Genomic DNA, 115,343 nt, shown 5'->3' on the forward strand with positions numbered 1-115,343 from the left:
CCTCGTAGATGCCGTTCTTCACCGCCTGCGCCACCTCGTCGAGGTGACTGTTGCACGGCGTCAAGTCCGACGCCGTGTTCGCGATCGCGATCTGCGGACGCCCCTCGAACGCACTCCCCGGCACACCACGCCGCATCCACGCACGGTGGATGTACGCGTTGCGGGCATCGCCCGAGTACCACTGGGAACTGCGCAGGGTCATCGTCGACTCCTTCTTCTCGCACGGGTCGGGCAGCGAGCACTCGCGACCTGCGCCGGCGTGAGCGCCGGGCGAGGGCCACGCTGCGGGGCTGCGCGGGGCGCGGCATCCGTCCCCGTCAACGTACACGGGTGCGTGGAGGCGTTCGCGTCAGCGCAGGCGCGCCGCGACGACACGTGTCGTCGCGGCCGGGTCGGGGCGATGCATGACCGATTCGGGGACGATGACGAGCTCAGCGAGCGGGATCTCGCGGGCGAGACGGTCGGCGGCCTCGATCAGGATCGGGAAGGTCTGCTCGCCGCGCAGCACAATGATCGGCTGCGACACGGCGAGCATCTCGGGCGTCGGCGTCGACACCTCACTCACGAGGTTCGTGTCGTAGACGGTCGACTGCGCGAGCGGCACGACGCTCTCGAAGAGACCGCTCGTGCGGAACGCCTCGATCATGGCGTCGGGCAGGCCGATGCTCTCGCGCTGGAACGTGAGGATCGCCTCGTCGGGGTGCCCGTCGTCGACGAAGCCCTGGAGCCGCTGCGCGAGGTCGGCCGCAGGCTCGTCGACGCCGAAGCGGAAGGGCGGCTCGGAGAGGAAGAGCGCACGCACGGGTACTCCGAGCGAGGCGGCGAAGAGCGCCAGGATCGCGCCCGAAGAGTGCCCGAGTACTGCCGCGTCGCCGCCCACGGCGTCGATGACGGCCGCGAGATCCTCCGCCTCGCGCTCGGGTGCGGAGGCCCGGGCGTCGCCGCTCGACCCGCGTGCGCGTCTGTCCCACGTGACACCGCGGAAGCCCGCCTCGGCGAGTGCTGTGGCGAGCGGTGCGGCATCCGCGGCGGTCGACAGCGCGCCGTTGACGACGACGACCGTCGGTCCCTCTCCCACGATGTCGTAGGCGATGGAGGTTCCGTCTGCAGAGGTGACGTTGTGCATGCCGCCACGATAGTCAGCGGCGACGACACCGCAACGGGGTCCGTGGCCGCCGTCGGTGCTCCATGATCGAGACATGACCCACGCCGATCCGATCGCCACGCTCCGCCGACGCACGAGCGAGAAGTGGACGGCGTATCCCGACGACGTGCTGCCGATGTTCGTCGCCGAGATGGACTTCCCGCTCGCGCCGGCGATCCGCACGGCCCTCGCCGAGGCGATCGAGCTCGGCGACACGGGCTACATCGGCGGGACGGACACGAGGGCCGCGGAAGCGTTCGCGGCGTTCGCGGCGCGCCGGTGGGGGTGGGCGCCCGAACCTGAGCGCATCGGCTACACGACGGACGTGAGCGTCGTCATCGTCGAGTCGCTCCGGCGGCTCATCGCGCCGGGCGACGGCGTCGTCATCACTCCCCCCGTGTACCCGCCCTTCTACGCCGTCATCCCCGAGGCCGGCGGCGTCGTCGTCGAGGTGCCGCTGCTCGATGACGGCGACGCGTACACGCTCGACCTCGACGGCATCGACAAGGCTCTCGAGGCGGGCGCCCGCGCCGTCCTCCTGTGCAATCCGCACAACCCGACCGGCACGGTGCACAGCCCCGCGACGCTCGAAGCGCTGTCGCGGATCGTCGCCGCCCACGGGGCGACTCTCGTGAGCGATGAGATCCACGCTCCCCTGGTGCACTCCGGGCACACGTTCACCCCCTATCTCACGGTGACGGACGAAGCCCGCGACCACGCCATCGTCGCGGCATCCGGAAGCAAGGCTTTCAACCTCGCGGGTCTCAAGACCGCGCTCTTCGTCACGGGCTCCGACCGCATGACGGCGATCCTGCGCTCGTTCCCCGACGAGGTGACCTACCGCACGGGCATCTTCGGACTCATCGCCACGCGGGAGGGCTTCGCTCACGGCGGCGAATGGCTCGACTCGACGGTCGCGACGATCGAGGAAAACTTCCGGACGCTCGAGCGCGAGCTCGCAGCGCATCTGCCGGGAGTGCGCCTGCGCAGGCCGCAGGCGACGTACCTCGCGTGGCTCGACGTGTCAGCGCTCGAGCTCGGCGCCGACCCCGCCGCCTGGATCCTCGAGCGCGCGCGCGTGGCCCTCTTCGACGGCACGGGCTTCGGCCGCGAGGGCGCCGGCTTCGTGCGGATGAACCTCGCGTGCGCGCCCGAGACCATCGCCGAGGCGGTGCGCCGCATCGCCGAGGCCCGGCAGACCCGCACGCTCTGACGGGGCCCCGTTGACCTATCCGTCCGCCCCTGCTCTGATGAGCGCATGGAGGCGATCGTCGACGTCGACTACCTGGTCGTCGGCGCAGGTGCGATGGGGATGGCCTTCGTCGACGCCCTGATCACGGCGGCTCCGGATGTCTCGGTAGCGATCGTCGACCGCCGCCACGGCGCGGGCGGCCACTGGCTCGACGCTTACGGCTTCGTGCGCCTGCACCAGGCCTCGGCTTTCTACGGCGTCGCCTCGACGCTGCTCGGCGGCGGACGCACGCAGACCGAGGGACCCGAGCGCGGACTGCACGAGCGCGCGAGTGCCGCCGAGGTGTGCGAGTACTACGCCCGCGTGCTCGCTCGCCTCATCGCGACGGGCCGGGTCGCCTTCCACGGGCTGAGCGAGTACGAGGGCGACCGCCGGTTCACCTCTTCGCTGAGCGGCCGTCGCTTCCACGCCCCGCGTGCACGCCTCGTCGATGCGCGCTACCTGTCGCCCGACATCCCGTCCCGCACTGCTCCGCCCTTCGCGGTCGATGACGGAGCGCACGTCGTGGCCGTCAACGATCTCGTGCGGCTCGCGCACGCGCCCGCGCACTACGTCATCGTCGGCGCGGGCAAGACGGCGACCGACACGTGCCTGTGGCTGCTCGGGAACGGCGTCGAGCCGGAGGCGATCACGTGGGTGCGTCCGCGCGATCCGTGGCTGCTCAACCGTGCCGTCGTGCAGCCCGATCCGGCGATCTTCCTCGGGATGGCGGCCGACACGATGAGGGCGGCGGCGGGCGCGACGAGCGCGGACGACGTGTTCTTCCGGATGGAGGATGCCGGCATCATGCTCCGCATCGACCGGACGGTCACCCCGACGATGGCGAAGACCCCGACTCTCGCGCAGTGGGAGCTCGACCTCGTCCGCACGATCGATGACGTCATCCGTCGCGGGCATCTGCGTCGCGTCGCTCCGCGGAGCCTCGTCTTCGCCGACGATTCCACAGTGCGGGTCCCCAGCGACACGCTCGTCGTGCACTGCGCCGCCGAGGGGCTCAAGTACCCGGGCCTGCGACCCATCTGGGCGCCCGAAGCGATAACGCCGCAGCCCGTGCGTGTGGGCTTCCCCTGCTTCGGGGCGGCGCTCACGGGCTGGGTCGAGGGCACGCGCGATGCCGACGTCGAGAAGAACCGCGTCTGCCGGCCGTCGCCGTACTCGAACACGCCCACGGACTGGGCCGCGATGCAGACGATCGGCGGCGACGCGTCGCTCGCGATGTCGGGAGAGTCCGACCTGCGTGCGTGGTCGAACACGACGACCCTCAACCCCGTCCGCATCCCGCCCGAGCGCGCCGAGGATCCTGCCGTCCTCGGCGCGACGGCGCGGCTCAAGGAGCACATCGGCGCCGGCCGTGCGCGGCTCGCCGAGCTGGCGGGTCTCGCGCACCCGTGAGCGGGGTCCATGCCCGTCAAGGCACGCCGTTGACGCGCGCCGCGCGCAGGAGGAAACTGCGCCTGGGGTTGCTCGTGCGAGCAGCGCTGAAACTTGGGAAGGCCGCGCAGTCAGTGTCGCTGATGCTCGGACATCGGCCGAACGGCTCACATCGCAGAAGGTGATGGATCCATAATGCGCGCTTCGATTCGGCCTACCTCTTCTCGCACGCGACTGCTTGCGGCCGGCACGACAGTCCTGGCGGTGCTCGCTCTCGCGGGCCTCGCGAGCTCGCCGGCCGTCGCTGCCGGGCCTCAGACAACGACCGAGGAGTACGCCTACGAGTCCTGGTTCTGCGGATATCCGATGCAGGTCCACGGTCAGTTCACGAGCAGGTTCCGCGAGCGGCAGGATCCGCACGGCGGCGACCGGACGCTCGTGCACGAGAACTTCCAGTTCGCCGAGACGTGGACGAATGCGGCGGGCCGCTCGTTCACCGTGTCGGCGAAGGCGAGCAGCAAGGATCTGAAGAGCGTCTCGCTCGGCGGATCTGCCTATGAGGTCATCTTCCAGCAGTCCGGGCAGCCTCAGGTCGTCACCGCCGACGGCGTCGTCCTGGCCCGCGACCGCGGCAATCTGCGATTCCACTTCATCACCGACATCCAGACCGGCGCGTTCGAGTTCCTCGGCGCGACCCTGAACGGACCGCACCCCGGCTTCGAGACCGACCTGTGCAAGATCGTCGCGCCGATCACCGGGAACACCTCGGCCGAGCACCAGACCGCACGGCCTCTCGGCACGACGGGCGCCGGCATGGGCTACTACGAGTACCTTCCGCCGTCTTACGGCGAGGCTGCCTCGGGCAGCCCGCTCCTCGTCGTGACGAATGGCTACGGCGAGAACGGGGACGGCTCGGCGGCGGGGCTCGACCTCCTCCTCTTCACCGGAATCCCGCGCTTCATCGATGTCGGAGGCTGGCCGCTCGACCGCCCGTTCGTCGTGCTCTCGACGCAGCACATCGAGCAGCCGCCCGGACTGCCCGGCGACTGCAGCGATGTGCCGTGGCCCGGCTCCTGCGTGATGCAGATCCAGCACGACGCCGGGAGCCCGCCGGAGTCCCCGTGCACGACGCCCGGCGAACTCGACGCCTTCCTCGACTACGCCGTCACCGCCTATGACGTCGATCCCGACCGCGTGTACGTCACAGGGCTGTCGTGCGGCGCGTTCGGCGTGTGGGAGTACCTCTCGCAGCACGGCGACGAACGCGTCGCGGCGGCGGTCCCGATCGCCGGCGAAGGCCGCCCCGCGTGGGCGACGAGCGGCTGCGCGCTGAGCGCCGTGCCCATCTGGGCGATCCACGGCGAACTCGACGACGTCGTGAACCCGGCGGGCAGCATCGACCCGATCACGGCGCTGAGCGGATGCCCCGGGGTCTCGTCCGACCGGGCGAAGCTCTCGATCTACCCCGGCCTCATGCACGACGGCTGGGACCAGGCCTACAGCGGCAGCGCGGGCGACGACATCTACAGCTGGATGCTCGACTACACGCGCAATTGAGACGCGGGTCGCCGCGGCATCCGGTCTCAGATCTCCCCCGTCCGGTGTCGCGGCGACCCGCCGCGCCTGGGAATTCGCCCTCGAGTCGGCCGAATCGATTCGATACACTGGACCGCCGGGATCCCCGCGCCCTCCCCTCGACCGACTTCTCCCTTCGAGAGCTCCCCCATGACCACCCCCCTCACGACGGGCCGCCCCTGGCGTGTCATCGTCCTGTTCTCCGTGCCCCTGCTCATCGGCAACGTCGTCCAGCAGCTGTACCACTTCGTCGACGCGGTGGTCGTCGGACGCCGGCTCGGCGTCGACGCGCTCGCCGCCGTCGGCGCGACGGGCAGCATGCTCTTCCTGCTGCTGGGGTTCGCGTGGGGTCTGACCTCGGGCTTCGCGATCCCGACGGCGCAGGCCTTCGGCGCAGGGGACTTCCGCGCCGTCCGCCGGTCGGTCGCGGCGGGCACGCTGCTCACGGCCGCGTGCACCGTGCTGCTGACGGTGTGCGCGCCGCTGCTGAGCAAGCCCCTGCTCGAGCTGCTGCAGACACCTCCCGAGCTCATGGACGACGCCGTCGTCTTCGCGCAGGTGAGCTTCCTGGGCGCGGGTGCCCTGATGTTCTTCAACTACCTCTCGGCGATCATCCGCGCGATCGGCGATTCACGCACGCCGCTCGTGTTCCTCGCTCTCGCGTGCGTGCTCAATGTCGCGCTCGTGATCGTGATGGTCGGCCCGCTCGGCTGGGGCGTCGGCGGTGCGGCACTCGCGACGGTCGTCTCGCAGGCCCTGTCGGTGCTGCTGTGCCTCGAGTTCGTCAGGCGACGGATGCCGGTCCTCCACGTGCAGCGCGACGACTGGCGCGTCGGCCGCGGCGAGCTCTCCGCCCACCTGCGCCTCGGCCTGCCGATGGGCTTCCAGGCCTCCATCATCGCGATCGGCACGCTCGTCGTGCAGGTGGCCCTCAACGAGCTCGGCGCCGAGGCGGTCGCGGCCTACACCGCGGCATCCCGCGTCGACGGCCTCGCGGTCGCCCTCCTGCAGTCGCTCGGCCTCGCCGTCTCGATGTACGTCGCGCAGAACCACGGCGGCGGACGCCCCGACCGCATCATGCGCGGAGTGAGCCAGGCGACGTGGATCGCCGTCGGCTCGGCCGTCGTGCTGGGCATCCTGCTCATCGCCTTCGGTGCGTCGCTCGTGCGGCTCTTCATCGGGGACGGCTCGGGCGAGGTCGTCGACCTCGCGGCCCAGATGCTCGTGATCAACGGCGCGAGCTACTGGATCCTCGGGATCCTCTTCGTCCTCCGCGGGGCGCTGCAGGGTCTCGGACACACGCTCATCCCCACCGTGACGGGCGTGATCGAGCTGGTCATGCGCGTCGGCGCCGCGATCGTGCTCGGCAGCATCTTCGGCTTCATCGGCGTCGCCGCGAGCAATCCGCTCGCATGGCTCGGCGCCGTCGTCGTGCTCGTGCCCGCCTACCTGCACGCCCACCGCCAGCTGGCGAAGACCCCCATCACGCCGATGGTCATGACCCCGACGACCCCGATCCCCGTCATGGGCCCGACGGACGGCTCGATGGTCGTGGACGCGATCGTGACGCAGCCGATCATGCTCCCCGGCGGGGTGCTGACGGGCCCCGTCTCCGTCGCGCCGCGCGGACGTCGGCGAGTCGGGCGCGCCGGAGTGCGGGCGCGGCGGCGGACGCGGGACTGAGCCTCACGCAGACCGGGCGGGCGACGCGGCGCCTCGGCGTCTGTCGGCTCGCCCACGATGCGAGCACCTATCCTGAGAACCGTCCGCGGTTCGTGCGGTCGAGGAAGGGCCACCGTGAACATCACCCATCTGCAGCGGTTCGTCGCCGTGGTCGACCACGACGAGCACTTCCCGCGTGCGGCAGATGCTCTCGGCATCCCCCTCGCATCCCTCTACACCTCGATCGAGAAGCTCGAGGAGGAGGTCGGCCACCCGCTGTTCACGCGCGATGGCGCGGGGTGGCGGCTCACCCCTGCGGGAAAGCTGCTCCTCGAGGAGGCGAAGCTGCAGATCGCCGCCGCACCCGCCCCCGCAGCCAAGCCCGTCGTCAAGGCGGGCGGCAAGGCGAAGGCCTCGAAGGGGAAAGGACGGGCGCCCATCGTGAAGGGGCAGCCCAAGCCGTACAAGAAGCGTCAGGGACGCTAGCGGCGCGATCGCGCGCGGCTCGTCGCCTGATGGGACGCCCGCTGCGCGCCCGGCCGCGGCATCCGTCGCCTACTGCTCGGTGACGCGTCCCGCCTCGACCCGCCACTGCCGGTCGGTTTCGACGGTCTCGAGCATGCGCCGGTCGTGCGTCACGAGCAGCAGCGTGCCGTCGTAGGACTCGAGCGCCTGCTCGAGCTGCTCGATCGCGGGCAGGTCGAGATGGTTCGTCGGCTCGTCCAGTACGAGCACGTTGACGCCGCGCGCCTGCAGCAGCGCGAGCTCGGCACGCGTGCGCTCACCCGGCGAGAGCTCGTCGACGGGGCGACCGACGTGATCGGCCTTGAGCCCGAACTTGGCGAGCAGCGTGCGCACGTCGCCGGTCGTCATCTCGGGCACGAGGGCCTCGAACGCGGCGGCGAGCGGCTCCGAGCCGGTAAGCATCGAGCGCTTCTGGTCGATCTCGCCGACCTGCACGTTCGCGCCGAGGCTCGCCGTGCCGTCGTCGGGCTCCTGCCGGCCGAGCAGCGCGCGCAGCAGAGTCGACTTGCCGGCGCCGTTCGGACCCGTGATGCCGATCCGCTCCCCCGCGTTGACCTGCAGCGACACGGGGCCCAGGGCGAACGAGCCCTGCCGGAAGACCGCCGAGCTCAGCGTCGAGACGACAGTGCTCGACCGCGGCGCCGCACCGATCGTGAACTCGAGCTGCCACTCCTTGCGGGGCTCGTCGACCTCTTCGAGGCGGGCGATCCGGCTCTCCATCTGGCGCACCTTCTGCGCCTGCTTCTCGCTCGACTCGGTCGACGCCTTGCGGCGGATCTTGTCGTTGTCGGGCGACTTCTTCATCGCGTTCCGCACGCCCTGGCTCGACCATTCGCGCTGCGTCCGCGCCCGTGCGACGAGGTCGGCCTTCTTCTCGGCGAACTCGTCGTACTTCTCGCGCGCGTGCCGGCGCAGCGTCGCGCGCTCCTCGAGATACGAGTCGTATCCGCCGCCGAACACGCGGTTCGAGCCCTGCGCCAGATCCAGTTCGAGGACCCGGGTGACACAGCGCGCGAGGAACTCGCGGTCATGACTGACCAGGACGACACCCCCACGGATGCCGCGCACGAACGCCTCGAGCCGCTCGAGTCCGTCAAGGTCGAGGTCGTTGGTCGGCTCGTCCAGCAGCACGATGTCGAAGCGCGAGAGGAGGAGCGCGGCGAGGCCGACGCGGGCGGCCTGCCCGCCGGAGAGCGAGGTCATGAGCGCCTGCTCGGGCGCTCCGCCGAGGTCGAGGCCGAGCTCGGCCAGCACGACGGGGAGCCGATCGTCGAGATCGGCCGCGCCGCTCGCGAGCCAGTGGTCGAGCGCCGCCGAGTAGACGTCGGCCGGGTCTTCAGCGTCGGCGGAGGGGGTCGGGTCGCCGAGGGCCGCCGCCGCGGCATCCATGTCTCTCGTCGCCTGTGCGCAGCCCGTGCGACGCGCGATGTACTCGGCGACCGTCTCGCCGGCGAGACGCTCCTGCTCCTGCGGGAGCCAGCCGACGAAGGCGTCAGCCGGAGCGAGCGAGACGGAGCCGGCCTGAGGTTCGTCGATCCCCGCGAGCAGCCGCAGGAGCGTCGATTTGCCCGCGCCGTTCGCCCCGACGACGCCGATGACGTCGCCCGGCGCGACTGTCACGTCGAGCGAGTCGAAGAGCGTGCGATGGCCGTAGCCGCCTGCGAGATCCTGGGCGACGAGGGTTGCGGTCATCCGTCAATCCTCGCATCGCCGAGCGGGTCAGACGTTGAAGCGGAACTCCACGACGTCGCCGTCCTGCATGACATAGTCCTTGCCTTCGAGGCGCGCCTTGCCCTTCGAGCGCGCCTCGACGACCGATCCGGTCTCGATCAGGTCGTCGAACGAGATGACCTCGGCCTTGATGAAGCCCTTCTCGAAGTCGGTGTGGATGACACCGGCCGCCTGAGGCGCCTTCCAGCCCTTGCCGATCGTCCAGGCGCGCGCTTCCTTGGGACCCGCCGTGAGGTATGTCTGCAGGCCCAGCGTGTCGAAGCCGATGCGGGCGAGCTGGTCGAGTCCCGACTCCTCCTGACCCGTCGACGCGAGCAGCTCGGCGGCGTCGGCGGGGTCGAGGTCGATGAGCTCGGACTCGATCTTCGCGTCGAGGAACACGGCCTGGGCGGGCGCGACGAGCGCCTCGAGCGCAGCCTTGCGCGCGGCATCCGTCAGCACCGCCTCGTCCACGTTGAAGACGAAGATGAAGGGCTTCGCGGTGAGCAGGCCCAGCTCTTTGATGGGAGCGAGATCGATGCCCGACGCCGACAGCAGCACACCGCGCTCGAGGGCGTCCTTGGCTTCGACGGCCGCCGCGAGCACGGAGGGGTCGAGCTTGCGGCCCTTGACCTCCTTCTCGTACCGCACGATCGCCTTCTCGAGCGTCTCGAGGTCGGCGAGCTGCAGCTCGGCGTTGATCGTCTCCATGTCGTTCTGCGGGTTGACCGCGCCCTCGACGTGCACGACGTCGTCGTCGGCGAAGCCGCGCACGACCTGCGCGATGGCGTCGGCCTCGCGGATGTTCGCGAGGAACTTGTTGCCGAGCCCCTCGCCCTCCGACGCACCGCGGACGATGCCCGCGATGTCGACGAACGACACGGCGGCGGGCAGGATCCGCTCGCTGTGGAACACCTCGGCGAGCTTCTCGAGGCGCGGGTCGGGGAGGTTGACGACCCCGATGTTGGGCTCGATGGTCGCGAACGGGTAGTTCGCGGCGAGCACCTGGTTCTTGGTCAGGGCGTTGAAGAGGGTGGACTTGCCGACATTCGGCAGCCCGACGATTCCGATGGTGAGAGCCACGGGCATCCAGTCTACGTGGGGCGGGATGCCGCTCCCGCGCCTGCGCGTGCCGCGAGCGGTCGACCGGCGTCTGCGGTGCGCGCGAGGCCCGGCACTGCCGGGGCAGACCGGTCGGCCCCGAGGCGAGCGCCCCGGGGCCGACCGGTCACGCGAGCCGCGTCATCCGCCGACGGCGGTGAGCGCGTTCACCTGCCCGCGTCCGTTGAATCCGTTCGATCCCATGCCGCCCTGGCACACCTGCGGGGCGCCGTTGCTCACCGACGGGAAGTTCGCGTACACAGACATGTCGGTCGGGCACGCGATCGGGTCGGCCTGCTGCTGCAGCATCGCCGCGATCTTCTGCGGGCTCGTGACACCCGTGCTCACGATGAGCGCCGCGACGCCCGCCGCGTGCGGCGAGGCCATCGACGTGCCCTGCGCCCAGCAGTAGCCGGGCTCGCCGGCCAGCGGCACGGCGCAGGTCTCGTCGGTCAGCGCAGCCGGCCAGGTCGACAGGACACGGCCGTTCCCCGTCGCCGCGGGAATCTGGAATCGGCGGTCGCCGCCGGGCGCCACGACGTCGACCGCTCCCACTCCGTAGCTGGAGTAGTACGACTTGAATCCGAGGCTGCCGTTCGCGCTGACGCCGATGACTCCCGGCACCTCGACCGGCACGACGGCGCATGCGTTGGAGATCTCTCGGGTCACCGGGGTGGAGTCATCCGGGCTCGTGACGTCCTGCGTGGGGTGGGCGAGGTCGTCGGACTCGTTGCCCTCGGCCGCCACCACAAGCACGCCCTGCTTCTGCGCCCACGAGATCGCCCGGCGCTCGGCCTCCCAGATGGCCCGCTGCTCGGGATCGTTCTTGCAGTTGTAGAGCCACGGGTCGGCGAAGTAGCTGTTGTTCGTCACCTGGATGCCGTGCGCGCCCGCCCACATGAACGAGCAGACGACGGCCTCGGGGAAGAAGAACCCGTCAGCGTTGCCCGCCTTGATGCCGGCGACCTTGACGCCGGGCGCGACGCCGACGATGCCCGAGCCGGTGTCGGCTGCGGCGATCGTTCCGGCGGTGTGCGTGCCGTGGCCGTTGTCGTCCATCCATGCGGCGGGATCCTGGTTCGGCACGCCGTCGACGCACGAGACGCTGCGGTCCCAGTCGACGTTCGGCGCGAGGTTCGGGTGCGACCAGTCGAGACCCGTGTCGATGTCGCCTACGACGACCGACGGGCTGCCGGGGTTGATGGCGTGCGCGTCCGGGGCCTTGATCTGATCCATGTCCCACTGCAGGCCCGTGAGGTCGGCGCCGAGCGCCGCGACCGCCGGATCGGCGGCTGCGGCAGCCTCGTCGTCATGGAGCTGGACGCCGAGGCGTGCCGTCGCTGCCGCGCCCGAGACGCCTTTGTCTCGGGTGCGGAGCGCCGCGGCGAAGTCGGTGCGATCGGACGTCACGACGGCGACGCCGATCTCGGGGAAGGTGTTGACGACCTTGCCGCCGAGCGCCGTCACGGCGCCGAGCGACGCCGGCGTGACGCTGTTTCCCTTGTAGAGGACGAGGTAGGTCTGCGCGCTGCCGGCGACGGCGGCGGGTGCTGCGGTCGTGGCCGCCACGGCGGGGGTTCCCGCCAGGCACAGTCCCGCGACGGCCAGCGCGCCGAGCGGCAGCGCGAGCCTCTTGAGGATTCGCATGGGTGATGCTCCGATCTTCAGCCGGAGAGGCATCGCGCGATCGCGCAGCACCGCTCCGTGCTCCTGCCACGGCGTCGTCGTCGTGGCGCGACCGACACGGGGATCGCCTGCGTCGGGTACGCAGTGCTGACGCTAGACCCGCGGCGCCTCGGCGACAAGAGACCGGATGCCGCGTCCCCCGTCCATCGCTGCGGCCGTTGCCGCCTCCCGCAGCCGAGGCGATACTGATCCCGTGGACGAGTGCTGTGCGCCGCACGAACCGGAAGGATTCGATCGCGAGTTCGATGCCCGGCTCGCCCGCCGTCTCGCGCGGCAGTACCGACGCGACGGCCTCACCGCGAGCGCCCGGCTGATCCTCGAGTTCGCCGAGACGGTCGGCCTCGAGGGCGCCTCCCTCCTCGAGATCGGCGGCGGCATCGGCGACATCCAGCTCGAGGCTCTCCGGCAGGGTGCCGTGCGCTCCACCAACGTCGAGCTGTCCTCCGCGTACGAGCCCGAGGCGCTGCGCCTCCTCGACGAATCGGGCCTGCGCGCCCGAGTCACGAGAGTCCTCGGCGTGGACCTCGCGCGCACGCCCGACGCCGTCGAGCCGGCTGACATCGTCGTCCTGCACCGCGTCGTGTGCTGCTATCCCGACTTCGATCGCCTGCTGAGCGCGGCCGCCGGTCGAGGCAGACGCGCGGTCGTGTTCAGCCACCCGCCCGACGGTCCGCTGACGAGACTCTCGGCGCGCGCGCTCAACGCCGTCTACTCGCTGACCGGCAACCCCTATCGCTCGTTCGCCCACTCCTCGGACGCGATGGTCGCCGTGCTCCGCCGCCACGGCTTGGAGCCGCGCTACCGCCGGCGCAGCGGACCCTGGCATGTCGTGGGAGCCGTCCGCGCTTAGCCGCGGATCGCAGGGCGACAGGACGTCAGGGGCGGATGCCGCGGAACGCCTCCGTGCGGTAGGGCAGCTCGAGCACTCCCCCGCCGCCGATCTCGTCGTAGAGCTCGGCGACCTCGCGCAGGATCCGCTCGCGTCGGTGCTCCTCCGCCGTGATGACGTAGCTGCGCGACGCCATCATGTCGAGGAACGCCGCCTTCGTGAGCGTCCGCGTCCACCCCCAGCTGCGCCGCTCGAAGGCCGCGAAGGGCGGATGCGGCGCAGGGCCGCCCTCGGCGATGAGGGCTTCGGCCGCCGACCCGTGCATGATCTCGGTCAGCCGCCGCACCCACTCCACCGTCTCGTCGCGCACGTTCCAGATGAGGCCGAGCACGCCACCGGCTCGCAGCACGCGCGCGGCCTCCTCCGAGCCGACTGCCGCGTCGACCCAGTGCCACGCCTGACCCAGGACGACCGCATCGACGCTCGCGTCGGGGAGCGGCATCCGCTCTGCCGTTCCGATGAAGGTCGGGATGCCGTGAACCTGCGTGCGCAGCTCTGCGAGCATCGCGGGGTCGGGATCGATCGCGACGGCCTCCGCGCCGGCCTCGACCAGGACGCGGGTCAGCTTGCCCGTACCCGCGCCGACGTCGGCGACCCGAAGCGGATGGTCTTCGCGCCGGACGGGCTGCAGCATCCATTCGACCGCCTCGAGCGGGTAGTCGGGCCGTCCCGACTCGTAGGCGCCGGCGGCGGAGCCGAACGACGTGGACATCTCCTCGCGACTGGCCATGCTCCGAGCCTACGGCGGGGCTCTCGGCGCGGCACCCGGCGCGATGCGTGCGGGAGGTGTCGTGGGTGCTGCGGGCCGGCGCCGGACGTGCGCGACCCCGGCGCGCCTCTGCGCTGCGCGCGGGACCCCGGGTCAGGGTGGGAGCGTGCCACTGGACTTCACCGCGATCGACTTCGAGACGGCGAACTCCAGCAGTGCCTCCGCCTGCGCCGTCGGGCTCGCCCGCGTGCGCGACGGGCGCGTCGTCGCGGCGACGGGATGGCTCATCCAGCCCCCGCCCGGGCACGACCGGTTCTTCGACGTCAACACGCGCATCCACGGCATCCGCGAAGAGGACGTCGCCGACGCGAAGACCTGGACCGCGCAGCTCGACGAGCTCACCGCATTCATCGGGGACGACGTCCTCGTCGCGCACAACGCCGGCTTCGACGTGAGCGTCCTGCGGCGCGCCTGCGAGGCCACCGACGACGTGTGCCCGCCGTACCGCTACCTGTGCAGCCTGCAGGTCGCACGGCGCGTGTACGACCTCGACTCGTACCGACTGCCGTCGGTCGCCGCGGTCGCGGGATTCATGGACTTCGCCCATCACGACGCCGCCGCGGACGCCCTCGCGTGCGCCCACATCATCATCGACGCGGCGCAGCGCGTCGGCGCGTACGACATGGCATCGCTCGCGAAGGCCGCGGGGGCGCGCATCGCGCAGATCCCCGGGATCGAGCAGCCCGCGCTCCTCGATCTCGAGGGCGTCGGCGCCTTCGCCTGAGCCGGCCTCTCGGAGGCTCGCCGCGAGGGAGACCGACGGATGTCGGAACCTCGCGCGATGCTCGGGACATGGATGCACTGCTCGTCTCGATCCTGGTGATCGTCGCCCTCGCCGCCGGTGTGCTCGCAGGGTGGTTCGCGGGTCTCGCTCGCGGCACGACCCGGACCACCGAGGAGCGCGTCGACCTGCGCTCCCGGCTCGCCGCGTCCGAAGCCGCCCGCGCGGGCGTGCAGGCGCAGCTCGACCATCAGCAGGTGCTCTACCGTGAGCTCGCTGCCCAGACTCGCCACGATCAGGCAGCCCGCGAAGAGCGCGAACGCCGTGAGCAGGCGGTCCTGCGCGCCCTCGCGCCCGTGAGCGAGTCGCTGCAGGCCATGCAGCTGAAGGTCGACACTCTCGAGCGCGATCGTCAGGAGCAATTCGGCTCGCTCGCCGAGCAGCTGCGCCACTCGCGCGAGGCCGACGAGGCGCTGCGCACGACGACCGAGTCGCTCGCGAGCGCGCTGCGGTCCGGCAGCACGCGCGGCGTGTGGGGCGAGACGCAGCTCCGACGGGTCGTCGAGGCGGCGGGCCTCACGCGGTACGTCGATTTCGAGACGCAGACCTCGATCCGGACGGATGCCGGTGCCGGCCGCCCCGACATGGTCATCCGGCTCCCCGGCGACAAGGCGCTCGCCGTCGACGCGAAGGTGCCCCTCGACGCCTATCTCGAGGCGAGCAGCATCCCTTTCACTGCACAGGGCGCCGAGGGTGCGCGACGCAAGGCGCTCCTCGAGAAGCACGTGAAGGCCGTCCGCGCGCACATCGACGCGCTCGCGAAGAAGACGTACTGGGCGGGCCTCGCCTCGAGTCCCGAGTTCGTCGTGTGCTTCGTGCCGAGCGAGTCGCTGCTCGCGGCCGCTCTCGAAGAGGATCCGTCGCTGCTGGACTACGCGTTCGGCAAGCGCGTCGCGCTCGCCTCCCCCGTCAACCTGTGGGCGGTGCTCAAGACCGTCGCCTACACATGGACGCAGCAGGACGTCACTCAAGAGGCCCGCGTCCTGTTCGAGCTCGGCAATCAGCTCTACGAGCGGCTCGGATCGCTCGCGGGCCACGCCGATGACCTGCGGCGTGCGATCGAGCGCACCGTCGACAGCTACAACAAGTTCGCGGGCTCGCTCGAGTCCCGCGTGCTCGTCACGGCGCGGCGGTTCCCCGGCATCGATGAGACGAAGCTCGACGCCCTCGCGGCGCCGCCCGCGATCGAACGGGCACCGCGTCGCCTCACGGCGCCCGAGATGCTCGAGTTCGTCGACGCGGATGGCGCGACGACGGCGGATCTGGGCGAGCTGCGCGGGCGCATCGCGACGGAATGATCCCTCGCGACCGCGTGACGCGGCCGAACCCGCGAGCGCTCAGGCGCCGCCGGGGACGAGGCTCATGAGGGCGATGACGCCCGCCGAGACGAGGACGAACGCCCCGATCATCCACCACGCAGACACCTGGTGACCCTCGTCGCGTCGGACGCGGAAGAAGACGTCCGGCCGGCGCGCGGGATCGGTCGCATTCTTGATCACGGCCTGTGCCCCGGTCTGCGGACCCGTGCTCTGCGCGGCCATCGGCATCCCTCTCGCGACATCACCGGCGCCGCGATCGACGCCGTGACCATTGTGCCAGACGGGCCGCGCGAGGTCCGGGAGGTCGCCAGCGCGTCAGCGGTCCGCGGCGTCCCGGGATCGAGAGCAGACGCCGCTCAGCGCGTCAGAGCCACTTCGACGTGAGGTGCTCCGACGAGATGCGTCGCAGCGTGCCGGAGGCGCCGCGCAGGACGACGCTCTCGGTGTAGACGAAGTCGCCCACGCGGCGCACCCCGGCGACGAGCTCGCCGTTGGTGACCCCCGTCGCGACGAAGAGGGTGTTCTTGCCCGTCACGAGCCCGTCGGCGTCGTACACGTGGCCGTCGAGCTTGAGGCCCGCGTCGATGCCCTTCTGCTTCTCGTCGTCGTCGCGGGGCCAGAGACGGCCCTGGATGTGTCCACCGAGCGCCTTGATGGCGCACGCCGTCACGATGCCCTCGGGGCTGCCGCCGACGCCGACGCACATGTCGGTGCGCGCGTTGTGGCGCGCCGCGTTGATGCCGCCGGCGACGTCGCCGTCCGACATGAGGCGGGTCCCCGCCCCGGCGTCGCGGATGTCCTGGATGAGCTGCGCGTGGCGCGGGCGGTTGAGCACCGAGACGACGAGCTCGTCGACCGGCTTGCCGAGCGCCTTCGCGAGGCGGCGGATGTTCTCGCCGATCGGCAGTTCGATGTCGACGACGCCGACACCGGCGGGGCCCGTCACGAGCTTGTCCATGTAGAACACCGAAGACGCGTCGAGCATCGTGCCGCGGTCCGACACCGCGATCACCGAGAGCGCGTTGTTGCGGCCCTCGGCCGTCAGGGTCGTGCCGTCGATGGGGTCCACGGCGATATCGCACTGGGGTCCACGCCCGTTGCCGACGGCCTCGCCGTTGAAGAGCATGGGCGCGTCATCCTTCTCGCCCTCGCCGATGACGATGACGCCGTCGAAGTTGACCGTCGTGAGGAAGGCGCGCATCGCGTCGACCGCCGCGCCGTCGGCGAGCTCCTTCTGGCCGCGGCCGATGAACGGCACCGCGCGGATCGCCGCCGCCTCGGTCGCTCGCACCAGCTCGAGAGCGAGGTTGCGGTCGGGGTGCAAAGGGCTCATGTCCTCAGTCAGGCTCACCATGGCGTCAGCCTAGCCGCGAGGCGTCGCCGGATCGGGAGTTTTCAGCCGCCACGACGTGAAGGATTCACGATTCTTTCACCCAGTGAAGGAGTGGCCCCGGCGGCGGTTATGGCCGGGATGCGGCATCCCGTCGCGCGACTCCCCTTCGCTAAAGTGAAGGGGAATCCACCGAGCAAGGAGCAGACATGCCCGTCGCCACCCCAGAGCAGTACGCCGAGATGCTGGACCGCGCGAAGGCAGGCGGATTCGCCTACCCCGCGATCAACGCCGCGAGCTCGCAGTCCGTCAACGCCGTGCTGCAGGGTCTCACCGAAGCAGGGTCCGACGGCATCCTGCAGGTCACGACGGGCGGCGCCGACTATTTCGCCGGCCACACCGTCAAGGCTCGCTCGACGGGCGCGCTCGCCTTCGCGGCGTACGTCCACGAGGTCGCCAAGAGCTACCCGATCACGGTCGCCCTGCACACCGACCACTGCCCGAAGCCCGCCCTCGCGGACTTCGTGCTGCCGCTCATCGCGGCGTCCGAGGCGGTCGTCGCCGACGGCGGTCAGCCGATCTTCCAGTCGCACATGTGGGACGGCTCGGCCGTGCCGCTCGATGAGAACGTCGAGGTCGCGCAGCAGCTTCTCCCCCGCCTCAAGGCGATCAACGCGATCCTCGAGGTCGAGATCGGCGTCGTCGGCGGCGAAGAGGACGGCGTGCAGCACGAGGGCTCGAACGACGCTCTCTACACGACGACCGCCGACGTCTCGAAGTTCGTCGAGGCGCTCGGCCTCGGCGAGCAGGGCCGCTACATCGCGGCCCTCACGTTCGGCAACGTGCACGGCGTGTACAAGCCCGGCAACGTCAAGCTCCGTCCCGAGCTGCTCGGCGAGATCCAGGCGGGCATCGCCGAGAAGTTCGGCACGGGCGCCAAGCCCCTCGACCTCGTCTTCCACGGCGGCAGCGGCTCGACCGACGAGGAGATCGCCCTCGCGGTCGCGAACGGCGTCGTCAAGATGAACATCGACACCGACACGCAGTACGCCTTCACCCGCTCCGTCGCGGGCTTCATGTTCTCGAACTACGACGGCGTCCTGAAGGTCGACGGCGAGGTCGGCAACAAGAAGGCCTACGACCCGCGCGCCTGGGGCAAGGTCGCCGAGTCGGCGATGGCCGCCCGCGTCGTCGAGGCGACGAAGCAGCTCGGCTCGCACGGCAAGTCGCAGAGCTGACGTAAGCCAGTCCGACCGGATGCCTCGGCCCTCGGGCCGGGGCATCCGTCGTCTCACGGCTCCCGGTAGCCGTCGAGCAGTCCGGGCGCCCCGTCGGGCACCGAGATCACGACGATCTCGTCCCCCGCCTGCACGTTGCCCGTCTTCACGACGCGCAGGTACGGGCCGAGGCGGCGCTCGTCCGAGAACCGCTTCACCCAGCCGCGCTGATGTCCGCCCATGCGGCGCGCGAACGTCTGGCACGGCGTGCGCGGCATCGTGACCTCGACCTCGACGCGCGGTCCGATGCGCCACCGCTCGCCGATCCGGGCGGCGTTGACGTCGATGCCCTCGGTGCGCAGGTTCTCACCGAAGAACCCCGGCGGGATGTCGCGGCCGAGCTCCTGCGCCCAGAAGTCGGCATCCTCCTGCGCGTAGGCGTAGAGCGCCTTGTCGAGACCGCCGTGATGCTTGCGATCGACCTGCACGTCGCCGTGGGCGCCGAGGGCCCGCACCCGCACGGGCGCCGAGGAGGGGCGCTTGTCGATCGCGGTCACGCCGTTCCCGGCATCCGGTCGCAGCGCGTGCACGACGCAGACGGCGAGAAGTCGGGGCACACCGTCATCCTAGATGCGCTCGTCCGAGGTCACTTCTCGAGGTCGTAGCTCATGAGCACGGCGCCGCTCATGGCGCGGATCTCGACGCTGCGGATCTCACCCACGTCGAGCGCGGTCCCCGCCGAGAGGCGCGCCCTCGAGCCGGACTCGGCACGCCACGTCGACACCGTGGACGCCACGCCCTCGGAGTCCACGACCGCCAGCGCGTAGGTCCAGCTCGTGCCGGGAGAGGCATCCGGAATCTCGGGATACGCGCAGTCCAGTTCGATCCGCGTGCCCCAGTCCACCGACGTGAGCCGCACGCTCGCCTCGAGCGGGATGTCGACGACGCGCTCGAGGGCGAACGTCTCGCCCGCTCGCGGCGACAGGATCGTGAAGGGCACCGCGATCGCCGCCACGACGACGAAGACGGCCGCCAGGGCGATCGCGACGATCCGCGTGCGCCGACGCCGCCGGGCTCGCTGCCGGGCGAGGGTGAGGATCTCAGCGGGACGCTCGTCGGCGCCGGGAAGCGGGCCCACCTGACCCGCGTCGATCCGTTCGGCATCCTCGACGGACAGCCGCGAGAGCAGTCCCGCTGTCGGCGCGAGCTCCGCGACGGCGCGGCGGCACTCGGGGCACTCGGCGACGTGCTCCTCGAACTCTCGGCGGTCGGCCGGCGACAGCGCGCCGAGCGCGTAGGCGGCATCCCATTCGGCGAATCGCGGGTGATCGGGATTCATCGCGTCACCCCTCTCTCCTGAAGCGCGAGCCGCAGGGCGCGCAGACCGTAGTGGAGCCGCGACTTCACGGTGCCCTCCGGAATACCGAGCTCGGTCGATGTCTGAGCGATGCTGAGCCCGCGGTAGTACGCCTTGACGATCACGGTGCGGTGCTCGGGGGTGAGCGAGGCGAGCGCCTCGGCGATGAGGATCGCATCGAACAGGGCGTCGGTGTCGTCACCCGTCGCGCGCTCGGGCAGTTCGTCGACGGTGCGCTCGTGCTTGCGGCGCGCGCTGCGGGCCTCGTCGATGACGATGCGGCGGGCGACCGTGAACATCCAGGCGCGCGTCGTGGACGGTCCCTGCTCGAGGATCCGGGGCGAGCGCCACGCGCGCAGGAGCGTCTCCTGCACGACGTCGTCGGCGCCCGCGCGATCGCCCGTCAGGCGCACGACGTAGCGCCAGATGGGTGCCGCATGCGCGTCGTAGAGCGCGACGAGCTGCTCCTCCTCCGTGGGCACCGCTCACCTCCTCGCAGGAAGCACGGATCCGGAGGCCGCAAGGTTCACCGCGGCGCGTTCATCGGCGCTTCCGCTGGATCGAGTATGGACCCGCGAGGCTCACGAGAAGGTGCGGGTGTACTCCATGAAGGCGGCGTCGCCCAGCAGCGGGATCGCGATGCAGATGTACACGACGATGTACGTGACGATCGCACCCACGACGGGGATCCACCACGAGAGCCGACGCGCACGCATGCTGCGCCACGCGAGGAACGCCGTGAGGGCGAAGCCCGCGAGCAGCACGACCGCCGCGATCGGGCCCCACAGGCGCGCCGACTCGAGGTTGGTGAACTCGCCCGGGACGCCGAGGATCTGCATCGCCTGATTCGCGAGCGCCGCGAAGTCGAAGTACGAGATGGCGGTGAAGATCGAGTTGAACGCGCCGATCGCGAGGAGCGCGAGCGTGACCCCGCGGTCGACGCCCCGCGTCGAGGGCAGTGGGGGCGGGGGTGACGTGTCGACGGGCCACGCGCCGGGAACCGTCGGCGCGTCCGCGGTCTCGGGCGCCTGCCCCGTCTGGAGCGCCCACGTCGCGTCGGGCTGCCGGATGCGGGACGCTTGCTCCTCGGGCGTCGCGTATTCGCCGTATTGCGGTCTGGGCCGCGACGAATCGGCGTCGTGAGGACGAGGCAGCGGCTGCTGCTCGGGTGAGTCGCTCACACCCTGCCCCGTCCACCCAGTGCACGCTCGTCACGCCGCCCCTCGGCATCCTGTCGCAGCTCCTTGGGGAGCGAGAACAAGAGGTCCTCTTCGGCCGTGCGCACCTGCTCGACATCGCCGTATCCGGCGCCGGCGAGCTCCGCGAGCACCTCCTGCACGAGCACTTCGGGCACCGAGGCGCCGCTGGTGACACCGACCGTCTCAACGCCGTCGAGCCACTCCTGGCGCATCTCGTCGGCGTAGTCCACGCGGTAGGCCGCCTTCGCGCCGTGCTCTAGGGCGACCTCGACGAGTCGCACGCTGTTGGACGAGTTGGCCGAGCCCACGACGATGACGAGGTCGGCATCCTTCGCGACCTTCTTGATCGCGACCTGGCGGTTCTGCGTCGCGTAGCAGATGTCGTCCGACGGCGGATCCTGCAGCTCGGGGAAGCGCAGTCGCAGGCGGCGCACCGTCTCCATCGTCTCGTCGACCGACAGGGTCGTCTGCGAGAGCCATACGACCTTCGACGGATCGCGCACGAGGACCGTGTCGGCGTGGTCGGGCGAGTTCACGATGGTGACGTGATCGGGCGCCTCGCCCGCCGTGCCCTCGACCTCTTCATGACCCTCGTGGCCGATCAGCAGGATCTCGAAGTCGTCGCGGGCGAAGCGCACCGCTTCGCGGTGCACCTTCGTGACGAGCGGGCAGGTCGCGTCGATGGCCTGCAGTCCGCGATCGGATGCCTCGCTCACGACCGCGGGAGAGACGCCGTGCGCGCTGAAGACGACGTGCGCGCCGGGCGGCACCTCGTCGACCTCCTCGACGAAGATCGCGCCCTTCTGCTCGAGCTCGGTCACGACGTGGATGTTGTGGACGATCTGCTTGCGCACGTAGACGGGCGCGCCGAAGCGCTCGAGAGCCTTCTCGACGGCGATGACTGCACGATCGACGCCCGCGCAGTAGCCGCGCGGGGCAGCGAGGAGCACCCGCTTGTGTCCGGGGACGGGGATATCCTTGAGTCGCTCACGCCGCCGCGGGACGCGGGGCATGGGCATGCGGATCGCGGGGACTGCAGACGCCGGGCTCACTCCTCGATTCTACGGGCGGCACGTGCGCGGTCCGGCGGTCCGCCCGACGGAAGGACTCCATGACGACGTTCCAGCCCGAGGCGGTGCCCGGGCAGCCGCCGCCCGCCGACTCCGTCCACCCCCGCGAATCGACGCAGCAGGCGCCGACCTCGGTGTCGCGTCTCAACGCCACGATCCGCGGGTTCATCGAGAAGTGGGGCGCCGTCTGGGTCGAGGGCGAGATCACGTCGTGGAACGTGCGTGGCGGCAACGTCTTCGGCAAGCTCAAGGACCTCGACTCCGACGCCCTGATCTCGTTCCGACTGTGGTCGAGCACGCTGCAGCGCACGCCGGGCGACCTCAAGGTCGGCGACCACGTCGTCGTGTGCGTCAAGGCCGACTATTTCGTCCGCAACGGCGAGTTCAGCTTCACGGTGTCGTCCGTGCGCCACGTGGGCCTCGGCGATCAGCTCGAGCGCCTCGAGCGTCTGCGCGCGCAGCTGCGCACCGAGGGACTGTTCGACCCGGCGCGCAAGAAGCGCCTGCCCTTCCTGCCGCAGGTCATCGGCCTCATCACGGGTGAGCGATCGGATGCCGAGAAGGACGTGCACCGCAACGCCGAGCTGCGCTGGCCGCAGGTGCGCTTCCGCACGCGGCACGTCGCGGTGCAGGGCGACCGCTGCGTGCCCGAGACGATCGCGGCACTGGCCGCCCTCGACGCCGACCCCGACGTGGACGTCATCGTCATCGCCCGCGGCGGCGGCGATCCGCAGACCCTGCTCGGGTTCAGCGATGAGCGCCTCGTCCGCGCCGTGGCCGCGGCATCCACTCCCGTCGTGAGCGCGATCGGCCACGAGAACGACCATCCGATCCTCGACGACGTCGCGGATCTGCGCGCCTCGACGCCCACCGACGCCGCCAAGCGCGTCGTGCCCGACGTGGCCGAGCAGCGCGCGCTCGTCGCGCAGCTGCGCGGCCGGCTCGCGACGCGCCTGTCTCACCGGCTGCAGCACGACATCGCCCAGCTCGAGCAGCTGCGCTCGCGTCCCGTGCTGCGCTCGCCCGAGACGCTGCTCGAGTCGCGGGCGCACCAGCTTTGGCTGCTTGTCGCCCGCGGACGCGACATCGTCGAGCGCGACCTCGAGTCGCAGGGCCGCCGCACGTCCGAGCTGCGGGCGTCGCTGCGCGCGCTCTCACCCGCCTCGACGCTCGCCCGCGGCTACGCGATCGCGCACCTGTCCGACGGCGTCATCGTCCGCGATGCGGCGCAGGCCGCGCCGGGCGCCCCCGTCGTCGTGACGGTCGCACGCGGGTCGTTCGCGGCGCGATCCGAGGGCGAGATCCCCGAAGGCGCGCAGGACGAGCAGGTGAGCGGGACGGATGCCGCACCGGCGCCCGCGGCGCACACGCGCCCGGACGGCTCGCAGGTGCCGCCGATCTAGGATGGAAGGCATGACCGTGTCGAGCGAAGCCCTCCCCGACGTCGCGTCGCTGACGTTCGAGCAGGCTCGCGACGAGCTCGTGCGCGTCGTCGCCGAGCTCGAGCAGGGTGCTCCGACCCTCGAGCACTCCCTCGCTCTCTGGGAGCGCGGCGAGGCCCTCGCGCAGCGCTGCGAGGACTGGCTGCTCGGTGCGAAGCGGCGCCTCGAGGAGGCGCGACCCGCCTCGGAGGGCACGAGAGCGTGATGGCCCGTCCCCCGCGCATCGTCGCCGAGCTCGGTCGCCCCGAGACCCCGGAGGAGACGGCAGACCGCAAGGCGGCGTTCTCGCAGGCGTATCGCGCGAGCAAGACCACGCGCAACCTGGTCGCCGCGCTGCTCGTGACCCTCGCGGTCGTTCTCGTGGTCGTCTTCGCCGTGCCTCGCGGGATGCCGCCCGAGCGCGAGCCCATCGACGTGGGCGCGATCGCCGAGAGCGTCGCCGTGACCGAGGGTCGCGCAGTGCTCATCCCCGATGTCCCTGATACCTGGACCGTGAACTCCGCCCGCATCGAAGGCGACTCCGTCCGGGCGTGGGCGATCGTGTACGTGCCCGACGAGGCATCCGGATTCCTGCGCATCGCGCAGGGATTCGACGCCGACGCGGCATGGACGACGCGCGAGCTCAGCGGCGACGCCGTCGAGCGCACGGTGACGCTCGACGGCGTCGAGTGGCAGGTGTACGACATCTCCGACCCGTCACGCGCCGGCAACGTGTCGGTCGCGCTCAGTACCCAGGCCGGCCCCGACACGGTGCTGGTGTATGGCTCGACCGACGAGGAGACCGCCGAGGCCGCGGCCACCGCCCTCGCGGACCAGGTGCGCGCGATCGCCGAGGAGGCACGATGAACGAACGGCCGACCCCGCAGAAGGTGTGGGACGAGATGCTGCGTGGAAACGCGCGATTCGTCGCCGGCGCCCCCGAGCATCCCAGGCAGGACGTCGAGCGCCGCCACGAGCTCGCCTCCGGTCAGACACCCCGCGCCGCCGTGTTCGGATGCTCCGACTCGCGCCTGGCGGCCGAGATCATCTTCGACAAGGGGCTCGGCGACCTGTTCGTCGTCCGAAACGCGGGCCAGGTGATGTCGGCGTCGGTCATCGGGAGCCTCGAATACGCCGTCGCCGTGCTCGATGTGCCGCTCATCGTCATCCTCGGCCACGATGCCTGCGGGGCCGTGCGCGCCGCCGTCGACAGCACGAGCCTGGAGGCACCCGCGCTGCCTGCCAACATCTGGCGTCAGATCGCGCCGATCGTGCCTGCGGCGCGCCGCGTGCTGCGCGCCGAGCATGGGCCGGTCGACCCCGAGGTCGTGCTCGAGCACGTCGGCCGCGAGCACCTGCGCGACACCGTCGCCGAGCTGCTCAACTCATCCGACCTCATTTCGGGCGCGATCGCGGCCAAGCGCCTCGCCATCGTGGCCCTCAACTACCGACTCGCCGAGGGAACCGCGATCCCCGACATCATCATCGGACCGGCGACGACCTCGGACATCTGAACCGCCCCGAACTCCGCAGCCACATCGACAAGAGGAACAACGACGTGACCGACATCGAATACCGCATAGAGCACGACACGATGGGCGAGGTGCGCGTCCCCAAGGACGCCCTCTACGCAGCGCAGACGCAGCGTGCCGTCGAGAACTTCCCCATCTCGGGCGACTCGCTCGACCCGGCCCAGATCGTGGCGCTCGCCCGCATCAAGAAGGCGGCTGCGCTCGCCAACAAAGAGCTCGGGACCCTCGACGGCGCCATCGCCGACGCGATCGCCCGTGCCGCCGACCTCGTCATCTCGGGCGCGCACGCCGACCAGTTCCCGATCGACGTCTACCAGACCGGCAGCGGCACGTCCTCGAACATGAACATGAACGAGGTGCTCGCGACGCTCGCGACGCGCGACCTCGGTCAGACCGTGCACCCCAATGACCACGTGAACGCGTCGCAGTCCTCGAACGACGTCTTCCCGACGTCGGTGCACATCGCCGTGACGCAGGAGCTCATCGACGACCTCATCCCCGCGCTCGACCACCTCGCGGTCGCGCTCGAGGCGAAGGCCGACGAGTGGAAGACCGTCGTCAAGTCCGGCCGCACGCACCTCATGGATGCGACCCCCGTGACCCTCGGCCAGGAGTTCGGCGGCTACGCCCGCCAGCTGCGCCTCGGCATCGAGCGCGTCCAGGCCGTCCTTCCCCGCGTCGCCGAGGTCCCGCTCGGCGGCACCGCCGTCGGCACGGGCATCAACACGCCGAACGGCTTCCCGCAAAAGGTCATCGCGCTCATCGTCGCCGACACCGAGCTGCCGATCACCGAGGCGAAGGACCACTTCGAGGCGCAGGCCAACCGCGACGGGCTCGTCGAGGCATCCGGAGCCCTGCGCACCATCGCGGTGTCGCTCACGAAGATCAACAACGACCTGCGCTGGATGGGGTCGGGCCCCAACACGGGTCTCGGCGAGCTGCACATCCCGGATCTCCAGCCCGGCTCGTCGATCATGCCCGGCAAGGTCAACCCCGTCGTTCCCGAGGCGACGCTCATGGTGTGCGCGCGGATCATCGGCAACGACGCGACGATCGCGTGGGCCGGCGCGTCGGGCTCGTTCGAGCTCAACGTCGCGATCCCGGTCATGGGCACGGCGCTGCTCGAGTCGATCCGCCTCCTCGCGAACTCCTCGCGCCTGCTCGCCGACAAGACGATCGACGGACTCGAGGCGAACGTCGAGCGCGCGGCCGCGTACGCGGGCATGTCGCCGTCCATCGTGACGCCGCTCAACAAGCTCATCGGCTACGAGGCCGCGGCGAAGATCGCGAAGCACTCGGTCACGAAGGGGATCACGGTGCGCGAGGCCGTCATCGACCTCGGCTACGTCGAGCGCGGCGAGCTCACCCTCGAGCAGCTCGACGAGAAGCTCGACCTGCTCTCGATGACGCACCCGGGGTGACGTGACAGCACGCGTCATATCGCGCCGGTCGACGCGGGCGGATAATCGGGACATGACGCGCACGCCTCGACCGATCTCGGCACGCGCCCGCATCCTGGGGGCGATCCTCGCGGTCGCGTGCGTGGGCCTCGCGATCGTCGGCAGCGTCACGTTCCTCGCGCAGCGCGAGCGCGCGATCGCCGACGTGGATTCGCGGCTGCGCGCGCAGGTCGAGTTGCTGCGCTCGGTCGCCGACACGGATCAGGATCCGACGGATGCCGCGGCCGACGGCGCCGCGACGGCCGTCGAGGACCTCAACCCCGACGACTACAAGACGCTCGAGGATTACCTGCACGCAGTCGTGGCCCGACTCGTGACGGCGCGCGGCGAAGGCTCGGTCGCCGTGATCGACGGCGTCCCGCGGTTCCGCCCCGCGACGCTGTCGGGCTTCGACATCTCGGACGACCGCGCGCTGATCGACCGCGCCGTCGCCGAGGTCGCCGAGAAGGGCGGGACGGTCCTGGGCACCGCCGTGACGGACGAAGGGGCGCTGCGGTACATCGCGATCCCCGTCACGATGGAGGGCGAATCCCAGTCCGGCCTGTACATCAGGGCCGTCGATCTCGGCGCGGAGCTCGCCCCCGTCACCGCCGCCGTCGCGACCTACTGGATCGCGGCGATGGCCATGGTGGCGGCGATCGCCGTCGTGGGCTGGTTCGTCGCAGGACGGCTGCTCTCGCCCATCCGCCACCTGCGCGAAGCGGCGGACTCGATCACGATCACCGACCTCTCGCCGCGTCTGCCCGAGCAGGGCAACAACGACATCTCGGACCTCACCCGCACCGTCAACTCGATGCTCGACCGCCTCGAGGGCTCGGTGGACGTGCAGAGACAGCTGCTCGACGACGTGCGGCACGAGCTCAAGACGCCCATCACGATCATCCGCGGGCACCTCGAGATGATGGATCCGTCGGATTCGGAGGACGTCGCCAGCACGCGCGAGATCGGCATCGCCGAGCTGGACCGCATGACGCGCCTCGTCGACGACATCGACGTGCTCGCGACGGTCGAGGGTGACCAGGTCGAGATCGCGGACGTCGACCTCGCGGGCCTCACGGCGCGCGTCGGCGAGCTCGTGACGGCGATCCCCGGGCACGAATGGGGTGTCGAGTCGCGTGCGTCGGGCGTCATCCGCGCCGACCACGATCGCCTGCTGCAGGCGTGGCTCCAGCTCGCCGACAACGCCGCGAAGTACACGCCCGAGGGTGCGCCGATCGAGATCGGCAGCGCGATCGACAGCGAGGACGCACGCCTGTGGGTGCGCGACCACGGCCCCGGCATCCCGCCTGCCGCTCGTCACCGCATCTTCCGGCGCTTCGACCGCGCGCACGGCAAGCGGTCGGTCGGCGGCTCGGGGCTGGGCCTCGCCATCGTCGACGCCATCACGAAGGCGCACGGCGGCCGGTGCGTCGTCACCGACACTCCGGGCGGCGGGGCGACGTTCACGATCCACCTTCCTCTCCCCTCGTCGGCGCTCCCCCAGCCGGTGCGGGCCGGAGACGTCGTGCTGCAGCGGGAGGCCGCCGGATGACTCGCATCCTCATCGTCGAAGACGAGCCGCGCATCGCGGCCTTCGTGAGCCGCGGTCTCGAGGCCGCCGGATACTCGACGGCGTTCTGCGACGACGGCGCGGAAGCGCTCGAGCGCGCCATGCGCTCGGACATCGACCTCGTGCTGCTGGATGTCGGGCTCCCCACGATGGACGGGTTCGAAGTGCTGCGCGAACTGCGGGCTCGGGGCAGCATCGTGCCCGTCATCATGCTGACGGCACGGTCGAGCACGCGCGACACGGTCGAGGGGCTGGATGCCGGCGCCAACGACTACGTCTCGAAGCCCTTCACGTTCGAGGAGCTGCTCGCACGCGTACGCTCCCGCCTACGAGAGAGTGCGCAGCCGTCGTCGACCTCGCTCGTGCACGGCGACGTCGTGCTCGACATCCTGGGCCGCCGTGCGACAGTCGCGGGGCGCGAGGTCGAACTCTCGGCCCGCGAGTTCGCGCTCGCCGAGCAGTTCCTGCGCAACCCCGGGCACGTCCTGAGCCGCGAGCAGCTGCTGAGCCGCGTGTGGGGTCTCGACTTCGACCCGGGCTCGAACGTCGTCGACGTGTACGTGCGCTACCTGCGCGGCAAGCTCGGCTCCGACCACATCACGACGGTGCGCGGCGCGGGCTACCGCTGGGAGTGACCCCTCAGGCGCGACGGACGCGCACCTGAGGTGGGGAAACAGCCGTGCCTGAGCGCTCCAGCAGCGCCTGAGCGCAACGCCGCGCCGCGAGAAGCCCCGCCGGTCCTCCTCTGAGCGCGTCACCGGGCGAACGCCGCCTGGCAGAGAGAAGCCCCCGGCGCTGGGGGACGCCGGGGGCTGGGAAGGGGTCAGAGCTGGGGGACTCTGACCCGCGTCAATCGCCGTGTGGGGGCTGGGGCGATTGAGCTCTCTTCGAGCCGGACCATCGTCCGGCATCGTCACCCGCATCTGCGGGGGTCCTGGGGAGGATGCTGCCGCGCTCGCGCGTGGTCTGGTCCTCGAGTCGTGCGATCCAGCGGTCGACGCGCGGTGTCGCCCATCCGTTGGCGAGCGCCCACGCACGGAGGCGGTCCCACGAGCGTGTGCGCACGGCGTCCTGCTCGATCTCGCGCTGGGACAGCGACGAGTCGTCGGTCACGGCCGGCGGGGCCGGCGCGGGCTGGGTCACGGGTGCAGAGGCGGCGGGAGGCGTGATGACGCGCGGCTCAGGAGCCTGCACGACCTCGGCCGAGGCCGTCGGTCCGGGGATCTCGGGGGCGATGACGGCGGGAGTCGAGGCCTGCGGGGTCGGCGTCGCCGCGGCGTAGCGCGGCGTCACGTGGACGGCGTCGATGCCGACGGCGGCTCCGGGCACATCGGCGAGGGCAGCGCTGTTGCTCAGCGTAACGGCACAGGCGACGGCGACGACGGCAGCGCCGACGATGAACCCGCCTGCGGCGAATCCGGCCCGTCCGTCCACTCGTCACCCCCTGTACCGATCAGCCCCCCGCGGGGCGACGCGAATCGCTCGACTGCGCGTCTTGTCAATGGTCGCAGACGAGTGTGAGAGGAGGGGGAGAGACAGATGAGACTCTTCTCATGTTCATTCCGTCGCATGCACGGATGCCTGGCAGAGCGGGCAGGACAAGGAGGGGCCGGGATGCCGCGCATCCCGGCCCCTCCTTTCCGACTCGTCAGGCGAGCTCGCCGGCCTCCAGAAGGTCGGTGACGAGGGCCGCGATCGCCGAGCGCTCCGAACGCATGAGCGTCACGTGCGCGAAGAGGTCGTGTCCCTTGAGCGTCTCGATGACCGAGGCGACGCCGTCATGGCGGCCGACGCGCAGATTGTCGCGCTGGCCGACGTCGTGCGTGAGCACGACGCGGGAGTTCTGCCCCATGCGGCTCAGCACCGTGAGCAGCACGTTGCGCTCGAGCGACTGGGCCTCGTCCACGATCACGAAGGCGTCGTGCAGCGACCGTCCGCGGATATGAGTGAGGGGCATCACCTCGAGCAGGCCCCGCGCGATGACCTCCTCGATGACGTTGCCCGAGACGACCGAGCCGAGGGTGTCGAAGACCGCCTGGCCCCACGGGTTCATCTTCTCCTGCTGGTCCCCGGGCAGATAGCCGAGCTCCTGACCGCCCACCGCGAAGAGCGGCCGGAAGACGATGATCCGCTTCTGCTGCTGACGCTCGAGCACCGCGTCGAGGCCCGCGCAGAGCGCGAGAGCCGACTTGCCGGTGCCTGCTCGCCCGCCGAGCGACACGATGCCGACGTCGGGATCGAGGAGCAGGTCGAGCGCGATGCGCTGCTCCGCCGAGCGGCCGTGCAGGCCGAACGCCTCGCGGTCGCCGCGCACGAGGCGGTATTCGCCGTCCCCTGTGACGCGACCGAGTGCGGACCCTCGCTCGGAATGGATGATGAGGCCCGTGTTGACCGGCAGGCCGCGGACCTCGTCGCTCAGCGCGACCTCGGTCTCGTACAGGTCGCTCAGGTCGTCGCCCGAGACATCGATCGACGATATGCCCGTCCATCCGGAGTCGATGGCCTGCTCGGCGAGGTACTCCTCGGCGGTGATGCCCAGCGATGCCGCCTTGACGCGCATCGGCAGATCCTTCGACACGACAGTGACCTCCTGGCCGTCCTGCGCCAGGTGCAGGGCGATTGCGAGGATCCGGGTGTCGTTGTCGCCGAGGCGCATGCCCGAGGGCAGCACTGTCGGGTCGGTGTTGTTGAGCTCGACGCGGAGAGTGCCCCCCTCCCCCACGGGAACGGGGAAGTCGAGGCGTCCGTGCTCGATCCTCAGCTCGTCGAGATGACGCAGCGCCTGGCGGGCGAAATAGCCGATCTCGGGGTCGTGGCGCTTGCCCTCGAGTTCGGTGATCACGACCACCGGGATGACGACGCTGTGCTCGGCGAAGCGGAAGAACGCCCGCGGATCGCTCAGCAGCACGGAGGTGTCCAGCACATATGTGCGGAGGGCCTCGCCGAGCTCACCGACCTCTTCGGTCGATTCGCGGTGCTGCCAGTGTGGTGCTCGTGTGGTCACAACCCACTCCCGCCCCGAGTTCTCACCCGGTAGTACAGCGAGTCGACCGTGGTCACGAGTCGCGATCCGAAGGCCGACTCGAACAGGCGCTCTGCCCGTTGGGATGAACGTACGTCCGCCGTGTGTCGGGCGATGACTCGACACGCACTATTGGCGTTACGGGCGCGTGAATTTCCCGCTAAGCGCAGGGATGCCGCGGAGCGTCACCACACGCGCGCGGACGAGAACGCCGCGAGGGCATCTCCGAAGAGCCGCAGCGTGTCGGCGCCCGTGCCGACGTGCGCTGCGACCCTGACGAGGTCGGAGCGCACCGTCACCGTGAGGCCGTGGTTGGCGAGGGATGCCGCGACATGCGCGGCGTCCTGCGGGGCCGGGGCGAGCGCAACGATGCCGGCGCGCTGGGCGGGCTCGCGCGGTGTCGCGACCGGGATGTCGTAGCGGTCGGCGAAGAACATGACGTCGCCCGAGCGCGCGACGAGCTCGCTCTCGATCGACTCGATTCCGACATCCAGGATGTCGCGGACCGCCGTCGCGAGTCGCGCGAACGCGAGGTGGTCGGGGCCGGCGACGCTGAACGCCTGCGCGGACGGTGCCGGCTGCGGGACGGCGTCGAGCGGGAGATCCCCCTCGGTGCCCGCGAAGCCCGACAGCACGGGCGTGATGCGCTCGAGTGCCCGCTCGCTGAAGCGCGCGAACCCTGTGCCCCGGCCGGCGCGCAGCCACTTGTAGCCGTTGCCGCACACGACGTCGGCCGCATCCCAGTCGGCGTCGACGGCGCCGATCCCCTGGATCGCGTCGACGATGAGCAGTCGATCGCCGATGACCTCCCGCAGCGCCGTCAGGTCTGCGCGATACCCCGTGCGGAAGTCGACGAGGCTCACCGCGACGGCCTGCGTGTCGTCGGTCAGGGCGTCGCGGACGGCGTCGGGCGTGACGAACCCGCCCTCGGGCTCGAGCCACTGCACCTGGATCGCACCCAGCGCACTCTCGGCGCGGGAAGCGGCGACGGTCAGGCTCGGGAACTCCGCGCGCGAAACGAGCAGCCCGCCCGTGAGCCCGTAGATCGCATGCATGAGGCCGTATGTCGTCGACGGCTGCAGCACGATCTGCTCGGCATCCGCCCGCAGCAGCTCGGCGAGAAGTTCACGCGTCTCGCGGGCATGCTCGGCCACGAGCTCGATGCTCGAGCGCCGCCCCGAGCCGAGAAGTTCGGCGTCGGCGTGGACCTCGGCACGGACGCTCGGCGAGAGCGGACCGAAGGCCGCCCAGTCGAGATAGCCCGGCTCGCCGTCGAACGACGCCAGAAAGGACTCCCAATCGGTCACAACGCCATTCTGGCATGCGCGCGCGGGGCGCGTAGCGACAGGAGGAGAGCCCGGTCAGACCGCGAAAATCGCGCGGAGCCTCACCCGCCGTAGCGGCGGTCCCGGGTCGTGAAATCGCGGATCGCGCGCAGGAAGTCGACTTCGCGCAGATCCGGACCCAGCGCCTCCACGAAGGAGAACTCGGTGTGGGATGGGTCTGGCGCAGACGGCCACCCCGATTCACCCGCCGTAGCGGCGGTCGCGGGTCGTGAAATCGCGGATCGCGCGGAGGAAGTCGACTTCGCGCAGATCCGGACCGAGCGCCTCTACGAAGTAGAACTCACTGTGGGCGCTCTGCCAGAGCAGGAAATCGCTCAGTCGCTGCTCCCCCGACGTGCGGATCACGAGGTCGGGATCGGGCTGGCCGCCCGTGTAGAGGTGCTCGCCGATCTGCTCGGGTGTGAGGCTCGCGGCGAGCTCTTCGAGCGAGCCTCCCTCCTCGTCGTGCTGCGCGATGATGCTACGCACGGCATCCACGATCTCGCTGCGGCCGCCGTAGCCGACCGCGAGGTTGACGTGCAGTCCCGTCCGGTCGCGCGTGCGCTCGGCGGCCTCGGAGAGGACGCGGGCGAGCTCGGGCGGCAGGTTGTCCACCCGGCCGACGTGCTGGACCCGCCAGTCCCGCTCGTGCGAGAGCTCATCGGCGAGCTCGGCGATGATCTCGATGAGGTCGGCGAGCTCCTGCGAGTCACGCTTGCGCAGATTGTCGGTCGAGAGCAGGTACAGGGAGACGACGCGCACGCCGATCTCGTCGCACCACCGGAGGAATTCGCGCATCTTCGCGGCACCGGCACGGTGGCCGTGGGCGGCCGTGTCGTATCCGAGCTGCCGCGCCCAGCGACGATTGCCGTCGATCATCATGGCGATGTGCCGGGGAACCGCCGCCGCGGGGAGCCGGCGCCGCAGGCGGTTGATGTACAGCCGATAGAGGGGCCCTCTGCCCTTGTTCGACTCCCGCACACGCCTACCGTACAACGGCGCCCCGAGCGATGCCCGCGCGCGCGGCCCGCTTCCGCGCGAGACGCGTACCACGGAAGGAATGGACAGCGCCGTAGGCTTCTCGCGTGGAGCACAGCGTGAACGGCCCGGACGTCGAGGACGAGGGCGCCGACATGCCCCAGCTTCCCCTCATCGAGGACGCCGTCGCCAACGACGGCATCGATCTCAAGCCGTCGTGGCGCGGCTGGATCCACGCCGGGACGTTCCCCGTCGCGCTCGTGGCCGGCATCGTGCTGATCGCGCTCGCGCAGGGTCCCGCGGCCAAGTGGTCGTGCGCCGTGTTCGTCGCCTCGTCGCTCCTGCTCTTCGGCAACTCGGCCCTCTACCACCGCTTCAACTGGAAGCCGACGACGAAGGCCGTCTTCAAGCGGATCGACCACGCGAACATCCTGCTGCTCATCGCGGGCACGTACACGCCGATCGCGGTGCTCGGACTGCCCACCAACCAGTCGGTCCTGCTGCTGTCCCTCGTCTGGGGCGGCGCGATCCTGGGCATCCTGTTCCGCGTGTTCTGGATCGACGCTCCGCGCTGGCTCTACGTCGCGCTCTACCTCGTCCTCGGGTGGGCGGCGGTCATGTATCTGCCGCAGCTCTGGGCGGCGAGCATCCCGATGGTGATCCTCGTCGCGATCGGCGGCCTGCTGTACACGGGCGGCGCGATCGTCTACGCGCTCAAGCGCCCCAACCCGTGGCCCGGCCACTTCGGGTTCCACGAGATCTTCCACGTGTGCACGGTGCTCGCGTTCCTGTGCCACTGGACGGCGGCGCTCATCATCGCGGTCAACCCCGTCTACCACGCGGGCTGACACGCGTTCGGGATGCCGCAGCCGCGGCATCCGTCTCAGCGCTTGTCGTCGTCCTGAGCGTCCGGGTCGCCCGGCTCGCCGTCGCGGGCCGCGGCCTCTTCGGCGTCGAGCATCTCGTCGACCTCCGAGCGGATGCGCGCGCGCCGGATGCGGCGCATCATGTCCCACACGAGAAGGACGACCGCCAGCGCGAGGAACGCGATCGCGACGAACCCCCACGGACCGGGGGTGACGAGCTCCGGGTCGACGGCAGGCGTCGGAGTGGGCGTCGCCGTTGCGGCCGCATGGATGAGTGCGGCGAACGCTGCGTGCATCGGGTTCCTCTTCGCGGAGCGGATAGCCTGGAGTCTCCAGCCTAAATCGCCCGACGGGACGCTCATGACGACGCAGCAGATGCTCGACGAGCGCTATGGCCGCACGAAGCGCCGTGGCAGCCGCTGGGTCGTCGGGATCGGCGCGGCCGTCGCGATCCTCGCGGTCGGCGCATTCGCCTGGATGACGGTCGAAGGCTCACTCGACGCCGTCGACGCGGACGCGACAGGGTTCGAGGTCGTCGACGATCACGGCGTCGTCCTGTCGTTCCAGGTCAGCGCCCCTGCGGGATCGGCGATCGCGTGCGCGCTCGAGGCGCAGGACGAGGGGCACGGCGTCGTCGGGTGGAAGGTCGTCGAACTGCCCCCGGCGGACACGCACGCGAGGGCGTTCCGCGAGACGATTCCGACCGTCGCCGAGGCGACGACCGGTTTTGTCAACTCCTGCTGGGTGACGTAGTCTGACCGCACAGAATCGCGGCGCCCTGGCATGAGCCGGGGCGTCTTGGCTTATCGCCCCCACACGAAGGAGACCGACGTGTCCAGCGACGCTCCCGTCACATTCCTGACGCAGGATGCCTACGACCGGCTCGCGAACGAGCTCGAGCACCTCTCGACCACGGGTCGCGAGGAGATCGCCAAGCGCATCGAGGCCGCTCGCGAAGAGGGCGACCTCAAGGAGAACGGCGGCTACCACGCCGCGAAGGACGAGCAGGGCAAGCAGGAGGCGCGCATCCGCACGCTTCAGCACCTGCTGAAGACCGCGACGGTGAGCGAGGCTCCCGAGAGCACGGGGATCGTCGAGTCCGGCACTGTCGTGACGGCGATCGTCGCGGGCGGCGAAGAGGTCTTCCTGCTCGGCAACCGTGAGATCGCGGCCAACTCGAAGCTCGACGTCTACAGCGAGGCGTCCCCCCTCGGCAGCGCCATCCTGGGACTCGCCGAAGGCGAGTCGACGTCCTACACGGCCCCCAACGGTCGCTCCATCGCGGTCGAGATCGTGAAGGTCGAGACCTACGCGGGCCAGTGACCCGCGTCATGTGAGACATCCGAAGCGGGGCCCGACACGCTGTGTCGGGCCCCGCTTCGCACCCGGAAGGCCCCCGCCGGTCAGTCGGCCCGGACGGTGGGTTCGTAGCCCGCCTCTTCGAGCGTCGCGATGACGTGCGCGCGGTGCTCCTGACCGCGCGTCTCGACGCTCAGCTGCAGGATGACCTCGCTGATCTGCAGGCCCTGGCCGTGCCGCGTGTGCAGCACCTCGATGACGTTGGCCCCCGCCTGGGCGAGCAGCTCGGAGACGCGCGCGAGCTGACCCGGACGGTCGGGCAGCGGGATCTGCAGGGTCATGTAACGGCCGGATGCCGCGAGCCCGTGTGCGACGACGCGCTGCAGCAGCAGCGGATCGATGTTGCCGCCGGACAGCACCAGGACGGTCGGCCCTGTGGCCACGACCTTGCCGGCGAGGATCGCGGCGACGCCGACGGCGCCCGCGGGCTCGACGACCTGCTTCGCGCGCTCCAGAAGCGCGAGGATCGCGCGGGCGATGTCGTCGTCGCTCACCGTCACGACCTCGTCGACGAGCTCGTGGATGATCTCGAACGGGAGGTCGCCGGGCCGCGCGACGGCGATGCCGTCGGCGATCGTCGGGCGCGTGCTGACCTCGACGGGGTGGCCGACCGCGAGCGACGTCGGGTAGGCGGCCGAGTTCTCGGCCTGCACGCCGATGATGCGGACGGTCCGCCCCTCGACGGCCGCCCGGGCCTTGACGGCTGCGGAGACGCCCGCGATGAGCCCTCCCCCGCCGATCCCGACGATGACGGTCTCGACCTCGGGCAGGTCGTCGTAGATCTCGAGCCCGAGCGTGCCCTGGCCGACGATGATGTCGCGGTGGTCGAACGGGTGGATGAGGACAGCGCCCGTGCGCTCCGCGAACTCCGCCGCGAGCCGCAGCGGCGTCTCGACGGTCGCGCCTTCGAGCACGACGTCGGCGCCGTAGCCCCGCGTCGCGAGCAGCTTGGGCACGGGGACTCCGAGCGGCATGAAGATCGTCGCGGGGATCCCGAGAGCCTGCGCCGCGAGCGCGACGCCCTGCGCGTGGTTGCCGGCCGACGCCGCGACGACGCCGCGTGCGCGCTCCTCGGCCGTCAGCCGCGACAGCCGGTAGGCCGCTCCCCGGATCTTGAACGACCCCGTCCGCTGCAGGTTCTCGAGCTTGAGGTGCACGGGAACCCCGAGCAGCTCGGACAGCGACAGGGACTGATCGAGCGGGGTGTGCGAGATGACGCCCTGCAGCACGGCTGCGGCATCCTCGAACTCGGCCAGTCCTGGCACGGTGGCGGACAGTGTCATGCACGACTCCTCGGGGTTCGCGGGACGGTGCTCCAGATGAGATCGCCGTGTGGACTCTCGCCGGTCTTCCATGACCGCGCCCCCAGATACACCGCGACGACGTTGATGAATGCGGCGATCGGAACGGCGAACAGCGCACCCGGGATGCCGGCGATCATGGCTCCGCCCGCGACGACCAGGACGACAGCGAGCGGATGCACCTTCACCGCCGACCCCATGAGGAGGGGCTGCAGCACGTGGCCTTCGAGCTGCTGGACGCCCAGGACCACCACGAGCATCCACAGCGCCGTCCACGGGCCGTTGTAGACGAGCGCGAGGAAGACCGCGAGGGTGCCCGAGAGGACGGCGCCCACGATCGGGATGAACGCGCCGAGGAACACGAGGACCGCGACCGGGATCGCGAGGGGGACGCCGAGCAGGAACGCCCCGAGGCCGATGCCTACGGCGTCGATCGTGGCGACGAGCAGCTGCGTGCGCGCGTAGTTGACGACGGTGGCCCAGCCGGCGTGGCCAGCCCCGTCGACGGCCGGCCGAGCGCGCTTCGGGAAGAGGCGCGTCGTCCAGCGCCAGATGCCCGCTCCGTCGGCGAGGAGGCAGAGCAGGATGAAGAAGGCCAGCAGAGCGCCCGTCGCGACGTGGCCCACGGTCGAGCCGATCGCGAGAGCGCCCGACACGAGGAGCTCGGCCTGCTGCTGGATGAAGACCCAGGCCTGCGACAGGAGTTCGTCGATCTGGCTCGCGCTGAGTCCGAGAGGCCCCTCGATGAGGTATTCGCGGAACCTCTCGACGGCCGCGACCGTCTTGTCCTGCACGCTCGACCACTGGCGGCTGATCTGCCACACGACGAGCCACACGAGGCCTGAGACGACCGCGATCGCACCGATCGCGGCGATGGCGATGGCGAGCCATTTGGGCACCCGCCGGCGCAGCATCCAGGAGAAAGCGGGCCAGAGGAGAGCCGTGATGAGGATCGCGACGAGCAGGGGGATGACGAGGAGCTTGAGCTGGATGACGAGCCAGACCACGACGCCGGCGGCGGCGGCGATCACGAGCAGGCGCCACGCATACGCGGTCGCCACGCGCAGGCCGCGCGGAAGCGAATCCGTGAGCTCGTTCGACACGACGCGGCTGCGGTCGCGAATCGCGTCGAACACGGAGACGCGGGGCTTTTCTTCCGAGCCGCTCATCCGCCCAGTCTAGGCCTGGGGCTCTGCCGGGCCGCGCCGTGACGCTGTCGGAGGCGGTGGTTAGGCTTGCCGCGTGAAACAGACCCTGAGCCGTGCCGAGGCCCGGCGGATCGCCCTCACAGCGCAGGGCTTCGGCCGCCCGCGACCCGCGGTGGCGGGCACTCGTCAGCTCAACCTCGCGCTCGCGCGGATGGCGACGCTGCAGATCGACTCCGTCAACGTCTTCGCGCGCTCGCATTACATGCCGCTCTTCTCGCGCGTCGGCGCGTACGACACCGCGGCGCTCGATCGGCTGCTCTTCGCCCGTCGGCCGCCGTACGTCGAGTACTGGGCGCACGTCGCTGCCTTCATCCCGGCCACCGACTGGGGGCTCTTCCGCTTCCGCATGGACGAGATGCGCGAGCACTACAGCACGCAGACCGACGGGTGGTTCTCGTCCAACCGCGAGATCATCGACTGGGTCCGTGCCGAGCTCGCCGCCCGCGGTCCTCTGCGGCCCGCCGAGATCGAGCACGACGCGAAGCTCGCGGCGCGCGGTCCCTGGTGGGACTGGGACGTCGTCAAGCGCGCACTCGAGCACCTGTGGATCGCGGGCGACGTCGCGATCGCCGGCCGCCGCGGCTTCGAGCGCCGCTACGGGCTCGCGGAGCACGTGATCCCCGCCGACGTGCTGGCGGCGCCCGTCGCACGCGACGACGCGATCCACGAACTGATCCGCCGCGCGGCCGCGGCCTACGGCGTCGCGACGGCCTCCGATCTCGCCGACTACTGGCGCATCCGCGACAGGTCGGCCGTGCTGCAGGCTCTCGCCGACCTCGAGGACTCCGGCGAGGTGCAGCGCGTCGAGGTCGACGGCTGGACGGCGGCAGGGCGGCCCGCCAAGGCGTGGGTCCACCGCGACGCCCAGCTCCCCCGCGGCGTCGACGCGGCGGCCCTGCTCACCCCGTTCGACCCCGTCGTCTGGTTCCGCGACCGCGCCGAGCGGCTCTTCGACTTCGAGTACCGCATCGAGATCTACACCCCCGCGCCTCGCCGCCGCTTCGGCTACTACTCGCTGCCCGTGCTCGTCGGAGACGACATCGTGGGCCGCGTCGATCTCAAAGCCGACCGCGCGCGATCGACACTGCTTGTTCAGTCGGCCTGGTGGGAGCACGGCAGACCCGCGGATGCCGCGCCGCGCCTCGCGGAAGAGCTGCGCCTCGCCGCCCGCTGGCAGCACCTCGACGCGATCTCGATCTCGCAGTGGGGAGACGCGACCGCCGATCTCGCGGATGTCCTGCCAGAGGCCCGCCGCCACGAATCAGGGCCCGCCGCGGCCGTCGGACTCGCCGAGGACGAGCCTGAAGAGCCCGACGATCTCGAGGCCATCGCGTGAAGCGATGGCTCCTCGTGGGCCTCGCCGCCGCCGCCGTCGTTCTCGCAGGACTCGCACTCTGGTGGGCGTTCTCTCGTCCGCTCGGTCCCGAGCAGACGGCGCAGGCGTTCCTCGAGGCCCTGGAGCAGGGTGACGGCGAGCGGGCACTCGAGCTCGCCGAGACTCCCCCCGGCTCCGAACTCGATCGCGCGGGGGCACTCGCGGGCGCCGATGAGCTCATCGCAGACCCGCGTGTCGAGAGCGTCGAGCAGATCGACGGCGGCGCGAAGGCCGTCGTCTCCTTCGAGCTCGACGGAGAGGAGCGCACGGCGGACTTCTCCCTCGTCGAGACGGGTGACGGGTGGCGGGTCGCGGGCGACGCGTTCGGGACTCTCGCCGCGACCTCCACGATCGGTGATCTCGTCACAGCCGGCGGCGTGCCCCTCGCCACGGGTGTCGAGGTCGCCTTGCTGCCCGCGCTCTACCCGCTGGCCGCGGCCCCCGCGGGCATCCTGGACGGTTCGGCGTCCGCCCTGGTCCTGCCCGGCACGGCGAGCGAAGTGACGGTCGAGGCATCCATCTCTCCGCAAGCGACGGCGCTCGCGCAGGAGCAGCTCGACGCGTATGCCGAGGAGTGCGCGCAGCAGACGGATCGCGTGCCCGCGCACTGCGGCATGAAGGTGCCATGGGGTGCCGACCTCGCCGCGCTGTCATCGATCGCGTTCCGCATCGACACTCTTCCGCAGGTGAGCCTCTCCCCCGACCTCACGAGCTTCGTGGCGACCGGCGGCGTGATCGTGGCGACAGCGACCGGCACGACGCGGGAGGGCGCCGAGTCCTCGTTCACCTACCGGGCAGATGACTGGGCGCTGCGCGGCAGCGTCGAGCTCAGTGCCGAGGGGATGGAACTCCGGGTCGACTGAGCAGTCGTGACCCGGCAGCCGTCAGTCCGAGGTGAGCGAGATTTCGCCACGCTCCGCCTTCGGCGGGGCAGATTTCGATACGCGCCGCCTTCGGCGGGGCTACTCAATCTTGAGTCGAGCCGCATCAACGCGGGCTTCGCTCGACGGGCCCCCTGCGCGAGGGGCCCCGCGCGTCGCGAAGCGGCGTGTGGGGTAGTGCCGGGGATGATCCGGCTCGACTCAAAACTGCACGCGGGGAGGCTCCGAGATCGCAGCGCCGTCGACGACCTCGAAGAACTCGCGCTCGCTGAAGCCGAGGTTGCGCGCGAAGAGGTTGTTGGGGAAGACCTTGATCTTGGTGTTCAGCTCGCGCACGCCGCCGTTGTAGAAGCGCCGCGAGGCCTGCACCTTGTCTTCCGTGTCGACGATCGACTGCTGCAGCTGCAGGAAGTTCTGGCTGGCCTGGAGCTGCGGATACGCCTCAGCGACGGCGAAGAGCGACTTCAGCGCCTGCTGCATGTGCCCTTCCGCGACGCCCGCCTCGGCGGGGCCGCCCGCCGAGAGCGTCTCGGCGCGGGCGCGCGTGACGTTCTCGAACACGGCTTTCTCGTGCGCGGCGTAGCCCTTCACCGCCTCGATGAGGTTCGGCAGCAGATCGGCTCTGCGCTTGAGCTGGACCGTGATGTCGCTCCACGCCTCGTCCACCCGCACATTGAGCTGCACAAGCGAGTTGTACGTCGCCCACAGGTAGATACCGACGACGAGAACCAGTGCCACGACGATGATGACAGGGATCAGCCACTCCCACATAAGCGACATCCTATCCATGGCTCGGCCTTCGCCGAGGAGCGCGGAGGCGACTCTCAGCAGCTAGTCCCCGAGAACCCGCGCGAGGTAGTCGTTCTGGAATCGGCGCTCAGGGTCGAGGCGGTCGCGCAGGGCCAGGAAGTCGTCGAACCGGGCGTAGCGCTCGCGCAGGATCGAGGCATCCAACGTGTGCATCTTGCCCCAATGCGGACGCCCGCCGAACGACAGCATGATCTGCTCGACCGCCTGGAAGTACTCCGTGGGGTCCTCGCGCCAGTAGCGGTGGACGGCGATGTAGCCGGATGCCCGGCCGTGTGCCGTCGACATCCACAGGTCGTCGGCCGCGGCGAAGCGCACCTCGACGGGGAACGAGATCTTCCAACCCCGCTCGTCGATGAGCGCCCGAAGCGCCTCGAACGCCGGACGCACGTTCTCGGCCGGGAGCGCGTACTCCATCTCCTTGAAGCGCACGGCGCGGTTCTGCGTGAAGACGCCCGTCGAGGCATCCGTGAACTCCCGATTGCCCGTGAGGTGCACCGCGAGCCGGCTGAACGACGGGACGATGCCGGGGACGGCCTTGCCCGTCGCGCACACGGCGCGATACAGGCCGTTGGCCATGAGCTCTTCGTCGATCCACTTGCCGACGCGAGGAAGCGGATGCCGCGGGGCGTCGCCGGGCAGGCGCGTGTTCGTCTTCGTCAGCGCGACGTCGGTGTGCGGGAACCAGTAGTACTCGAAGTGGTCGGCCACAGCGACGCGCTCGTCGAGGTTCGCGAGCACGTCGGCGAGAGGCTCGGGCCGCTCGACCGCGTGCATGACGAACGCCGGCACGCACTGCAGCGTGACGTCCACGAGCACGCCGAGGGCGCCCAGGCCCGGGGCGATCGCCGGCAGGAGCTCGGCGTTCTGCGTCTCGTCCACCGTCAGCAGCTCACCGGACGCCGTGACGATCGTGGCGCCCACGACCTGCGTCGCGATGCCGCCGAACCGGGCGCCCGTGCCGTGCGTGCCCGTCGAGATGGCGCCCGAGATGGACTGCCTGTCGATGTCGCCGAGGTTCTGCATAGCGAGGCCGAACGGCGCGAGCAGCTTCGGCACCTGGTGCAGGCGCGTGCCCGCGAGAAGACGCACGCGACGACGGTCACGGTCGATCGACACGACACCGCTGAGGTCTTCGAGCTCGAGCAGGACGTCGGGTGCGACCGCGATGCCGCTGAAGCTGTGCCCCGCGCCGATCGGCTTGACCCGCATGCCCGCGCGACCCGCCGCCTCGACCGAGCGCTGCACCTCCTCGACAGAGGCCGGCCGCTCGACGAGTCGAGGACGCACCGCCTCGCTGCGTCCCCAGTTCTGCCATGTGCCGCCCATGCGTGTCACAGGAACGTCTTCCCTTCGCCTCGATACGTCGGCGTCTCGCCGACGAGCCGGTCGCCCTCGACCAGCAGAAACCTGTCGACGCGCTCCGAGAGCTCACCGCTCTTGGAGTGCCGGAACCACACCCGGTCGCCGATCTTGAGACTTCGCGCGGCCTCGCCGCGCAGCGGCGTCTGCACCTCGCCGGCGCCCTCGCGGGGCATCGTCGAGAGGCCCTGCGGCCAGACAGGCGCGGGCTGCCGCGACGCGAGCGGGGGGCCCGAGGCGATCCAGCCGCCGCCCAGCACCGTCGCGATGTCGGGCGCCGGCTTGCGGACGACCTCGAGCGCGAACGCCGCGGCCGGGGCGGGGTCGAAGATGCGGTAGCCGTCGAAGAGGTGACCTGCGAGCAGACCGCTCCCCGCCGTGAGCTCCGTCACCGAGCGGTCGGACGCCGTGTACTCGAGGGAGCCCGTGCCACCGCCGTTGACGAACTCGAGCGGTGCGACGCGGGTCACGGCGTCGACGATCGCGCCGCGACGGTCGAGCAGCTCGCTCGAGGACCGCCGCTGCATCCACCGGATGACCGCATCACCCGATCCCGTCGCGTCGCCCTGCCCCGCGATCTGGGCCTCGTACATCATGAGGCCCACGAGGCGGAAGCCCGGGCGGTCGACGATGAGGCGTGCGAGCGAGGCGACCTCACCGGGCTCGTGCACGGGCGAGCGGTTGACGCCGATGTGCCCGAGTCCGGGGGCGCGCCATGACGCATCTGCGTCGATCGCGACGCGGATGGTCGCGCGACGCGTCGGCGGCACCAGGGAGTCGATGAGGTCGAGCTGCGCGATCGCGTCGACCATGAGGGTGACGCGGGATGCCGCGACCTCGTCGGCCGCGAGCTGCGTGAGCGCGGCACGGTCGGCCGTCGGGTAGCCGACCACGACATCGTCGTGGGTCTCGGCGAGCCAGAGGGCCTCGGGCAAGGTGAACGCCAGGATGCCCCGGTACCCGGGAACCGCGAGCGTCGCGTCGATGATCTCGCGCACGCGGACTGACTTGCTCGCGACGCGGATCGGCACTCCGCCGGCGCGCACGAGCATGTCGAGCGCGTTGTAGCGCAGGGCGGCGAGGTTGACCGCCGCGACGGGTCCTGAGACGCCCGAGACGGCGTCCGTCATGGCGCGCCAATAGGAGCCGGGGTCGGACCACGGGAGGGTCTCTGACGTTTCGGGGGCCGCCAGCAGATCGAGGGTCATTCGGGTTGTCCTCTCGCGCACATCATCGGCACGCATCCCTCCAGCCTAAAGCCCGCGCACCCCGCTCATGAACACGAGGCGATCCCATGCGCCGACTGGGGAAGACCACCAGCCGGCGGAACGGGGTGCCGCCCACCGTGAGACTCCGTCCGATGCCATCCAGGCCATCGGATCGCACCCACCCCGTGCGGCCCCACGTACCCCCGGTGGGACTCGAACCCACACTTCGGCGATTTTAAGTCGCCTGCCTCTGCCGATTGGGCTACGGGGGCGAACCTGCGGACGGCGCAGACCCGCCGCCCACACTATCCGCCGCGCGCAGCGCCGGAGCATCGGCATCGTCCACCGCCTCGCGGGACGTCTTGGCCCACGACGTCCGTCCGCTGAGCTGCCGCACGACCGAGACCGCGAGGGCGCCGAACGTGAGCCACGAGTAGACCGTGTACGGCATCACCTGTACGAGGGCCACGAACGGCGAGTACCAGCGGCCTCCGCGCAGGACGAGCGTCGCGACGCCGGGGCCGAAGGACAGGCTCAGGAAGATGATGAGCACCCACCAGTAGGACGGGCGATAGGGCACGGCGTCGATGACCGACTCCACGATCGACACGACGAGCGCGATCCCCGTGATGAGCTGCAGGGCCGGGGTCACGAGGTAGTAGATCGAGTCGAGGCGCGCGAGCAGCGCCAGCTTCGGCCGGAAGACGCCCCGCAGCAGCGACATAGCCTGCCAGTTGCCCTGCGCCCAGCGAACGCGCTGGCGATAGAGGCGACGGACCGAGTTGAGTCCCTGCTGGTTGATCGCGACGCGGTTCTCCTGCACGCCCGCCCATCCGGCCTGGATGAGCCGCACGCCGAGGTCCTGGTCCTCCGTGGCGGTCGCGCCACGGGCCGTCGCCGTCGTCGATCGTCGCGAGCGCCGAGAGGCGGTTGAACTGCCCATTGCCGCCCATGTTTGCGATGCCCCACCACGAGCGCCCCGCCTGGAAGACGAGGCCGAAGGAGGAGAACTCGACGTCCTGCGCCCACGTGAGCCATCCGCGCCGGTTGTAGATGCGCACGAGCACCTGCACTCCTCCGACCCGGGGGTCGCCGAAGTGCTGTGCGACGACGCGGGGCGCGAGCGCGTCGAGCCGTCCGTCGGCGTCCACGACGGCGATCACGACCCGGTCCTCTGTCCAGGTCGCGTAGCGGGGCTCGCTCGCGATGAACGCCCGTGCGTCGCGATACGCCGCGTTCAGCGCGGCGGCCTTGCCCTTCCGCGCGGCCGGGAGCCGGCGCGAGAGCACATGCAGTCGCGGATCGTCGATGCCCGCGAGGATCTCGCCCGTGCGATCGTCGGAGCCGTCGTCGATCACGAGGAAGACCGCGTTCGTCGCGCTCGTGGCCCGCAGCCGCGCGACGGAGTCCGCGATCGTCACCTCCTCGTTGAGGGCGGGGACCAGGAACACCCACAGGATCTCGGCCTCGGTGGGGCCCGCCTGGGAAGCCTGCCGCCGCACGCGCTGCCGGAACCGGTGGCCGAGGACGAGCAGCACGACGACCGACGTGATCGAGGTCAGGATGACGACGAGCACCGTCCAGAAGAGCCCCTGCACCCAGGCCGGGAGCCCCAGGAAGAGCTCGTCGATGACGGTCACCCCGCCCAGCCCTCCGGCCAGCCGCCCTCGAAGCCGATCTGCTCGTCGTCGCGACCGCCGGCGCGGAGCACCGCGCTCCGCGCGAACCTCGGACCGTAGGCCGTCGGCGCTTCGTAGCCGTACGCGATGTGCTCGAGCGCCTTGAGGATGCGGTCGGCGGCATGGCCGTCGCCGTACGGATTCTCACGCGCCCGACGTCGCGCGAGCTCCTCGGGATCCGCGAGAAGGCGCCTCGCCGCCCGCAGGATCTCGACGACATCCGTGCCGACCAGTTCGACCGTGCCCGCCGCGACGCCTTCCTGACGCTCCGTCGACTCGCGTACGCACAGTACGGGCGTCTGCAGCGACGGAGCCTCCTCCTGGACGCCTCCCGAATCGGTGATCGCGAACGTCGCCCGCTTCAGCAGTCGCGCGAACTCGGCGTACTCCATGGGCGCCACGAGCGAGATGTTCGCGTGTCCGAAGAGCCGACCGCGCAGCGTGTCGGCGACTTCGGGGTTCGGATGCAGCGCGACGACGAATCTCACATCGGGATGCTCCTCCGCCAGGATCCCGACGGCGTCGGCGATCCGCGCGAGCGGGGCGCCCCAGTTCTCGCGCCGGTGCGCCGTGACGGCGACGACACGGGGCCCGTCCTCGTCCTCGAGATCGGCGAGCTGCGGATCGGAGTACGGCTCGGCGTGGTCGGCGGCGATGCGCAGCGCGTCGATCGCGGTGTTCCCCGTGACGAACACCCGCGCGAAGTCGATGCCCTCGCGCACGAGGTTCGCCTTGTTGCTGATCGTCGGCGCGATGTGCAGCGCCGCGATGCGCGAGATGAGCTGACGGTTGAGCTCTTCGGGGAAGGGCGAGAGCGTGTCGGACGTGCGCAGGCCCGCCTCGACGTGGATGACGGGGAGATGCCGATGGAACGCCGTGACCGCGGCGGCGGCAGCGCTCGTCGTGTCGCCGTGGACGAAGCACGCGGCCGGATAGTCGTCGGGGAACGGCGCCACGTTCGCCTTGCGCGGCGGGTCGACCCGCTCGAGCAGGTACTGGTTCAGGTCGAGCATGACCTTGGCGAACAGCTCGTTGAGACCGCGTGGCCCCTTCGGCATGTCGAACGTCACATCGGGCACGATGCCGTCGATCGCCAGCACCTGCGCGACGAGTTCGGCATGCTGCCCCGTCGAGACGACGATGGGGTGGAACCAATCGCTGTCGCGCATCGCCGCGATGAGCGGGAGCATCTTGATCGCCTCGGGGCGCGTGCCCACGACGAACAGGGCATTGAGGTGGGAACTGTCCTCGGTGGCCACAGGCGGAGACTACCGCCCCCGGCGATGCCCCGTCACGAGGAAAGTGGCGGGATGCGATCGCATCCCGCCACTTCGACGACACTCAGCGTGCGGCCGGAACCTTCTCGTCGGCGACCTTCGCCTCGACGGCCGCGGGGGCCGCGGGCTGCGGCGGACGCGGACGGGCCGCGAACTCCTCGAAGACGTAGCGCGGGCTCTGCACCGTCTGCAGGTTGACCATGTCGCGGCGGAGCCAGAAGTTGTTCCACCAGCCCCACGCGACGCGGAACTTGCGCTCCCACGACGGCATGGCCAGGCCGTGGTAGCCGCGGTGGGCGATCCATGCGATCCAGCCCTTGAGAGCGATGTTGCCGGACTGGAAGACGCCGACCCACAGGCCGAGGCCCGCGACCGCGCCGAGGTTCTTGTGGTAGTACTCGCGCGGCAGTTCGCCGCGCAGGACTGCGACGAGGTTCTTCGCGAGGAGCTTCGCCTGGCGCACGGCGTGCTGGGCGTTCGGCACGCAGTAGCCGCCGACGCCGCCGCCGGACAGGTCGGGCACGGCCGAGACGTCGCCGGCCGCCCATGCGCCCTCGACGACCTCGTCTTCGCTGCCGACGCGCAGGTCGGCGCGCGTGCGGATGCGACCGCGCTCTTCGACGGGAAGGTCGCCGCCGCGCACGACCGTCGGGTTCGCCATGACGCCCGCAGTCCACACGATCAGGTCGGTCGGGATGCTCTCGCCCGTCGACAGCTCGACGACGCTGTCGACCGCGCTCGTGAGCTGCGTGTCGAGGTGCACGTAGGCGCCGCGCTTGGCGAGGTTCGCGAGCACCCACTCGCTCGTCTTGAGCGACACCTCGGGCATGATGCGCCCCATCGCCTCGATGAGGTGGAAGTGCGTGTCGTCGAACGTGATCTGCGGGTAGCTCTTGACGAGCGACGAGGCGAGCGAGCGCAGCTCGGCGAACACCTCGATGCCCGCGAAGCCGCCGCCCACGACGACGACCGTCAGCAGGCGGTCGCGGTCGGGACCGGGAGGGAGGGTCGACGCGCGGTCGAAGTTCGACATGAGACGGTCACGGATCGCGACGGCCTCTTCGACCGTCTTGAGGCCGATCGCGTTGTCGGCGATGCCCGGGATCGGGAAGGTGCGTGAGACGGCGCCGGCCGTCACGACGATCTGGTCGTACTCGAACTCGTACGGCTCGCCCAGTTCGGGCGTGATCGTGGCGACCTTGTTCGCGTGGTTGATGCCCGTGACCTTCGCCGCGACGACCGTCGTCTTCTTGAGGTGACGACGCAGTGCGACGACGGAGTGACGGGCCTCGATCGAGCCGGCCGCGACCTCGGGGAGGAACGGCTGGTAGGTCATGTAGGGCAGCGGGTCGACGATCGTGACCTCGGCCTCGCCCTTGCGGAGGTGCTTCTCGAGCTTCCACGCGGTGTAGAAGCCGGCGTAACCGCCGCCGACGATGAGGATCTTGGGCACGGTGCTATTCGCGGTGCTGGACACGGTGTGAGGGACTCCTCGAGATCAACGGCTCGGCGGGCCTGGAGAGCGCGCCATACGAATGCGTCGGACAGCTGCAGTGACGCCGAGCGCCACCAGTATAGCGGCGACCGTCGCCGCCCCGAGCGGCAGGGTGCCGTAGAGGAGCGTGTCCGTCGAGGGCAGCAGAGGCGACGCGGGACGCGTCGCGGCATCCGCGGGCGGAAGGGCTTCGACCGCCACGGGTGACACCGTCGGCTCCGGCGCGGGACCGGCATCCGCCCGGCGATACAGACGCACCCAGTCCTCGAGGCTGCCCATCGGGTTCTCGGAGACGGCGGGAACGGATGCCGCGACGGCGGCCGCGGCATCCACGAGTCCGTAGCCGTAGAGAGGGTCCGGAACGGCCTTCGCCGCTGCGGCGGGACGGGCGGTGCGGATGATGCGGTTGATGACGTTGGCGGCGTCCAGGTCGGGATGCGCCGCCCGCACGAGCGCCGCGATGCCCGCGACGATCGGGGCAGCGCCGCTCGTGCCGTTCCACAGCACGAGGCTTCCGTCGGCCGAGACGCCGACGAGGTCTTCACTCGGCGCCGAGACGCCGATCGTGATGCCCTGCGTCGAAGCCTCGACGCTCGCCCGGCCCCGCGGGTCGACGCCCGCGACGGTCAGCACGCCCGGGATCGTCGCGGGAGCGCCGACGCGCGTCGTGCCGCTGCCGCGGTTGCCCGCCGCCACCACGACCACGACATCGTGGTCGAAGGCGTAGAGGAACGCGTCGTCCCAGCTCTCGTCCCAGTCGGGCGTGTTGGTCGTGAGCGACAGGTTGATGACGTCGGCGCCGTTGTCGACGGCCCACCGGATCGCCTCGGCGATCTGATCCGAGAACGGCACCGCGGCGCCCGACCCGAAGCCCACCGAGATCGCGAGCAGCTCCGCCTCGGGCGCGACGCCGATCATCCCCGCGCCCCCACCCTTCCCACGGCCGGCCGCGAGCGACGCGACCCAGCTGCCGTGGTTGGCGTCGACGGCGCCGACCGGCGAGCGGCCGTCGGGCGAACCCTGGCCGGAGACATCCGTCCCGCCGACGACCGCTCCGGCGAACTCGGCGGGACTGCGGCCGATCCCCGTGTCGATGATCGCGATGCGGACGCCCGCGCCGCGCGTCGTCTGCCACGCGGTGCGGATGCCGTAGTCGTCGAGCCAGTACTCCGCGGCACGGACGGGGTCCTCGGCGGATTCGAGGGGGACGGATGCCGCGGCTCCCGTCGAGGCGACGGCGGTCGCGCGCTCCCCCGCGTCGGCGACAGCCGCGGGCGCGACTCCGAGGGCGCCCACGAGGAGGCCCGCGACGATCGCGCCGAGCGGCGCGCCGATGACGCGCTTCACCCCGCGGACCCCGGCTCGGCGCACACGCAGCGCTCCGGCGACCAGTTCGACAGCGCGAGTGCGCGGTCTCCGATGGGGTTCACGCCGGGGCCGGCCGCCAGGGCGTGGGCCGCGAGGGCGTGCAGGCACTTGACGCGCGTCGGCATGCCACCGGCCGAGATGCCCTCGATCTCGGCGATCTCGCCGAACTGCGCGCGATCGCGCAGGTAGGACTCGTGCGCCGCGAGATACGCGGCCGCGACGTCCTCGTCCGCAAGCTCGTCCGCGAGGCCCGGCATGACGTGCTCGGCCTCGAGAGTCGACATCGCGGCCGTCGCGGCCGGGTGCGTCAGGTAGTAGAAGGTCGGGAACGGCGTGCCGTCGGGAAGGCGGGGGGATGTCGCGGCGACGGTGGGGTTGCCGCACACGCAGCGCGCGGCGACGCCGACGACGCCGCGCGCGGGGCGCCCGAGCTGGTCGCGCATGACCGCGAGATCGACGTCGCTGACGGGCGGGAAGGGCGGCGTGGTCACCCCGAAAGGCTACCGTCGGACGCTGGGACGCCGCTGGATCAGCCGCCGGCCGGCGACTCGGCGGGCGACTCGGACGGCTGGTCCGGAACGCCGATGGACGGGGCGCGGACGGTCTGGGAGAGACCCGCCTCGGTGACGGAGCGGACGAGCTGCGACATCCAGTCGGTCTTCGTCTGTTCCAGCTCGTCGCTCACCGGTCCCTCTTCCTGGGGCACCTGCGCGGGCGGGAGGTCGTCATCGACGAGATAGACGACCTCGCCGGGCTTCATGTAGTACAGCCGCTCGCGCGCCTGCGTCGTGATGTAGGCGGGATCCTGCCATCGCTCGCGCTGGGCCTCGAGATCGTCGACCTCGTCCTGCGTCACCTCGACCGCCGCGACGAGGGCGGCGATCTGCTGGCGCTGGTCGACGTAGGTGCCGATCGTCGGCACGAGGACGAACGCTGCGAGCACCACGAGGCCGAGCATGATGACCATGAACCCGGACAGCCGGACTCCGCCGAGCCAGCCGCGGACGTCGACCGCCCGGCGCTCGCGCGGCACGCGGCGGGTACGAGAAGGGGGAGCCGTTCTCTGTGTCACGGCTCCCCCTCTCGTCAGCGGACCGCTCAGGCGGCGGTCGTCAGCTGGATGCGCGTCGGCGCGTCAGCCCTTGAAGCGGGGGAACGCCTTGCGGCCGATGAACTCCGCCGCGTCGCCCAGCTCTTCCTCGATGCGCAGAAGCTGATTGTATTTCGCGACGCGCTCGCTGCGAGCGGGCGCGCCGCTCTTGATCTGGCCCGAGTTGACGGCGACGACGAGGTCGGCGATCGTCGTGTCCTCGGTCTCGCCCGAACGGTGCGAGAACATCGTCGTGTAGCCCGAGCGGTGCGCGAGCTCGACGGCGTCCAGCGTCTCAGACAGCGAGCCGATCTGGTTGACCTTCACGAGCAGCGAGTTCGCGACGCCGAGGTCGATGCCCTTCGCGAGACGTGCCGGGTTGGTGACGAACAGGTCGTCGCCGACGATCTGCACCTTCGTGCCGAGCTTGTCGGTGAGCGCCTTCCAGGCCTCCCACGAGTCCTCGTCGAGGGGGTCCTCGATCGTGACGATCGGGTAGGAGTCGACGAGTTCGACGTAGTAGTCGGTGAGAGCCTCAGCCGACCAGGGCTTGCCGTCGAACGTGTACACGCCGTCGGTGTAGAACTCCGTCGCCGCGACATCCATGCCGAGCGCGATGTCGGTGCCGACCGCGAAGCCCGCCTTCTCGATGGCCTTCACGAGGAAGTCGAGGCCCTCGCGGTTGCTCTTGAGGTCGGGGGCGAAGCCGCCCTCGTCGCCCAGGCCCGTCGCGTAGCCGGCCTTCTTGAGCTCGGAGTGCAGCACGTGGTAAGTCTCAGCACCCCAGCGCAGCGCCTCGCCGAAGCTCTCGGCGCCGATGGGCGCGAGGAAGAACTCCTGGCAGTCGATGCCGTTGTCGGCGTGCGAGCCGCCGTTGATGACGTTGAACAGCGGCACGGGCAGCACGTGCGCGTTGGGGCCGCCGAGGTAGCGGAACAGCGGGAGGTCGGCCGAGTCTGCGGCGGCCTTCGCGACAGCGAGCGAGACGCCGAGGATCGCGTTCGCGCCGGTGCGCGACTTGTTCTCGGTGCCGTCGGTCTCGAGGAGGATCTCGTCGACGATGCGCTGCTCGCTCGCCTCGACGCCCTCGATCGCGGGGCCGAGCTCGTCGATGACGGCCGTGACGGCCTTCAGGACGCCCTTGCCGCCGTAGCGCGACTTCTCGCCGTCGCGCAGCTCGTACGCCTCGAACGCGCCGGTGGATGCGCCCGAAGGGACGGCAGCGCGCTGGACGGTTCCGTCATCCAGGAGCACCTCCACTTCGACCGTCGGGTTGCCGCGCGAGTCGAGGATCTCGCGCGCGTTGACTGCCTCGATAAGTGCCACGGAGGACTCCTAGAGTGTGTGGAGGTTTGGATCGCGGAGCGTCGTCGGTCCGCCATCCACCTTAGTGACACGGATGCCGCGCCCGCAGTCGACCGACCAGAGTTAACGCGCTAGACGACGAGCGCGATCGCGACGCCGTCCCACCCCTTCGCGTCGAGCGTCTGCAGCGCCGTCGCGTCGAACCGGGGGTCGCGCCCGAGCAGCTCGAGGCCGCGCTGCGTGCCGATGACCTGCGGGTCGACGGTCGCGGGATCGGCGACGCGTCCCCCGCGGCCGACGTTGTCGACGACCACGACGGTTCCCGAGCGGCCGAGCTTCGCCGCCCAGTCGAGGTAGATCGCGTTGGACTCCTTGTCGGCGTCGATGAAGACGAGATCGAACGGCAGCTCGCCGGCGAGGGTGGGAAGCACGTCAGCGGCCCGGCCCACGCGGATCTCGACCCTGTCGCCGACGCCCGCCCGATCCAGGTTGGCGCGCGCGACCTCGGCGTTGCGGGACTCGGCCTCGATCGTGACGATCCAGCCGTCGTCCGGGATGCCGCGGGCGAGCCAGATCGTCGAGTAGGCGCCGAGCGTGCCGATCTCGAGGACGCGCCGCGCGCCCGACATCCGCGCGAGCAGATGCAGGAGCTTGCCGTTCACCGGCGCGACTTCGATCGGGGGCAGGCCTGCGGCGGCCTGGTCGGCGACCGCCGCAGCGAGCGCGGGGTCGGATTCGACGAGGGTCGAGGCGAAGTACGCGTCGAGACGCTGCCACGCATCGGGGGTCGGGTCGGCCATGACTTCAGCCAACCCGCGCCGCCGCCGGGCGTCAACCCCGCTCGACCGCCGAGTCCGCACGGGACCGGTCGACGAGCGCCTGCAGGAGCGCGGCGCCTGTCGCGGCGTCCTCGACTGTCACGACGAGCGGACGCTTGCCGGCGCGCCCGACCTGGATGGCGTCACCGCGCTGCAGCACGACTCCGAACCGGCCGTCGGTGCCGAGCCGGATCCCCCAGCCGCCGAACTGGACCATGGGATCGATGCGCGTCACGGCGACCGACTCGATGCTCGACAGGGGGACGTGCCAGCGCGGGATCCCGACGGCCGATCGGACGGCGAGACCCGCATCGTCGATGCGGATGCGGAACACCGTCGTCGTGAGGAGCAGCACGACGAACAGGACGGCGAGCAGAGCGAACATGACAGCGAGCTCGCCACCACCCGTGACGGCGAGCCACAGGGCCGCGATCGCGAAGACCGCCGTCGCGGCGACGACGCCGATCATCCCCGCGCGGGGCATCGTGACGGTGCGGAGCCACACGGCCCGCTCCCCCGGTGCCAGCGCGAGCGGCTCCGCAGCTGTCGTGCGGGGCCCGCGGCCACCGCTCAGGGCGACGCGCGGCTGCGCGAGCCACGCAGCCGCACCGATCGCGAGACCCAGGACGAGACCACCGATGAGCGCGGGGAGGATGCTGGGCGCATCATGCGCATCGGCGAGGCCCCGCTGCATCCCGAGCGACCACGTCATGAGCGCGACGAGGTACACCGTCGTGCCCGCACTGAGGGCGCCGAGGAACCGCATCGCCGGCGCCCACTCCCCCTCGCGGGACGCGATGAGCACGGGCAGCGCGAACAGCGCCGTGAGCCCCACGCCGACGAGCGCCGTGAGGACGATCGTGAGCGATGCGGATGCGAAGCCGTCGGCCTCGCCTCCCCCGCTCCAGTGCACCGCGACGGGGTCGGGCAGCTGGGGCAGCCACACGAGCATGAGCACGACGCCGCCCAGGGTCGCGACGAGAGGCACGACGACGCCGACGAGCACGAAGCGGCGGCGCGCGCGGCGCAGCTCCGCGGCGTCCGAGCGATCAGGGGCATGGGAAAGGTCAGCGGCCATCGGCGGTCTCCTTCACGAGTGCGGCCAGAGTGTCGGGTGAGAGGCCGAGGCGGCGGGCCTTCTCGGCGAGTGCGACGACGTCGCGGTGCAGGGCGGCGAGGGGGGCCGCGGCATCCGTCACCGTCGCTCCCCGCCCGCGGCGCATGTCGACCAGGCCCTCGTCGCGCAGCTCCTGGTAGGCGCGCAGCACGGTGTGAAGGTTCACGCCGAGCGCTGAAGCGACCTCGCGGGCGGCGGGCAGCCGGTCGCCGGGTGCGACGCGGCCCGTCGCGAGGTCGGCGCGGACGGATGCCGCGATCTGCGCGAAGATCGCGGCGTCGCTCTGCGGATCGATGCGGATGAGCACGTGGGTATTCTATAACAACTAGAACTATTGCCCGGGTCCTTGGGCCGGAATTGTGGGTTCGCGACAAGCGACGTGCGCGGCATCCGTCGCCCTTGGCACACTGGCGCGATGCGTGTGACTCCCCGACGACTGGCCCTCGGCATGAGCCTGTGGATCCCGAACCTGTTCACCGGCATCCGGGTGCGGCGGTTCGCGGACGACTGGACCGAGGCGACCGTCGAGCTGCACGTCAACCTGCTGACCCGCAACTACGTCAAGACGGCGTTCGGCGGGTCGATGTCGGCGATGACGGACCCGTACTTCTTCATGCTCGTGATGCACCAGCTCGGCCGCGACTACGTCGTGTGGGACACGCGGGGCGAGATCGAGTTCGTCAAGCCCGGCCGCGGCGTGCTCACGGCGCACTTCGCCGTGCCGCGCGCGAAGGCGGAGGAGCTGCGCGAGCGCGCCCGCGGTGGCGCCAAGGTGCTCGAGTGGTTCGAGACCGACATCACGGATGCATCGGGCGACCTCGTCGCGCGGGTGCGCCGGGAGGTCTACGTGCGGGAGAAGAAGCGCGTCACCGCGGCGGGGTGAGCGCGTGCTGCGGCTCAGGATCCTAGGCCGGCTGCCGCGTCCCGAAGCGTGTCCCGAAGACGGTCGCTGAGCAGGCTCACAGGCGGTCGCCTGTGTCAGTGGGACGTGACACCGGATGCCGCCGCGATGACGGCGGGCAGCAGAGCCTCCGCCGTGCGGCGGTAGCCGAGGGCACTGGGGTGGAAGCGGTCGAGGCTGAACATCGCGTCGGGCTGCGAGACGAAGACGGGACCGACGGCGCGCCGGAGCGAGACCACGTGGGCTCCCGCATCGATGGATGCCGCGGCCTGCGCGAGCGCGAGCTGCCGCGATGCGCGCCCGCCGAGCGCCCGCAGCGGCTGCGGGACGGGCCGGAGCGCGCTCAGGTCGGGACACGTTCCCACGACGACGTCTGCCCCGAGGTCGCGCAGCCGCGTGATCGCCTCCGCGAGGTGCGCCGCGGCAGTCGCGACCGGGACGCGGTGCGTGACGTCATTGCCGCCCACGACGATGACGGCGACGCGTGGGCTGTAGTGCTCGGGGAGCGCGTCGAGCTGCGCCGCGAGCATCGATGACTCCGCCCCCACGACGGCCGCCGTGCGCAGCCGCACGGGCCGGCGCATGCCGTGCGCGAGGCCCTTCGCGAGGCGCGCGCCGAGGGTGTCCTTCCGGCGCTGGGCGCCGAGCCCCGCCGCGATCGAGTCGCCCAGGACGAGCAGGTCGATCGTCGCGCCGCCGTACGACGCGCGCCAGAGCCGGTCGGCGTCGAGGGCGTCCTCGCCGAGCGGCTTGCCGATGCGGCGACGCGCGACGGCCGCCTGCCGGCTCAGCAGCGCATGGGCGCCGAGCGCCGCAGCGCCCGCTCCCGCGACGGTGCCTGCGGCGGCGAGGGCTGCGGTGCGCGTGCGGCTCACCCTCGTCATCCGATCCTCTCCCGGTGAACGCGCGGTGACCCGGAGGTGGCGCGAGACTCCACATCTGCACGAGTTCACGCCTCCTGGGAGGACAGTGGCGACGTCTCGCGGGTCGGTCGCTAGGTTCGAAGACGTGGGGCTCGAGAGACGACTGCGAACGGGCGACGCCGTCTTCATCGGACTCGGCTCGATGATCGGGGCCGGAGTCTTCTCGGCCTTCGCGCCGGCCGCCGAGGCCGCCGGAGCGGGGCTGCTGATCGGACTCGCCCTCGCGGCCGTCGTCGCGTTCGGCAACGCGACCTCGTCGGCGCAGCTCGCCGCCGTCCACCCCACCTCGGGCGGCACCTACGCGTACGGGCGCGCGGAGCTCGGACCGTGGTGGGGCTTCCTCGCAGGCTGGGGGTTCGTCGTCGGCAAGACCGCGAGCTGCGCCGCCATGGCGCTCACGTTCGCCGCCTACGCGGCGCCGCCCGGGTGGGAGCGCCCGGTCGCGATCGTCGCGGTCGCGGCCCTCGTGACGGTCAACCTCTTCGGCGTGACGCGCACGGCGCAGCTCACGCGGGTCATCGTCGTCGTCGTGCTCCTCACGCTCGCGGTGGCGGTCGCGGCGGGCGCGTCGGCCCCCGGCCGGCCGATCGTCGACGGTCTCGTCGCGGAGGGCTGGTACGGCATCCTGCAGTCCGCGGGCCTGCTGTTCTTCGCCTTCGCCGGCTACGCGCGCATCGCGACGATGGGCGAGGAGGTGCGCGATCCCGCGCGCACGATCCCCCGCGCGATCGTCCTCGCCTTCGCGGGAGCGCTCGTCGTCTACGCCGCCGTCGCGGTCATGCTCCTCTCGGTGCTCGGGCCCGCGGGGATCGCGGCATCGGCCGAGCCTGTCGCGGCGGCTGTCGCGGCATCCGGCTGGGTCTGGGCGGAGCCCGTCGTCCGCATCGGCGCCGCGTGCGCGTCGCTCGGCGCACTGCTCGCCCTCATCGCGGGCATCGGCCGCACGACCTTCGCGATGGCGCGGGAGGGCGACCTGCCGCGCTTCCTCGCCGCCGTGCATCCGCGTCGGCACGTGCCGCACCGAGCCGAGCTCACGCTCGGCACCGTCGTCATCGTGCTCGTCGCGCTCGTCGACCTCCGCGGCGCGATCGGCTTCTCGTCGTTCGGGGTGCTGCTGTACTACCTCGTCGCGAACATCGCGGCATTCCGGCAGGCGGGCGCCGTCCGGCGGTATCCGAGGGCGCTGCAGGTCATCGGCGGCGCGGGATGCGTCATCCTGTCGATCACCCTCCCGTGGCAGAGCGTCGTCACAGGCGTCGCGGTCGTCGCGGTAGGGATCGTCTACCGGATGCTGCGCCTGCGCCTCACGCGAGCGGCTTGAGCTCGAGCCCCGTGCGGGTCGTGCCGTCCCCGACCGTCGCGAAGGCCGTGTAGCCGTCGGCCGTCGCGCGCTCGAGGAGCGCCTTGAGGTTCTTCGTGCGCAGCTCGAGCCGTACGCGGGATCCCTCGCCGACAAGGGCGGCCTTGAGGGCGAGCAGCTCGCCGACGGGCACGTCGCGGTCGTGGACGAGGACGACGGATGCCGCTCCCCCGCTCTCCTCGGACTCGACGAGGTCGACGATCCGCTCGAATCCGATCGAGAAGCCGACCGCCGGGACGTCCTGGCCGAGGAAACGGCCGATCATGCCGTCGTAGCGCCCGCCACCGCCGAGCGAGTACGACACCGACGGGTGCGCGAGCTCGTAGATCGTGCCCGTGTAGTAGCCCATGCCGCGCACGAGGAAGGGGTCGAAGACGAGGGGGATGTCGGTGGCGCCGCGCGACGCTGCAACGGCTTCGCCGATTCCGACGAGGTGCGCGACGACATCGTCCGAGACGCCCTCGGGGAGCGCCTTGCGGATCTGCCGCTCACCGAACGGGTTGTGCTCGAGCGTCGCGGGACGGCGCAGGAACGCCTCGAAGGCGTCGACCGCTCCCGGCGTGGCACCGCGGTCGCGCAGCTCGGTCGCGACGCCCTCCGGGCCGATCTTGTCGAGCTTGTCGATCGTGATGAGCACGCCCGGACGCTCCTCGGGCGTGAAGCCGAAGGTCTCGAGCATGCCGTCCAGGGCGCGCCGGTCGTTGATGCGGATGCTTCCGCCCTCGAGTCCCAGGGCGTCGAGCGTGTCGAGCGTCGCGACCAGGAGCTCGGCCTCGGCGCGGGACGAGGCATCCCCGATGATGTCGATGTCGCACTGCACGAACTGGCGGTAGCGCCCCTTCTGGGGCCGTTCGGCGCGCCACACGGGGGCGATCTGGATCGCGCGGAAGACGCTCGGCAGCTCGGCGCGGTGGCTCGCGTAGAAGCGCGCGAGCGGGACCGTGAGGTCGTACCGCAGGCCGAGGTCGGTCAGCCGGGCCGGGTCGTCGGCACCCGCGCGGATCGCGTCGGCGTCGAGGCCGCGCTGCAGGATGTTGAATGCGAGCTTCTCGTTGTCGCCGCCGATCCCGGAGTGCAGGCGCGCGTACTCCTCGACCACGGGCGTCTCGATCTCGTCGAACCCGTGCGCGCGATAGCGCTCGCGGATGACGGCGAGCACGCGCTCGCGTCGGGCCTTGTCTGCAGGGAGGAAGTCGCGCATGCCGCGCGGCGGATTCACGGATGCCACGGATCTATTCTTCCAGGTCGGCTGAAGGCGCCTTGCTCGCGGGCCTCGTCATGAGATCAGGTGATTTCACGGGGAAAGGACGATCTCAGCCGGATTCTCCTGCGTCGGTGACATCCCCTGACTCGGCGGTGCGGATGTCGCGCTCGAGGCCGCGCAGGCGCTCGCGGAGAGCGCGCTCGGCGTCCCAGCCGTTGATGCGGGCCGTCGCGACGAGCGCGAGCAGGGCGTCGCCGAGCTCGGCCTCGGAGGTGGGGTTCGACCCCTGGGCAGGCTCGGGGACGGCGGAACCGGCCGACGCGGCCTTGCCGAGGAGCTTCTGTGCGAGCGCGAGCGACGGCATGTGCGTCGAGACGCCGTCGAGGACGCTCGTGCGCGTGCGCTTCTCGGCCGCCTTCGCGGCGTTCCAGTGCACGAGCACCTCCTCGGGCGTGTTCGCGACGGCGTCGCCGAAGACATGCGGATGCCGGCGCACCATCTTCTCTGTCAGCCCGCGCGCGACGTCGTCGATGTCGAACGGGTCGTCGAGGTCGCGAGAGGCGATCTCGGAGTGGAAGAGCACCTGCCACAGCAGGTCGCCGAGCTCTTCGCGCAGGTCTGCGCGCGTCCCGTCTTCGACGGCGTCGATGAGCTCGGCGCTCTCTTCGACGAGGTACGGCACGAGGGCGCGGTGGTCGATCTGCTGCGTCCAGACGCAGCGGTCGCGTACGGCTCGCATCGTGTCGGCCGCATCCCGCAGCGGATCGGTCATGCGTCCTCCTCGATCGCGGTTCCCGCACGGCGGTGGTGGCGCACGCGCGCGAGAATCAGGACGACCGCCGCGACGGCCGAGATCATCGAGCCTGCGAGGACGCCCAGGATCGCCTCGTCGCGGACGAGCGGCTCGGTCGCGAACGCGAGGTTCGCGAGCAGCAGCGAGACGGTGAACCCGATGCCGCCGAGAGCGCCGACCGCGACGAGATCGCCGAGCGCGAGCTTCTCGTGCGTCGGATCGCCCGCGAAGAGGCGCTGCCCGATCCATCCCGCGCCCGAGATGCCGATGAGCTTGCCGATCGGGAGCGCCAGCAGCACGCCCCAGAACACGGGTGAGAGCCCGTCTCCCGCCGAGGGGATCACGACGAGCGCCGCCGTGAAGGCGAACAGCGGCAGGACGACGCCGTTGACCCACGGTTCCATGGCGTGTCGCACGACGAGCGCGGGGGTCTGCGCCATCGCGAGTCCGAGCAGCACGCCCGCGATCGTCGCGTGCACGCCGGACAGCAGGATGAACCCCCACGCGGCGAGGCCCGTGACGACGAGCCCCGCGATGATCCAGGCACGCCCGCGCGTGTGCAGCAGCCGGCTCAGAGCTCCGAACATCGCCGTCGCGACGAGGCCCGCCGACAGCATCCCGAAATCGAGGTCCGTCGCGAACAGCACCGCGATGAACACGATGCCGACGACGTCGTCGATGATGGCGAGCGCGAGCAGGAAGATCCGGATGCCGCTCGGCAGGCCGCGGCCGAAGATCGCGAGCACCCCCAGTGCGAACGCGATGTCGGTCGCGGTCGGGATGGGCCAGCCGGCTTCGAAGCCGCTCCCCGCCGTCACCGAGAGGTAGACCGCGATCGGGACGAGCACGCCGCCCGCCGCCGCGAACGCGGGAACGGCGGCCCGGCGCGCGCTGCGCAGCTCGCCGCGCGTGAGCTCGAACTGGAGCTCGATCGACACGAGGAAGAAGAACAGCACGAGGAGTCCGTCCGAGACCCAGTGCGAGAGCGAGAGGTCGATCTCGGTGCCCGGGACGCCCAGATGCACGTGCGAGAACTCGATCACGGCGGGGCCGATCGCGGAGTTCGCGACGATCAGACCGGTCGCCGCAGCGATGAGCAGCAGGATCGCGGGGAATCGCGCCGAGCGCAGCAGCTTCACAGGACCTCCGACAGCGATGCTAGCGAGCCCGCCGTGCGTCACGCGTGACGAACCGGAAACACCGCGGCGTTACCGTTGAACCCATGCCCGAACTCACCAGGACCGAGGCGATCGACCTCGTCGGACGCTACGAAGCAGGTCAGGAGATCCCCGAACGGATGCGCGCGGACGTGCGCCGACTCGGCGGTCTGCTCGGACGGGTGCTCCGCGAGAGCGGCTCGCCGGGCCTCTACGAGGACGTCGAGCGCCTCCGCGCAGCGACGATCCAGGCCTACACCGACGAGACGCCCGAGGCGTTCGCGAAGGCCGCCGAGATCGCCGATTCGTTCACCGTCGAGCGCTCCGCCGAGGTCGCTCGCGCCTTCACGGTGTACTTCCACCTCACGAACCTCATCGAGGAGCACCAGCGCGTGCGCGTGCTCCGCGAGCGCGACGGCCGTCCCGAGCGGGAGGATGCCGCCGACTCGGTCGCGGCCGCGTTCGTGCGCCTCTCGGCCGAGGTCGGCGACGACACGGCCCTCGCACGTCTGCAGGCCCTGCGGTTCCACCCCGTCTTCACGGCGCACCCCACGGAGGCCCGACGCAGCGCCGTCTCGCGCAGCATCCGTCGACTCGCCCGGCTCCTGGACGAGCTCGACATCGTGCTGCGCAACGGCGCCGACGAGCGCCGCACCGAGCGCCGCATGATCGAGGAGATCGACACGCTGTGGCGCACGGCGCCGCTGCGCCCCGAGAAGCCCTCGCCGACCGACGAGGTGCGCTCGATCATGGAGGTCTTCGACGAGACCCTCTACACCGCGATCCCGCACGTCTACCGCCGCGTCGACGATGCGCTGCAGGGCCCCGGCGCGGGCTCACGCGCCCCGATCGTCAAGCCCTTCGTGCGCGTCGGCTCCTGGGTCGGCGGCGATCGCGACGGCAACCCGTTCGTGACGGCGTCGACGACGCGCAAGGCCGCCAAGATCGCGAGCGAGCACATCCTGCTCGGTCTCGAGCGCACCGCGAGCCGCGTCGGACGCACGCTGACGCTCGACGCCGCGACGACTCCCCCGAGCCCCGAGCTCCTGCTGCTCCTGCAGCGCCTCGTCAACGACGACGAAGCGGCCGCGCTCGAGATCTCGAAGCGCTCGCCCAATGAGCCGCACCGGCGCACGCTCCTGCTCATCACCCGAAAGATCGCCGCCACGAGCCGGCGCGATGCCACGATCGCCTACACGCGCGCCGAGGACCTCGTCGCCGACCTGCGCACCGTGCAGGAGTCGCTCGCCCAGGCACCCGCTCCCCGCCAGGCGTTCGGGCACCTGCAGCAGCTCATCTGGCAGGTCGAGACGTTCGGCTTCCACCTGACCGAGCTCGAAGTGCGCCAGCATTCGGCCGTGCACGCGAAGGCGCTCGCGAACCTCGAGGCGGGCGGACCCCGCAGCGAGCAGACACTCGAAGTGCTCGAGGTGTTCCGCAGCATCGTCTCGATCCAGCAGAAGCTCGGGCCGCGCGCCGCCGGACGCTACGTCGTCTCGTTCACGCAGTCCGCCGACGACCTCGCGGCGGTGCACAAGCTCGCCGCGTACGCCGCCGAGGGCGGCGGCTCGATCCCCGTGCTCGACGTCGTGCCGCTCTTCGAGACGTTCGCGGATCTGCAGGCCGCACCCCGCATCCTCGCCGAGATCGTCGAGCATCCCGCCTTCCGCGAACGCCTCGAGCAGACCGATCGCCGGCTCGAGGTCATGCTCGGCTACTCCGACTCGTCGAAGGACGTCGGTCCCGTCGCGGCGACCCTCGCGCTCTATGAGGCGCAGGCCGCGATCGCCGCGTGGGCGCAGGAGAACCGCATCGAGCTGACGCTCTTCCACGGGCGCGGCGGAGCCCTCGGCCGCGGCGGAGGACCCGCCAACACCGCGATCCTCGGGCAGGCGCCGCAGTCGGTCGACGGCCGTTTCAAGCTCACGGAGCAGGGCGAGGTCATCTTCGCCCGGTACGGCGACCCCGCCATCGCGATGCGCCACATCGACCAGGTCGCGGCCGCCGTGCTGCTCGCGTCGGCGCCGTCGATCGAGCACCGCAACCGCGACGCGGCGCAGCGCTATGCCGAGGCCGCGGCGACGATGGATGCGGCATCCCGCGAGCGGTTCTTCTCGCTCGTGAAGGCCCCCGGATTCGCCCCCTGGTTCGCGCAGGTGACGCCGATGGAGGAGATCGGGCTGCTCGCGCTCGGCTCGCGCCCTGCGCGCCGCGGGCTCTCGGTCGAGTCGCTCGAGGACCTCCGAGCGATCCCGTGGGTCTTCGCGTGGACGCAGGCCCGCATCAACCTCGCGGGCTGGTTCGGGCTGGGTTCTGCGCTCGAGGCCGTCGGCGACGAGGCGATGCTGCAGCGCGCGTACGACGAATGGCCGCTGTTCCGCACACTGATCGACAACGTCGCCATGAGCCTCGCGAAGGCCGACAGCCGCATCGCTCAGCGCTACCTCGACCTCGGCGACCGGGACGACCTCGCGCAGCTCGTGATGGACGAGCTCATGCTCACGCGCTCGTGGGTCATCCGCGTCGCGGGCGGCGCCGAGCTGCTCGAGAACCGACCCGTCCTGCAGCGCGCCGTCAAGCTCCGCAGCCCTTACGTCGATGCCCTGTCGTTCCTGCAGCTGCGGGCTCTCCGTGGACTGCGCGACGCCGCGGCGACCGGCGCACCGGCCGATCCCGACCTGCAGCGGCTCCTGCTGCTGTCGGTCAGCGGCGTCGCGGCGGGTCTGCAGAACACGGGCTGACACGCGAGTCGCTCCTCCCGCACGGCTCGCCCCGGCGTACCGTGGGCGCCATGGTCAGGACGTGGGAGAGCGGCATCGTCGCCGTCGAGACGTGTCCCGTCTGCGCCTCGCTGCAGGTGCGGACGGTCGAGCCGGACTGGTTCGTGCTGGAGCTGGAGCGGGCCGACGAGCTGCGCCGAGCGGAGGAGTTCGCCGTCGAGTTCGCCTGTCGCGAGTGCGGTTCGGTCTGGAGCTGACGGGATGCCGCGGGCCTGACGGTGCGCGGCTATCGGCGGCGGGCGGCGGCGGGGAGCGGCATCCCGCTCATTCGAGCCGCCGGTCCTGCTCGTGGCGCGCGAGCCCGCGTCCGTAGCGCTCGGTGAGCTGCACCATGAGGTCGGGCGTATCGCGGTCGAGCCCGAAGACGTACCCCGGGAAGTCGAGCTCGCGCTGGGCAGCCCAGATCTCGTCGTGGCGATCGGGCGAGAGCAGCTGCACAGGGTCGCCGACCGCGACCCACCCGATCGGGACGACCGTCTCGGGAGGAAGCACGGTGCGCAGATGCACGACGGCGTTGATGCGCACTTCACTCCGCGTGCCGATGCGCGCGCCGTTGAAGACGCGCGTGCCGGTGGCGAGGAAGACCTCGTCGGCGATCGTCGCGCCGCTCACGCTCGCCATGGGGCCCACGAGCACGTGATCACCGATGTGGACGGGTGTCGCGGCCGTCGCACGGATGAGCGCGTTCTCCATGACGATGACGTGCTCGCCGAGGGTGATGGCACCGCCCTCTGCCGTCACGACGGCGCCGTGCAGGATCTGGCATCCCGCGCCGATCGTGACGTCACCGCTGATGACGGCCGTCGGCGACACGACGGCTTCCGGATGGATGCGGGGGCTGGCCCCGAGATGCTCGAATCGCATGCTCCTCCTCGGTCAGCGCCAGCGTAGCGCCGTGGCGTCACGATGTCCGGGGCGGCTGCACGGCGACTTAGGGTGGAGAAGGCCCTTCGAGCCGCTCCCCCCCGCTCCAGAAAGCTCCACCTGTGACTGAGACCCTCCTCGCCGTGCCCCCCGTCGTCAACGACGTCTTCGCATCCGTCGTGGCCCGCAATCCGCACGAGCCCGAGTTCCAGCAGGCCGTCCACGAAGTGCTCGTCTCGATCGCGCCCGTCCTCGAGGCGCACCCCGAATTCGTCGAGAGCGGGATCGTCGAGCGTCTCGTCGAGCCCGAGCGCCAGATCATCTTCCGTGTGCCCTGGGTCGACGATGCCGGCCGCCTGCACGTCAACCGCGGCTTCCGCGTCCAGTTCTCGTCGGTGCTCGGCCCGTACAAGGGCGGCCTGCGGTTCCACCCGTCGGTGAACCTGTCGATCGTGAAGTTCCTCGGCTTCGAGCAGATCTTCAAGAACGCGCTCACGGGCCAGGGCATCGGCGGCGGCAAGGGCGGCAGCGACTTCGATCCGCACGGCCGGTCGGACGCCGAGATCATGCGCTTCTGCCAGTCCTTCATGAACGAGCTGTACCGCCACCTCGGCGAGCACACCGATGTGCCGGCGGGCGACATCGGCGTCGGCGCGCGCGAGATCGGCTACCTCTTCGGCCAGTACCGCAAGATCACGAACCGCCACGAGTCCGGCATGTTCACGGGCAAGGGCGTGCAGTGGGGCGGAGCCGAGGTGCGCACCGAGGCGACCGGCTACGGCGCGGTCTTCTTCGCCGAGGAGATGCTCGCGGTCCGCGGCGAGTCGCTCGAGGGCAAGCGCATCGCGGTCTCCGGCTCGGGCAACGTCGCGATCTACGCGATCGCGAAGGCCTGGCAGCTCGGCGCACTTCCTGTGACGGCATCCGACTCGTCCGGCTACATCGTCGACGACGCGGGAATCGACGTCGATCTGCTCCGTCAGCTCAAGGAGGTCGAGCGCGTCCGCATCAGCGAGTACGCCGCGCGCCGCTCGTCCGCCCGGTTCGTCGAGGGCGCCCGCCCGTGGGAGGTCGCGGTCGACATCGCGCTGCCGTCGGCGACCCAGAACGAGCTCGACATCGACGACGCGACAGCGCTCATCGCGAACGGTGTGCGCGCCGTCGCCGAGGGAGCCAACATGCCCACGACGCCGGGCGCCGTCGCGGCGTTCCAGGACGCCGGCGTGCTCTTCGGCCCCGGCAAGGCCGCGAACGCCGGCGGCGTCGCGACCTCGGCGCTCGAGATGAGCCAGAACGCATCGCGTCAGCGCTGGTCGTTCGACGACAGCGAGGCGAAGCTGCGTCAGATCATGAAGAACGTCCACGACTCGGCGTTCGACGCCGCGGCGCGCTATGGCTACGCCGGCGACTATGTCGTCGGTGCGAACTCGGCGGGCTTCGAGCGCGTCGCGCACGCGATGCTCGCGCAGGGCGTCATCTGATCTGACGCCGGGCTGACAGGCCGGAGGATCCGTCGTGATCCTCCGGCCTTTCCCGTCGCAGGCTTCAGTCGGCGACGGATGCCGGCTCCGCTGCCTTCTCGGCGGGCCAGAGCTGCTCGAGCAGCTGCGCGACCCATGCGATGAGGTCGGCGTCGCCGAGCGGGCCGCCCCCGGCCGTCGGCAGGGGCACGACGAGCGCCTCGCCCGAGGAGATGAGCTTGGCCTTGGGGTACAGCCGCTGCAGCCGCACGCGCTTGGAGTCCGGCAGGTCCGCCGGGGCGATCCGCAGGTTCGGGCCCATCGCGACGACGTCGGCGAGGCCCGCCTGCGCCGCGCGACGGCGCAGGCGCGCGACGGAGATGAGCCCCTCGAGCTCGGCGGGCGCGTCGCCGTAGCGGTCCTCCAGCTCTTCGAGGACGAGGTCGATCGCGTCGGGCTTGGCGGTCGCGGATGCCGCGGCCGAGAGCTTCTGGTACGCCTCGAGCCGCAGCCGCTCGCTGTCGATATACGACTCGGGGATGCGCGCCTGCACGGGCAGCTCGAGTCGCAGCTCGGCGGGTCCTTCGATCTCATCGCCGCGGAATGCCGCGACGGCCTCGCCGATCATGCGGAGGTACAGGTCGAAGCCGACGCCCGCGATGTGACCTGCCTGCTCGGCGCCCAGCAGGTTGCCCGCACCGCGCAGCTCGAGATCCTTGAGCGCGACCTGCATGCCGCTGCCGAGGTCGTTGTTGACCGCGATCGTCTCGAGGCGGTCGGCGGCCGTCTCGGACAGCGGCGCCCGCTCGTCGTACAGGAAGTACGCGTAGGCGCGCTCACGGCCGCGGCCGACCCGTCCGCGCAGCTGATGCAGCTGCGACAGGCCGTACTTGTCGGCCCGGTCGATGATGATCGTGTTCGCGTTGGAGATGTCGAGGCCGGTCTCGACGATGGTCGTGCAGACGAGCACATCGGAGCGGCGCTCCCAGAACGCGTCGACGACCTCTTCGAGCGCGTGCTCGCCCATCTGACCGTGGGCGACCGCGATGCGCGCCTCGGGAACGAGCTCGGCGAGGTCGGCGGCGACCCGCTGGATCGACTGGACGCGATTGTGGACGAAGAACACCTGACCCTCGCGCAGCAGCTCACGGCGGATCGCGGCGGCGATCTGCTTGTCGCTGCGCGCGCCGACGTACGACAGGATCGGATGCCGGTCCTCGGGCGGAGTCTGGAGCGTCGACATCTCGCGGATGCCGGTGACGGCCATCTCGAGCGTGCGCGGGATCGGCGTCGCGCTCATCGCGAGGATGTCGACGTTCGTCTTGAGCTTCTTGAGGGCGTCCTTGTGCTCGACGCCGAAGCGCTGCTCCTCGTCGATGATCATGAGGCCGAGGTCTTTGAAGATGACCTTCTCGGTCAGGATGCGGTGCGTGCCGATGACCATGTCGACCGTGCCGTCGGTGAGGCCCGCGAGGGTCTCCTTCGCGTGCTTGTCGGTCTGGAAGCGCGAGAGCGGCCGCACCTTGACGGGGAACCCGGCGAAGCGCTCCGTGAAGGTCTCGAGATGCTGCTTGGCGAGCAGCGTCGTCGGGACGAGCATCGCGACCTGCTTGCCCTCCTGGATCGCCTTGAACGCCGCCCGCACCGCGACCTCGGTCTTGCCGAAGCCGACGTCGCCCGACAGCAGCCGATCCATCGGGATCGGCTTCTCCATGTCGGCCTTGATCTCGTCGATCGTCTGCAGCTGGTCGGGAGTCTCGGCGAAGGGGAAGGCCTCTTCGAGCTCGCGCTGCCACGGGGTGTCGGGCCCGAACGCGTAGCCCTTCGCCGCCATGCGCGCCGAGTAGAGCTTGACGAGCTCGACGGCGATGTCGCGCACGGCCTTGCGCGCCTTGCCCTTGGCCTGCGCCCAGTCGCTGCCGCCCATCTTCGACAGCGTCGGCGCCTCGCCCCCGACGTAGCGCGAGAGAAGGTCGAGCTGGTCGGTCGGCACGAAGAGCTTGTCGCCGGGATACCCGCGCTTGGAGGGCGCGTACTCGATCACGAGGTACTCGCGCACGCTCTTGACGGCGTTGCGACCACCGCTCGAGACCTCGCGCTGCGTGAGCTCGATGAACTTGCCGATGCCGTGCGTCGCGTGCACGACGAGGTCGCCGGCCTTGAGCTGCAGCGGATCGACGACGTTCTTGCGCCGCGAGGCGAGCTTCTTCACGACGCGGCTGTCGCCGCCGATCGTGCGCCCGTAGAACTCGGTCTCGGTGAGCACCGCGACCTTCGCCTCGGCGACCTCGAACCCGCGCTCGAGCCCCGCCGCGACGACGTGCGCGACGCCTGCCTCGGGGGCATGCGCGAGATCGTCGACCTTGCGCGCCGCGATCCCGAGCTCGGCGAGGACGTCGCGTGCGCGCTCGACGAGTCCTGTTCCGGATGCCGCGACCACGACGCGCCAGCCGTCCGCGAGCAGCTCGCCGACGTGCGCCGTCGCCCCCTCGACGCTCCCCTGGAACGACGGCACACCCGACCCCTTGACGCGGATCGCCGCGGACGCCTGCAGCGCGACGTCGATGTCGTCCACATACCCCGGTTCCTGAGCCTCTCGAAGGGCGGCGGCGGCATCCGCTTCGCCCGAATCGAACGTCGAGAGCGTCCACCACGCGTCGCCGCGATCGGCCGCGGCCTCGCGGAGGCGGGGGATCGTCAGGAAGTCGCCCGCGCCGAGGTCGATGGGGGCGCTCGCGCCCGACGTCGCGGCGCTCCAGGCGGCGTCGAGGAACTCGCGGTTCGTGTCGCCGAGCGTGATGGCGCGCGTGACCGCCCGCTCAGGATCGGCTAGCGCGACTGCCGCGCCTTCGGGGAGGTAGTCGACGATGGTCGCGAGTGAATCGACGAGTGCAGGCATGAGCGACTCCATGCCCTCGACGGGGATGCCCTCGGCCATCTTTTCGAGCATGCCCCGCAGGCCGGGCAGCGCGTCCTTGAGTCGCGCGGCCCGCGCGCGGACCTCGTCGGTCAGCAGCAGCTCGCGGCTCGGCGCGAGGACGACATCGGGCACATCGCCCGGCAGCGACCGCTGGTCGGCGACCGAGAACGCGCGGATCTGGTCGACCTCGTCGCCGAAGAACTCGACGCGGTACGGATGGGCGGCGATGGGCGGGAAGACGTCCAGGATGCCGCCGCGCAGCGCGAACTCACCGCGCCGCGAGACCATGTCGACGCGGTGGTACGCGAGCTCGACGAGCCGTGCCGCGACCGCGGAGAGCTCGTGACCCCGTCCTCCGACGCGCAGCTCGATCGGCACGATGTCGCCCAGACCCGCCGCGATCGGCTGCAGCGCGCCGCGGACGGAGGCGGTCACGACAAGGGGCGTGGGGCCCTGCCAGGTCGCGACGCGGCGCAGCACCTCGAGCCGGCGGCCCACGGTCTCGGGACTCGGGCTGAGCCGCTCGTGCGGCAGCGTCTCCCACGCGGGGAAGTGCATGACCTCTGCGGTCGGCAGGAGCGCCTCGAGCGCCGTCCCGAGCGACTCGGCGCGGCGGCCCGTCGGCACGATCGCGAGCAGCGCGGGCGCGTGGCCCGTCGCGGCGCGCCGCTCGATGAGGGACGCGAGGAGCGGAGCGTCGAGCCCCGCGGGGAGCGAGAACTCGGCGTCGACGGATGCCGCGCCCACGGCATCCCGAAACGAATCAGCCTGCTCGAGGGCGCGCAGAATCCCGGGAACTGTCACCGGAAGAGTCTATGGTCGCCCTCGGACACGCGCGCCGGATGCCCGCTCATAGGATGAGTCCGTGAGCGACCCCCTCCCGCCGCGTCGGCCGCTGCCCACCGCCGAACCGCAGGCCGCGCCGCCCGTTCCGCCACTCCCTCCACTCGCTGCCGGCGCGGAGGCGCCGGGAGGCGCAGGGCCCGTGGAGCCGGCGGCCTATCCCCCGCCGCAGGCCTACCCGGGATACCCCTGGACGCCGGCACCGCAGGCGCAGCCCGCCTACGTCGGCTCCCCGCCGCTGGGCTACGCGTCCCCCGCGCCGGGCCACACCGCCCCGCCGCAGGGCTACGCGTCCCCCGCGCCTGGTTTCGCCGCCCCAGCGCAGTCGTACTCGCAGGGCCATGCCGCGCCGCAGGGCTCGCCTGCGGCTGTCGCGCAGCCCGCCTACGGCGGACCGCTCGCGGCGCCCGCGCGCGGCAAGGGCGTCGGAATCGTCGCGCTCATCGCGGGTCTGATCGCGTTCGTCGGCGCGACGGTCACCGTCTCCATCGCGGCGTACCGGATCGGACTCGGCGCGGGCCGCGATCTCGTGACCGGCACTCCGAGCGCCGACTTCGACTGGAGCGTCCTGGCCCCCGTCCGCGACTGGGTGCTGCTCGCCGAGATCTCGTTCTGGGCGGGCACGGCGCTCGGCCTCTGGGCGCTCGTGCAAGGGATCGTCGCGATCGCGACGGGCCGCGGCCGCGGGGCCGGCGCTGCGGGCGTCGTGCTGGCGGTGCTCGCGCCGATCTCGTTCGCCGTCGCGCTCAGCGTGTTCCTCGGCGCGGGACTCGCCGCCGGCTCCGGCATCGGGGGCTGAGCACGCGCCGCGTCAGCGCGGCGCGTGGTGCTTCTGCTGCGCCGCGAGCAGGCCTTCGTCGATGAGCTGCTCGACGGCGTCGGCGGCGTCGCCGACGAGGATGCCGAGATTCTGACGCTCCGACGGGCCGAAGGGGTCGAGCACCCAGTCCGCGGGGTCCTGACGGCCCGGGGGCCGGCCGATGCCGACGCGCACGCGCGGGAACTCCGCCGTGCCGAGCGCCTTCGCGATGTCGCGGACGCCGTTGTGCCCGCCGTGTCCGCCGCCGACCTTGAGCTTGATCGTGTCGAACGGGATGTCGAGCTCGTCGTGCACGACGACGATGCGGTCGGCCTCGATGCCGTAGAACTTCGCGAGCCCCGCGACGGGACCGCCCGAGACGTTCATGAACGAGTTGGGCTTGGCGAGCACGATCTTGGGACCGCCCGGACGCAGCCAGGTCTCGGCGGCGCGCGCGTTGGCCTTGTGCTGCTTGAAGGCCTCGCTGCGCCGCGCGGCGAGCTCGTCCACGACGAGCTGGCCGACGTTGTGCCGCGTCAGCTCATACCGAGGTCCCGGATTCCCCAGTCCCACGACAAGCCATGCGTCCGCCATGCCGTCCATCCTCTCGGTTCCGCGCGCACGCGCACGGAATGCGACGAGGGGGCGCGGCATCCGCACCCCCTCGCCTGACTGCTGTGCTTACTCGGCGACCTCGGCAGCCTCGGACTGCTCGGCAGCGGCGGCCTCGTCGGCGGCCTCGATCTCGTCGGCGGCGCCTGCGCCAGGCGTCGCGATCGCGACGATGAGCACGTCGCCGTCAGCGGCGAGCGTCGCGCCCGCGGGGAGCTTCAGGTCGGCGGCCGTGATGTGCGTGCCGTCTTCGAGGCCCTCGACGTCGAGCTCGATGTTCTCGGGGATGTGGGTCGCCTCGACCTCGAGCGAGATGCTCACCGCGTCGAGGTTCGCGATCGTGCCTGCGGCGGGCTCGCCCACGACGACGATCGGGACGTCGACCTGGACCTTCTCGCCCTTCTTCACGACGAGGAGGTCGATGTGCTCGATGATCTGGTGCACGGGGTCCTTCTGGACGTCCTTGACGAGCGTCAGCTGCTGCGTGCCGTCGACCTCGAGCTCGAGGACGGCGTTCGCGCGGCGGATGAGCAGCGAGACCTGGTGGCCGGGCAGCGCGACGTGCACGGGCGTCGTGCCGTGGCCGTAGATGACGGCGGGGATCTGGCCGGCGGCGCGCAGACGGCGGGCGTAGCCCTTTCCGAAGTTCTCGCGGACCTCGGCGTGGACCTTGGAGTCGGTCTCAGTCGACATGATGTTCTCCTTGCGGGCGCACGCGCCCATTCTGTTCAGGCGAGGAGCCTGGCGTATTGGGGTCTGGATTCGACTCGAACGCGTGCGCGTGAGGAAAGCCGTGAGCCTTGATCACCGCGTCGATCACGGATGCCGCAGCCGACCGCAGGGCCGGCACGAGTCATCCCTCGCCGAAGTTCAGTCAACGAGTCTATCAGTGGCGGGGGCGCGTCCACGCCGGGACGAGCGCCTGCGAGTCTCGTTGATCCACTCCCCGCGAGCTGAAAGGCCGGTGGGGCCGACGACACGCGGCGGGAGGCGTGCGGGACTGCCGCCATCGCCGGAGCAGCGCCCCGGCTACGATGAGAAACGCCCCTCATCCCAGCCTCGGAGGTTCCCATGGATTACGGCTTCGCTTCCCACGTCCTGCTGTGGGTCATCGGCGCCATGGCCTTCGTCGGCGGCCTCGCGACGGTGCTCGCGTTCTGGGCGATGGGGCGTCAGGCGTACCGCAAGAACTGAGGCACGGCTCGCCAGATCCGTCGAGCGGCGTCATGCCTCCGCCGGATCGAACGCGAGCAGCACCTTGGACGACGCCGAGGCGTCGCCCGCGATCGCGAACGCCTCGACGGCACGCGCGACGGGGACGACCTCGGTCACGATGCCGTCGACCACGAGGGTTCCGTCTGCGAGGGCCGCGATCACGGGATCGAACTCCCCCGCGAAGCGGAACGAGCCGGTCAGAGTCAGCTCACGCGTGATCGCCGTCGCGAGCGGCGCGTCCACGGCGCCATGCCGCTGGAGTCCGAGCATCACGACAGTGCCGCCGCGTCCCGCCGCGGCGATGGCGGCCGCGAGCCCTGGTGCGGTGCCGCTCGACTCCACCACGACGTCGGCGTGCAGGGCGCCGATCGCCTCATCGTCGCGGGCGTCGAGCGTCCGGGCCCCGAGCGACACCGCGATGCTCCGCGGCAGCTCCTCGAGGTCGGTCGCGATGACCTCGCCCGCCCCGTGGTGACGGGCGACCGCCGCGACGAGCAGCCCGATGGGCCCCGAGCCGATCACTGCGACCCGCTTGCCGCGGACGTCGCCTGCGCGCTCCAGGCCGTGCCAGGCGACGGCCGCGGGCTCGGCGAGCGCGGCGCGCTCGAGGCTCAGGGAGTCGGGGACGGCATGCAGCATGCGTGCCGGCAGCGCCGCTCGACGCACGAACGCGCCCTGCGTGTGCGGCAGGCGCAGCGCCGAGCCGAGGTACGTCGAGCCGGGCGAGAGGTTGGGACGGTGCGGCGGCCACGGGGTCGCTCCATCGCCGTGCGCCGTCAGGGGGTGTACGGCGACGCGCGCGCCCGCGGCGGGACCCGAGCCGTCGGCGGCGGGGACGAGGACCGTGCCCGCGACCTCGTGGCCGAGGATCATCGGCTCGCGCAGGACGGAGAGTCCTGCGGCACCGTGGCGCCAGTAGTGCAGATCCGAGCCGCACACGCCGCCGTGGGCGATCTCGACGATCGCCTCGTCGGGCGCCGGGGTCGGCTCCGGCAGGTCTTCGACGCGCAGGTCGCCCGCGGCGTGCGCGACGACTCCGAGGTTCGTCACGGTGTGCTCCTGGAGGGTCAGCGGGTCGGGGTCACGAGGAGGACGTCTCCGACCTGCACCTCGACGACCGCGCCCGGCTCGATCGGGACGTTCGTGAAGGGGGCGCCGGTCATGATGACGTCGCCCGGACCGAGCGGCGCCCACGACGCGATGTACGCGAGGCACTCCCGCAGCGGGACGGGGTACGACGCGGCATCCGTCTCGGCGACCGTACGCCCGTCGATCCGCAGCGTCAGCGTGACCGTGTCGAGATCGGCCTCCGTGTCGATCCACGGGCCGAGCGGCGTGTAGCCGGCGCCGGCCTTCCCCTCGAAGTTGCGCGGATCGAAGGCGCCGCGATCGGGGCTCGACAGGTCGTTGACCGCCGTGACCCCGAGGACGTACTCGTGTGCGTTCGCGGCGGTCAGTCCCTCCGTGTCGCGGCCGATCACGACGGCGATCTCGCCCTCGGCCGCCGTCATGCCGGCGTCGCGCCGGAGGTGGACCGTGACGCCGCTGCCGACGACGCCGCGCGGACTCTTGAGCCAGGCCTGCACGGGCGAGACGTGGTCCGGCCCGTTCTGCGCGATGCCGACGACGAGCAGGGGCGCACTCGGTGCGAGCAGCTCCCCCGTCGCGGTGCCGCGGTCGGCGGGTGCCCGGCCCGCGGCGAAGGCCGCGTACGGGTCTTCGATCGCGACGAGGCCGGGCTCGCCGTCGCGGACGTGCACGGGGCCGTCCGCCGTCAGGACGCGTCCGATGCGCATCACACCACCGCCGTCATTCCGCCGTCGACGTAGATCGTCTGGCCGTTGACGAAGTCGCTCGCAGAGCTCGCGAGGAAGACGAGGGTGCCGACGAGATCGTCTGTGCTCCCCCAGCGTCCGGCGGGCGTCCGGCCGCGCACCCACCGCGAGAACTGCTCGTCGGCCACGAGCGCCTTCGTGAGCTCCGTGTCGAAGTAGCCGGGCGCGAGCGTGTTGGCCTGGATGCCGTGCGGCGCGAGATCCGCGCAGAGGCCCTTCGTGAGCATCGCGATGGCTCCCTTCGTCGCCGAGTACGGTGCGATGCCAGGACGCGCCAGCTGCGACTGGACGCTCCCGATCTGGATCAGCTTGCCCGAACCCCGCGCGACCATGCCGCGCGCCGCGCGTCGGGACACGTAGAACGCGCTCGAGAGATTGGTGCTCACGATGTCGGCCCAGTCCTCGTCGGTGAACTCGGTGATGGGCGCGCGACGCTGGATCCCGGCATTGTTCACGAGGATGTCGGGAACGCCGTGGCGCTCCTCCATCGCTCGGAAGCCGGCATCGACGGCCGCCGCGTCGGTGACGTCGAACACGGCGCTGAACACGGGGGCCGAGGCGGCGGTCGCGATCTCGTCCGCGGCCTTCGCCGCCTTCGCGGCATCCCGTCCGTGCACGATGACCGTGGCTCCCGCTTCGGCGAGTCCCTGTGCGAGGGCCCGCCCGATGCCCTGGCTCGATCCCGTCACGAGGGCGAGTCGGCCGTCGAGGTCGAAGAGCGTGCTGCGCGTCACCACTCGACGGTCCGGATCGTGACGGTCGTCGCGCTCACGTCGTCGCCGACCTCGTCGCGCGACACCTTGACGGCGTCGTCCTTGCGGGTCAGGTCGCGGCGCAGCGTCTCGGGGACGAGGAAGGTCGAGGCCGTCGTGATGACCGCGAGCGTCGCCATGTAGATCGCGAGCAGCACCCAGTTGCCGTTGCTGACCGCGATCAGGTACGCGCCGAGCACACCTGCGAGGCCGCCGGCGAGGACGGCGGACAGCTCGCGGGCCATCGCGACGCCGAGGTAGCGGTGCCGGTTTCCGAACAGCTCGGGGAGCATGGCGCACTGCGGTCCGAGCATCGAGTTGACACCCACGCCGATACCGACCGCCACGACCGCGATCGCGAGGTAGTAGTTGCCGAGCGACAGCATCCACCATGCCGGGAACGCGTACAGGAGCAGGAAGACGGCGCCGAAGCGGTAGACGGTGCGACGACCGAAGCGGTCGGACAGCGCGCCGGTGATCGGCACGGAGAAGATGCCGATGAGCGATCCGAGCGTGACGCCCCACGTCAGGAGGCTGCGATCGGCGTCGGCCCCGACCATCGAGACGAAGAACGCGAGCGCGAGCGTGTTGAACATGTACGAGCCGCCGTTCTCGGCCATGCGCAGGCCGATCCCGACCACGACGCCCGGCAGGCCGCGCGTGAAGATCTCCTTGATCGGGTGCTCGGCGATCTGCTCGCTCTTCTCGAGCTCGATGAAGGTCGGCGTCTCCTTGAGGCGCATGCGGATGAACAGGGCGACGATGATGAGCATGAACGACGCGAGGAACGGGATGCGCCAGCCCCACGTGAGCAGCTGCTCTTCGGGCAGGAGCGTGATGAGGCCGAAGACCACCGCTGCCAGCAGGGTTCCGGCCTGGATGCCGATGAACGGCAGCGCCGAGAAGAAGCCGCGCCGGCGGACCGGCGCGTACTCGGCCATGAGGACCGTCGCGCCCGCCTGCTCGGCGCCGGCCCCGAAGCCCTGCAGCAGCCGGCAGGTGACGAGCAGGATCGGCGCCAGGATGCCGATCGCCTCATAGGTGGGCAGCAGGCCGATCGCGGTGGAGGCGCCGCCCATGAGCAGGATCGTGATGACGAGCACCCACTTGCGGCCCAGCTTGTCGCCGAGCGTTCCGAAGAACAGCCCGCCGAACGGACGGGCGAGGAACCCTACGCCGTAGGTCGCGAACGCCAGAACCGTCGCCATCGCCGGATCGTCCTGGGGGAAGAACAGCACGTTGAAGATCAGCGCCGTCGACAGGCCGTACAGCGCGAAGTCGAAGTACTCCAGCGCGCTGCCGATGCTCGAGGCGAGAGTCGCCCGACGCAGATTGTCGGCGTACTCGGGGTCGTCCGTGGGTAGGTCCGTCACGTCAGGTTTCACGCTGCTCATGCCATCTCCTTCGATCGGCTCGCCGGTGCTGGCGATGCTCCCACGATACCAACCTGATGGCCCGAGTTCAATATGTTGAACAGAAGATCTAGCGAGCACCCTTCCGGGCCGCGGCACTGAACGGGTTCGTGAGCGCTTCGGCCGCCTCGAGGAGCGCGGTCGCGACGCGCTCGACGTGCGTGTCGTCCGCCTCGGCGGCCGACATCCCGACGCCGAGGGCGAGTCGCGGGTCGCCGGGCGCCCACGGGTCGAGCGGCACGGCGACGCCGACGATCCCCGCGTAGGACTCCTCCGCGTCGAGCGTCCAGCCGCGCTCGCGGGCCTGTGCGAGACGTTCGAGGAGCGCCGGGATGTCGGTGGGCGACCGATCGGTGAGCTTGGGGAACGGCTCGTGCCCCGCGAGCAGGGCCGTCACCGTCTCGTCGTCGAACCCCATGAGCAGCGCTCGCCCCGTCGCCGAGAGCGCGGCCGGCAGCCGCGATCCGAGCGGCGTGCCGAGGCGCACGCGGGCGCCGCCCTCGTGCCGCGCGAGGTAGAGAGCATCCGTGCCGTCGAGCATCGCGACCTGCACGAGCTCGCGGCGGAGGACCGATGAGGCGTCGCACACGGAATAGAACTCGCGGACCTGCTGGAACTGCGCCGCGAACGCGCCTCCGAGCTCGGCCGTGCGCCGGCCCAGACGGAACCCGAGCGCGACGCGCTCGATCATGTCGGACGCCTCGAGGGCGAGGCAGAGATTCGCCGTCGAGGACTTCGCGAGCCCGAGCGCCGTCGCGAGCTCCGTGAGCGTCATGGGCTCGCGCGCCTGCGCGAGCAGGTCGAGAAGACGGATGCTGCGCGTCACGGCGGGCGCGGGGTCCCGCCCGAGTCGGTCATCCTGTTCGTCGGTCATCGCGCGCACTCCTCCATCGGGAGCCGCGCAGACCCGCGCGGCCTCAGTAGAACTCGACCGTATCGACCATGCTCCGAAGCGGGCGGCCATCGAGGAGCCGTGTCGCCGACTCGGCGAATCGCCGCGCGATCCGCTCCTCCTCCTTGCTGTTCAAGGCGGCCGTGTGGGGGCTCACGAGGACGCTCGGGTGCGACCAGAGCCGCGACTCCCGCGGCAGCGGCTCGACCTCGAAGACGTCGAGCGCGGCGAACGACACGCGCCCGTCGTCGAGGGCGGCGAGGAGCGCCGTCTCGTCGACGACAGTCCCCCGTCCGACGCTCGCGAAGATCGCGCCCGGCTTGACCGCGCCCAGCACGCGCTCACCGATGAGATGGTGCGTCTGCTCGGTGCCGGGCAGCGTCACGACGATCGCATCAGCCTCGGCGACAGCCGACTCGAGCTCGTCGAGCGGGATGAGTCTGTCGACGCCGTCGACGGGCTCTCCCGAGCGACTCGTGCCCCACACCCGCGCGCCGAGCGCGCTGAAGCGCCGCGCGCACTCGGCGCCGATGCCGCCGAGTCCGACGACGAGCACCGTGAGCTCGTCGAGCTGACGCATCTCCCATCGCTCGGGCCACGCACCCTCGCGCTGGTCGTGCAGCAGGCGAGGCAGTCCCTTCGCGCCCGCGAGGACCCCGAAGACCGCGAACTCCGCCAGGGGACCGCCGTGCACTCCCGCGCTCGTCGTGAAGACGATGCGGTCGAGCGCCTCGCGGTCCAGCCCGGCCGCCTTGATCTGGCTGCCGCCTCCCGCCGCCGTCGTCATGACCCAGCGCAGGCGCGGATTCGCGGCGACCGTGCGCGCGAGGGCGGAGGGGTCGACATCCGGGATGCCGAACAGGGCGTCCGCCGAATCCACGAGTGCGTCGAACTCGGCCTGCTGCTGCGGCGTGCGGACGAAGCCGGGGTCGCCCGACCAGTCCGCGGGGCCGCGCATGGGGCGCAGGAGCGAGTGATCGCGGATCACCTCGACGCGAGGCTCGAGTCGCTCGATCAGCGCGCAGAGCTCTTCGCGCAACGGCACGGCGACCGCGACGCGGAGCGTGCCCACCGAGACTTCGGTCTTCACTGAGTCGATCATCCGGATCCCTTCCTCGGGGTCAACGATGTCTCGAGTCTAGCGCGAGTTCAGCCGGTTGAACACTGTCCTACCGACTGGATCTGCAGTACGATCCTGCCATGAGCACCGATTCGACGGACTTCGAAGATGAAGAGACCGGTCCTGCCGAGGGCGTCACCCTCGGCGTCATCGGACTGGGAGCGATGGGCGAGCCCATGGCGCGGCGCCTCGTCGCCGCGCGGGAGCGACTCGTCGTGCACGGCCGACGCCGTCACGAGGGTCTCATCGACGCGGGGGCGACGTGGGCCGAGACGGCACGCGAACTCGCGCACCAGGTCGATGCCGTCCTCGTGATGCTCCCCGACCTTCCTGAGCTCGAAGCGATCCTGCACGGCCCCGACGGCCTGCTGGCCGCGGATCGGCCCCTGCTCATCATGATCGGATCGACCTCCTCTCCGACGGGCGTCCGCGCGCTGGCCGCGCGGCTCCGCGAGGCGTCGGCAGGCCGCATCCGGGTGGTCGACTCCCCCGTCTCCGGCGGCGTCGACGGCGCGACGGCGGGAACGCTCTCGATCATGCTGGGCGGGGATGCCGCCGATGCGGGTCTCGCTGCCACGCTGCTCGCGGCGTGCGGGAGCCCCGTGCACCTCGGCCCCCTCGGCGCCGGCGAGGTGGCGAAGGCGTGCAATCAGCTCATCGTCGCCTCGACGATCCTCGCGCTCGGAGAGGCGACGGTGCTCGCCGAGCGATCCGGGATCGACCCCGGCGCCCTGTGGACGCTGCTCGGCGGCGGCTACGCGGGCTCGAACCTGCTCGACAGCCGTCGCGCCAAGCTCGTCGACGGCGACGACTCGCCGAGCGGCGTCGCGCGCTACATGGTCAAGGATCTGGGCTTCGCGACGGATGTCGCGGTCGAGACGCAGACGCACGCGGTCGTGCTGCCAGCCGTCCGTGCGGCCTTCGACGAACTGGTCGCGGCGGGACTCGGCGACCGCGACATCGCGGTGACACGGCGCTTCATCGCGGAGCGACTCCCGTGACCGCGACCTCACAATGGCGCGCCCCGCGCCGTGAGCATCCCGCACCTCCGGCGTAACACCGTTGCGCCAGACTCTAGGCTTGATGTCAACCCCTGCGCTTTTCACTCAAGGAGCACGTGTGTCTGAGACCACTTCGAACACCGACCCGGCCGTCCAGACGAAGATCTCCACAGATCAGGAGCAGGCGCCCGACCAGGCGACCGTCGCGCACGAAGGCGCGCCGCGCCCCGAAGAGGTCGAGCGCCCCGCGCCGACCCCGACGGGCCCTGCAGGTGCGGCCACGGCCGCCGCGAACATCGGCGTCGTCGGCCTCGCGGTCATGGGCTCGAACCTCGCCCGCAACCTCGCGAGCCGCGAGGGCAACAACGTCGCCGTGTACAACCGGTCGCGCTCGAAGACCGACGAGCTGCTCGAGGCGCACCCCGAGGCCGAGTTCGTCCCGGCGTTCTCGTACGAGGAGTTCGCGGCGAACCTCAGCAAGCCCCGCACGGCGATCATCATGGTCAAGGCGGGACGCCCGACCGACGCCGTCATCGACTCGCTCGTCGAGGTCTTCGAGCCCGGCGACATCATCGTGGACGGCGGCAACGCCCTGTTCACCGACACGATCCGCCGCGAGAAGGCCGTGCGCGACACGGGTATCAACTTCGTCGGCGCCGGCATCTCGGGCGGCGAGGAGGGCGCGCTCAACGGCCCGTCGATCATGCCCGGCGGCTCGGACGAGTCGTGGGTCACGCTCGGGCCGATCCTGAAGTCGATCGCGGCCGTCGCCGAGGGTGAGCCGTGCGTCACGCACGTCGGCCACGATGGTGCGGGCCACTTCGTCAAGATGGTGCACAACGGCATCGAGTACGCCGACATGCAGCTCATCGCCGAGGCCTACGACCTGCTGCGCCGCGGCACCGGCAAGAGCCCCGCCGAGATCGCCGACGTGTTCGCCGAGTGGAACGCGGGCGAACTCGAGTCGTACCTCATCGAGATCACCGCCGAGGTGCTTCGCCAGGTCGACGCCGAGACCGGCAAGCCGCTCGTGGACGTCATCCTCGACCAGGCCGGCGCCAAGGGCACCGGCGCATGGACCGTGCAGACGGCGCTCGACCTCGGTGTGCCCGTCTCGGGCATCGCCGAGGCCACCTTCGCACGGTCGCTCTCGAGCCACCCCGAGCAGCGCGCGATCTCGGGCGGCCTGCCCGGCCCGAGCGAGGCGCTCACCATCGAGGACGCCGACGCGTTCATCGAGGACGTGCGCCTCGCGCTGTTCGCCTCGAAGATCGTCGCGTATTCGCAGGGCTTCGACGAGATCCGCGCGGGTGCCGCCCAGTACGGCTGGACGATCGACCTCGGAGCGGTCTCGAAGATCTGGCGCGCGGGCTGCATCATCCGCGCGCAGTTCCTCAACCGCATCGCCGACGCGTACAACGCCGAGCCCGGCCTCGCGGTCCTGCTCACCGCCCCGTACTTCGTCGAGGCGCTCGACCGCGCGCAGGGCGCGTGGCGCCGGATCGTGTCGACGGCCGCGGGTGCCGGCATCCCCGCTCCCGCGTTCTCGTCGTCGCTGTCGTACTACGACGGTCTGCGCGCCGAGCGCCTGCCCGCCGCGCTCATCCAGGGTCAGCGCGACTTCTTCGGCGCGCACACCTACAAGCGCATCGACAAGGAAGGCACCTTCCACACGCTGTGGTCGGGCGACCGCACCGAGATCGAGGCCGAAGACACGCACTGACGCCTCCGGCCTCGAGCCGGATCGCCACGAACGGCCGCGCTCATGCGCGGCCGTTCGTGCGTCCGGCGCCGTTCACGCGTGGGTGATCGAGGGGGCAGCCCGCCTTTCGAGACGTCGAGCGCCTATTCAGGGGCCACGTTGTGGTTGCGTGCGAAGAGATTGCGCGGATCCCACTGCGCCTTGATCGCGGCGAGGCGCGCCATGGTCTGCGGCGGGAACATGCGCGCGGCGAAGGCGGGATCGGTCGTCGTCGTGAAGTTGCCGTAGACGCCGGCGCCGTGGGCTTCGAGCGCGCCCCACGCCGACTGCAGCCGAGCGCGCTCGGCATCGTCGACGAGCCCCGGGATGTCGAAGCCGCCCGCCATCGCGAACCACGTCGCGCCGCGCGCGGGGAACGGCGTCGCGTCCTGCGGGACATCGCCGAAGGCGCCGCCGAGCGAACGGAGGAAGATGACGGACGCCTCGGTGCTCTCGCGGAATGAGGCGAGTCCGTCGATGAACCCGTCGTCGAGGGTCTCGACGAGGGTGTTGCCCCCGACGAAGCCGGGGAGGGGCTGCTCAGGATCGGGCATCGGGGCGTCCATGAGGATGTCGGGATACGCGCGCGCACCGAGGTCGATCTCGGAGACCCCCTCGAGCGTGAGGAGCGGAGCGAGCACACCCCGAAGCTCCCCTTCGTCCTCGCCGATCCAGCACGCCGTGATAGTGGCGCCCGCGGGCGCGCTCGGGTCCATCGCCGGGACGTCCATGAAGCTCACCGTGAGCGCACGCGGCGCGTCGGCGAGGAGGTCCCGCAGAGCACCGAGGACGGGGCGGGAGTCACCCGAGACCCCGAGCGTCGCGAAGACGACGCCCGGGAGGTCGTGCGCATGGAAGTCGAAGCGCGTCACGATGCCGAAGTTGCCGCCGCCGCCCCGAATCGCCCAGAAGAGGTCGGGATGCGACGTCTCGGAGACCTCGACGACCTCGCCCTCGGCCGTCACGAGCTGCGCGCCGACCAGCTGATCGACCGCGAGGCCCCACGCCCGCACCATCCAGCCGATCCCGCCCCCGAGCGTCAGTCCGCCGACCCCGACGGAAGCGGTGTCACCTGAGCTGATGCCGAGACCGTGCTTCGCGAGGACGCGGGCGACATCGCCCCATCGGGCTCCCCCGCCGATGCGGACCAGTGCCCCGCCCTCCGGGTCGTCGACGACCTCGACGGCGTCGAGCGCCGTGAGATCGATGAGCACGCCGTCATCGAGCGTGCACCACGCGCTGTGCCCGCCGGCGCGCACGACGGCGACCCGCTTCGAGGCCGCGATGAAGCGCACGGCCTCACTGACGTCGTCGATCGATGCGACCCGGACGATGACCTCGGGGCTGCCGAGACCCGCGTGGGACGCGCGCGCGGCATCCCATCCCTCGTCCTCGATGGCGAGGACGGCGCCGGACACGACGGTGCGCAGAGGTGCGATATCCATGCGCCGCACAATATCGCGGGGCGCCGACACCGTCGACGGGTCCCCGACGAGACAGCGCTCCGAAGGGGGCGCCTGTCAAGCGCATGGCCACGCCCACCCGCGCGCACTACCGTGTCGGAGTCGGCAACCGAGAAAGCCGACGAAAGAGGGCGCGATGCGGATAGCGATGCTCGGCCCGATCGCATGGCGCACACCCCCCGTGCACTACGGGCCGTGGGAGCGGGTCACGAGCCTCCTCACGGAGGGGCTCGTGCGGCGCGGCATCGACGTGACGCTCTTCGCGACGGCGGACTCGGTCACCTCGGCGCGGCTCGACGCGGTCGCCCCGCACGGCTACGCGGAGGACGACACGATGGACGGGCGCGTCTGGGAGGCGCTGCACGTCGCCCACGCACTCGCGCGCTCCGCCGAGTTCGACCTCGTCCACAACCAGCTCGACTGGCTGCCGCTCGCCTTCGACGCGTCCTGGCGGGCGCCGATGGTCACGACGATCCACGGATTCTCGGGCGCCGGCATCCTCCCCGCCTACGCGCACGCTCGCTCCGCGCTCGTGTCCATCTCGGACTCCGACCGCTCCCCCGACCTCGCGTACATCGCCACGGTGCACCACGGCATCGACTTCGCGGAGTTCGACGGGTCGCCGCGCGCGGGCGACGACCTCGTCGCGTTCGGACGCATACATCCCGACAAGGGCACGGCCGAGGCGATCGCGATCGCGGCCGGGGCCGGCCGCCGGCTCGTCATCTGCGGAATCGTGCAGGATGCGGCCTACTTCGCTGAGCAAGTCGAGCCGCACATCGACGGTGAGCGCGTCGTGTACCGCGGATCCGTGGGCCCGGCGGAGCGGACCGCGGTGCTCGGAGCCGCCGCGGCACTGCTGCATCCCATCGGCTTCGACGAGCCGTTCGGCCTGTCCGTCGTCGAGGCGATGGCGTGCGGCACGCCCGTCGTCGCCTACCGACGCGGATCGATGCCGGAAGTGATCGACGACAGGGTCACGGGGTTCGTCGTGGACGGCCGGGAGGAGGCGATCGCCGCGATCCCGCTCGCCCTCGGACTCGACCGGCGCATCGTGCGAGCACGCGCCCGCGAGCGCTTCGGCGTCGACCGGATGGTCGACGACTACCTGCGGGTGTATCGCCTGCTCCTGGATGACCCGTCGTTTGTCAAGGGTCGATGAGCTCCCGCCATTCCGTGTTCTACTTGCGACCCCGGGGTCCTGACCTCCCGGACGCCGGACTCCTGATGGCGAGACCCTCGCACGAACGAAGAAGGCCTGATGACCCGATACGGCATGCTGTCCACCTACCCGCCCACGAAGTGCGGCCTCGCAACCTTCACACAATCGCTCGAGAGGGCGCTCACGGAGCGCGGCGGCGACACCGCCGTCATCGTACGAGCGCTCGATGGTCCGCTCGGCCTCGCGGCCGGCCGTCGGAGCGAAATCGCCGACGCCGAGCTGATCCCCGGCGACGCCGCCAGCATGCGAAGAGCCGCGGCGGCGCTGGACGGGTGCGATGTCGCGATCGTCCAGCACGAGTACGGCATCTACGGCGGGCGCGACGGCGACGAGGTCGTGACGCTCCTCGGGATGCTCGGCGTCCCCGTGATCGTCGTGCTGCACACCGTTCTGCCGGCGCCGTCGCCGCACCAGCGGACGGTCCTCGAGGACGTGTGCGCGAGAGCGCAATCCGTCGTCGTCATGACCCGGAGCGCCCGCGACGTTCTCCTCGCGACGTATCGCGTCGCGCCGGACAAGGTCGTCGTCATCCCGCACGGTGTCGCCGCGCTGCACACGCCGGGTGGCGTACGCTCGCACGCCGCGAAGAGACGGGTCCTCACGTGGGGTCTCATCTCGCGCGGCAAGGGGATCGAGTGGGGCATCCGGGCGATGGATCGCCTGCGCCACCTCGACGTCGAATACGTCGTCGCGGGGCAGACGCACCCCAAGGTGCGCGCCGCCGAGGGCGAGGCGTACCGCGAGCACCTCGGGGCGGTCATCCGCGAACTCGGCCTGGAGCATCGCGTCGCGCTCGACGGACGCTACCTCGATGCGAGCGAGCTCGACGGCCTGGTGGGGACCGCGGACGTCGTCCTCCTGCCGTACGAGTCCACCGAGCAGGCGACGTCGGGAGTGCTCGCCGAGGCCGTCGCCGCCGGCATCCCGGTCGTGGCGACGGACTTCCCGCACGCGAGGGAGCTCCTGAGCGGCGGCGCGGGAATCATCGCGGCGCACGGCGACCCGGCATCGATCGCGGAGGCGGTCGGCACGATCCTCGAATCGGATGCCGCCGCACAGCGGATGCGCCGAGCCGCCGCCCGCGACGCCTCGGGCTCGTCGTGGCCGGTCGTCGCCGACGGGTACCGCCGCCTCGTGAAGTCGGCAATGTCGACACGTGCGGCATGACTGCGTGGGGTGCTCGACCCGTCTTCGCACACCTTCGGGCGATGACCGACGAGCGCGGTGTCTTCGAGCACGCGCTTCTGGATGCGCCGCGTCGTGAGCACGGCTACTGCGTCGACGACGTCGCTCGCGCGCTCGTCGTCCTCGCACGCGACCCGCAGCACGATCCGGAGCTGACCGGGCTGACCTCCCTGTGCCTCGCGTTCATCGACCGCGCTGTGGCACCGAGCGGACGGGTCCACAACCGCATGTCCCCGGCGGGGCGATTCACGGACGCGCCCGGCACCGGCGACTGGTGGGGCCGGGCGGTCTGGTCGCTGGGGGTCGCCTTCGCCGGCATCCCGGCAGCCGCCGACGCGACGCGGGCGCTCGCGGTGTTCCACCGTGCGGCATCCGTCCGTCCGGTCCACACGCGGTCGGCGGCCTTCGCGGCACTCGGTGCGGGCGAAGTCCTGGCGATCCGGCCCGGCGATGCGGCGGCGCGCGATCTGCTGCGCAGGGCAGCGGACATGATCCGGCCCCCGCTCGATGCCGCATGGCCCTGGCCCGAGCCGCGTCTGCAGTACGCGAATGCCGTCCTGCCCGAGTCGCTGCTCGCGGCGGGCGAGGGTTTGGAGGATGCTGAGGTCGTGGATCGCGGACTCGGGATGCTGAAGTTCCTGCTCGACGTCGAGACTCGCGACGGCCATCTCTCGGTGACCGGGACGCACGGCCGCGGGCCCGGCGAGGTCGACGTCCAGTTCGATCAGCAGCCGATCGAGGTCGCGGCGATCGCCGACGCCTGCGCTCGCGCGTTCGACCTCACGGCGGACGACGAATGGCGCGCAGGCGTCGCGATGGCGTGGGCCTGGTTCGAGGGCGACAACGACACCGGCATCCCTCTCTACGATCCCGACACCGGGGCGGGGTTCGACGGCCTGACGCGCGACGGCCGGAACGAGAACCGGGGCGCCGAATCGACGCTCGCGATGCTCAGCACGTTCCAGCAGGCGCGGCGCCTGGGCGTCGTCGCGGCGGCGGTCCGATGAGCCTCACGGCGCACGACGCCGTGCTCGAGCACGATCGCAGTCGCGTCGTGACGCGCCTCTTCCTCCCCGGCGAGGACCCTGCCTCGTCGGAGGCCCGCACCGAGAGCATCGTCGAGCGCGTGCTCGCGCTGTCTGCGGACGAACTCGCCGCGACGGCGCAGCAGGCCGTCGCCGAGTTCTCGTCCCACCACGGGGATGTCCCGGCGACGCTCATCGCGCACGCGGAGGCGGTCGTGGACGGGCGCGCGGACGGCACGACGCTGAGCCGCGACCAGCAGCTCGTCGTCGGCTCCGTCTTCACGGCGGATTTCGCGGTGGAGGGTGCCGCCCTGTGCAATCCCAGCACTGTCGTGCACCCCTCCCAGGAGGGCCTCGGAGCCGACGAGTTGCGCGTCGCCGTCTCGCTCCGCTGCATCGGGGAGGGCCACATCTCGTCGATCGGGTTCGCCGACGCCGTGATCGGCGCCGACAGCACGTGGACCTTCGGCGATCGCGCCCAGCCGCTCCTGCGGCCGAGAGTCGCCGAGGGACAGTGGACGCGTTCGCATTTCGCCCATGTCGTCGCCGACGGCGACGGCGCTGGCATGGGCGACATCGCGCACGCAGTGCTCGCGGCACTGCCCGAGCGCTTCCACCATGGCGACATGGAGATCGCGATCGCGGGGCTCCCGTACACGCTCGCGATGCGACCGAGCAGCGTCGGCCCGCTCCAGCGGCTGCGTGAGATCTGCCTGTCCGCCTACTCCGCCACCTTCCCCCCGGCATCCCCGCTCTCGGCGCGCACCCTCATGCCCGTGACTCCGGAAGAGGACCGCGGCGTCGAGGATGCGCGATTCGTGCGCTTCACCGACGAGGACGGTGTCGTGACCTACCGGGCCACCTACACGGCGTACGACGGACGGAACATCGCGCCGCGGCTGCTCACCTCCCCCGATCTCGCGGAGTTCGCCTTCCACCGGCTGAGCGGCACGGGCGCGCACAACAAAGGCATGGCGCTCTTCCCGCGTCTCATCGGCGGCCGACACCTCGCGCTGACGCGCGTCGGGGGCGAGGAGATCTCGCTCGCGTCGTCCGAGGACGGCCTCGTGTGGACGGACCTCGGAGCGGTCTGCGCTCCGCGCGAGCCGTGGGAGCTCATCCAGCTCGGCAACTGCGGTTCGCCGATCGAGACGCCCGAGGGGTGGCTCGTTCTCACGCACGGTGTCGGTCCTCTGCGCACGTACGCGCTCGGCGCCGTCCTGCTCGACCTGGACGACCCCTCGAGGGTCATCCGCCGTACGCGGACGCCTCTCCTGCGACCCGAAGGCGAGATGGTCAAGGGCTACGTGCCGCGCGTCGTCTACTCGTGCGGAGGCATCGTCCACCGAGACACCCTGTGGATCCCCGTCGGCGTCGGGGACTCCCGCATCCGCGTCTTCTCGATATCGCTGGGCGACCTGTCGTCTGCGCTCGAGCAGGAGCCGGCTACAGCCACCCGCGTCGCTTGAAGACGAAGTAGAGCGACGTGCTCGTGGCGGCCATGAGCGTCAGCGCCATCGGGTAGCCCCACGGCCAGGCGAGCTCGGGCATGTAGTCGAAGTTCATCCCGTAGATCGTGCCGACGAGGGTCGGGGCGAAGAGGATCGCGGCCCACGACGACACCTTCTTGACCTGGTCGTTCTGCGTGATGCTGAACTCCGTCATGCGCCGCATCGCGTCGTTGTTGGCCTGCTCGACGAGCGTCGCGTGCACCCCGAGCGCCGATTCGAGCGTGTGCCGGAAGGCGTCGACGCGATCCGTGACATGACGCGCCGAGTCCTCGACCTCATGGAAGGCCGGCGCCGTGCGACCGCCGTCCCCGCGGGCGAGGTCGGCCTGCACGCGCACGAGCATCTCGGGAAGCGGCGAGGTCGCGTGCTGCAGATCGATCACCTCGCGCTGCAGCTTGAAGATGCGCCGCGAGACGCCCTCGTCGTGCGAGAAGAGCTCATCCTCGATCTCGTCGATGTCGTTCTCGACACCCGCGAGCACGGGCCCGTACTCGCGCAGAATGTGCTCCATCATGGCCCACAGCACCGCGATCGGTCCGTTGACGAGCAGTTCGGGATGCCGCTCCAGCTTCTCTCGCACGAGCTCGTCGTCGATGCGGTCGTCGCTGTCGACCGTCAGGACGTAGTCGGGGCCGATGAACAGGTCGACCTCCGAGCACTCGACAGTCTCGCGGTCGTCGAAGTAGCGTGCGGGCTGAAGGACGACGAAGAGCAGATCGCCGTAGCGCTCGAGCTTGCTGCGCTGGTGGCCCTTGAGACTGTCGCGCACGGCCAGCGGGTCGAGGTCGAGCAGCTCGGCGAGCTCCCGCATCTCTTCGGGTCGCGGGCGGCTGAGCGAGACCCACGCGATCCCGCCCTGTGCGCGCGACGCGCGGACCGCATCCGCGGCCCCGGATCTTCCGCCGACCCGCCGCCCCGCGACGTATACGCCCGCATCGATCACCGCCACGGACTCACCTTAACGCTCCGTGGGGCTCAGCCCCGACGCGCCGCGCGACGGTCGTGAACGCCCCGCGAGACTTCACCTCCGGACGCGCCACGCCGTCGCGGGGTGCCACAGGTGAAGTCTCGCGGGGGTGGGCGGATCAGGCGCGAGTGATGTCGCGCACGGTGCCCTTCTCGAGGCGCAGGCGTCGACGCGCACGGCGGGCGACGGCCGAGTCGTGCGTCACGACGATGAGCGTCAGCCCCTCGGCGCCCAGCGCCTCGAGCACCGTCAGGATCTCGTCCCGCATGCTCTCGTCGAGGTTGCCCGTCGGCTCGTCCGCGAGCAGCACGCGCGGCCGCTTGACGATCGCCCGCGCGATCGCGACGCGCTGCTGCTGCCCGCCCGAGAGCTCCCCCGGGCGGTGGTCGCCGCGATCGGCGAGGCCGACGTGCGCGAGCGCCTCGGCGACGCGCTCGGCGCGCTCCGCCTTCGACAGGCCGAGCGGCTCGAGCGCCATGTCGACGTTCTCGTGCGCCGTCAGGGTGGGGATGAGGTTGAATCCCTGGAAGACGAACCCGATCTCCTCGGCGCGCAGCCGCCCGAGCTCGGCGTTCGACGCAGTCGCGGCATCCGTCTCGCCGATGACCACCGAGCCCGTCGACGGCCGATCGAGCGCCCCCAGCAGCTGCAGGAGCGTCGACTTGCCGCCGCCCGTCGGCCCCTGGATCGTCACGAAGTCGCCCGCCGCGATCTCGAGGTCGACCCCCGTGAGCGCCTTGACGACGCGCCCCTTCTGCTCGTAGGTGCGGGTGACGCCCGTGAGTCGGTAGATGGGCGCGGCGGGCAGGGCGGGGCCCGCCTCGGGCGCGGTGTCGATCATGGTCATGGCTTGTGCTCCTGTCTGGGCGGGATCTGTTTCGAACGTGCGATCCACGGGATGCCTCATGCCACCGAGCGCAGTGCTTCTGCGGGGCTCAGCCGCGCGGCACGCCAGCCGCCGAAGGCGCCGGCGATGAGGCCGCCCGCGATGGCGAGTCCGACGGCCGCGACGATGACCCACGCCGTCACGGGGGCGGTCAGCACGATGTCGGCGGTCGTGGAGCCGAGCTGCTGCATGAGTCCGGGACCGCCCTGGCCTCCGGGCCCGCCGAAGCCCTCCTGCGTCGCGGGTGCCGACGAGATCGTGGGCTGGATGATGTTGATCGCGAGGACGCCCGCGAGCCCGATGACGAGGCCGATCGCCCCGCCGATGAGGCCCTGCACGACCGACTCGCCCGCGACCTGGCCCACGACACGGCCGTTGGACCAGCCGATCGCCTTGAGCGTGCCGAACTCGCGCGTGCGGCGCGAGACTCCCGAGATGGTGAAGAGCACGGCGAGCACGACGGCCACCGCGAGCACGAGGATCGACAGCCACGTGCCGAGGTTCGTGATGAGCGACGTCGCGCTCGAGAGCGATCCCGAGACCGTCGAGGCGAGGTCGGACTGCGAGCTCACTGTCGCGTCGGGGAGCTCTTCCGCGATGGCGGACTGCACCGCCGCGATGTCTCCCGCGGATTCGGCCTGCACGTACACGGTCGACACGACGTCGCCGACGCCGGAGAGGTCCTGCGCGACATCCAGCGGGATATAGACGTTCGACGCGGTGTCGGCGGCGCTCGTCGTCGAGGCGATGATGCCCACGACCTCCATGTCGGTGCCGCCGACGTCGATCGTGTCGCCCACTGCGAGGTCGCTCGAGGTCGCGTACGTCTCATCGAGCACCGCGACGAACTCGCCCGCGTCGTCGGCATCGAGGGCGCGGCCGTCGACGACCGAGACTGCAGACAGCGGGCCCACCTCGGCATTGGAGGCGTCGATGCCGAGCACCGTGAAGGCGTCGACGTCGAACGAGCCGCCGCCGAAGCCGCCCTGGCCGCCCTGCTGATCGCCGCCCTGCGGGGGCTGCTGCTGCTGGGCCGTGCCGTCGTCCGTCGGACGCTGCGGAAGCTCGCCGTCGAACGTCGTGTTCGTGAGCGAGAGGGCTCCGGATGCCGCGGCCACGCCGTCGACCCCCGCGACGGTGTCGACGGTCGACGCGTCGAGCGTCCCGCGCATGAAGTCCGCCATGAGGCGCGACTGGCTGAGGCTCGTCGTCCCGTCGTCGGTCGTCGCGCCGTCGTCCTGGCCGAACTCGAAGCGGCCCCCGCCGCCCTCGCCGGGCTGCGCCATCGCTCCCGTGACGGTGAGGTCGGTGCCGACCCCGTACACGGACTCGAGTGCCTGGGCCTGCGCGTCGCGCACCCCCGCCGACAGCGCGTTGACGATGATGACGAGCGCGATCGCGATCGCGAGTCCCGTCGCGACGATGATCGTCTGCTTCTTGCGGCCCGTCAGCTCCCGCCGCAGATACGTCCAGTACATGGGTCTCCTCTCGGCAGGCAGGGGGCCGGCCGTCGGGACCGAAGCTACGAACGCGATCGATGCGGGGGTTCTGTGCAGCCTATGAGCGGGGTATGACCCGCGGTGCGGTCGAAATCCCTCGCGCAGTTTCACAGACGACGCATAGGCTTCGGCATAGGAACCGCATAGGAAAGCGGCTCAGGATGGCGGCATGACCATGACAGGACCCACTCCCGCTCTGCGCCGGCCCGACGGATCGGCGCTGCGCGTCCTGGTCGTCGACGACGAGCAGATGCTCACCGACCTGCTCTCGATGGCTCTGCGCATGGAGGGCTGGGAGGTTCGCACCGCGGCATCCGGATTCCAGGCGCTCCAGGGCGCGCGGGACTTCGACCCGGATGCCGTCGTGCTCGACATCATGATGCCCGACCTCGACGGCATGGCCGTGCTGCAACGGCTGCGGCAGTCCGGCAACGACGTTCCCGTGCTCTTCCTGACGGCGAAGGACGGTGTGAGCGATCGCGTCGCGGGGCTCACCGCCGGAGGCGACGACTACGTCACGAAGCCGTTCAGCCTCGAAGAGGTCGTCGCCCGGCTGCGCGGCCTCATGCGCCGCGCCGGCACGGCTCTCGCGAGCGACGCCGAGCCGATCCTGCATGTCGGCGACCTGTCGCTCAACGAGGACAGCCACGAGATCGAGCGCGGCGGCGAGCAGATCGAGCTGACCGCGACCGAGTTCGAGCTGCTGCGCTACCTCATGCGCAATCAGCGCCGCGTCGTGTCGAAGGCCCAGATCCTCGACCGCGTGTGGAACTACGACTTCGGCGGACGCTCGAGCGTCGTCGAGCTGTACATCTCGTACCTCCGCAAGAAGATCGACCAGGGCCGCGAGCCGCTCATCCACACGGTGCGCGGCGTCGGCTACATGATCAAAGCGCCGCAGTGACCACCTCGCCGTCCGTCGCGGCACCGCCTCGCCGGGGGCGGCGCCCCTGGAGCCTGCAGACCCGGCTCATGGTCACGATCACGGGCATCGTCGCGCTGATCCTGGTCGGCATCGCGATCGCGATCAGCGCGTTCCTCGGGCAGATCCTGCAGGAGAACCTCGACGCAAAGGTGCAGGAGACCGCGAACGTCACCGCCTCGACGCACGCGCGGATGGCGGGACCGATCGCGAACGGGCGCGACGTCACGGCGGCCGACGTGCTGAGCGAAGTGCGGCAGCAGGGCACCCTCTTCGTCGTGAGCCCCTTCGACGGAGCGGCCTCGGGCGCCGTCGTCGAGTCGGACGGCACCGTCACCGAGCTGACGACCGCGCAGGTCGAGCAGGTGCTCGATGAGATCAAGCACCCGGGTCTCACCTCGATCAAGATCGACGGTCTCGGCGAGTACCGTGTCTACGCGTACCAGCTGCAGTCGTACGTCGGCGTCGTCGGCCTTCCGCTGAGCGATGTGCAGACGACGCTCGCACAGATCATCACGGCCGTGCTCATCGTGACGGCGGCCGGTCTCATACTCATCGGCGGCGCGATCATCCTCATCGTTCGCGCGGGCCTTCGCCCCCTGCGCGCCGTCGCCGACACCGCGACGCGCGTTGCGGCGCTCCCGATGGCCGAGGGGTCCGTCTCGATCGACGAGCGCGTCCCCGAAGCCGAAGCCGACGAGCGCACCGAGATCGGGCGCGTGGGCCATGCGCTCAACACGCTCCTCGACCACGTCGACGCGTCGCTCGACGAGCGCCAGCGAAATGAAGAGCGGATGCGACGCTTCGTCGCCGACGCGAGCCACGAGCTGCGCACGCCGCTCGCGTCGATCCGCGGATACTCCGAGCTCTCGCTCAAGGCGATGCGGCGGGCCGAGGCATCCGGTGCCCCTGATGCGGGCACCGTGGAGACGACGACCCAGTCCCTCGACCGCATCCAGGCGCAGTCGCTGCGCATGACGAGACTCGTCGAGGACCTCCTGCTGCTCGCGCGGCTCGACGAGGGCCAGGAGCTCGTCTACGGGACCGTCGACCTCACGCGCCTCGCGATCGAGGCCGTCGACGACGCACGACCGGCCGGTCCCGAACACGACTGGGTGCTCGAGGTCGGCGAGGAGCCCGTCGTCATCGCCGGCGACTCCGGACGGCTGCACCAGGTCGCGGCGAACCTGCTCGCGAACGCCCGCACGCACACTCCCCCGGGTACGACGGTCACGGTGAGCGTCGCGCGCGCGGGCGGCGACGCCGTCTTGCGGGTGCACGACGACGGCCCCGGCGTCGATCCCGTCGTGCGCGACGAGCTGTTCGAGCGCTTCTCGCGTGCGGACCGCTCGCGGGCGCGCAAGACCGGCGGCACGGGACTGGGGCTCTCGATCGCGAAGGCGATCGTCTCGGCCCACGGCGGCACGATCTCGGTAGCGAGCGAGCCCGGCGACACGACGTTCGAGGTGCGCCTGCCGGCGCGGCCAGCCGACCCCGCCGCATCCTGACTCCACGGTCCTTCAGCCCCCGTTTCCCCGGCGGCAGATGGTGAGCGCAGCGCGTAGCGACCCGCACATCGCCGCAGACAGTCGCCTCGGCTGGAAGTCGCGCGCCACTCCCCGGCGGCAGATGGTGGGTGCGACGCAGAGCAACCCGCACATCGTGGCAGACGAGCCGCCTCCGCTGGAAGTCGCGCGCCACTCCCCGGCGGCAGATGGTGAGTGCGACGCCGAGCAACCCGCAGATCGCCGCAGACGAGCCGCCTCGGCGTCATCCTGAACCGCGCCGATGGGGCGGCCGGAAGGCCCGGCCGGGTCAGTAGCCCGAGAACGCGTCAGTCGTGATCGAGCGGGCGCGCTCGAGGGCGGGGGCGAGCTCGGCGATCAGACCGGGAGGGCCCGAGACGTAGGCGTGGCGCGACGCGATGTCGGGCACGACCTGCAGCAGGCCGTCGGCGTCGAGGCGCACGCCCCGCGCCCATACCCAGTGCCGCGGAAGATCGGCGGGCCGGTCGCGCGTGAAGACGACGACGGGGATCCCGGATGCCTCGATCTCGGCGCGATACGCGAGCTCGGCGGAGTCGGAGGCGACGTAGACGAGCACGACGTCGCGGTCCTCGTCCGCGAGCCGCTGGTGGCGCAGCTGCGATGCGAAGGGCGTGACGCCGATGCCCGCGGCGACCATGAGGACGGGGCTCGAGGCGCGCTTGGGCAGCACGAAGTCGCCCCACACGCCGGTCACGGCGAGGTCGGAGCCGGGGGTCACCTCGGCGAGGGCCTTCTTGTACGACGACTGCGGCTTCGCTCCGGGGCCGGCCGCCTCGCGGAATGCGACGGTGAGCTCGGGCAGGTCCTCGGGCGCCGACGCGATGCTGAATTCGCGACGCGTGCCGCGGGCATCGGGATGCCGGTGCGGCACTTCGAGCTCGAGGTACTGTCCCGGTACGAAGGTGAGTCGGCTGTGCGTGCGGAAGGTGAGCTGCGTCACTGTCGGGGTCAGCACGTCGCGGGAGACGAGCGAGAGCTTGACGGCGGAGCGCAGCGAGAACGCGAAGACGAACGCCACCGCGTTGCCGACGAGGAGCGCCCGTTCCTGGCCGAGCGTGATCTCGCCGACCGGGATGGGCCACCCCGCGAGCACGCCGACGACGGCCGCGATGGTGAACTGCTGCCAGCGCCGCGGCGGGAGCGTGAGGGGCTCCGAGAGCATGAAGGCCCCGAGGAAGAGGAACGGCGAGGCCCACAGGATCTGCCAGAACACGTCCCATGAGTCGAACTCGAGCCCCGCCGCTCCGAACTGGACCGAGACGCGCACGAAGGAGACGGCGACGGCGATGACGAGGAACAGCGTCACGACGCGCACCTTCTCGGTGCGCAGCAGCACGAGCAGGCCGAGGATCAGGACGGGGGCGGCGAGCACGGGCGTGCCGACCCACCACGACGAGGCGCCGAGTCCCGGCAGCCAGATGCTCAGCACGGTCAGGACCGTCGCACCGACGGCGGCCGGGTTGAAGATGTGGCGCCCCCGCCACGCGAGGAGGTACTTCGAGGCGGATGCCGCGAACCCCGCGATCGCGATGCCGGCGAGTGCGACCGGGTCGAGCGTCGGGCGCAGGACGAACAGCAGGATGCTCGACGTGATGAGCGACGACTCGATGCGCCACGGGAGGGTCAGGAGGCGCTGGGCCGCGGCATCCGTCCCCACGCAGACGACCGCGAGCACGGCCGCCGTCGCGATGAGCTCGAAGGGCGCCGGGGCGACCAGACCGGCGATCGACACGATGAGGGCGATCCCGGTGAGCGTCACGAGGCTCAGGAAGACGAGACGGTACATCGAGACGCGCCCGAGCACCGCGAAGACGCGCGTCCAGAGAGCTGTGAGGGTTCCGATCACGTGAACAACTCTGCCTTACTGCCGGGAGACCACTCCACGCGGCCGTCGGTCGTCATGCGGACCCACTCGACGCCCCACTCGTGGGCGAGGCGCGGGCCGCCGTCGAAGAAGAGCGCCGTCGCGATCGCGTCGGCGCGCATCGCGGTCGGGGCGATCGCCCACGTCGCGGCGATCGTGCGCACGGGGACTCCCGTGCGGGCGTCCAGCACGTGATGCAGACCCTCGCCCCAGGCGCGCCGGTTCGTCGCCGACGCGCAGAGCGCGGCATCCGTCACCTCGACGACCCCGATCGCTCGACGCGCGTCGAAGGGATGCTCGAGCCCGATGCGCTGCGTCGCTCCGCGCACCGCGAGGTCGCCGCCCGCGTCGACGACGAGGTCGGCAGGCGCCCACGGCGCGAGCGCCTGGACCACGAGATCGACGAGACGGCCCTTGCCGAGCGCGCCGACGTCGAGCAGCGCGGGCTCACTCAGAGCGAGCGCTTCGGGCGACCACGTCACCAGGTCGCGCCATGCGGCGGGCGCGGGCATCGCGCCGCGGTCGGTGAACGAGTACTCCGCGTCGTACCCCCGCTTGGCCAGCGCCTCTCCGACGAGCGGATTGACGGCGCCCTCCGTCGCCGATGAGAGCTCGGCGTACGCGTCGAGCATCGCCGTCGCATCGGGCGGTGCGGGCACGGCGCCGCCCTCGCGCGACAGACGGGACACGACCGAATCGGGGCGGAAGCGCGACCACGCCGCGTCGAACGAGGCGATGACGCCCTCGACCCTGTCGCGCGCGAGGGCGGGCAGCGCATGCGGCGTCTCGATCGCCCAGACGGTGCCGATCGCCCCGAACCGCCACACCGAGCGCGCGTCGGCGCTCACGGAGGTCAGGCCGCGGCCTCGGACTTGATCTGCTGGATCGCCTGGTTGAATCCGCCGCTCGTGAGCGACGAGCCCGCGACGCGGCTCACCGAGATCTCGTCGATGTCCTGGCCGACGACGGCGTCGGAGATGCCTCCGATGAACTTCGCCTGGTACTCCTCGGACTCGCGCGCGCTCGGGTCGCCTGTCACCTCGACGGCCGTGATGATGTCGTCCTCGAGCGTCACGGTGACGCTGATCGTCTCGACTGACTCGGGTGTCTGATAGGCGCCCTCGGCCTCGTAGGTGCCGTTCGTGTAGGTCGCGGACGCCCCCGTGTCGGTCGTGCCGCCGGTGGTCGAGGATCCCGTGTCGCCCGTGTCGGCGCTCGAGGGCGAATCGGCGGCCGAGCAGCCGGCGAGGGCGATGATGCCGGCGACGCCGACGAGGGCGGCTCCCGTGCGGAGCGGGCGGGGTAGGGCGGTCGTGCGGATCCGCTGGATCGAGTGCCCGCGAAGCGGGTGTGGCGAAATCACGATGGTCCTCTCGGCTGCGCCTCGCGGCGGTCGGCATCGCCTCTCGGCGGGTCTCATTCCACGCTAAAGGACACGACGCAGGCACCCGGCCGGTTCAGCCTATGAACCCGCCATGAATGCAGGCGAATGGATCACCGTCGGCGAAAGACGCCCTTGAGCACCTCGACGACGAAGAAGATGAGCAGCGAGAGCAGGATCGGCGCGATCCACGAGACCGGCGAGATCGGTGCGGATTCGAACAGGAGGTTCATGACGGGCACGTAGGTGAACAGCAGCTGCAGCACGATGAGCGCGGCCGCCGAGATCCAGATCATGCGGTTGCCGCGGAAGACGTCGAGCGTGATGCTCGACCGCGACATGAGTCGGCAGTTGAAGAGGAAGGCCAGCTGGCCGAGCGCGAGCATGAGGACGGCCTGCGTCCGCGCGTAGGCGAGGTCGGCCCCGCCCGCGACTGTCGCGTAGAAGATCCCCATCGTGGCCGCCGCGATGACAACCGAGACGATCAGCACGAAGGCGAGCTCGCGTCCGTCGATGATCGGCCCGCCCGTCCTTCGGGGCGCGCGCGTCATGATGCCCCGCTCGGCAGGCTCGTAGGCGAGCGCCAGCGAGAGCGTGACGGCGGTCACCATGTTGATCCACAGGACCTGCACGGATGTGACCGGGAGTGTCAGGCCGAACACGACGGCGACGAGGATGACGAGCGACTGCGCGCCGTTGGTCGGCAGCAGGAAGACGATCGACTTGCGCAGATTGTCGTAGATGCGCCGCCCTTCGGCGATCGCACTGCGGATCGTGGCGAAGTTGTCGTCGGCGAGGACGAGCTCGGCCGCCTCCTTCGTCGCCTCCGTCCCCTTGATGCCCATCGCGATGCCGACGTTCGCCCGGGTGAGGGCGGGCGCGTCGTTGACGCCGTCGCCCGTCATCGCGACGACCTCGCCGTGCGACTGCAGGGCGCGCACGATCCGGATCTTGTGCTCGGGGCTCGTCCGCGCGTACACGTCGACGTCGCGCACGACCTCCTTGAGCTGCTCCTGGCTCAGCGCCTCGAGTTCGGCGCCGGTCAGCACGCGGACGTCGTCGCCCTCGACGAGCCCCATCTCGCGCGCGATCGCGAGCGCCGTCCCCGCGTGGTCGCCCGTGATCATCTTGACCCCGACGCCCGCGCGGTGGCAGTCGGCGATCGCGTCGATCGCCTCGGGCCGAGGCGGGTCCACGATCCCCCACAGACCGAGGAACTCGAGGTCGCGCAGGTCGTCGATCACGAGCCCGTCGGTGCCGGAGGGCACGGGGCGGCGCGCCGCCGCGAGGACGCGCAGGCCCTGCGAGCTCAGCTCGTCGATCGCGGACTCCCAGCGGGCGTGGTCGAGGGGCTCGGCGCCCGACGCGCCGCGCTGCGTGAGGGAGCGTTCGAGGAGACGATCCGGCGCTCCCTTGACGAGGATCGCGCGAGAGCCGTCGGCGCCCTGGTTGAGGGTCGCCATGAACTTGTTCGCGGAGTCGAAGGGGATGACGCCGACCCGTGTCGAGCCGCCCGGATCGAGCCGCCCCTTCATCGAGACGACCTTGAGCGCGCCCTCCGTCGGCTCCCCCACGAGCGACCACGGCGCCTGACCGGCGGCTCCGTCGCCCTTCACGATGTGCGCGTCGTTGCAGAGCGCCGCGATGGCGAGCACGGCTGTCAGATCGCCCTGCCGGCCCGTGCCGGTCCGCGCCGAAGCCGTCGCGGAGTCGTCCGCCGGGGACGCGGTGCGCACGGGACGGATGTCGCCCGTCGGGTCGTAGCCGAGGCCCGACACGTCGTACTCGGCGAGCGGCGTCACGATTCGGCGGACCGTCATCTCGTTCTTGGTCAGCGTCCCCGTCTTGTCGGAGCACACCGTCGTGACCGACCCGAGTGCCTCGACGGCAGGCAGCTTGCGGGTGATCGCGTTCTGGCGCGCCATCTGCTGCACGCCGAGCGCGAGCGTGATCGTCACGAGCGCCGGAAGCCCCTCGGGGATGGCCGCGACGGCGAAGCCGATCGCCGCCGAGATGAGCTCGTCGAACGGCATCTGGTGCAGGAAGCGGCCGATCAGCAGCATGATGGCCGCCATGCCGAGGATGACGATCGTGAGGATGCGGCCGAAGTCGTTCATCTGGCGCGTGAGCGGGGTCTCGAGCGAGCCCGCCTCGTCGGCGAGGCTCTGGATCTTGCCGATCTCGGTCATGATGCCCGTCGCGGTCACGATCCCACGGCCCTGCCCGGCCGACACGATCGTGCCCGAGAACGCCATCGACGTGCGATCGCCGACGCCCGCCTCGGGGGCGACGGGCTCGGTGATCTTCGACGACGGGACCGATTCGCCCGTGAGCGCCGACTCGTCCACACGCAGCTGGAAGGCCTGGAAGAGCCGCACGTCTGCCGGGACCTTGTCGCCTGGCATGAGCCGGATGACGTCGCCCGGCACGAGCTCGGCCGCCGGCACCGTGACCCAGCCGCCGTCGCGCCGTGCGCTCGCGTCGGCCGACAGCATCCCGCGGATGCCGGCGAGCGCCTTCTCCGCCCGCCCCTCCTGGATGTAGCCGATCACCGAGTTGATGATCGCGACAGCCATGATGACCCAGAAGTCGAGCCAGTCGCCCATGAGGGCCTTGATGACGGCGGCCGCGAGCAGGATGTAGATCAGCGTGTCGTTGAAATGCGCGAGGAACCGCAGGATCGCGGGCTTCCGCTTCGGCTCGGGCAGCTCGTTGCGTCCGACGAGCGCGATGCGCGCGCCGGCGTCGTCCGAGCTGAGCCCCGACCGATCGACGCGCAGTTCGCGCGTGACCTCGTCGATGTCGAGCGCGAAAGGACGCGCGACGACCAGTTGAGCCTCGGTGACCTGCGATGCCATGGCGAACCCTTCGACAGGGTCAGGCTATGGCACGTTCCGCGAGTCGCGGGCGTGTCGCGGGCCGCGTCGTCAGACCCGTCGGACAGCTGCCGTCAGGCGGCCCCGTCGAACATGCTCGTGACCGAGCCGTCCTCGAAGACCTCGTGGATGGCCCTCGCCAGCAGCGGCGCGATCGGCAGCACCGTGAGGGTCGGGAAGCGCTTCTCCTCGGGCAGCGGGATCGTGTCGGTGACCACGACCTCGTCGATCGCGGCGCTCTGCAGTCGCTCCGCGGCAGGGTCGCTGAAGATGGGGTGCGTCGCCGCGACGATGACCTTGACGGCCCCGTTCGCCTTGAGCGCCTCAGCGGCCTTGACGATCGTGCCGCCCGTGTCGATCATGTCGTCCACGAGGAGGCACACCCGGCCGTCGACCTGGCCGACGATCTCGTTGACCGTCACCTGGTTGGCGACGTTGGGGTCGCGGCGCTTGTGGATGATCGCGAGCGGCGCGCCGAGGCTGTCCGACCACGTGTCGGCAACCCGCACGCGACCCGTGTCGGGCGAGACGACCGTGAGGCGCGCGCGGTCCTCGGTGCTCAGCGTCCGCTCGAAGTACTCGAGGAGCACGGGCTTGGCGAAGAGGTGGTCGACGGGACCGTCGAAGAATCCCTGAATCTGCGCCGCGTGCAGATCGACGCTCATGACGCGGTCGGCGCCGGCCGTCCTGAGCAGGTCGGCGACGAGACGCGCGCTGATCGGCTCGCGCCCGCGTCCCTTCTTGTCCTGCCGCGAGTAGGGGTAGTAGGGGGCGACGACCGTGATCCGCTTCGCCGACGCGCGCTTGGCCGCGTCGAGCATGATGAGCGTCTCCATGAGCCACTCATTGACGGGCGGGCCGAAGCTCTGGATCAGGAAGAAGTCGCAGCCGCGGATCGACACCTCGAAGCGCGTGAGGATCTCGCCCGACGCGAACGTGCGGTACTCCGTCGGCACGAGCTGCGTGCCGAGCGATGACGCGACGTCCGCGGACAGCGTGGGGTGCGATCGGCCGGATGCGACGACGAGCCGCTTCTTCGTCTTGGCGACGAGGCCCGGTGCGATGTCGTTGTCGCGGTCGAGCTCAACGGTCTTCTTCTTGCGTGCCATCGTCCGCCTTCTGTGCGGACCGGGCACGAGCGGCGACGTCGGCCGCTCCCGTTCCCGGTCGGTTCTTCTCGACCCACCCCTCGACATTTCGCTGAGGAGCGACGCTCAATGCCAGCGCGCCGGCCGGGACGTCCTTGCGGATGACGGCACCGGCACCGGTTTTGGCACCGTCTCCGATCCTAACCGGCGCGACGAAGACGTTGTGCGAGCCCGTGTGCACCTCGTCGCCGATCTCGGTGCGGTGCTTCGTCAGATCGTCGTAGTTCGCTGTGATCGCGCCCGCGCCGAGGTTGACCCCGCGGCCGATCGTCGTGTCGCCGACGTACGACAGATGCGGCACCTTGCTGCCCTCGCCGATCGTGGAGTTCTTCGTCTCGACGAAGGTGCCGATCTTGCCGTGGGCGCCGAGCACGGTGCCGGGGCGCAGGTACGAGAAGGGTCCGACGGTCGCTCCCGCGCCGATGACGGCGAGCGTCGCATCGGAGCGCCGGACCGTGGCCCCCTCCCCCACTTCGCAGTCGACGAGGCTCGTGTCGGGTCCGATCGTCGCACCGGACTCGACCACCGTCGCGCCCAGGACGTGCGTGTTCGGCAGCACCGTGACGTCGGGGGCGAGCTTCGCGTCGACGTCGATCCACGTCGTGGCGGGGTCGACGATCGTCGCCCCCTCGAGCTGCCAGCGCCGGACGGTGCGGGCGTTGAGGATCCTGCCCGCCTCGGCGAGCTGCACGCGGTCGTTGACGCCGAGGGTCAGCGCGACATCGCGGACGATGGATGCCGAGACCGCGAGATCTTCGCCGCGGAGCAGGCCCACGACATCCGTCAGGTACTTCTCGCCCTGCGCGTTGCCCGTGCCGACGCGAGCGAGCTGCGTGCGCAGCGGCGACGCCTGGAAGACGTAGACGCCCGCGTTGATCTCTGTCACGGCAGCCTCGTCGGCGGTCGCGTCCTTCTGCTCGACGATGCGCGAGACGCCGCCGGCGCCGTCGCGGATGATGCGGCCGTAGCCGCTCGCGTCGTCGAGGATCGCGCTCATGAGCGTGACGGCTGCCGCCGACTCGCGGTGCGCGCGGATGAGGCTCGAGAGCGTGTCGACGTCGAGCAGGGGAACGTCGCCGCTCAGCACGAGGACGTCGCCCGTGAAGTCGGGCAGCTGCGCGAGCGCGATCTCGACGGCGCGCCCCGTGCCGGGGACCTCGTCCTGATCGACCACGACGACCTCGGGCGCATCGGCGAGCACGGCCGCGGCGACGCGATCGCGCTCGTGCCGGACGACGACGAGCACGCGCGCGGGTCCGAGGTCGAGCGCCGTGTGCAGGACGTGCCCCACGAGGGGACGGCCGCCGATGGGATGCAGCACCTTCGGCAGCGACGACTTCATGCGCGTGCCCTGCCCTGCGGCGAGGACGATGACGGCGAGTCCAGGGTCTGCGACGGTGTTCGACATGCTCCGCCGCCAGGACTCGAACCTAGACCTAACAGCTCCAAAGGCTGTCGTGCTGCCATTACACCACGGCGGACCGGCGGCCCCGCGGGGCGGCCTCGTCCAGTCTGCCATGGCACGACAGGACGCTCGTGAGGTCGTCCTCACGCGAAGGAGGGGGTGCCGAATGCCGGGGGGAGGCATCCGGCACCCCCTGGCTCAGCGGCGCACCGTGACGGTGAGCGTCTTGCTGGAGGTGACGCCCGCGCCGTTCAGGAATTCGACGCGATACACGTGCGAGCCCTTCGCCTTCCCTGCTGCCGCGACGGATGCCGACTGCGCGTTCGGCGTCGACGCCGCGAGCGGCCCCTCCGCGACGAGCGAGCCGTCCTCGTAGAAGCGGTAGGCCGTCGCGTTCGTGCCCCACCAGAGGTTGGCGGTGACGGTGTACGCGCCGTCGCCGTCGTGGTTGTCGTGGCTCAGAACCGGCACGCCGGGCTTGGCATCCGTCACCTTGACCGTGACAGGCGTGACGGCGGTCGTGCCCTGGGAGTTGACGAGCTCACCCGTGTAGACGTACGTGCCGTCCTTCTTGCCGGACACCGGCACGGCCGCCGACTGCCCCGAGACGCCGCCGTAGCGCAGCGGCACGGCCGCGATGAGCGTGCCGTTCTCGAAGAGCCGGAACACCGTCGCGTTCTCGCCCCACCAGAGGTTGACCTTCACGGTGTACGCGCCGTCCTTCAGCCCCGTGTCCCAGCCGTTGTCGTCGGACAGGACGCCGCGGGCGGGCGCCGTCCGCGCGCCGTCCGCGAGCGGCACGAGGCCGCCGACGGCGAGGGCGAGGCGAGTGCGGGCTGCCTGCACATCCGCCTCGGTCGGCCAGTCGGCGCCGAGGACGATGCGCGCGCCCTCGAGCGCGGCGGTCACGGCGGACGCCGTCGCCGGCGTGTACGGCGCGAGGTCGCGCGCCGCGGCGGCGGCGACATCCGCTTCGAGCGCAGTGGTGACGACGACCGGACCGACGCGCGTGAGGCGCACCTCGTCGAGTGTGCCCCACGCCTCGGCGCTGAGCGAGAGGGCGGCCGAGACCGTCACCACGCCATCCGTGCCGACCGTGACAGGGGCTGTCGTCCCCGTGCGGAACACGCGCCACCCGGCGAGCTCGAGCGGGGCCGACGCAGAGCCGGCCGCCGTCGCCGCCGTCACGACGGCCGAGTCGCCGGCCGCCGCGCCGCCCCCCTGCGTCGTGGCCGAGAGGGTGTACTGGCCCTCCGGGACGCCCGTGATGCGCTGCGAGAGGGCCGCCCGGTACGGCGTGCCGAGCCAGAAGACGAGCGCGCGGGATCCCTGCGCGGCATCCCCCGTCGCACCGATCGCGGCGCCCTCGCCCGTGACTGTCCACGCCGAGGCGTCAGAGTCTTCGAACCCGGCGTTCTTCACCCACTGGCGGGGGGTCACGGTGATCGACGCCGACAGGGCGCCCGCGGCATCCGTCTTCCCGGCGACGGTGTACGAGCCGGAGCCCGTGATCGCCCCGACGGCGCTGGACCACACGACCGGGATGCTGTCGGCCGATCCGTTCCATCGCACGATGTCGACCGTCTGAGGCAGCGCGATCGGGTCGCCCTCGACGAACGTCACCGCCACAGGCGCGACGGTCGGCGCCGGCTCGGCGCCCGAGAGCTCGAGCGCATCGAACGCGGAGTCGAGCTGGGCGAGCGCGTCGTCGACGAGCTGCTGGGCCGGACTCGTTGCGGCGAGCACGACGGCGGCGATCTCGAGAGCGTCGTCGAGCCCCGCGAGGGACTCCGCGGTCGCGGCCTCGCGCACGACGAGGTCGGCGCGCGCGACGGCTGCCCGCAGAGCCGCGGTGTCGGCGGCGGTGGCCTCCTTGACGAGCCGGACGTCGTCGAGCGTGCCCCACGCGCCGCCAGGGAGGTTCGCCGAGATCCGCACCGTGACGGCGTCTCCCGCCGCCACGGCGACGGCGCTCGTCGTGGGCGTCGACCAGTTGAGCCAGCCGTTCATCGCGAAGGGCGCGAACGCGCTCTTGCCGCCCGGTGCCGTCGAGAGCGTGATGCGGACGTCGCTCGCGGCGTTCTCGCCGTCTCCCTGGAGCGATGCCGAGGCGGTGTAGCTGCCCGCGGCGAGTCCCGTGACGATCTGCGTCAGCGTGAACGTGTAGGCCGAGCCCGAGTAGAAGTGGGACGAGCGGGTGCCTGTCTTCGGGTCGTTCGTCGAGCGGACCGTGAGCGCCGATCCGTTCCGCGCCCACATGCTGATGTCGGCGCCCTCGAACGACGGGTTGCGCAGGAAGTTCTGCGCGAGAACCGTGACGGTCGCCGTCGTCGCGTGACCGCCGGCCGTCGTGCCCGCGACCGTGTAGGTTCCCGCACCCTTGATCCATGCCGCGGCATCCGACCACGTGACGGCCTGCTGCTCACTGGAGCCGTCGTTGTACGAGACGGTGACGGTGGCCGGGAGCGCGATCGTCTGACCCTCGGTGAAGCTCACGGCGGGGTCCTGCACGTCGGTCACTTCACGCGGAGCGACGGCGCCCGTGCGGACGTACTCGAAGACGCGGAGCGACTCGAGGGGCGTGCCGTCGTGCGCGAACAGTGCCTGGTTGTCCCACGCCGATCCTCCGTACCACTGCCCTGCGTCGTCGGGGTCGTACTCCCCCGAGTAGCTCGAAGCCCAGCCGGATCCGTCGCGCTCCCACAGGACCTTGTTCGCGGCGAGCTGGTCGGGCGGGCCGACGGGCAGCCACGCGGGCTCCCAGTAGAAGACGCCGATGCCGGCCGAGCCGACGTTCGCGACCGCCTGGATGACGTCGCGCACGGCGGTCGCCTGCCCCTGGACGCTCACGGGGTACTGCGTGGCCTCGGACGGCAGGTCGATGACGTTGCCGTGACCGTCGCCGTCCTCGAGCGTGTAGGCCCAGCTCGTCTCGGCGACCATGACCTTCTTGCCGTACGTGTCCGCGACCTGCTTGAGCACGCTCGTGAGGTTCGACAGTGTCCCGTGCCAGTAGGGGTAGTACGACGACGCGAAGACGTCGTAGTCGACGCCGTACGTCGCGAGGTTCGCGGCGTAGCCCGCGTACCGGCCCACGGATTCGGGGTTGGTGAAGTGCACCGCGACGAGGGCGTCGGGGTACACGTCGCGGACGGCCTCGGAGCCGGCCTGGAAGATCTTCGCCATGTTCGCGAAGCCCGTGACGCCCGCGACGCCGTTGTTGGTCTCGTTCCCGACCTGCACCATCTCGACGTCGACACCCGCGTCGGCCATCTGCTGCAGCGCGTCCTCTGTGAAGTCCCGCGTCGCGGTCGCCTTCTCGTCGACGCTCAGCGCGGCCCACGCCTTCGGTGACTTCTGCTTGGCGGGGTCCGCCCAGAAGTCGGAGTAGTGGAAGTCGACGAGGACGCCGAGTCCGGCATCCGTCGCCCTCTCGCCGATCTCGACGGCGCGCGCGACGTCGACGCTGCCGCCGCCGTAGCCGTTGCCGTTCGCGTCGTGGGGGTCGTTCCATACGCGGATGCGGACGTCGGTGACGCCGTGGTCGGCGAGGACGTCGAACAGGTCGGCGGGCGCGCCCGCGTCGTCGCGGAAGACGACGCCCGAGTCCTCGAGCGCGAGCGCCGACGAGACGTCGACGCCGTTGATGAAGTCGGCGGGCAGATTGTCGACCTTCTGGACGACGATGCCGGCTTCGACCGGCCCGTCCTCCGCGGCGGCGGGCGCGGCGAAGCCGGTGACGACGAGGGCGGCCGCGGTCATGACTGTGACCGGTCCCAGTGTCAGGCGGACGTGTTTTCTCATGGTGCTCCGATCAGCGGTGATGGGAAAGAAGCGGGAGGGCTGGTTCCCGCGGGGAGGTCAGCCCTTGACGGCTCCGCTCGTCAGTCCACCGACGATGTATCGCTGGAGTGACAGGACGAGGATGGCGATGGGCAGCGCGCCGATGACGGCGCCGGCCGTGAAAAGGCCCCAGTTCGACGACAGCTGGTTCGAGACCCACTGGTACATGCCGACCGCGAGCGTCCACTGGTCTTCCGACACGAGCACGATCTTCGCGATGATGAAGTCGCCGAACGTCGTGATGAACGACAGCAGCGCGACGACCGCGAGGATCGGCGTGACGAGCGGGAAGATGAGCTTCCAGAAGATCTGCGCGTGGCTCGCGCCGTCGATCTTGGCGGACTCGTCGATCTCGATCGGAACCGTGTTGAAGAAGCCGTAGAGCAGGAACGTGTTCGTCCCGAGCACTCCGCCGAAGTACACGCAGATCAGCGAGATCTTCGAATTGAGCCCGAGTGCCGGGATGACGGCGCCGAGCGACAGGAGCATGAGGAAGATCGCGATGAAGGCGAGCGCCTGCGGGAACATCTGGACGATGAGCAGCGTCGTGAGTCCCGCACGCCGTCCGGAGAAGCGGAAGCGCGAGAAGGCGTAGGCGGCCGACGCGCCCATGAGGACCGAGCCGACTGCGACGACGGTGCAGATGATCAGCGTGTTGAGCACCCACGTCCAGTAGCTCGTCTCGCCGAGCGCGACGTAGTTGACGCCCGAGATCTCGCTGAACAGCGCCGTCGCCGCCGAGAGCGTGCCGCGCGGATTGAGCGACGCGGACAGGACGTACACGAGCGGGAAGAGCGCGTAGAAGATGATGACGGCCGCCAGGAGGTACTTCCAGCCGACTTCGAAGATCCACCGACGCCGGCGCAGGCCGGGTCGCGATGAGGCCTGCCGCTTCGCGGTGGCGGACGAGGTGCGTGTGGACGCGGTCTGCGTGGACATCACATGAACTCCTCGAGCTTGCGGGTCTGACGGAATGAGAAGAAGGCGATGATGCCGACGAAGAGGAACGCGATGATCGACAATGCGCTCGCGAGTCCGTAATCGGCGGCGCCGCCCGAGACGCCCGAGATGTCGTAGATCGCCGAGATGAGGATGTCGGTGTACCCCAGTGCGTAGGGTGCGCCGGGTATCGACGGGCCGCCGTTGTTGAACATGTAGATGACGGTGAAGTTGTTGAATGCGACGGCGAACGACGAGATCGCGAGCGGCGCCGTGGACACGAGCAGGAGCGGAAGGATGATCGACCGGAAACGGCGGAATCTTCCCGCGCCGTCGATCTCGGCCGCCTCCAGCGCATCGCCCGGGATCGCCTGGAGCGCTCCCGTGCATACGAGCAGCCAGTAGGGGTAGCTCAGCCACACGTTGACCCAGAGCACCGCAATGCGGGCGAGCGTCGGATCGCCGAGCCAGTTGATGTCGGCGCCGAAGAAGAACAGGTCGTTGATGACGCCGAACTCCTTGTTGAACATGCCGCGGAAGACGAGCGCCGACATGAACGCCGGGAAGGCGTACGGGAGGATGAAGAGCGTCCGCATCCATTTGCGTCCACGCACTCTCGGGTCGTTGTAGACGAGCGCGAAGAACAGCCCGAGAGCGAACGGGATGATCACCGACAGGACCGACCACACGAGGGTCCAGCCGAAGACGAGCAGCATCGGCTCGGCGAGCTTCGGATCCGTGAAGAGGCGCGTGAAGTTCTCGAAGCCGACGTTGACCGCCCACCCGGCGGGGAGCGACGTGCCGTCGTCGGCCGTGAAGGTGCCCTTCTCGGTCGCGTGGTAGACCGTCCCCGTCGTCGTATCGGTGATGGTCTGCGCCGACTCGTCCCACACGAGGGTCGAGGTGTAGATCGAGGCCGTGACTGCGTCGCGAGTGCGCAGCGCGCCGTCGTTGGGGTCGTCCGACACGGGGACGCGCAGGGCGATGACCGAGTCCTGCAGTGCCTGATCGCTCAGCAGCTGGTTGCGGTCGACGATGTCCCATCCCGGGACCTCGGTGGGTGCCCCGCTGCCGGACATCTCGCCGACGTCGTTGAGCGGCTGATCCTCCGTGCCGACGCGGACCGTGCCGCCGTCGTTGATCGCGAACCCGAGCGCGCCGAGCTGCTGCACGATCGTGAGGGGGTACGTCTCGGATCCCTCGACGCGCCGCTCGCCCTGGATGAGGGCGGCTTGGACCGCCTGCTCCTGCGTGCCCGCGTGGCCCGTGCCGTAGTTCGTGAAGGCGATGTAGGCCGTGTACGCGAAGATGAAGATCTGGAAGACGAAGAGGAAGATCAGGCCCGGAAGCAGGTACTTCAGGGGGATCGTGCGCTTCGAGAAGTAGACCCAGTCGGCGATCGCGACGATCACGACCATCCCGACGAGGATGAACCAGTTCTCGACGCGGTACGCGGACAGGACGACGAGCACCCCGAACGCGTTGATGAGCATCATCAGGATGAGCTTGACGACGAAGCCCCATCCGAGCCCGCGCCAATTGCGGGCGTGGGATTCTCGGGCGGGCCGTAGCGGTCCGTCCCCCGGGGGCGGGGCCTGCGTGGCCTCCTGCGTGAGCGACATCGTGGTCCTTCCTTCTCGTCAGCGCGTGTGTCGGGGAGTGGGCTGCGGGGCGGGCAGGAAGCCCGCCCCGCAGCCCGAACCGCTCAGCCGCCCAGGGCGCCGTTGAGCGAGTCGATCATCGTGTTCCACGTCGACACGGGGTCGGCGCCGGCGATGATCTGCGCCTCAGCGGCGTTCCAGTAGTCCCACACGGTGCCCATCTCGGGGATGCTCGGCATCGGGACGCCGTTCTGCGACGACGCGAGGAAGCCCGCGATGACCGGGTCGGACGAGACCTCTTCGGCGAGCGAGCTCCACGCGGGGATGCGCGGGTCGGCGTCGTAGAGGGCGCGCTGCGCGTCATCCGTCGCGAGGTAGTTCACGAGGAACTCGTTCGCGAGGAGCGCGTTCTTGCTCTGCGAGCTCAGGTAGAAGCCCTGCACGCCGACGAACGGTGCGGCGGGCTGCCCGCCGGCCGACGGGATGGGGCTGACCTTGAGGTTGACGTCGCCGAACGACGCGATCGCCCACGGGCCCTGGACCGTGAAGGCCGCCTTGCCCGTGTTGAACAGCTCGTTGTTCGTGTCGTAGTCGATCGTCGTCGAGAGGTAACCAGCGCCGGTCTCGCCGTTGGCGCCGAGCCACGTCGCGAACGCCTCGCCGTTCGGGCCGCCCATGCCGACCTCGGTCGTGTAGGAGCCGGAGTCGTCCTGCACGAAGACGGGGGCGCCGAACGACGTCTGGAAGCCGTACATCGTGTAGCCGTCGCCCGTCTGGCCGTTCGTGTTGATGACGAACGGACGCTCGGCGCCGGACGCCGTGCCCATCTGGATCATCTCGTCCCACGTCGTGGGGGCGGTCTCGCCGACGAGGTCGACGTTCTGGATGAGAGCGACCGTCTCGGACGAGTACGGAAGCGCGTACAGCTGGCCGTCGTAGGTCATGGCCTGGATCGCGACGGGCTCGAACTCCGACGCCTTGTCGCCGAGGTCGACCGTGTTCACGACACCCGCCGCGACGAGCGCGCCGAGCCAGTCGTGCGCGCCGATCGTGATGTCGGGGCCTTCGCCCGTCGGCACCTGGGCGATGAAGTCGTTGCGGATGTCCTCGAAGTTCTTCTCGACGAGGTTCACGGTCGTGCCGGTCTCCTCCTCGAACGCCTTTGCCGCTGCCTCGACGGCGGGCTTGCGGTTGGCGTCGACCCAGACCGTGAGCTCCTGGTCGCTGCCTTCGCTGTCGGTCGAGTCGGAGCTGCCGCCGCTGCTGCAGCCCGCGAGGAGTGCGGCGGTCGCGAGGATCGCGATGCCCATTCCGATGTGCTTGCGCATTTCTTTCCTTCCAGAAGGAGGGTCGTCGCGCGAGCCGATGGGGATCGCGACGCTACGACCTGTGATTGAGGTGCCCGGGATCGTGGTGCTGTGTTCCTGGCTTTGGCTCCGAAGGTAGACCCGGGCGTGGTGCCGTGCCAGGGGTCTCAGTGCGGGTCGGCGACCACCCCCCGCGTGCCGCGCTCCGACGAGCGGATGACGGCGAACCCTCCCGCCGCCACCTCGACCTCCGCGGCGACCGACGTTGCGGTGATGAGCTCGGTCCCCGACGCCGGGATCCGCACGATCTCGTCGGTGTGGTTGACGATGACAGCGAACTCGGCATCCTCCGAGCGGCGCATCACGACCTCGACGCCTTCGGGCAGGCCGGACGGGGCGACACCCGCGTCGCGGTAGACCGCGGCGGCGACGGTCCCGAGGCCCGCGGCATCCAATCGTGTGCTCACGTACCAGCCGTGGCCCTCGCCGTGCCTCTTGCGCGTGATGGCGGCCTTGCCGGCTCCGGGGCCGTCGAGATAGGTGGCGACGACCTCGGCGTCCTCGACGACGAGGTCCTCGGCCCAGACATCGGCGATCAGGGTGTCGCTCTCGCGCCACCGGACCCCGCACGTCGCGCCTTCGCGGAGCGGCAGGAATTCTTCGACCCGGATGCCGAGGGCGGGCGTGAGCGGAGCGACGAAGCCGCCCTCGTGCACGGCGTCCCGCTCGTCGACGATCGCCGAGAAGAACGAGACGAGCAGTGTCCCGCCCTGCGCGACGTACGCGTTGAGGTTGTCGGCGTCGGCCGTGCTCAGCATGTACTGCGCGGGGGCGACGACGAGCTTGTAGGCGGAGAGGTCCTGGCCCGGCAGCGCGAAGTCGACGGTGATGCCGTCGCGCCAGAGCCGCTCGTAGAACGCGCGGACCCGCTCGGCGTGGGTGACGTCCTCGGACGGGCGCCACTCGAGGTCCTGCGCCCAGAACGACTCGAAGTCCCACAGGATCGCGACGTCGGCGACGACGCGCGAGCCGACCAGCTCGTCGAGGCGTCCGAGCGACGAGCCGAGCTCGACGACCTCGCGCCAGAGCCGGGAGCCCGTGCCGGCGTGCGGGATCATCGCGGAATGGAACTTCTCCGCCCCGAAGCGGGAGGCCCGCCACTGGAAGAAGAGGATCGCGTCGGCACCGCGCGCGACGTGGCTCAGCGAGTTGCGCGCCATCTCGCCGGGGCGCTTGGCGATGTTGCGCGGCTGCCAGTTGACGGCCGACGTCGAGTGCTCCATCAGGATCCACGGCTTGCCGCCGCCGACGGACCGGGAGAGGTCGGCCGCGATCGCGAGGCCGATCTCGCCCTCGGGATCGGCCGCCCACAGGTAGTGGTCGTCCGAGACGATGTCGACTTCGCGAGCCCACGCCCACATGTCGGTCGTCCAGCTCTGGTTGGCCATGAAGTTCGTCGTGATGGGCTGGGCCGCGTGCGCGCGGATCGCGTCGCGCTCCGCGACGAAGCACGCGCGCAGCTGGTGGTCGGTGAACCGCGCGAAGTCGAGGCGCTGCGACGGGTTGACGACCGACGGGGCCGCGGCAGGAGCGCCGACGTGGTCCCACTCGCCGTAGTGCTGGCCCCAGAAGGTCGTGCCCCACGCGCTGTTGAGAGCGTCGAGCGAGCCGTACTTCTCCTGGAGCCACAGCCGGAAGGCGCGGACGGACTGGTCGGAGTAGTCCTCCCCGACGGGCACGCCGTACTCGTTGTGCACGTGCCACAGGACGACGGCGGGGTGCTCGCCGTAGCGCTCCGCGAGCGCGGATGCGATGCGCACGATCGCCTCGCGGTACGCGGGCGACGAGTGCGACGCCATGCCGCGCGCGCCGAATCCCATGACGACGCCGTCGCGCGTCTGCACGCGGGCGTCGGGGTGGTTCGCGAAGAACCAGGCGGGAGGGGATGCCGTGGGCGTGCCCAGATCGACGGCGATGCCGTTCTCGTGCAGGAGGTCAATCAGCTCGTCGAGCCACGCGAAGTCGAAGACTCCCTCGCTCGTCTCGAGCAGCGCCCACGAGAAGATGCCGACGCTCACGAGGTTGACGCCGGCCTCGCGCATGAGGGCGACGTCCTCGAGCCAGACATCGCGAGGCCACTGCTCCGGCGTGTAGTCGCCGCCGTACGCGATCCCTGAGATCGCGGGCCAGGCGGGTGTCGAAGTCATGGACGCTCCAGCGGGTCGTGGTGGTGCGGTCTCAGCGATGTGAACACTGTGACCGGTCACAGTTCTACGCCCGATGATGCATCGACGCCAGCATCGTGCTCAATCCGTTACCAAACTGTGACCGGTCACAGTCTTCGGCGCAGTTCCTCTCGGATGCGGCGGATCCGCGGTAGAGTCGCCCTTCGTGGAGCACCCGAAGCCCAAGCGCAAGCCCACGATCCGCGACATCGCGGCCGCGGCAGGCGTTTCGCACGGCACGGTCTCACGCGTGCTCAACGGGGGCCACTGGGTCTCGCCCGAGGCCCATGCCGCCGTCGATGCGGCGATCCGCTCGACGGGCTACACCGCGAACCACGCGGCGCGCAGCCTCGCGACGGGCAAGGCGGGTTCGCTCGCCTTCCTGCTGACCGAGCCGCAGCATCTGCTCTTCTCCGATCCGACCTTCGCGCTCCTCCTCCGCGGCGCGGCCGAGGCGCTCGCCCAGCGCTCCATGACGCTCGTCCTGCTCGTCGCCGGCAGCCCCGCCGAGCGCGCGAGCGTGACGCAGTACGTGAGCGCGGGGCACGTCGACGGCGTCCTGCTCATCTCGACCCACGAGTCCGACCCCCTCCTCGACTCGCTCATCGCGGCCGGCGTCCCCACCGTCTGCTGCGGGCTCCCGCTCGGCCACCAGGCTGACGTCTCGACGGTGTCGGTCGACGAGGTCGGGTCTGCGCGTGCCATGACCCGGCACCTGCTCGACCGGGGTCACTCACGCATCGCGATGATCGCGGGGCCGCACGACACCCCCGGCGGCAAGTACCGGCTCGTGGGATTCCGTGAGGAGCTCGGCGAACGCTTCGACCCCGACCTCGTCGAAGAGGGCGACTACACTCTCGAATCCGGCATCGCGGCCATGAACCGGCTGCTCGAGAAGGGCGCGCCGCCCGACGCCGTCTTCGCGGGATCCGACCTCATGGCGGCGGGCGCCGTGACCGCCCTGCGCCGCGCGGGCCTGCGCGTGCCCGACGACGTCGCCGTCGCGGGATTCGACGACTCGGGCCTCGCCGCGACGCACGAGCCTCCGCTCACGACGATGCGCCAGCCGTGGGAGCAGATCAGCGAGCGGATGGTCGCGCTGCTGCTCGAGGTCATCGACGGCGCCCCGCACGAGGCGGTGACGCTCTCGACGACGCTCGTCGTCCGCGAGAGCGCCTGAGGTCGAGCGCCCGCACCGGCGCCCTCGATAATGGAGGGATGGCTCAAGAGGCGGACGAGGTCGACCGGATCGTCGAGGCGTGGATCGCACAGCGTCCCGACCTCGACTTCTCGCCCCTCGAAGTGCTCTCGCGCGTCGACCGGCTCTCGCGCCATCTCGACCGCGCGCGGCGCGACGCCTTCCGGCGCAGCGAGCTCGAGCCGTGGGAGTGGGATGTGCTCTCGGCGCTCCGCCGCGCGGGCGAGCCGTTCCAGCTGAGCCCCAAGCAGCTCCTGCAGCAGACCCTCGTCTCGAGCGGGACGATGACCAATCGCATCGACCGCCTCGTCGGACGCCGCCTCGTGCGACGCGAGAACGACCCCGACGACGGGCGCAGCATCCTGGTCACCCTGACGGAGGACGGCCGAGTGAGAGTGGATGCCGCGATCACCCGCCTCGTCGACGCGGAGGCCCTCCTGCTCGCGGCACTCCCCCGCGGAGACCGCGAACGGCTCGCGGCGCTCCTGCGCAAACTGAGCCTCGGATTCGACACGAACGGAACCCACTGATGGCGCATCTGCTCGGCGCTGAGGCGCTGCGCCTCGAGTTCCCCACGAAGGTCGTCTTCGACTCCGTCTCGCTCGGCGTCGACGAGGGCGACCGCATCGGCATCGTCGGACGCAACGGCGACGGCAAGTCGAGCCTGCTCGCGATGCTCGCGGGCCGTCTCGAGCCGAATGCCGGCCGTGTCACCCTTCGCGGAGGTGTGACCGTCGGCGTGCTCGACCAGGGCGACACGCTCGATGACACCTTGACGATCCGCGAAGCCGTCGTGGGCGACACCCCCGAACACGAATGGGCGGGCGACCCCCGCGTGCGCGACGTCATCGCGGGCCTGCTCGCCGATCTGGAGTGGGACGGCTCGGTCGCTCCCCTCTCGGGAGGTCAGCGCCGGCGCGTCGCGCTCGCGAAGCTCCTCACCGGCGACTGGGACGTCCTCGCGCTGGACGAGCCGACGAACCACCTCGATGTCGAGGGCATCGCCTGGCTGGCCGAGCACCTCAAGCGCCGCTGGTCGCGCAACTCGGGGGCGCTGCTGGTCGTGACCCACGACCGGTGGTTCCTGGACGAGGTGTGCACGGCGACCTGGGAGGTGCACGACGGACTCGTCGAACCCTTCGAGGGCGGCTACGCGGCGTACATCCTGCAGCGGGTCGAGCGCGACCGGCAGTCCGCCGTCATCGAGTCGCGCCGCCTGAACCTCGCACGCAAGGAGCTCGCGTGGCTGCGCCGCGGCGCGCCGGCGCGCACCGCGAAGCCCAAATTCCGCATCGACGCGGCCAACGAGCTCATCGCCGATGTGCCCGAGATCCGCGACAAGATCGCCCTGCAGTCCCTCGCGGTGTCGCGCCTCGGCAAGGACGTCGTCGACCTGCTCGACGTGTCGGTCACCTACGACGGCGCCGAGGCGCCGGTCCTCCGCGACATCGAGTGGCGCCTCGCGCCCGGCGAGCGCACCGGCATCCTCGGGGTGAACGGCGCGGGCAAGTCGACGCTCCTCGGCCTCATCACGGGCAGCATCCAGCCGTCATCGGGGCGGGTCAAGCGGGGCAAGACCATCCAGGTCGCGACGCTCACGCAGCGCATCGACAACCTCGAGGCGCACCTCGACGATCCGGTGCGCGTCGTCGTCGCGGGGCTGCGCACGAGCTACGTGTTCGGGTCGGGCTCGAAGGCGCAGGAGCTCACCCCCGGCCAGCTCCTCGAACGACTCGGCTTCCAGAGCGCGCAGCTCTCGACGCCCGTCAAGAACCTGTCCGGCGGTCAGCAGCGCCGCCTGCAGCTGCTGCTGATCCTGCTCGAGCAGCCGAACGTGCTGATCCTCGACGAGCCCACCAACGACCTCGACACCGACATGCTCGCTGCTCTCGAAGACCTGCTCGACTCGTGGCCCGGCACGCTCATCGTCGTCTCGCACGACCGCTATTTCATCGAGCGCGTCACCGACCAGCAGTACGCCCTCTTCGACGGGCACCTGCGTCACCTCCCGGGCGGTCTCGAAGAGTACCTGCGCGTGCGCACGGCTCAGCAGGCGAAGACGGATGCAGCTCCCCCGCGGTCCGCCGGCGCGCAGCCGGCGACGGCGAAGGCCGCGGCATCCCCCGCGCTCGTCGGCGCCGAGCGCCGCACGGCCGAGAAGGAGCTGTCCTCGATCGACCGGCGCCTCGAGAAGCTCACGACGGCCATCGCGGCACTCGATGTGGCGTTCGTGGGCGCGCACGACGACTATGCGCGAGTCTCGACCCTGCAGAGCGAGCGCGCGACGCTCGCGGACGAGCAGTCGACGCTCGAGGAGCGCTGGCTCGAACTGAGCGAAGCGCTCGAGCGATAGCGAGGCGCACCCATGTACGTGGTCCCCGATCAGTCCGGCCGCCGCATCGTCGTGACGGGCGCCAACAGCGGCACGGGCAAACAGGCCGCGGAGCGACTCGCGAAGGCCGGAGCATCCGTCGTCCTGGCCGTGCGGTCCCGAGAGCGGGGAGAGGCGGCTCAGGCCGAGATCCGGGCTGCGGTCCCCGACGCCGACCTCGAGGTGCGCACCCTCGACCTCGCGGATCTGTCGAGCGTGCGCGCGTTCGCCACGGCGATCCTCACGCCGGGCGAGCCGCTCGACGTGCTCGTCAACAACGCCGGCGTCATGAACCCGCCGCGGCGGCGCGAGACGATGGACGGCTTCGAGCTCCAGCTCGGCACCAATTTCCTGGGGCCTTTCCTCCTCACGAGCCTCCTGCTGCCGCGCATCCTCGAGTCGGCCGCGGGGCGCGTCGTGACGATGTCGAGCGCCGTCGCGATCTACGGGCGCATCCGGTTCGACGACCTCCAGTCGCGTCGGCGCTATCGCCCCGAGCTCGCCTACGCGCAGTCCAAACTCGCCGACCTGCATATGGGACTGCACCTCGCGGAGCTCGCGCGCGCGAGCAGTGCGCCGCTGCTGAGCACGCTCGCGCACCCCGGCTACACGCG

102 protein-coding genes, 2 tRNA genes and 2 pseudogenes (1 of these 106 running past the window's edge) are annotated in these 115,343 nt (G+C 70.8%); 40 read left to right on the top strand and 66 right to left on the bottom strand.

The annotated features are described in order from the left end of the window. Positions 1–202 (bottom strand): dihydroxy-acid dehydratase (locus MJ607_RS00005; protein WP_243073506.1); only part of this gene is annotated, 202 nt, incomplete at its 3' end. A 147-nt stretch (positions 203–349) separates the two neighbouring features. Then, on the bottom strand, positions 350–1,126 hold the full coding sequence (locus MJ607_RS00010; RefSeq protein WP_243073507.1) for an alpha/beta fold hydrolase: 777 nt from the start codon (positions 1,124–1,126) through the stop codon (positions 350–352). 73 nt (positions 1,127–1,199) lie between these two features. On the opposite strand from MJ607_RS00010, the gene MJ607_RS00015 reads away from it, so the two are divergent. The 5 genes from MJ607_RS00015 to MJ607_RS00035 all read left to right on the top strand — a co-directional run bounded on the left by MJ607_RS00015 (position 1,200) and on the right by MJ607_RS00035 (position 7,490). Continuing rightward, positions 1,200–2,357 (top strand): MalY/PatB family protein, encoded by a 1,158-nt coding sequence (locus tag MJ607_RS00015; RefSeq protein ID WP_243073508.1) that lies wholly within the window; start codon positions 1,200–1,202, stop codon positions 2,355–2,357. 45 nt (positions 2,358–2,402) lie between these two features. Next, complete coding sequence (locus tag MJ607_RS00020) at positions 2,403–3,788, top strand: pyridine nucleotide-disulfide oxidoreductase (RefSeq protein WP_243073509.1); 1,386 nt, start codon at positions 2,403–2,405, stop codon at positions 3,786–3,788. 174 nt (positions 3,789–3,962) lie between these two features. Next, entirely contained in the window at positions 3,963–5,324 is a 1,362-nt protein-coding gene (locus tag MJ607_RS00025; protein WP_243073510.1) for a hypothetical protein, read from the top strand. Between the two features lie 168 nt (positions 5,325–5,492). Continuing rightward, complete coding sequence (locus MJ607_RS00030; RefSeq protein ID WP_243073511.1) at positions 5,493–7,025, top strand: MATE family efflux transporter; 1,533 nt, start codon at positions 5,493–5,495, stop codon at positions 7,023–7,025. 114 nt (positions 7,026–7,139) lie between these two features. Then, positions 7,140–7,490: a LysR family transcriptional regulator gene (locus tag MJ607_RS00035; RefSeq protein ID WP_243073512.1), complete on the top strand. Its 351-nt coding sequence runs from the start codon at positions 7,140–7,142 to the stop codon at positions 7,488–7,490. Positions 7,491–7,559: 69 nt separating this feature from the next. On the opposite strand, the gene MJ607_RS00040 is transcribed toward MJ607_RS00035, so the two are convergent. The 3 genes from MJ607_RS00040 to MJ607_RS00050 all read right to left on the bottom strand — a co-directional run bounded on the left by MJ607_RS00040 (position 7,560) and on the right by MJ607_RS00050 (position 11,987). After that, on the bottom strand, positions 7,560–9,221 hold the full coding sequence (locus MJ607_RS00040; RefSeq protein ID WP_243073513.1) for an ABC-F family ATP-binding cassette domain-containing protein: 1,662 nt from the start codon (positions 9,219–9,221) through the stop codon (positions 7,560–7,562). Positions 9,222–9,248: 27 nt separating this feature from the next. Next, positions 9,249–10,322, bottom strand: a complete 1,074-nt coding sequence (ychF, locus tag MJ607_RS00045) for a redox-regulated ATPase YchF (RefSeq protein ID WP_243073514.1) — start codon at positions 10,320–10,322, stop codon at positions 9,249–9,251. A gap of 159 nt (positions 10,323–10,481) precedes the next feature. Next, entirely contained in the window at positions 10,482–11,987 is a 1,506-nt protein-coding gene (locus MJ607_RS00050) for a S8 family serine peptidase (RefSeq protein ID WP_243073515.1), read from the bottom strand. 232 nt (positions 11,988–12,219) lie between these two features. Between MJ607_RS00050 and MJ607_RS00055 the strand changes: the two genes are divergently transcribed. Next, positions 12,220–12,876: an SAM-dependent methyltransferase gene (locus MJ607_RS00055; RefSeq protein ID WP_243073516.1), complete on the top strand. Its 657-nt coding sequence runs from the start codon at positions 12,220–12,222 to the stop codon at positions 12,874–12,876. A gap of 25 nt (positions 12,877–12,901) precedes the next feature. On the opposite strand, the gene MJ607_RS00060 is transcribed toward MJ607_RS00055, so the two are convergent. Then, positions 12,902–13,645, bottom strand: a complete 744-nt coding sequence (locus tag MJ607_RS00060; RefSeq protein ID WP_243073517.1) for a class I SAM-dependent methyltransferase — start codon at positions 13,643–13,645, stop codon at positions 12,902–12,904. Between the two features lie 145 nt (positions 13,646–13,790). On the opposite strand from MJ607_RS00060, the gene MJ607_RS00065 reads away from it, so the two are divergent. Continuing rightward, complete coding sequence (locus MJ607_RS00065) at positions 13,791–14,408, top strand: exonuclease domain-containing protein (protein WP_243073518.1); 618 nt, start codon at positions 13,791–13,793, stop codon at positions 14,406–14,408. A 68-nt stretch (positions 14,409–14,476) separates the two neighbouring features. Next, the gene (locus MJ607_RS00070) at positions 14,477–15,763 is read left to right on the top strand and encodes a DNA recombination protein RmuC (protein ID WP_243073519.1); all 1,287 of its coding nucleotides are present in this window, start codon (positions 14,477–14,479) and stop codon (positions 15,761–15,763) included. A gap of 39 nt (positions 15,764–15,802) precedes the next feature. Here the strand turns inward: MJ607_RS00070 and MJ607_RS00075 are convergent, their stop codons facing one another. Together MJ607_RS00075 and glpX are read right to left on the bottom strand one after the other, a co-directional pair. Further along, a complete protein-coding gene (locus MJ607_RS00075; protein WP_243073520.1) occupies positions 15,803–16,006 on the bottom strand; it encodes a UDP-N-acetylmuramyl pentapeptide phosphotransferase in 204 nt (67 codons plus the stop codon). A 142-nt stretch (positions 16,007–16,148) separates the two neighbouring features. Further along, positions 16,149–17,138 (bottom strand): class II fructose-bisphosphatase, encoded by a 990-nt coding sequence (glpX, locus tag MJ607_RS00080; protein ID WP_243073521.1) that lies wholly within the window; start codon positions 17,136–17,138, stop codon positions 16,149–16,151. A 185-nt stretch (positions 17,139–17,323) separates the two neighbouring features. On the opposite strand from glpX, the gene fbaA reads away from it, so the two are divergent. Beyond that, positions 17,324–18,352 carry a class II fructose-bisphosphate aldolase gene (gene fbaA, locus MJ607_RS00085; RefSeq protein ID WP_243073522.1) on the top strand — a complete coding sequence of 343 codons (1,029 nt, stop codon included), beginning with the start codon at positions 17,324–17,326 and terminating at the stop codon, positions 18,350–18,352. A gap of 53 nt (positions 18,353–18,405) precedes the next feature. Here fbaA and MJ607_RS00090 read toward each other — a convergent pair whose 3' ends face one another. The 5 genes from MJ607_RS00090 to MJ607_RS00110 all read right to left on the bottom strand — a co-directional run bounded on the left by MJ607_RS00090 (position 18,406) and on the right by MJ607_RS00110 (position 21,900). Next, positions 18,406–18,948 (bottom strand): MOSC domain-containing protein, encoded by a 543-nt coding sequence (locus MJ607_RS00090; RefSeq protein WP_243073523.1) that lies wholly within the window; start codon positions 18,946–18,948, stop codon positions 18,406–18,408. Positions 18,949–18,977: 29 nt separating this feature from the next. Next, on the bottom strand, positions 18,978–19,670 hold the full coding sequence (locus MJ607_RS00095) for a zf-HC2 domain-containing protein (RefSeq protein WP_243073524.1): 693 nt from the start codon (positions 19,668–19,670) through the stop codon (positions 18,978–18,980). Continuing rightward, a complete protein-coding gene (locus tag MJ607_RS00100) occupies positions 19,667–20,170 on the bottom strand; it encodes a sigma-70 family RNA polymerase sigma factor (protein WP_243073525.1) in 504 nt (167 codons plus the stop codon). Before MJ607_RS00100 ends, MJ607_RS00095 begins: the two co-directional genes overlap by 4 nt. 99 nt (positions 20,171–20,269) lie before the next feature. Further along, a complete protein-coding gene (locus tag MJ607_RS00105; RefSeq protein WP_243073526.1) occupies positions 20,270–20,869 on the bottom strand; it encodes a DUF6264 family protein in 600 nt (199 codons plus the stop codon). Next, positions 20,866–21,900: a 4-hydroxy-3-methylbut-2-enyl diphosphate reductase gene (locus MJ607_RS00110; RefSeq protein WP_243074479.1), complete on the bottom strand. Its 1,035-nt coding sequence runs from the start codon at positions 21,898–21,900 to the stop codon at positions 20,866–20,868. The genes MJ607_RS00105 and MJ607_RS00110 overlap by 4 nt, the downstream gene beginning before the upstream one ends. A gap of 98 nt (positions 21,901–21,998) precedes the next feature. Here MJ607_RS00110 and xseA point away from each other — a divergent pair, with 98 nt between their 5' ends. The 7 genes from xseA to MJ607_RS00145 are packed head-to-tail and all read left to right on the top strand — an operon-like array spanning position 21,999 to position 28,554. Further along, positions 21,999–23,360: an exodeoxyribonuclease VII large subunit gene (gene xseA, locus MJ607_RS00115; protein WP_243073527.1), complete on the top strand. Its 1,362-nt coding sequence runs from the start codon at positions 21,999–22,001 to the stop codon at positions 23,358–23,360. 10 nt (positions 23,361–23,370) lie between these two features. Continuing rightward, positions 23,371–23,604 carry an exodeoxyribonuclease VII small subunit gene (locus MJ607_RS00120; RefSeq protein WP_243073528.1) on the top strand — a complete coding sequence of 78 codons (234 nt, stop codon included), beginning with the start codon at positions 23,371–23,373 and terminating at the stop codon, positions 23,602–23,604. After that, positions 23,604–24,245 carry a DUF4245 family protein gene (locus MJ607_RS00125; protein ID WP_243073529.1) on the top strand — a complete coding sequence of 214 codons (642 nt, stop codon included), beginning with the start codon at positions 23,604–23,606 and terminating at the stop codon, positions 24,243–24,245. The genes MJ607_RS00120 and MJ607_RS00125 overlap by 1 nt, the downstream gene beginning before the upstream one ends. After that, the gene (locus MJ607_RS00130) at positions 24,242–24,892 is read left to right on the top strand and encodes a carbonic anhydrase (RefSeq protein WP_243073530.1); all 651 of its coding nucleotides are present in this window, start codon (positions 24,242–24,244) and stop codon (positions 24,890–24,892) included. Before MJ607_RS00125 ends, MJ607_RS00130 begins: the two co-directional genes overlap by 4 nt. A gap of 44 nt (positions 24,893–24,936) precedes the next feature. Then, positions 24,937–26,331 carry an aspartate ammonia-lyase gene (locus MJ607_RS00135; protein WP_243073531.1) on the top strand — a complete coding sequence of 465 codons (1,395 nt, stop codon included), beginning with the start codon at positions 24,937–24,939 and terminating at the stop codon, positions 26,329–26,331. Positions 26,332–26,383: 52 nt separating this feature from the next. Continuing rightward, complete coding sequence (locus tag MJ607_RS00140; protein WP_243073532.1) at positions 26,384–27,901, top strand: HAMP domain-containing sensor histidine kinase; 1,518 nt, start codon at positions 26,384–26,386, stop codon at positions 27,899–27,901. Continuing rightward, positions 27,898–28,554, top strand: coding sequence for a response regulator transcription factor (locus MJ607_RS00145; protein ID WP_243073533.1), 657 nt, complete (start codon positions 27,898–27,900; stop codon positions 28,552–28,554). Before MJ607_RS00140 ends, MJ607_RS00145 begins: the two co-directional genes overlap by 4 nt. A 214-nt stretch (positions 28,555–28,768) precedes the next feature. Here the strand turns inward: MJ607_RS00145 and MJ607_RS00150 are convergent, their stop codons facing one another. The 5 genes and pseudogenes from MJ607_RS00150 to MJ607_RS00170 all read right to left on the bottom strand — a co-directional run bounded on the left by MJ607_RS00150 (position 28,769) and on the right by MJ607_RS00170 (position 33,247). Next, the gene (locus tag MJ607_RS00150; protein WP_243073534.1) at positions 28,769–29,353 is read right to left on the bottom strand and encodes a hypothetical protein; all 585 of its coding nucleotides are present in this window, start codon (positions 29,351–29,353) and stop codon (positions 28,769–28,771) included. Positions 29,354–29,567: 214 nt separating this feature from the next. Beyond that, positions 29,568–30,923 (bottom strand): PhoH family protein, encoded by a 1,356-nt coding sequence (locus tag MJ607_RS00155; protein WP_374238009.1) that lies wholly within the window; start codon positions 30,921–30,923, stop codon positions 29,568–29,570. Positions 30,924–31,126: 203 nt separating this feature from the next. Continuing rightward, the gene (locus tag MJ607_RS00160; protein ID WP_243073535.1) at positions 31,127–32,248 is read right to left on the bottom strand and encodes an aminotransferase class V-fold PLP-dependent enzyme; all 1,122 of its coding nucleotides are present in this window, start codon (positions 32,246–32,248) and stop codon (positions 31,127–31,129) included. Between the two features lie 80 nt (positions 32,249–32,328). Then, a pseudogene (locus MJ607_RS00165) lies at positions 32,329–32,415 on the bottom strand (isoprenyl transferase); the annotation flags it as partial. A gap of 52 nt (positions 32,416–32,467) precedes the next feature. Next, positions 32,468–33,247: an isoprenyl transferase gene (locus tag MJ607_RS00170; protein WP_243073536.1), complete on the bottom strand. Its 780-nt coding sequence runs from the start codon at positions 33,245–33,247 to the stop codon at positions 32,468–32,470. A 152-nt stretch (positions 33,248–33,399) separates the two neighbouring features. Here MJ607_RS00170 and MJ607_RS00175 point away from each other — a divergent pair, with 152 nt between their 5' ends. Next, positions 33,400–34,092, top strand: a complete 693-nt coding sequence (locus tag MJ607_RS00175; RefSeq protein WP_243074481.1) for a hemolysin III family protein — start codon at positions 33,400–33,402, stop codon at positions 34,090–34,092. A 35-nt stretch (positions 34,093–34,127) separates the two neighbouring features. Here MJ607_RS00175 and MJ607_RS00180 read toward each other — a convergent pair whose 3' ends face one another. Further along, positions 34,128–34,406 (bottom strand): hypothetical protein, encoded by a 279-nt coding sequence (locus tag MJ607_RS00180; RefSeq protein WP_243073537.1) that lies wholly within the window; start codon positions 34,404–34,406, stop codon positions 34,128–34,130. A gap of 64 nt (positions 34,407–34,470) precedes the next feature. On the opposite strand from MJ607_RS00180, the gene MJ607_RS00185 reads away from it, so the two are divergent. Further along, positions 34,471–34,863, top strand: coding sequence for a DUF4307 domain-containing protein (locus MJ607_RS00185; protein WP_243073538.1), 393 nt, complete (start codon positions 34,471–34,473; stop codon positions 34,861–34,863). Positions 34,864–34,941: 78 nt separating this feature from the next. Then, the gene (gene greA, locus MJ607_RS00190) at positions 34,942–35,433 is read left to right on the top strand and encodes a transcription elongation factor GreA (RefSeq protein ID WP_243073539.1); all 492 of its coding nucleotides are present in this window, start codon (positions 34,942–34,944) and stop codon (positions 35,431–35,433) included. Positions 35,434–35,513: 80 nt separating this feature from the next. Here greA and ilvA read toward each other — a convergent pair whose 3' ends face one another. Together ilvA and MJ607_RS00200 are read right to left on the bottom strand one after the other, a co-directional pair. After that, positions 35,514–36,752, bottom strand: coding sequence for a threonine ammonia-lyase (ilvA, locus tag MJ607_RS00195; protein WP_243073540.1), 1,239 nt, complete (start codon positions 36,750–36,752; stop codon positions 35,514–35,516). Then, positions 36,749–37,939, bottom strand: a complete 1,191-nt coding sequence (locus MJ607_RS00200) for an AI-2E family transporter (RefSeq protein ID WP_243073541.1) — start codon at positions 37,937–37,939, stop codon at positions 36,749–36,751. Before MJ607_RS00200 ends, ilvA begins: the two co-directional genes overlap by 4 nt. Positions 37,940–38,012: 73 nt before the next feature. Here MJ607_RS00200 and MJ607_RS00205 point away from each other — a divergent pair, with 73 nt between their 5' ends. Together MJ607_RS00205 and MJ607_RS00210 are read left to right on the top strand one after the other, a co-directional pair. Further along, positions 38,013–39,314: a winged helix-turn-helix domain-containing protein gene (locus tag MJ607_RS00205; RefSeq protein WP_243073542.1), complete on the top strand. Its 1,302-nt coding sequence runs from the start codon at positions 38,013–38,015 to the stop codon at positions 39,312–39,314. Beyond that, positions 39,311–40,216, top strand: coding sequence for a hypothetical protein (locus MJ607_RS00210; RefSeq protein WP_243073543.1), 906 nt, complete (start codon positions 39,311–39,313; stop codon positions 40,214–40,216). Before MJ607_RS00205 ends, MJ607_RS00210 begins: the two co-directional genes overlap by 4 nt. Before the next feature lie 219 nt (positions 40,217–40,435). Here the strand turns inward: MJ607_RS00210 and MJ607_RS00215 are convergent, their stop codons facing one another. From MJ607_RS00215 to MJ607_RS00285, 15 genes and pseudogenes are all read right to left on the bottom strand, one after another. Beyond that, positions 40,436–41,014, bottom strand: a complete 579-nt coding sequence (locus MJ607_RS00215) for a LemA family protein (protein ID WP_243074482.1) — start codon at positions 41,012–41,014, stop codon at positions 40,436–40,438. 51 nt (positions 41,015–41,065) lie between these two features. Further along, positions 41,066–42,379, bottom strand: coding sequence for a D-arabinono-1,4-lactone oxidase (locus MJ607_RS00220; RefSeq protein WP_243073544.1), 1,314 nt, complete (start codon positions 42,377–42,379; stop codon positions 41,066–41,068). Then, positions 42,376–43,611 (bottom strand): alanine racemase, encoded by a 1,236-nt coding sequence (locus tag MJ607_RS00225; protein ID WP_243073545.1) that lies wholly within the window; start codon positions 43,609–43,611, stop codon positions 42,376–42,378. Before MJ607_RS00225 ends, MJ607_RS00220 begins: the two co-directional genes overlap by 4 nt. A gap of 198 nt (positions 43,612–43,809) precedes the next feature. Next, a tRNA-Leu gene (locus MJ607_RS00230) sits at positions 43,810–43,883 on the bottom strand. Continuing rightward, positions 43,874–44,554 carry a glycosyltransferase family 2 protein gene (locus MJ607_RS00235; RefSeq protein ID WP_243073546.1) on the bottom strand — a complete coding sequence of 227 codons (681 nt, stop codon included), beginning with the start codon at positions 44,552–44,554 and terminating at the stop codon, positions 43,874–43,876. Before MJ607_RS00235 ends, MJ607_RS00230 begins: the two co-directional genes overlap by 10 nt. 130 nt (positions 44,555–44,684) lie before the next feature. Beyond that, positions 44,685–45,251 (bottom strand): annotated as a pseudogene (locus tag MJ607_RS20295) (glycosyltransferase); the annotation flags it as partial. Next, entirely contained in the window at positions 45,248–46,549 is a 1,302-nt protein-coding gene (gene wecB, locus MJ607_RS00245) for a non-hydrolyzing UDP-N-acetylglucosamine 2-epimerase (RefSeq protein WP_243073547.1), read from the bottom strand. The gene wecB and the pseudogene MJ607_RS20295, both read right to left, overlap by 4 nt. A gap of 82 nt (positions 46,550–46,631) precedes the next feature. Then, positions 46,632–48,020 (bottom strand): FAD-dependent oxidoreductase, encoded by a 1,389-nt coding sequence (locus tag MJ607_RS00250; RefSeq protein WP_243073548.1) that lies wholly within the window; start codon positions 48,018–48,020, stop codon positions 46,632–46,634. Positions 48,021–48,065: 45 nt separating this feature from the next. Further along, complete coding sequence (locus MJ607_RS00255; RefSeq protein WP_243073549.1) at positions 48,066–49,409, bottom strand: S8 family serine peptidase; 1,344 nt, start codon at positions 49,407–49,409, stop codon at positions 48,066–48,068. Then, the gene (locus tag MJ607_RS00260) at positions 49,406–49,921 is read right to left on the bottom strand and encodes a DUF501 domain-containing protein (protein WP_243073550.1); all 516 of its coding nucleotides are present in this window, start codon (positions 49,919–49,921) and stop codon (positions 49,406–49,408) included. Before MJ607_RS00260 ends, MJ607_RS00255 begins: the two co-directional genes overlap by 4 nt. 38 nt (positions 49,922–49,959) lie before the next feature. Further along, positions 49,960–50,502: a septum formation initiator family protein gene (locus MJ607_RS00265; protein WP_243073551.1), complete on the bottom strand. Its 543-nt coding sequence runs from the start codon at positions 50,500–50,502 to the stop codon at positions 49,960–49,962. A gap of 63 nt (positions 50,503–50,565) precedes the next feature. Then, on the bottom strand, positions 50,566–51,846 hold the full coding sequence (gene eno / locus MJ607_RS00270; RefSeq protein WP_243073552.1) for a phosphopyruvate hydratase: 1,281 nt from the start codon (positions 51,844–51,846) through the stop codon (positions 50,566–50,568). Positions 51,847–51,956: 110 nt separating this feature from the next. After that, positions 51,957–52,625, bottom strand: a complete 669-nt coding sequence (locus MJ607_RS00275; RefSeq protein WP_243073553.1) for an O-methyltransferase — start codon at positions 52,623–52,625, stop codon at positions 51,957–51,959. Between the two features lie 31 nt (positions 52,626–52,656). Further along, positions 52,657–53,721, bottom strand: a complete 1,065-nt coding sequence (locus tag MJ607_RS00280; protein ID WP_243073554.1) for a DUF1648 domain-containing protein — start codon at positions 53,719–53,721, stop codon at positions 52,657–52,659. Further along, positions 53,711–54,067: a GntR family transcriptional regulator gene (locus tag MJ607_RS00285; RefSeq protein ID WP_243073555.1), complete on the bottom strand. Its 357-nt coding sequence runs from the start codon at positions 54,065–54,067 to the stop codon at positions 53,711–53,713. Before MJ607_RS00285 ends, MJ607_RS00280 begins: the two co-directional genes overlap by 11 nt. A 108-nt stretch (positions 54,068–54,175) precedes the next feature. Here MJ607_RS00285 and MJ607_RS00290 point away from each other — a divergent pair, with 108 nt between their 5' ends. Continuing rightward, positions 54,176–54,643 (top strand): DUF4442 domain-containing protein, encoded by a 468-nt coding sequence (locus tag MJ607_RS00290; RefSeq protein WP_243073556.1) that lies wholly within the window; start codon positions 54,176–54,178, stop codon positions 54,641–54,643. A 95-nt stretch (positions 54,644–54,738) separates the two neighbouring features. Here the strand turns inward: MJ607_RS00290 and MJ607_RS00295 are convergent, their stop codons facing one another. After that, positions 54,739–55,545: an SGNH/GDSL hydrolase family protein gene (locus MJ607_RS00295; RefSeq protein ID WP_243073557.1), complete on the bottom strand. Its 807-nt coding sequence runs from the start codon at positions 55,543–55,545 to the stop codon at positions 54,739–54,741. A gap of 124 nt (positions 55,546–55,669) precedes the next feature. Between MJ607_RS00295 and MJ607_RS00300 the strand changes: the two genes are divergently transcribed. Next, on the top strand, positions 55,670–56,905 hold the full coding sequence (locus MJ607_RS00300) for an amino acid permease (protein WP_308193779.1): 1,236 nt from the start codon (positions 55,670–55,672) through the stop codon (positions 56,903–56,905). On the opposite strand, the gene hisS is transcribed toward MJ607_RS00300, so the two are convergent. From hisS to MJ607_RS00315, 3 genes are all read right to left on the bottom strand, one after another. Next, complete coding sequence (hisS, locus tag MJ607_RS00305; protein ID WP_243074484.1) at positions 56,889–58,145, bottom strand: histidine--tRNA ligase; 1,257 nt, start codon at positions 58,143–58,145, stop codon at positions 56,889–56,891. The genes MJ607_RS00300 and hisS overlap by 17 nt on opposite strands. 112 nt (positions 58,146–58,257) lie before the next feature. Further along, on the bottom strand, positions 58,258–58,920 hold the full coding sequence (locus MJ607_RS00310) for a MazG family protein (RefSeq protein ID WP_243073558.1): 663 nt from the start codon (positions 58,918–58,920) through the stop codon (positions 58,258–58,260). Beyond that, positions 58,917–60,080, bottom strand: a complete 1,164-nt coding sequence (locus MJ607_RS00315) for a Na+/H+ antiporter NhaA (RefSeq protein ID WP_243073559.1) — start codon at positions 60,078–60,080, stop codon at positions 58,917–58,919. The genes MJ607_RS00310 and MJ607_RS00315 overlap by 4 nt, the downstream gene beginning before the upstream one ends. Before the next feature lie 83 nt (positions 60,081–60,163). Here MJ607_RS00315 and MJ607_RS00320 point away from each other — a divergent pair, with 83 nt between their 5' ends. Both MJ607_RS00320 and MJ607_RS00325 read left to right on the top strand, forming a co-directional pair. Beyond that, positions 60,164–62,839 (top strand): phosphoenolpyruvate carboxylase, encoded by a 2,676-nt coding sequence (locus tag MJ607_RS00320; protein WP_243073560.1) that lies wholly within the window; start codon positions 60,164–60,166, stop codon positions 62,837–62,839. Between the two features lie 50 nt (positions 62,840–62,889). Next, the gene (locus tag MJ607_RS00325) at positions 62,890–63,075 is read left to right on the top strand and encodes a hypothetical protein (RefSeq protein WP_243073561.1); all 186 of its coding nucleotides are present in this window, start codon (positions 62,890–62,892) and stop codon (positions 63,073–63,075) included. 67 nt (positions 63,076–63,142) lie between these two features. Here MJ607_RS00325 and MJ607_RS00330 read toward each other — a convergent pair whose 3' ends face one another. Continuing rightward, entirely contained in the window at positions 63,143–63,742 is a 600-nt protein-coding gene (locus tag MJ607_RS00330) for a gamma carbonic anhydrase family protein (protein ID WP_243073562.1), read from the bottom strand. A gap of 122 nt (positions 63,743–63,864) precedes the next feature. On the opposite strand from MJ607_RS00330, the gene gdhA reads away from it, so the two are divergent. Next, positions 63,865–65,223: an NADP-specific glutamate dehydrogenase gene (gene gdhA, locus MJ607_RS00335; RefSeq protein ID WP_243073563.1), complete on the top strand. Its 1,359-nt coding sequence runs from the start codon at positions 63,865–63,867 to the stop codon at positions 65,221–65,223. Positions 65,224–65,287: 64 nt separating this feature from the next. Here the strand turns inward: gdhA and mfd are convergent, their stop codons facing one another. Continuing rightward, positions 65,288–68,926, bottom strand: coding sequence for a transcription-repair coupling factor (gene mfd / locus MJ607_RS00340; RefSeq protein WP_243073564.1), 3,639 nt, complete (start codon positions 68,924–68,926; stop codon positions 65,288–65,290). 61 nt (positions 68,927–68,987) lie between these two features. On the opposite strand from mfd, the gene MJ607_RS00345 reads away from it, so the two are divergent. Beyond that, positions 68,988–69,764, top strand: a complete 777-nt coding sequence (locus MJ607_RS00345; RefSeq protein WP_243073565.1) for a hypothetical protein — start codon at positions 68,988–68,990, stop codon at positions 69,762–69,764. 12 nt (positions 69,765–69,776) lie between these two features. Here MJ607_RS00345 and pth read toward each other — a convergent pair whose 3' ends face one another. Both pth and MJ607_RS00355 read right to left on the bottom strand, forming a co-directional pair. Then, positions 69,777–70,358, bottom strand: a complete 582-nt coding sequence (gene pth, locus MJ607_RS00350; protein ID WP_243073566.1) for an aminoacyl-tRNA hydrolase — start codon at positions 70,356–70,358, stop codon at positions 69,777–69,779. A gap of 87 nt (positions 70,359–70,445) precedes the next feature. Next, entirely contained in the window at positions 70,446–71,069 is a 624-nt protein-coding gene (locus MJ607_RS00355) for a 50S ribosomal protein L25/general stress protein Ctc (protein ID WP_243073567.1), read from the bottom strand. Between the two features lie 378 nt (positions 71,070–71,447). Between MJ607_RS00355 and MJ607_RS19800 the strand changes: the two genes are divergently transcribed. Continuing rightward, positions 71,448–71,570 (top strand): hypothetical protein, encoded by a 123-nt coding sequence (locus MJ607_RS19800; protein WP_279234268.1) that lies wholly within the window; start codon positions 71,448–71,450, stop codon positions 71,568–71,570. A gap of 30 nt (positions 71,571–71,600) precedes the next feature. On the opposite strand, the gene MJ607_RS00360 is transcribed toward MJ607_RS19800, so the two are convergent. From MJ607_RS00360 to MJ607_RS00385, 6 genes are all read right to left on the bottom strand, one after another. Then, positions 71,601–72,641 carry a zinc-binding dehydrogenase gene (locus tag MJ607_RS00360; protein ID WP_243073568.1) on the bottom strand — a complete coding sequence of 347 codons (1,041 nt, stop codon included), beginning with the start codon at positions 72,639–72,641 and terminating at the stop codon, positions 71,601–71,603. 17 nt (positions 72,642–72,658) lie between these two features. Continuing rightward, positions 72,659–73,387 carry a fumarylacetoacetate hydrolase family protein gene (locus MJ607_RS00365; protein ID WP_243073569.1) on the bottom strand — a complete coding sequence of 243 codons (729 nt, stop codon included), beginning with the start codon at positions 73,385–73,387 and terminating at the stop codon, positions 72,659–72,661. Continuing rightward, positions 73,387–74,163, bottom strand: a complete 777-nt coding sequence (locus MJ607_RS00370; protein ID WP_243073570.1) for an SDR family oxidoreductase — start codon at positions 74,161–74,163, stop codon at positions 73,387–73,389. The genes MJ607_RS00365 and MJ607_RS00370 overlap by 1 nt, the downstream gene beginning before the upstream one ends. Next, positions 74,157–75,572, bottom strand: coding sequence for an MFS transporter (locus MJ607_RS00375; protein ID WP_243073571.1), 1,416 nt, complete (start codon positions 75,570–75,572; stop codon positions 74,157–74,159). The genes MJ607_RS00370 and MJ607_RS00375 overlap by 7 nt, the downstream gene beginning before the upstream one ends. A gap of 88 nt (positions 75,573–75,660) precedes the next feature. Then, positions 75,661–76,464: an IclR family transcriptional regulator gene (locus tag MJ607_RS00380; RefSeq protein ID WP_243073572.1), complete on the bottom strand. Its 804-nt coding sequence runs from the start codon at positions 76,462–76,464 to the stop codon at positions 75,661–75,663. Between the two features lie 43 nt (positions 76,465–76,507). Continuing rightward, positions 76,508–77,584, bottom strand: coding sequence for a D-2-hydroxyacid dehydrogenase (locus tag MJ607_RS00385; RefSeq protein ID WP_243073573.1), 1,077 nt, complete (start codon positions 77,582–77,584; stop codon positions 76,508–76,510). Positions 77,585–77,682: 98 nt separating this feature from the next. Between MJ607_RS00385 and MJ607_RS00390 the strand changes: the two genes are divergently transcribed. After that, a complete protein-coding gene (locus MJ607_RS00390; protein WP_243073574.1) occupies positions 77,683–78,603 on the top strand; it encodes an NAD(P)-dependent oxidoreductase in 921 nt (306 codons plus the stop codon). 295 nt (positions 78,604–78,898) lie between these two features. Next, on the top strand, positions 78,899–80,326 hold the full coding sequence (gene gndA / locus MJ607_RS00395; protein ID WP_374238028.1) for an NADP-dependent phosphogluconate dehydrogenase: 1,428 nt from the start codon (positions 78,899–78,901) through the stop codon (positions 80,324–80,326). Positions 80,327–80,448: 122 nt separating this feature from the next. Here gndA and MJ607_RS00400 read toward each other — a convergent pair whose 3' ends face one another. Further along, on the bottom strand, positions 80,449–81,789 hold the full coding sequence (locus MJ607_RS00400; protein ID WP_243073575.1) for an FAD-binding oxidoreductase: 1,341 nt from the start codon (positions 81,787–81,789) through the stop codon (positions 80,449–80,451). A 166-nt stretch (positions 81,790–81,955) separates the two neighbouring features. Between MJ607_RS00400 and MJ607_RS00405 the strand changes: the two genes are divergently transcribed. The 4 genes from MJ607_RS00405 (at position 81,956) to MJ607_RS00420 (ending at position 86,708) form a co-directional block, all read left to right on the top strand. Beyond that, entirely contained in the window at positions 81,956–82,969 is a 1,014-nt protein-coding gene (locus tag MJ607_RS00405; protein WP_243073576.1) for a glycosyltransferase family 4 protein, read from the top strand. A gap of 99 nt (positions 82,970–83,068) precedes the next feature. Next, positions 83,069–84,196: a glycosyltransferase gene (locus MJ607_RS00410; RefSeq protein WP_243073577.1), complete on the top strand. Its 1,128-nt coding sequence runs from the start codon at positions 83,069–83,071 to the stop codon at positions 84,194–84,196. 41 nt (positions 84,197–84,237) lie between these two features. Further along, positions 84,238–85,221, top strand: coding sequence for a glycosyltransferase (locus MJ607_RS00415; protein ID WP_243073578.1), 984 nt, complete (start codon positions 84,238–84,240; stop codon positions 85,219–85,221). Continuing rightward, on the top strand, positions 85,218–86,708 hold the full coding sequence (locus MJ607_RS00420) for a glycosylase (protein ID WP_243073579.1): 1,491 nt from the start codon (positions 85,218–85,220) through the stop codon (positions 86,706–86,708). Before MJ607_RS00415 ends, MJ607_RS00420 begins: the two co-directional genes overlap by 4 nt. Here the strand turns inward: MJ607_RS00420 and MJ607_RS00425 are convergent. The 3 genes from MJ607_RS00425 to MJ607_RS00435 all read right to left on the bottom strand — a co-directional run bounded on the left by MJ607_RS00425 (position 86,686) and on the right by MJ607_RS00435 (position 90,081). Next, positions 86,686–87,699 carry a magnesium and cobalt transport protein CorA gene (locus tag MJ607_RS00425; protein WP_243073580.1) on the bottom strand — a complete coding sequence of 338 codons (1,014 nt, stop codon included), beginning with the start codon at positions 87,697–87,699 and terminating at the stop codon, positions 86,686–86,688. The genes MJ607_RS00420 and MJ607_RS00425 overlap by 23 nt on opposite strands. Positions 87,700–87,835: 136 nt before the next feature. After that, positions 87,836–88,564 carry an ABC transporter ATP-binding protein gene (locus tag MJ607_RS00430; RefSeq protein WP_243073581.1) on the bottom strand — a complete coding sequence of 243 codons (729 nt, stop codon included), beginning with the start codon at positions 88,562–88,564 and terminating at the stop codon, positions 87,836–87,838. A gap of 56 nt (positions 88,565–88,620) precedes the next feature. After that, complete coding sequence (locus MJ607_RS00435) at positions 88,621–90,081, bottom strand: ABC transporter permease (RefSeq protein ID WP_243073582.1); 1,461 nt, start codon at positions 90,079–90,081, stop codon at positions 88,621–88,623. A gap of 196 nt (positions 90,082–90,277) precedes the next feature. Here MJ607_RS00435 and MJ607_RS00440 point away from each other — a divergent pair, with 196 nt between their 5' ends. Continuing rightward, on the top strand, positions 90,278–91,006 hold the full coding sequence (locus MJ607_RS00440; protein ID WP_279234316.1) for a response regulator transcription factor: 729 nt from the start codon (positions 90,278–90,280) through the stop codon (positions 91,004–91,006). Continuing rightward, positions 91,003–92,532, top strand: coding sequence for a HAMP domain-containing sensor histidine kinase (locus MJ607_RS00445; protein WP_308193780.1), 1,530 nt, complete (start codon positions 91,003–91,005; stop codon positions 92,530–92,532). Before MJ607_RS00440 ends, MJ607_RS00445 begins: the two co-directional genes overlap by 4 nt. A gap of 307 nt (positions 92,533–92,839) precedes the next feature. Here MJ607_RS00445 and MJ607_RS00450 read toward each other — a convergent pair whose 3' ends face one another. From MJ607_RS00450 to MJ607_RS00510, 12 genes are all read right to left on the bottom strand, one after another. After that, the gene (locus MJ607_RS00450; RefSeq protein ID WP_243073583.1) at positions 92,840–94,417 is read right to left on the bottom strand and encodes an FAD-dependent oxidoreductase; all 1,578 of its coding nucleotides are present in this window, start codon (positions 94,415–94,417) and stop codon (positions 92,840–92,842) included. Then, positions 94,414–95,292 (bottom strand): FAD:protein FMN transferase, encoded by an 879-nt coding sequence (locus MJ607_RS00455; protein ID WP_243074488.1) that lies wholly within the window; start codon positions 95,290–95,292, stop codon positions 94,414–94,416. The genes MJ607_RS00450 and MJ607_RS00455 overlap by 4 nt, the downstream gene beginning before the upstream one ends. Further along, positions 95,289–95,798 (bottom strand): FMN-binding protein, encoded by a 510-nt coding sequence (locus tag MJ607_RS00460; RefSeq protein WP_243073584.1) that lies wholly within the window; start codon positions 95,796–95,798, stop codon positions 95,289–95,291. The genes MJ607_RS00455 and MJ607_RS00460 overlap by 4 nt, the downstream gene beginning before the upstream one ends. Before the next feature lie 131 nt (positions 95,799–95,929). Continuing rightward, positions 95,930–98,674 (bottom strand): HAD-IC family P-type ATPase, encoded by a 2,745-nt coding sequence (locus MJ607_RS00465; protein ID WP_243073585.1) that lies wholly within the window; start codon positions 98,672–98,674, stop codon positions 95,930–95,932. Positions 98,675–98,766: 92 nt separating this feature from the next. Next, positions 98,767–99,801 carry a ribose-phosphate diphosphokinase gene (locus MJ607_RS00470; protein ID WP_243073586.1) on the bottom strand — a complete coding sequence of 345 codons (1,035 nt, stop codon included), beginning with the start codon at positions 99,799–99,801 and terminating at the stop codon, positions 98,767–98,769. Continuing rightward, the gene (glmU, locus tag MJ607_RS00475) at positions 99,776–101,248 is read right to left on the bottom strand and encodes a bifunctional UDP-N-acetylglucosamine diphosphorylase/glucosamine-1-phosphate N-acetyltransferase GlmU (RefSeq protein ID WP_243073587.1); all 1,473 of its coding nucleotides are present in this window, start codon (positions 101,246–101,248) and stop codon (positions 99,776–99,778) included. The genes MJ607_RS00470 and glmU overlap by 26 nt, the downstream gene beginning before the upstream one ends. A 1-nt stretch (position 101,249) precedes the next feature. Further along, positions 101,250–101,321, bottom strand: a tRNA-Gln gene (locus MJ607_RS00480). 122 nt (positions 101,322–101,443) lie between these two features. Beyond that, the gene (locus MJ607_RS19805; RefSeq protein ID WP_279234269.1) at positions 101,444–105,049 is read right to left on the bottom strand and encodes a glycosyl hydrolase 53 family protein; all 3,606 of its coding nucleotides are present in this window, start codon (positions 105,047–105,049) and stop codon (positions 101,444–101,446) included. Positions 105,050–105,106: 57 nt separating this feature from the next. Next, on the bottom strand, positions 105,107–106,027 hold the full coding sequence (locus tag MJ607_RS00495; protein WP_243073588.1) for a sugar ABC transporter permease: 921 nt from the start codon (positions 106,025–106,027) through the stop codon (positions 105,107–105,109). Next, positions 106,027–107,649, bottom strand: a complete 1,623-nt coding sequence (locus tag MJ607_RS00500; RefSeq protein ID WP_243073589.1) for an ABC transporter permease subunit — start codon at positions 107,647–107,649, stop codon at positions 106,027–106,029. Before MJ607_RS00500 ends, MJ607_RS00495 begins: the two co-directional genes overlap by 1 nt. 83 nt (positions 107,650–107,732) lie before the next feature. Then, complete coding sequence (locus tag MJ607_RS00505) at positions 107,733–108,956, bottom strand: extracellular solute-binding protein (protein WP_243073590.1); 1,224 nt, start codon at positions 108,954–108,956, stop codon at positions 107,733–107,735. Between the two features lie 146 nt (positions 108,957–109,102). After that, a complete protein-coding gene (locus MJ607_RS00510) occupies positions 109,103–111,142 on the bottom strand; it encodes a beta-galactosidase (protein ID WP_243073591.1) in 2,040 nt (679 codons plus the stop codon). Between the two features lie 184 nt (positions 111,143–111,326). Here MJ607_RS00510 and MJ607_RS00515 point away from each other — a divergent pair, with 184 nt between their 5' ends. The 4 genes in view from MJ607_RS00515 to MJ607_RS00530 are tightly spaced (at most 38 nt apart) and all read left to right on the top strand, a layout consistent with a single transcriptional unit that may run on beyond the window. Beyond that, the gene (locus MJ607_RS00515; protein WP_243073592.1) at positions 111,327–112,340 is read left to right on the top strand and encodes a LacI family DNA-binding transcriptional regulator; all 1,014 of its coding nucleotides are present in this window, start codon (positions 111,327–111,329) and stop codon (positions 112,338–112,340) included. Positions 112,341–112,378: 38 nt separating this feature from the next. Further along, positions 112,379–112,888 carry a MarR family winged helix-turn-helix transcriptional regulator gene (locus MJ607_RS00520; protein ID WP_243073593.1) on the top strand — a complete coding sequence of 170 codons (510 nt, stop codon included), beginning with the start codon at positions 112,379–112,381 and terminating at the stop codon, positions 112,886–112,888. Beyond that, positions 112,888–114,711, top strand: a complete 1,824-nt coding sequence (locus MJ607_RS00525) for an ABC-F family ATP-binding cassette domain-containing protein (protein ID WP_243073594.1) — start codon at positions 112,888–112,890, stop codon at positions 114,709–114,711. The genes MJ607_RS00520 and MJ607_RS00525 overlap by 1 nt, the downstream gene beginning before the upstream one ends. Before the next feature lie 12 nt (positions 114,712–114,723). After that, positions 114,724–115,343, top strand: the 5' portion of a protein-coding gene (locus MJ607_RS00530; RefSeq protein WP_243073595.1) for an SDR family NAD(P)-dependent oxidoreductase. The gene runs 328 nt beyond the window's last position; only the first 620 of its 948 coding nucleotides appear in the window; its start codon is at positions 114,724–114,726; its stop codon lies off the right edge, out of view.

The sequence above is a fragment of the Microbacterium sp. SS28 genome (genome assembly GCF_022761035.1).
Taxonomy (GTDB): domain Bacteria; phylum Actinomycetota; class Actinomycetes; order Actinomycetales; family Microbacteriaceae; genus Microbacterium.

Bases quoted from the DNA above. Each gene is read 5' to 3' on its own strand.
- MJ607_RS00010 (WP_243073507.1), bottom strand. From the start codon at position 1,126: ATGCACAACGTCACCTCTGCAGACGGAACCTCCATCGCCTACGACATC.
- MJ607_RS00015 (WP_243073508.1), top strand. From the start codon at position 1,200: ATGACCCACGCCGATCCGATCGCCACGCTCCGCCGACGCACGAGCGAG.
- MJ607_RS00020 (WP_243073509.1), top strand. From the start codon at position 2,403: ATGGAGGCGATCGTCGACGTCGACTACCTGGTCGTCGGCGCAGGTGCG.
- MJ607_RS00025 (WP_243073510.1), top strand. From the start codon at position 3,963: ATGCGCGCTTCGATTCGGCCTACCTCTTCTCGCACGCGACTGCTTGCG.
- MJ607_RS00030 (WP_243073511.1), top strand. From the start codon at position 5,493: ATGACCACCCCCCTCACGACGGGCCGCCCCTGGCGTGTCATCGTCCTG.
- MJ607_RS00040 (WP_243073513.1), bottom strand. From the start codon at position 9,221: ATGACCGCAACCCTCGTCGCCCAGGATCTCGCAGGCGGCTACGGCCAT.
- MJ607_RS00050 (WP_243073515.1), bottom strand. From the start codon at position 11,987: ATGCGAATCCTCAAGAGGCTCGCGCTGCCGCTCGGCGCGCTGGCCGTC.
- MJ607_RS00060 (WP_243073517.1), bottom strand. From the start codon at position 13,645: ATGGCCAGTCGCGAGGAGATGTCCACGTCGTTCGGCTCCGCCGCCGGC.
- MJ607_RS00070 (WP_243073519.1), top strand. From the start codon at position 14,477: ATGGATGCACTGCTCGTCTCGATCCTGGTGATCGTCGCCCTCGCCGCC.
- MJ607_RS00075 (WP_243073520.1), bottom strand. From the start codon at position 16,006: ATGGCCGCGCAGAGCACGGGTCCGCAGACCGGGGCACAGGCCGTGATC.
- glpX (WP_243073521.1), bottom strand. From the start codon at position 17,138: ATGGTGAGCCTGACTGAGGACATGAGCCCTTTGCACCCCGACCGCAAC.
- fbaA (WP_243073522.1), top strand. From the start codon at position 17,324: ATGCCCGTCGCCACCCCAGAGCAGTACGCCGAGATGCTGGACCGCGCG.
- MJ607_RS00095 (WP_243073524.1), bottom strand. From the start codon at position 19,670: ATGAATCCCGATCACCCGCGATTCGCCGAATGGGATGCCGCCTACGCG.
- MJ607_RS00110 (WP_243074479.1), bottom strand. From the start codon at position 21,900: ATGCCCCGCGTCCCGCGGCGGCGTGAGCGACTCAAGGATATCCCCGTC.
- xseA (WP_243073527.1), top strand. From the start codon at position 21,999: ATGACGACGTTCCAGCCCGAGGCGGTGCCCGGGCAGCCGCCGCCCGCC.
- MJ607_RS00120 (WP_243073528.1), top strand. From the start codon at position 23,371: ATGACCGTGTCGAGCGAAGCCCTCCCCGACGTCGCGTCGCTGACGTTC.
- MJ607_RS00125 (WP_243073529.1), top strand. From the start codon at position 23,604: ATGGCCCGTCCCCCGCGCATCGTCGCCGAGCTCGGTCGCCCCGAGACC.
- MJ607_RS00130 (WP_243073530.1), top strand. From the start codon at position 24,242: ATGAACGAACGGCCGACCCCGCAGAAGGTGTGGGACGAGATGCTGCGT.
- MJ607_RS00140 (WP_243073532.1), top strand. From the start codon at position 26,384: ATGACGCGCACGCCTCGACCGATCTCGGCACGCGCCCGCATCCTGGGG.
- MJ607_RS00145 (WP_243073533.1), top strand. From the start codon at position 27,898: ATGACTCGCATCCTCATCGTCGAAGACGAGCCGCGCATCGCGGCCTTC.
- MJ607_RS00175 (WP_243074481.1), top strand. From the start codon at position 33,400: ATGCCCCAGCTTCCCCTCATCGAGGACGCCGTCGCCAACGACGGCATC.
- MJ607_RS00180 (WP_243073537.1), bottom strand. From the start codon at position 34,406: ATGCACGCAGCGTTCGCCGCACTCATCCATGCGGCCGCAACGGCGACG.
- MJ607_RS00185 (WP_243073538.1), top strand. From the start codon at position 34,471: ATGACGACGCAGCAGATGCTCGACGAGCGCTATGGCCGCACGAAGCGC.
- ilvA (WP_243073540.1), bottom strand. From the start codon at position 36,752: ATGACACTGTCCGCCACCGTGCCAGGACTGGCCGAGTTCGAGGATGCC.
- MJ607_RS00200 (WP_243073541.1), bottom strand. From the start codon at position 37,939: ATGAGCGGCTCGGAAGAAAAGCCCCGCGTCTCCGTGTTCGACGCGATT.
- MJ607_RS00215 (WP_243074482.1), bottom strand. From the start codon at position 41,014: ATGTCGCTTATGTGGGAGTGGCTGATCCCTGTCATCATCGTCGTGGCA.
- MJ607_RS00225 (WP_243073545.1), bottom strand. From the start codon at position 43,611: ATGACCCTCGATCTGCTGGCGGCCCCCGAAACGTCAGAGACCCTCCCG.
- MJ607_RS00235 (WP_243073546.1), bottom strand. From the start codon at position 44,554: ATGGGCAGTTCAACCGCCTCTCGGCGCTCGCGACGATCGACGACGGCG.
- MJ607_RS00275 (WP_243073553.1), bottom strand. From the start codon at position 52,625: ATGGCCGACCCGACCCCCGATGCGTGGCAGCGTCTCGACGCGTACTTC.
- MJ607_RS00280 (WP_243073554.1), bottom strand. From the start codon at position 53,721: ATGGCCGCTGACCTTTCCCATGCCCCTGATCGCTCGGACGCCGCGGAG.
- MJ607_RS00290 (WP_243073556.1), top strand. From the start codon at position 54,176: ATGCGTGTGACTCCCCGACGACTGGCCCTCGGCATGAGCCTGTGGATC.
- MJ607_RS00295 (WP_243073557.1), bottom strand. From the start codon at position 55,545: ATGACGAGGGTGAGCCGCACGCGCACCGCAGCCCTCGCCGCCGCAGGC.
- hisS (WP_243074484.1), bottom strand. From the start codon at position 58,145: ATGCGCGACTTCCTCCCTGCAGACAAGGCCCGACGCGAGCGCGTGCTC.
- MJ607_RS00310 (WP_243073558.1), bottom strand. From the start codon at position 58,920: ATGACCGATCCGCTGCGGGATGCGGCCGACACGATGCGAGCCGTACGC.
- MJ607_RS00320 (WP_243073560.1), top strand. From the start codon at position 60,164: ATGCCCGAACTCACCAGGACCGAGGCGATCGACCTCGTCGGACGCTAC.
- MJ607_RS00325 (WP_243073561.1), top strand. From the start codon at position 62,890: ATGGTCAGGACGTGGGAGAGCGGCATCGTCGCCGTCGAGACGTGTCCC.
- MJ607_RS00330 (WP_243073562.1), bottom strand. From the start codon at position 63,742: ATGCGATTCGAGCATCTCGGGGCCAGCCCCCGCATCCATCCGGAAGCC.
- pth (WP_243073566.1), bottom strand. From the start codon at position 70,358: ATGGCGGACGCATGGCTTGTCGTGGGACTGGGGAATCCGGGACCTCGG.
- MJ607_RS00355 (WP_243073567.1), bottom strand. From the start codon at position 71,069: ATGTCGACTGAGACCGACTCCAAGGTCCACGCCGAGGTCCGCGAGAAC.
- MJ607_RS19800 (WP_279234268.1), top strand. From the start codon at position 71,448: ATGGATTACGGCTTCGCTTCCCACGTCCTGCTGTGGGTCATCGGCGCC.
- MJ607_RS00365 (WP_243073569.1), bottom strand. From the start codon at position 73,387: ATGCGCATCGGACGCGTCCTGACGGCGGACGGCCCCGTGCACGTCCGC.
- MJ607_RS00375 (WP_243073571.1), bottom strand. From the start codon at position 75,572: ATGAGCAGCGTGAAACCTGACGTGACGGACCTACCCACGGACGACCCC.
- MJ607_RS00380 (WP_243073572.1), bottom strand. From the start codon at position 76,464: ATGACCGACGAACAGGATGACCGACTCGGGCGGGACCCCGCGCCCGCC.
- MJ607_RS00385 (WP_243073573.1), bottom strand. From the start codon at position 77,584: ATGATCGACTCAGTGAAGACCGAAGTCTCGGTGGGCACGCTCCGCGTC.
- MJ607_RS00390 (WP_243073574.1), top strand. From the start codon at position 77,683: ATGAGCACCGATTCGACGGACTTCGAAGATGAAGAGACCGGTCCTGCC.
- MJ607_RS00400 (WP_243073575.1), bottom strand. From the start codon at position 81,789: ATGGATATCGCACCTCTGCGCACCGTCGTGTCCGGCGCCGTCCTCGCC.
- MJ607_RS00405 (WP_243073576.1), top strand. From the start codon at position 81,956: ATGCTCGGCCCGATCGCATGGCGCACACCCCCCGTGCACTACGGGCCG.
- MJ607_RS00410 (WP_243073577.1), top strand. From the start codon at position 83,069: ATGACCCGATACGGCATGCTGTCCACCTACCCGCCCACGAAGTGCGGC.
- MJ607_RS00415 (WP_243073578.1), top strand. From the start codon at position 84,238: ATGACCGACGAGCGCGGTGTCTTCGAGCACGCGCTTCTGGATGCGCCG.
- MJ607_RS00420 (WP_243073579.1), top strand. From the start codon at position 85,218: ATGAGCCTCACGGCGCACGACGCCGTGCTCGAGCACGATCGCAGTCGC.
- MJ607_RS00430 (WP_243073581.1), bottom strand. From the start codon at position 88,564: ATGACCATGATCGACACCGCGCCCGAGGCGGGCCCCGCCCTGCCCGCC.
- MJ607_RS00435 (WP_243073582.1), bottom strand. From the start codon at position 90,081: ATGTACTGGACGTATCTGCGGCGGGAGCTGACGGGCCGCAAGAAGCAG.
- MJ607_RS00440 (WP_279234316.1), top strand. From the start codon at position 90,278: ATGACAGGACCCACTCCCGCTCTGCGCCGGCCCGACGGATCGGCGCTG.
- MJ607_RS00465 (WP_243073585.1), bottom strand. From the start codon at position 98,674: ATGGCATCGCAGGTCACCGAGGCTCAACTGGTCGTCGCGCGTCCTTTC.
- MJ607_RS00470 (WP_243073586.1), bottom strand. From the start codon at position 99,801: ATGGCACGCAAGAAGAAGACCGTTGAGCTCGACCGCGACAACGACATC.
- glmU (WP_243073587.1), bottom strand. From the start codon at position 101,248: ATGTCGAACACCGTCGCAGACCCTGGACTCGCCGTCATCGTCCTCGCC.
- MJ607_RS19805 (WP_279234269.1), bottom strand. From the start codon at position 105,049: ATGAGAAAACACGTCCGCCTGACACTGGGACCGGTCACAGTCATGACC.
- MJ607_RS00495 (WP_243073588.1), bottom strand. From the start codon at position 106,027: ATGTCCACGCAGACCGCGTCCACACGCACCTCGTCCGCCACCGCGAAG.
- MJ607_RS00500 (WP_243073589.1), bottom strand. From the start codon at position 107,649: ATGTCGCTCACGCAGGAGGCCACGCAGGCCCCGCCCCCGGGGGACGGA.
- MJ607_RS00505 (WP_243073590.1), bottom strand. From the start codon at position 108,956: ATGCGCAAGCACATCGGAATGGGCATCGCGATCCTCGCGACCGCCGCA.
- MJ607_RS00510 (WP_243073591.1), bottom strand. From the start codon at position 111,142: ATGACTTCGACACCCGCCTGGCCCGCGATCTCAGGGATCGCGTACGGC.
- MJ607_RS00520 (WP_243073593.1), top strand. From the start codon at position 112,379: ATGGCTCAAGAGGCGGACGAGGTCGACCGGATCGTCGAGGCGTGGATC.
- MJ607_RS00525 (WP_243073594.1), top strand. From the start codon at position 112,888: ATGGCGCATCTGCTCGGCGCTGAGGCGCTGCGCCTCGAGTTCCCCACG.